Annotated in this window: 89 protein-coding genes, 4 pseudogenes and 1 riboswitch (2 of these 94 running past the window's edge); of the genes and pseudogenes, 44 read left to right on the top strand and 49 right to left on the bottom strand. The window is 69.5% G+C overall.

Annotated elements, in window-relative coordinates:
* Positions 1–470 (top strand): annotated as a pseudogene (locus OG257_RS34890) (rhamnogalacturonan lyase family protein) (its annotated part extends 1381 nt beyond the left edge of the window); the annotation flags it as partial.
* Between the two features lie 54 nt (positions 471–524).
* Positions 525–1133 (top strand): annotated as a pseudogene (locus tag OG257_RS34885) (DUF6250 domain-containing protein); the annotation flags it as partial.
* A 99-nt stretch (positions 1134–1232) separates the two neighbouring features.
* On the opposite strand, the gene OG257_RS34880 reads toward OG257_RS34885, so the two are convergent.
* Entirely contained in the window at positions 1233–2690 is a 1458-nt protein-coding gene (locus tag OG257_RS34880) for an MFS transporter (protein WP_329214066.1), read from the bottom strand.
* 163 nt (positions 2691–2853) lie between these two features.
* Here OG257_RS34880 and OG257_RS34875 point away from each other — a divergent pair, with 163 nt between their 5' ends.
* Positions 2854–3309 carry a MarR family winged helix-turn-helix transcriptional regulator gene (locus tag OG257_RS34875; protein WP_329214064.1) on the top strand — a complete coding sequence of 152 codons (456 nt, stop codon included), beginning with the start codon at positions 2854–2856 and terminating at the stop codon, positions 3307–3309.
* Between the two features lie 160 nt (positions 3310–3469).
* On the top strand, positions 3470–4915 hold the full coding sequence (locus OG257_RS34870; RefSeq protein ID WP_329214062.1) for a glyceraldehyde-3-phosphate dehydrogenase: 1446 nt from the start codon (positions 3470–3472) through the stop codon (positions 4913–4915).
* A gap of 124 nt (positions 4916–5039) precedes the next feature.
* Here OG257_RS34870 and OG257_RS34865 read toward each other — a convergent pair whose 3' ends face one another.
* Together OG257_RS34865 and OG257_RS34860 are read right to left on the bottom strand one after the other, a co-directional pair.
* Positions 5040–5306 carry a hypothetical protein gene (locus tag OG257_RS34865; protein WP_329214060.1) on the bottom strand — a complete coding sequence of 89 codons (267 nt, stop codon included), beginning with the start codon at positions 5304–5306 and terminating at the stop codon, positions 5040–5042.
* 60 nt (positions 5307–5366) lie between these two features.
* Entirely contained in the window at positions 5367–6140 is a 774-nt protein-coding gene (locus tag OG257_RS34860; RefSeq protein WP_329214058.1) for an SAM-dependent methyltransferase, read from the bottom strand.
* 189 nt (positions 6141–6329) lie between these two features.
* Here OG257_RS34860 and OG257_RS34855 point away from each other — a divergent pair, with 189 nt between their 5' ends.
* Positions 6330–6905: an AAA family ATPase gene (locus tag OG257_RS34855; RefSeq protein ID WP_329214056.1), complete on the top strand. Its 576-nt coding sequence runs from the start codon at positions 6330–6332 to the stop codon at positions 6903–6905.
* 342 nt (positions 6906–7247) lie between these two features.
* Here the strand turns inward: OG257_RS34855 and manD are convergent, their stop codons facing one another.
* Complete coding sequence (gene manD / locus OG257_RS34850) at positions 7248–8462, bottom strand: D-mannonate dehydratase ManD (RefSeq protein WP_329214055.1); 1215 nt, start codon at positions 8460–8462, stop codon at positions 7248–7250.
* Between the two features lie 203 nt (positions 8463–8665).
* Positions 8666–10111: an argininosuccinate synthase gene (argG, locus tag OG257_RS34845; protein WP_329214053.1), complete on the bottom strand. Its 1446-nt coding sequence runs from the start codon at positions 10109–10111 to the stop codon at positions 8666–8668.
* Positions 10112–10539: 428 nt separating this feature from the next.
* On the opposite strand from argG, the gene OG257_RS34840 reads away from it, so the two are divergent.
* The 9 genes from OG257_RS34840 (at position 10540) to OG257_RS34800 (ending at position 20352) form a co-directional block, all read left to right on the top strand.
* Entirely contained in the window at positions 10540–10686 is a 147-nt protein-coding gene (locus tag OG257_RS34840; protein WP_329214051.1) for a hypothetical protein, read from the top strand.
* A 205-nt stretch (positions 10687–10891) separates the two neighbouring features.
* Positions 10892–11221, top strand: coding sequence for a hypothetical protein (locus tag OG257_RS34835; protein ID WP_329214049.1), 330 nt, complete (start codon positions 10892–10894; stop codon positions 11219–11221).
* A gap of 63 nt (positions 11222–11284) precedes the next feature.
* Positions 11285–12523, top strand: coding sequence for a sedoheptulose 7-phosphate cyclase (locus OG257_RS34830; protein ID WP_329214047.1), 1239 nt, complete (start codon positions 11285–11287; stop codon positions 12521–12523).
* Complete coding sequence (locus tag OG257_RS34825) at positions 12524–13639, top strand: sugar phosphate nucleotidyltransferase (protein ID WP_329214045.1); 1116 nt, start codon at positions 12524–12526, stop codon at positions 13637–13639.
* Complete coding sequence (locus tag OG257_RS34820; RefSeq protein WP_329214043.1) at positions 13636–14709, top strand: ROK family protein; 1074 nt, start codon at positions 13636–13638, stop codon at positions 14707–14709. Before OG257_RS34825 ends, OG257_RS34820 begins: the two co-directional genes overlap by 4 nt.
* Positions 14687–15604 (top strand): SDR family oxidoreductase, encoded by a 918-nt coding sequence (locus tag OG257_RS34815; protein WP_329214040.1) that lies wholly within the window; start codon positions 14687–14689, stop codon positions 15602–15604. The genes OG257_RS34820 and OG257_RS34815 overlap by 23 nt, the downstream gene beginning before the upstream one ends.
* A 71-nt stretch (positions 15605–15675) precedes the next feature.
* Positions 15676–16830, top strand: coding sequence for a VOC family protein (locus OG257_RS34810; RefSeq protein WP_329214038.1), 1155 nt, complete (start codon positions 15676–15678; stop codon positions 16828–16830).
* Positions 16827–19310 carry an MFS transporter gene (locus OG257_RS34805; RefSeq protein WP_329214037.1) on the top strand — a complete coding sequence of 828 codons (2484 nt, stop codon included), beginning with the start codon at positions 16827–16829 and terminating at the stop codon, positions 19308–19310. Before OG257_RS34810 ends, OG257_RS34805 begins: the two co-directional genes overlap by 4 nt.
* A gap of 67 nt (positions 19311–19377) precedes the next feature.
* Positions 19378–20352 (top strand): isopenicillin N synthase family dioxygenase, encoded by a 975-nt coding sequence (locus OG257_RS34800; protein ID WP_329214035.1) that lies wholly within the window; start codon positions 19378–19380, stop codon positions 20350–20352.
* Positions 20353–20386: 34 nt separating this feature from the next.
* Here OG257_RS34800 and OG257_RS34795 read toward each other — a convergent pair whose 3' ends face one another.
* The 6 genes from OG257_RS34795 to OG257_RS34770 all read right to left on the bottom strand — a co-directional run bounded on the left by OG257_RS34795 (position 20387) and on the right by OG257_RS34770 (position 27264).
* The gene (locus OG257_RS34795; RefSeq protein WP_329214033.1) at positions 20387–22327 is read right to left on the bottom strand and encodes a glycosyltransferase; all 1941 of its coding nucleotides are present in this window, start codon (positions 22325–22327) and stop codon (positions 20387–20389) included.
* A 99-nt stretch (positions 22328–22426) separates the two neighbouring features.
* Complete coding sequence (locus OG257_RS34790; protein WP_329214031.1) at positions 22427–23680, bottom strand: MFS transporter; 1254 nt, start codon at positions 23678–23680, stop codon at positions 22427–22429.
* A 170-nt stretch (positions 23681–23850) separates the two neighbouring features.
* The gene (locus tag OG257_RS34785; RefSeq protein WP_329214029.1) at positions 23851–24243 is read right to left on the bottom strand and encodes a peptidase inhibitor family I36 protein; all 393 of its coding nucleotides are present in this window, start codon (positions 24241–24243) and stop codon (positions 23851–23853) included.
* Between the two features lie 480 nt (positions 24244–24723).
* Positions 24724–25506 (bottom strand): ABC transporter permease, encoded by a 783-nt coding sequence (locus OG257_RS34780; protein WP_329214027.1) that lies wholly within the window; start codon positions 25504–25506, stop codon positions 24724–24726.
* 1 nt (position 25507) lies between these two features.
* On the bottom strand, positions 25508–26275 hold the full coding sequence (locus OG257_RS34775; RefSeq protein WP_329214025.1) for an ABC-2 family transporter protein: 768 nt from the start codon (positions 26273–26275) through the stop codon (positions 25508–25510).
* A complete protein-coding gene (locus OG257_RS34770; protein ID WP_329214023.1) occupies positions 26272–27264 on the bottom strand; it encodes an ABC transporter ATP-binding protein in 993 nt (330 codons plus the stop codon). Before OG257_RS34770 ends, OG257_RS34775 begins: the two co-directional genes overlap by 4 nt.
* A gap of 303 nt (positions 27265–27567) precedes the next feature.
* On the opposite strand from OG257_RS34770, the gene OG257_RS34765 reads away from it, so the two are divergent.
* The 5 genes from OG257_RS34765 to OG257_RS34745 all read left to right on the top strand — a co-directional run bounded on the left by OG257_RS34765 (position 27568) and on the right by OG257_RS34745 (position 33136).
* On the top strand, positions 27568–28455 hold the full coding sequence (locus OG257_RS34765; RefSeq protein WP_329214021.1) for a LysR family transcriptional regulator: 888 nt from the start codon (positions 27568–27570) through the stop codon (positions 28453–28455).
* Positions 28456–28850: 395 nt separating this feature from the next.
* The gene (locus tag OG257_RS34760; protein ID WP_329214019.1) at positions 28851–29909 is read left to right on the top strand and encodes a glycosyltransferase; all 1059 of its coding nucleotides are present in this window, start codon (positions 28851–28853) and stop codon (positions 29907–29909) included.
* 44 nt (positions 29910–29953) lie between these two features.
* Positions 29954–31009 carry a glycosyltransferase family 2 protein gene (locus tag OG257_RS34755; protein WP_329214018.1) on the top strand — a complete coding sequence of 352 codons (1056 nt, stop codon included), beginning with the start codon at positions 29954–29956 and terminating at the stop codon, positions 31007–31009.
* 65 nt (positions 31010–31074) lie between these two features.
* Positions 31075–31986, top strand: coding sequence for a phosphotransferase family protein (locus OG257_RS34750; protein ID WP_329214016.1), 912 nt, complete (start codon positions 31075–31077; stop codon positions 31984–31986).
* 1 nt (position 31987) lies between these two features.
* Positions 31988–33136 carry a glycosyltransferase gene (locus OG257_RS34745; RefSeq protein ID WP_329214014.1) on the top strand — a complete coding sequence of 383 codons (1149 nt, stop codon included), beginning with the start codon at positions 31988–31990 and terminating at the stop codon, positions 33134–33136.
* Between the two features lie 159 nt (positions 33137–33295).
* Here the strand turns inward: OG257_RS34745 and OG257_RS34740 are convergent, their stop codons facing one another.
* Complete coding sequence (locus tag OG257_RS34740; protein WP_329214011.1) at positions 33296–33859, bottom strand: hypothetical protein; 564 nt, start codon at positions 33857–33859, stop codon at positions 33296–33298.
* Between the two features lie 64 nt (positions 33860–33923).
* Positions 33924–34934 (bottom strand): helix-turn-helix domain-containing protein, encoded by a 1011-nt coding sequence (locus OG257_RS34735; protein ID WP_329214009.1) that lies wholly within the window; start codon positions 34932–34934, stop codon positions 33924–33926.
* Between the two features lie 236 nt (positions 34935–35170).
* Here OG257_RS34735 and OG257_RS34730 point away from each other — a divergent pair, with 236 nt between their 5' ends.
* On the top strand, positions 35171–36145 hold the full coding sequence (locus OG257_RS34730; RefSeq protein WP_329214007.1) for a hypothetical protein: 975 nt from the start codon (positions 35171–35173) through the stop codon (positions 36143–36145).
* Between the two features lie 186 nt (positions 36146–36331).
* Here the strand turns inward: OG257_RS34730 and OG257_RS34725 are convergent.
* The 7 genes and pseudogenes from OG257_RS34725 to OG257_RS34695 form a co-directional block, all read right to left on the bottom strand.
* Positions 36332–36418 (bottom strand): annotated as a pseudogene (locus tag OG257_RS34725) (IS5/IS1182 family transposase); the annotation flags it as partial.
* A 6-nt stretch (positions 36419–36424) separates the two neighbouring features.
* Positions 36425–36691, bottom strand: coding sequence for a hypothetical protein (locus OG257_RS34720; RefSeq protein WP_329214005.1), 267 nt, complete (start codon positions 36689–36691; stop codon positions 36425–36427).
* 35 nt (positions 36692–36726) lie between these two features.
* A complete protein-coding gene (locus OG257_RS34715) occupies positions 36727–37680 on the bottom strand; it encodes an aminotransferase class IV (RefSeq protein ID WP_329214003.1) in 954 nt (317 codons plus the stop codon).
* A gap of 10 nt (positions 37681–37690) precedes the next feature.
* On the bottom strand, positions 37691–38830 hold the full coding sequence (locus OG257_RS34710; protein WP_329214001.1) for a glycosyltransferase family 4 protein: 1140 nt from the start codon (positions 38828–38830) through the stop codon (positions 37691–37693).
* Entirely contained in the window at positions 38827–40044 is a 1218-nt protein-coding gene (locus OG257_RS34705; protein ID WP_329213999.1) for an FAD-dependent oxidoreductase, read from the bottom strand. The genes OG257_RS34710 and OG257_RS34705 overlap by 4 nt, the downstream gene beginning before the upstream one ends.
* Entirely contained in the window at positions 40031–40480 is a 450-nt protein-coding gene (locus OG257_RS34700) for a hypothetical protein (RefSeq protein ID WP_329213997.1), read from the bottom strand. Before OG257_RS34700 ends, OG257_RS34705 begins: the two co-directional genes overlap by 14 nt.
* 19 nt (positions 40481–40499) lie before the next feature.
* On the bottom strand, positions 40500–41570 hold the full coding sequence (locus tag OG257_RS34695) for an FAD-dependent oxidoreductase (protein WP_329213995.1): 1071 nt from the start codon (positions 41568–41570) through the stop codon (positions 40500–40502).
* Positions 41571–41862: 292 nt separating this feature from the next.
* Between OG257_RS34695 and OG257_RS34690 the strand changes: the two genes are divergently transcribed.
* Positions 41863–42855: a hypothetical protein gene (locus OG257_RS34690; RefSeq protein ID WP_329213993.1), complete on the top strand. Its 993-nt coding sequence runs from the start codon at positions 41863–41865 to the stop codon at positions 42853–42855.
* Between the two features lie 69 nt (positions 42856–42924).
* On the opposite strand, the gene OG257_RS34685 is transcribed toward OG257_RS34690, so the two are convergent.
* From OG257_RS34685 to OG257_RS34650, 8 genes and pseudogenes are all read right to left on the bottom strand, one after another.
* A complete protein-coding gene (locus OG257_RS34685) occupies positions 42925–44085 on the bottom strand; it encodes a pyridoxal-phosphate dependent enzyme (protein WP_329213991.1) in 1161 nt (386 codons plus the stop codon).
* Positions 44082–44804 carry a hypothetical protein gene (locus tag OG257_RS34680; protein ID WP_329213989.1) on the bottom strand — a complete coding sequence of 241 codons (723 nt, stop codon included), beginning with the start codon at positions 44802–44804 and terminating at the stop codon, positions 44082–44084. The genes OG257_RS34685 and OG257_RS34680 overlap by 4 nt, the downstream gene beginning before the upstream one ends.
* A 56-nt stretch (positions 44805–44860) precedes the next feature.
* Positions 44861–46132 carry a hypothetical protein gene (locus OG257_RS34675; protein ID WP_329215503.1) on the bottom strand — a complete coding sequence of 424 codons (1272 nt, stop codon included), beginning with the start codon at positions 46130–46132 and terminating at the stop codon, positions 44861–44863.
* Between the two features lie 113 nt (positions 46133–46245).
* Positions 46246–47658: a class I adenylate-forming enzyme family protein gene (locus OG257_RS34670; protein ID WP_329213987.1), complete on the bottom strand. Its 1413-nt coding sequence runs from the start codon at positions 47656–47658 to the stop codon at positions 46246–46248.
* 8 nt (positions 47659–47666) lie between these two features.
* On the bottom strand, positions 47667–47948 hold the full coding sequence (locus OG257_RS34665) for a phosphopantetheine-binding protein (protein ID WP_329213985.1): 282 nt from the start codon (positions 47946–47948) through the stop codon (positions 47667–47669).
* 96 nt (positions 47949–48044) lie between these two features.
* A complete protein-coding gene (locus tag OG257_RS34660; RefSeq protein ID WP_329213983.1) occupies positions 48045–49502 on the bottom strand; it encodes a class I adenylate-forming enzyme family protein in 1458 nt (485 codons plus the stop codon).
* An 808-nt stretch (positions 49503–50310) separates the two neighbouring features.
* Positions 50311–51586: pseudogene (locus OG257_RS34655) on the bottom strand (APC family permease).
* A 69-nt stretch (positions 51587–51655) separates the two neighbouring features.
* Complete coding sequence (locus OG257_RS34650; RefSeq protein ID WP_329213981.1) at positions 51656–52534, bottom strand: sigma-70 family RNA polymerase sigma factor; 879 nt, start codon at positions 52532–52534, stop codon at positions 51656–51658.
* 83 nt (positions 52535–52617) lie between these two features.
* Here OG257_RS34650 and OG257_RS34645 point away from each other — a divergent pair, with 83 nt between their 5' ends.
* Positions 52618–53067 carry a carboxymuconolactone decarboxylase family protein gene (locus OG257_RS34645; protein ID WP_329213979.1) on the top strand — a complete coding sequence of 150 codons (450 nt, stop codon included), beginning with the start codon at positions 52618–52620 and terminating at the stop codon, positions 53065–53067.
* Positions 53068–53338: 271 nt separating this feature from the next.
* Positions 53339–53707: a VOC family protein gene (locus tag OG257_RS34640; protein WP_329213977.1), complete on the top strand. Its 369-nt coding sequence runs from the start codon at positions 53339–53341 to the stop codon at positions 53705–53707.
* Positions 53708–53753: 46 nt separating this feature from the next.
* Here OG257_RS34640 and OG257_RS34635 read toward each other — a convergent pair whose 3' ends face one another.
* Positions 53754–54491, bottom strand: coding sequence for a MerR family transcriptional regulator (locus tag OG257_RS34635; RefSeq protein WP_329213976.1), 738 nt, complete (start codon positions 54489–54491; stop codon positions 53754–53756).
* 74 nt (positions 54492–54565) lie between these two features.
* Here OG257_RS34635 and OG257_RS34630 point away from each other — a divergent pair, with 74 nt between their 5' ends.
* The 4 genes from OG257_RS34630 to argB all read left to right on the top strand — a co-directional run bounded on the left by OG257_RS34630 (position 54566) and on the right by argB (position 59688).
* The gene (locus tag OG257_RS34630; RefSeq protein WP_329213975.1) at positions 54566–55027 is read left to right on the top strand and encodes a DUF6194 family protein; all 462 of its coding nucleotides are present in this window, start codon (positions 54566–54568) and stop codon (positions 55025–55027) included.
* A gap of 169 nt (positions 55028–55196) precedes the next feature.
* A riboswitch (cobalamin riboswitch) is annotated at positions 55197–55413 on the top strand.
* Between the two features lie 161 nt (positions 55414–55574).
* Complete coding sequence (gene metE, locus OG257_RS34625) at positions 55575–57926, top strand: 5-methyltetrahydropteroyltriglutamate--homocysteine S-methyltransferase (RefSeq protein WP_329213974.1); 2352 nt, start codon at positions 55575–55577, stop codon at positions 57924–57926.
* Between the two features lie 323 nt (positions 57927–58249).
* Positions 58250–58750: an isochorismatase family protein gene (locus OG257_RS34620; protein WP_329213973.1), complete on the top strand. Its 501-nt coding sequence runs from the start codon at positions 58250–58252 to the stop codon at positions 58748–58750.
* 32 nt (positions 58751–58782) lie between these two features.
* Complete coding sequence (argB, locus tag OG257_RS34615; RefSeq protein WP_329213971.1) at positions 58783–59688, top strand: acetylglutamate kinase; 906 nt, start codon at positions 58783–58785, stop codon at positions 59686–59688.
* 102 nt (positions 59689–59790) lie between these two features.
* Here the strand turns inward: argB and OG257_RS34610 are convergent, their stop codons facing one another.
* Both OG257_RS34610 and OG257_RS34605 read right to left on the bottom strand, forming a co-directional pair.
* A complete protein-coding gene (locus OG257_RS34610) occupies positions 59791–60309 on the bottom strand; it encodes a GNAT family N-acetyltransferase (RefSeq protein WP_329213969.1) in 519 nt (172 codons plus the stop codon).
* Positions 60310–60479: 170 nt separating this feature from the next.
* A complete protein-coding gene (locus OG257_RS34605; RefSeq protein ID WP_329213967.1) occupies positions 60480–60692 on the bottom strand; it encodes an MbtH family protein in 213 nt (70 codons plus the stop codon).
* 203 nt (positions 60693–60895) lie between these two features.
* Between OG257_RS34605 and OG257_RS34600 the strand changes: the two genes are divergently transcribed.
* A complete protein-coding gene (locus OG257_RS34600) occupies positions 60896–62002 on the top strand; it encodes an alpha/beta hydrolase-fold protein (protein ID WP_329213964.1) in 1107 nt (368 codons plus the stop codon).
* Between the two features lie 2 nt (positions 62003–62004).
* On the opposite strand, the gene OG257_RS34595 is transcribed toward OG257_RS34600, so the two are convergent.
* The 9 genes from OG257_RS34595 to OG257_RS34555 all read right to left on the bottom strand — a co-directional run bounded on the left by OG257_RS34595 (position 62005) and on the right by OG257_RS34555 (position 82982).
* Positions 62005–62667, bottom strand: coding sequence for a lysophospholipid acyltransferase family protein (locus tag OG257_RS34595; RefSeq protein WP_329213962.1), 663 nt, complete (start codon positions 62665–62667; stop codon positions 62005–62007).
* A 188-nt stretch (positions 62668–62855) separates the two neighbouring features.
* The gene (locus OG257_RS34590; RefSeq protein WP_329213960.1) at positions 62856–64556 is read right to left on the bottom strand and encodes an ABC transporter ATP-binding protein; all 1701 of its coding nucleotides are present in this window, start codon (positions 64554–64556) and stop codon (positions 62856–62858) included.
* A complete protein-coding gene (locus OG257_RS34585) occupies positions 64543–75471 on the bottom strand; it encodes a non-ribosomal peptide synthetase (RefSeq protein WP_329213958.1) in 10929 nt (3642 codons plus the stop codon). The genes OG257_RS34590 and OG257_RS34585 overlap by 14 nt, the downstream gene beginning before the upstream one ends.
* Positions 75472–75529: 58 nt before the next feature.
* Positions 75530–77317: an ABC transporter ATP-binding protein gene (locus tag OG257_RS34580; RefSeq protein ID WP_329213956.1), complete on the bottom strand. Its 1788-nt coding sequence runs from the start codon at positions 77315–77317 to the stop codon at positions 75530–75532.
* A gap of 46 nt (positions 77318–77363) precedes the next feature.
* Positions 77364–78416: an iron-siderophore ABC transporter substrate-binding protein gene (locus OG257_RS34575; protein WP_329213954.1), complete on the bottom strand. Its 1053-nt coding sequence runs from the start codon at positions 78414–78416 to the stop codon at positions 77364–77366.
* Positions 78417–78532: 116 nt separating this feature from the next.
* A complete protein-coding gene (locus OG257_RS34570; RefSeq protein WP_329213952.1) occupies positions 78533–79372 on the bottom strand; it encodes an ABC transporter ATP-binding protein in 840 nt (279 codons plus the stop codon).
* Between the two features lie 50 nt (positions 79373–79422).
* Entirely contained in the window at positions 79423–80484 is a 1062-nt protein-coding gene (locus OG257_RS34565) for a FecCD family ABC transporter permease (RefSeq protein WP_329213950.1), read from the bottom strand.
* Entirely contained in the window at positions 80481–81539 is a 1059-nt protein-coding gene (locus OG257_RS34560; protein WP_329213948.1) for a FecCD family ABC transporter permease, read from the bottom strand. Before OG257_RS34560 ends, OG257_RS34565 begins: the two co-directional genes overlap by 4 nt.
* Positions 81540–81626: 87 nt before the next feature.
* Complete coding sequence (locus OG257_RS34555) at positions 81627–82982, bottom strand: lysine N(6)-hydroxylase/L-ornithine N(5)-oxygenase family protein (RefSeq protein WP_329213946.1); 1356 nt, start codon at positions 82980–82982, stop codon at positions 81627–81629.
* A gap of 249 nt (positions 82983–83231) precedes the next feature.
* On the opposite strand from OG257_RS34555, the gene OG257_RS34550 reads away from it, so the two are divergent.
* Entirely contained in the window at positions 83232–84179 is a 948-nt protein-coding gene (locus tag OG257_RS34550; protein WP_329213944.1) for a methionyl-tRNA formyltransferase, read from the top strand.
* An 18-nt stretch (positions 84180–84197) separates the two neighbouring features.
* Here OG257_RS34550 and OG257_RS34545 read toward each other — a convergent pair whose 3' ends face one another.
* Positions 84198–84836 carry a DUF1345 domain-containing protein gene (locus OG257_RS34545; RefSeq protein ID WP_329213942.1) on the bottom strand — a complete coding sequence of 213 codons (639 nt, stop codon included), beginning with the start codon at positions 84834–84836 and terminating at the stop codon, positions 84198–84200.
* 273 nt (positions 84837–85109) lie between these two features.
* Here OG257_RS34545 and OG257_RS34540 point away from each other — a divergent pair, with 273 nt between their 5' ends.
* Positions 85110–87422, top strand: a complete 2313-nt coding sequence (locus OG257_RS34540) for an FdhF/YdeP family oxidoreductase (RefSeq protein WP_329213941.1) — start codon at positions 85110–85112, stop codon at positions 87420–87422.
* Positions 87423–87451: 29 nt separating this feature from the next.
* Here the strand turns inward: OG257_RS34540 and OG257_RS34535 are convergent, their stop codons facing one another.
* Complete coding sequence (locus tag OG257_RS34535; RefSeq protein WP_329213939.1) at positions 87452–89182, bottom strand: FUSC family protein; 1731 nt, start codon at positions 89180–89182, stop codon at positions 87452–87454.
* A gap of 205 nt (positions 89183–89387) precedes the next feature.
* On the opposite strand from OG257_RS34535, the gene OG257_RS34530 reads away from it, so the two are divergent.
* On the top strand, positions 89388–89555 hold the full coding sequence (locus tag OG257_RS34530) for a hypothetical protein (protein ID WP_329213938.1): 168 nt from the start codon (positions 89388–89390) through the stop codon (positions 89553–89555).
* Positions 89556–89635: 80 nt separating this feature from the next.
* Here OG257_RS34530 and OG257_RS34525 read toward each other — a convergent pair whose 3' ends face one another.
* Together OG257_RS34525 and OG257_RS34520 are read right to left on the bottom strand one after the other, a co-directional pair.
* Positions 89636–89800, bottom strand: coding sequence for a hypothetical protein (locus OG257_RS34525; protein ID WP_329213936.1), 165 nt, complete (start codon positions 89798–89800; stop codon positions 89636–89638).
* 376 nt (positions 89801–90176) lie between these two features.
* Positions 90177–91193: a LacI family DNA-binding transcriptional regulator gene (locus OG257_RS34520; protein WP_329213934.1), complete on the bottom strand. Its 1017-nt coding sequence runs from the start codon at positions 91191–91193 to the stop codon at positions 90177–90179.
* A 230-nt stretch (positions 91194–91423) separates the two neighbouring features.
* Between OG257_RS34520 and OG257_RS34515 the strand changes: the two genes are divergently transcribed.
* The 7 genes from OG257_RS34515 to OG257_RS34485 all read left to right on the top strand — a co-directional run bounded on the left by OG257_RS34515 (position 91424) and on the right by OG257_RS34485 (position 99796).
* The gene (locus OG257_RS34515) at positions 91424–92830 is read left to right on the top strand and encodes an extracellular solute-binding protein (protein ID WP_329213932.1); all 1407 of its coding nucleotides are present in this window, start codon (positions 91424–91426) and stop codon (positions 92828–92830) included.
* 109 nt (positions 92831–92939) lie between these two features.
* On the top strand, positions 92940–93848 hold the full coding sequence (locus OG257_RS34510) for a carbohydrate ABC transporter permease (protein ID WP_329213930.1): 909 nt from the start codon (positions 92940–92942) through the stop codon (positions 93846–93848).
* A gap of 2 nt (positions 93849–93850) precedes the next feature.
* The gene (locus OG257_RS34505) at positions 93851–94741 is read left to right on the top strand and encodes a carbohydrate ABC transporter permease (RefSeq protein ID WP_329213928.1); all 891 of its coding nucleotides are present in this window, start codon (positions 93851–93853) and stop codon (positions 94739–94741) included.
* 62 nt (positions 94742–94803) lie between these two features.
* On the top strand, positions 94804–96003 hold the full coding sequence (locus OG257_RS34500; protein WP_329213926.1) for a sialidase family protein: 1200 nt from the start codon (positions 94804–94806) through the stop codon (positions 96001–96003).
* A 43-nt stretch (positions 96004–96046) separates the two neighbouring features.
* Positions 96047–97894 (top strand): glycoside hydrolase family 2 protein, encoded by a 1848-nt coding sequence (locus tag OG257_RS34495; RefSeq protein WP_329213924.1) that lies wholly within the window; start codon positions 96047–96049, stop codon positions 97892–97894.
* Positions 97895–98092: 198 nt separating this feature from the next.
* Positions 98093–99184, top strand: a complete 1092-nt coding sequence (locus tag OG257_RS34490; protein WP_329215501.1) for a glutamate--cysteine ligase 2 — start codon at positions 98093–98095, stop codon at positions 99182–99184.
* Positions 99185–99496: 312 nt separating this feature from the next.
* Positions 99497–99796 (top strand): ATP-binding protein, encoded by a 300-nt coding sequence (locus tag OG257_RS34485; RefSeq protein ID WP_329213922.1) that lies wholly within the window; start codon positions 99497–99499, stop codon positions 99794–99796.
* Between the two features lie 3 nt (positions 99797–99799).
* Here the strand turns inward: OG257_RS34485 and OG257_RS34480 are convergent, their stop codons facing one another.
* The 3 genes from OG257_RS34480 to OG257_RS34470 form a co-directional block, all read right to left on the bottom strand.
* Complete coding sequence (locus OG257_RS34480; protein WP_329213920.1) at positions 99800–100981, bottom strand: sensor histidine kinase; 1182 nt, start codon at positions 100979–100981, stop codon at positions 99800–99802.
* 71 nt (positions 100982–101052) lie between these two features.
* On the bottom strand, positions 101053–101703 hold the full coding sequence (locus OG257_RS34475) for a response regulator transcription factor (RefSeq protein ID WP_329213918.1): 651 nt from the start codon (positions 101701–101703) through the stop codon (positions 101053–101055).
* 152 nt (positions 101704–101855) lie between these two features.
* Complete coding sequence (locus OG257_RS34470; RefSeq protein ID WP_329213916.1) at positions 101856–103193, bottom strand: BTAD domain-containing putative transcriptional regulator; 1338 nt, start codon at positions 103191–103193, stop codon at positions 101856–101858.
* Between the two features lie 120 nt (positions 103194–103313).
* On the opposite strand from OG257_RS34470, the gene OG257_RS34465 reads away from it, so the two are divergent.
* A complete protein-coding gene (locus OG257_RS34465; RefSeq protein WP_329213915.1) occupies positions 103314–103832 on the top strand; it encodes a hypothetical protein in 519 nt (172 codons plus the stop codon).
* Between the two features lie 71 nt (positions 103833–103903).
* On the opposite strand, the gene OG257_RS34460 is transcribed toward OG257_RS34465, so the two are convergent.
* Complete coding sequence (locus OG257_RS34460) at positions 103904–104146, bottom strand: DUF6411 family protein (protein WP_329213913.1); 243 nt, start codon at positions 104144–104146, stop codon at positions 103904–103906.
* Positions 104147–104366: 220 nt separating this feature from the next.
* Here OG257_RS34460 and OG257_RS34455 point away from each other — a divergent pair, with 220 nt between their 5' ends.
* From OG257_RS34455 to OG257_RS34445, 3 genes are all read left to right on the top strand, one after another.
* Positions 104367–105914, top strand: a complete 1548-nt coding sequence (locus OG257_RS34455; RefSeq protein ID WP_329213911.1) for a DUF4331 domain-containing protein — start codon at positions 104367–104369, stop codon at positions 105912–105914.
* Positions 105915–106035: 121 nt separating this feature from the next.
* Positions 106036–107430 (top strand): tetratricopeptide repeat protein, encoded by a 1395-nt coding sequence (locus OG257_RS34450; protein WP_329213909.1) that lies wholly within the window; start codon positions 106036–106038, stop codon positions 107428–107430.
* The gene (locus tag OG257_RS34445; protein ID WP_329213907.1) at positions 107427–109085 is read left to right on the top strand and encodes a nickel transporter; all 1659 of its coding nucleotides are present in this window, start codon (positions 107427–107429) and stop codon (positions 109083–109085) included. The genes OG257_RS34450 and OG257_RS34445 overlap by 4 nt, the downstream gene beginning before the upstream one ends.
* An 88-nt stretch (positions 109086–109173) precedes the next feature.
* On the opposite strand, the gene OG257_RS34440 is transcribed toward OG257_RS34445, so the two are convergent.
* Positions 109174–110499, bottom strand: a complete 1326-nt coding sequence (locus tag OG257_RS34440; RefSeq protein ID WP_329213905.1) for a S1 family peptidase — start codon at positions 110497–110499, stop codon at positions 109174–109176.
* 539 nt (positions 110500–111038) lie between these two features.
* On the opposite strand from OG257_RS34440, the gene OG257_RS34435 reads away from it, so the two are divergent.
* Together OG257_RS34435 and OG257_RS34430 are read left to right on the top strand one after the other, a co-directional pair.
* The gene (locus OG257_RS34435) at positions 111039–114302 is read left to right on the top strand and encodes an amino acid adenylation domain-containing protein (RefSeq protein WP_329213902.1); all 3264 of its coding nucleotides are present in this window, start codon (positions 111039–111041) and stop codon (positions 114300–114302) included.
* Positions 114299–115343, top strand: partial view of a non-ribosomal peptide synthetase/MFS transporter gene (locus OG257_RS34430; protein ID WP_329213900.1) — the beginning only. 4511 nt of this gene lie beyond the right edge of the window; only the first 1045 of its 5556 coding nucleotides appear in the window; it begins with the start codon at positions 114299–114301; the stop codon falls past the right edge of the window. Before OG257_RS34435 ends, OG257_RS34430 begins: the two co-directional genes overlap by 4 nt.

Genomic DNA, 115343 nt, shown 5'->3' with positions numbered 1-115343 from the left:
TCGACCCCCGCCACCGGGGCCTGGAGTACTGGACGTCCACCGCCGACGTGACCGCGCCCGGCGCGGGCGTCCGCAACGTCCGGGACGGCAAGGTCTCCGCGACCACCCCCAGCGTCAACTTCCGTATCTGGTGGGACGGGGACAAGGGGGCGGAGCTCCTCGACAGCACCCACGTCGAGAAGTGGAACCCGAGGTCCGAGACGTCGGAGCGGATCTTCGACCCGTCCGGTGTCGTGGCCGGGGCCCGCAATGCGACGCCCTTCTACGGAGACGTCCTGGGCGACTGGCGTGAGGAGGTTCTCGCCGAGACCGAGGACCACCGCGCACTTCGCCTCTACACCACGACCGAACCCACCCGCACCCGGCTCTACACCCTCGCCCACAACCCCGAGTACCGGCTCGGCTGGACGGTGCGCGGCTACCTCCAGTCGACCTTCACCGACTACTACCTCGGCTTCGACTCCAGGAACCCGCCCAAGCCCGCCATCCGTACGGACACCGGCGCCGACCGCGCGTGGACCCGCATCGCCGGTGACTCCTTCCGTTCCGGAACGGGGCAGTGGCGCTCCGAGCTCCAGGACGGTGGCTCGGTGACGGCCGCGGACGGAGTCCTGGACATCGACGTACCCAGCGGCGCCACCGTCTGGTTCGGGCAGCGGCTGCAGGGCCGGTACGAGCTCGAGTACACCGCGACGCCGGTCTCCCTGGGCGGTCCGAACGACCGGGTGTCGGACCTCAACAACTTCTGGAACGCCACGGACACCCGCTCCCCCCACGACCTCTTCGCCACCGTGAGGCAGGGCCGGCTCGACGAGTACAACTACCTGAGGACGTACTACGTCGGCTACGGCGCGAACGGGAACACCACCACTCGGCTGCGGCGTTACGTCGGGGACCCGGAGAACCGGCCGCTGCTGTACGACTACACGCAGCCCCTGCTGACGGCCAACGAGCCCAACCGGGTCAGGATCGTCTCCGACGGCTCGAAGGTGCAGTGGTGGAACAACGGCCGGCTGGTCTTCGACCATCGGGACCCGGAGGCCTACACGAGCGGGCACTTCGCCTTCCGCACGGTCACCAGTCACTTCCGGATCAGTGACTTCGCCGTGTGGCGCCCGCCGACCCGGACCTGATCGGCGGAACTCCCCGGTCGCCGCCCCGTCACCGGGACCTCCGAGCGGCCGTGGCGTGCCTCCGCGCCGGGTCGGTGGCCCGGCGCGGAGGCACGGGGGTCAGGCCTTCACCGTGGCCTGCTCCGCGACGGGTGCCCCGTCGGCCTTCTTGCCGGGAACCCCGGCGTTGCGGGCGGCGGGGATGACCGCCGCGATCAGAGCGGCGACCAGGGCGACGCCGCCTCCGATGGCCAGGCCGGCGCGGAAGCCGTTCTCCGAGGTGAGGCTGAAGCCGCCCATGGTGATGTTCATCTGGGACAGGACCACTCCGACCACCGCGGCACCGATCGAGGTTCCGAGGGACCGCATGAGTGTGTTGAAGCCGTTCGCGGCGGCGGTCTCGGAGAGCGGCACCGAGCTCATGATCAGCGCGGGCATCGAACCGTAGGCGAGTCCCACACCGCCGTTGATGACCAGGCAGACGAGCATCAGGCCCCATGCGGAGCCCATCAGGACCAGCGACAGCCCGTAGCCCGCGGCGATGACGAGTGAACCGCAGATCAGGGTGAACTTCGGGCCCCGGGCGTCGGTGAGCTTTCCGCCGAACGGCGAGACGAGCATCATCATGATGCCGCCGGGCGCCATCCACAGGCCTGCGGCGAGCATCGACTGGCCGAGGCCGTAGCCGGTCGCATCGGGGAACTGCAGCAGCTGAGGAATGATCAGCATGCTGGCGTACATACCGAACCCGATGAACACCGACGCGAGGTTGGTGAGCAGGACCCGGGGTCGGGCCGTGGTGCGCAGGTCGACCAGCGGATCCCGGGTGCGGGTCTCCCAGAAGCCCCAGGCCAGCAGGACCACGACGGCGGTGGTGAACAGGCCGAGCGTCTCTGTCGAGCCCCAGCCCCACTCGGCACCCTTGGAGACGGCGAGCAGGAGGCTGACCAGTCCCACACCGAGACCGATCGCGCCGGGTGCGTCGAAACGCTGGCCCTTGGCGCCGGCCGGGATGTCCGGGATCATGAACCAGATCAGAACGGCGATCGTCACGGCGAGCACGGCCGAACCCCAGAAGAGCACCCGCCAGTTCGTGTACTGGGCGACGGCTGCGGAGATCGGCAGGCCGAGACCGCCGCCGATGCCCATGGAGGCGCTGACCAGCGCGATGGAGGAGCTCAGCTTCTCCGCGGGGACCACGTCACGCAGCAGGGCGATGCCGAGCGGCACCATGCCCATCCCCATGCCCTGCAGGCCGCGCCCGACGATCATGGGGACGACGGAGGACGCGAGCGCGCACACCACCGAGCCGACGATGAGGGGCACGGAACACGCGAGGAGCATCCTGCGCTTGCCCAGCAGGTCACCGAGCCGTCCGGTGACGGGCACGCACACGGCCGCCACCAGCAGGGTGACCGTGATCACCCAGGCGCTGTTCGCGGACGAGGTGTGCAGGATCCGGGGCAGCTCCCCGATCAGGGGCGTGACCAGCGTCTGCATGATGGCCGCCGTGGTGCCGGCGAAGGCCAGCGTGGCGACCACGGCGCCTGCGCGGGCCGAGGGCTGGGGGGCTTCCATAGAGGGATTCCTCGCATATCTGTCGGGTTGCAGTGTGCATCGTACACATCGAATGTATCGAGCACGTTATATGTGCGATGCACACGGTCGTGCGACACTTGAGCCCCGGCCGAGGCGAACCGCAACGTGCCGGCCAGGCGGAGGTGCAGGAGGCAGCGCGCGCATGAGCAGGCCGACGTACGAGGTCGAGTACGAGCAGATGCTGCTCAGCCGCCACGGACTCCTGCAGCACAGAGACGGGCGCTCCAAGGACGGCGGACTGGAGCGCAGCGCCTACATCCTGCTCAGCCGCCTGCGCGTCCAGGGGCCGATGTCGATCGGCGAACTGAGCGACGCCTTCGGGCTCGACGCCTCCACCCTCAACCGGCAGACCGCCGCCGTGGTGCACACGGGACTGGCCGAGCGCATCCCCGACCCCGCGGGCGGCATGGCCCGCAAGTTCCGCATCACCGACGAGGGCGCCCGCCTGCTGGACGAGGAACGCGAGCGCACCGTCCGCTCGCTGCGACGGGTCATGGCCGACTGGCCGGAGCAGGACATCGCCGCCTTCGCCGCCTACCTCAAGCGGTTCAACACCGGCATCGAGCGGCTCGGCGGGCGGCCCTGGCCGCGGCCATGACCTGGTTCATCACCGGAACGGGACCGCCGATGCCTGCGCCCCCGGTCGCGGCGCCACGCGCCTTTCCATGACCGCCTCCAGGCCCCCGAGGACACCCCCTGCATGATCAAAAGGACGTCGGGTTAGCATATGAGCGCCTCCTAGCTCGAAAGATAAACCTGTGACTGTCAATGACGACTCGTTCACCGACTGGAAGATCCGCGAGGAGATCGCGGAATCGATGATCCCCATCATCGGGAAGCTGCACCGTGAGGGGGACGTCACCGTTCTCCTTCACAGCCGCTCCTTGGTGAACAAGTCGGTGGTCAGCCTCCTCAAGACCCACCGCTTCGCGCGCCAGATCGCCGGGGAGGAGCTCTCGGTCACCGAGACGCTGCCGTTCCTGCGGGCTCTCACCACGCTGGACCTCGGCCCTTCCCAGGTCGACATCGGCATGCTCGCCGCGACGTACAAGGCCGACGACCGCGGCCTCTCGGTGGAGGAGTTCACCGCCGAGGCCGTCTCCGGCGCCACCGGTGCCAACAAGATCGAGCGCCGCGAGCCGCGCGACGTCGTCCTCTACGGGTTCGGCCGCATCGGCCGCCTCGTCGCCCGCCTGCTCATCGAGAAGGCCGGCTCCGGCAACGGCCTGCGGCTGCGCGCCATCGTCGTCCGCCAGGGCGGCGAGCAGGACATCGTCAAGCGCGCCTCGCTGCTGCGCCGCGATTCCATCCACGGCCAATTCCAGGGCACGATCACCGTCGACGAGGCGAACAGCACCATCGTCGCCAACGGCAACGAGATCAAGGTGATCTACGCCGGCGACCCGTCGGAGGTCGACTACACGGCGTACGGCATCAAGAACGCCATCCTCATCGACAACACCGGCAAGTGGCGCGACCGCGAGGGCCTGTCGAAGCACCTGCGCCCCGGCATCGACAAGGTCGTCCTGACCGCGCCGGGCAAGGGCGACGTCCCCAACATCGTGCACGGCGTCAACCACGACACGATCAAGCCCGACGAGCAGATCCTGTCGTGCGCGTCCTGCACCACCAACGCGATCGTCCCGCCGCTGAAGGCGATGGCGGACGAGTACGGCGTGCTGCGCGGCCACGTGGAGACCGTCCACTCGTTCACCAACGACCAGAACCTGCTGGACAACTACCACCCGTCGGACCGCCGCGGCCGCTCGGCGCCGCTCAACATGGTCATCACCGAGACGGGCGCCGCGTCCGCCGTCGCCAAGGCGCTGCCCGACCTCGACGCGCCGATCACCGGCAGCTCGATCCGTGTCCCGGTGCCGGACGTCTCGATCGCGATCCTCAGCCTGAGGCTCGGGCGCGAGACCACCCGTGAGGAGGTCCTCGACTACCTCCGCAACGTGTCGCTGACCTCCCCGCTCAAGCGCCAGATCGACTTCACCACCGCACCCGACGCGGTCTCGAGCGACTTCATCGGCTCGCGGCACGCCTCGATCGTCGACGCCGGTGCCACGAAGGTCGACGGCGACAACGCGATCCTCTACCTCTGGTACGACAACGAGTTCGGCTACTCCTGCCAGGTCATCCGCGTGGTTCAGCACGTGTCCGGGGTGGAGTACCCGACCTACCCGGCCCCGGCGGTCTGATCGCGGCGGACCGTCAGGTCCGCTCCGGTCCGCCGCCCGGCGGACGGCACTGTGGGAGAGCAACCGATCCGGTCGCTCTCCCACAGCCGTGTCCGGCCCGGCGGAACATCGCGTCAAACAGTCCTCAGGGGCTGTCCCCGCGCCAGTGGAACCGGCGCGGCTCCTCTGCCCGCGGGGCGTAGAGGGCGCGGCCGCCCGGACCGTAGCGGCCGATCTCCGTGGGCAGGGCGACCGTTTCGTGACGGGCGGGGTCGGGCCAGTCGGTGACATCCAGGAGCAGCCCGTCCAGCGGTCCGCCGACCAGCTCCACATACGCTCGGCCCGGAAGCGGCCCGGCATCCTCGTGGTCCGCCCCGTAGACCCTGCCGCGCATGAACTCCAGCTCATCCATACGGGCAGCATCGCAGTCGGCACTGACACCGGCCCGCTACGACCGGTGGCGGCCAGGCACTCACCCGGCGCTCGCCCTGCGCGCGGTGACCAGTGCGAAGCTGAGGAACTCGCCGGCGTCCGTGGTGAGCATGTCGATCACCGGCTGACTGGATGCCCGGTCCTCCGGCCGGAACTCGGCGCACGCCCGGGTCCACAGGAGCCAGTCCCGCCAGGCGTCCGGCTGCAGCCGTGCCGACGTGACTGTCACCAGTTCGGTGATCTCCCATTGGAAGCGCCACCACTCGGCCGTGTGCCAGGCGATCGCCTCCCATCCGACGACTTCCTTGATGTGCGGAGGGATCGCGCCCAGGTCCCGGACCTCACGGTTCATCGCGGGTGTCGCCATGCCCAACTGCCCGCCCGGGCGCAGGAACCGAAGCAGGTACGGCAGGTAGCTGTCCGCCGTGCCGAAGTACTCGAACGCGTCGATGCTCACGATGGCGTCGAAGCTCTCCTGCTCGAACGGCAGGACGTGCGCCTCCGCGTGTACGGCCTCCACCCGGTCGCCGACACCGGCCTCGGCGAAGACGGCCGCCGCCTCCTCCGCACCGATCCACCAGTCCGCCGCCACGACCTGAACGCCGTACTCGCGTGCCAGGAACACCGACGTCGCACCCTTGCCGGAACCGAGGTCGAGAACCCGCATGCCCGGGCGCAGATCGAGGTCCCGGGCGAGGTCCTCCAGCAGCCACAACGGGTTCGGCCCCATGTCCAGCCCGAGGAGCCAGCCCGGGTCGTAGCGGGACGAGCGCGGATAGCGGTCCGGGCGTACCAGGTCATCGACGAAGGTCACGGCCCCGACCCAAGCGGCTCGCCGATGACCGTGCAACCGGATTTTCGCGGAGCCGGTGTGCTCGTCTCCGGCCACGCGGCCGGGTACCAGGTGATGCTGTTCAGGGCGAAACCCTCCGCCGCTCCCCCTCCTCCGGGAAGAATCCCTCCAGGAGGATCCGAGCGCTGCGATGCGGGAGGCAAGGCGGAAATGACCGGAGCCAGGAAGTCCCGGACTCCGGGAGCGGACGGAACGCGAGCGCCCGTCGTGCTGATCACGGGTGTCATGGCGGCCGGGAAGTCCACGGTCGGCCAACTGCTCGCCGAACGGCTGCCGAAGGCCGCTCATGTCCGCGGCGACTTCTTCCGCAGGATGATGGTGTCCGGCCGTGAGGAACTGATGCCGGAGGAGACCCCGGAAGCTCTCGCGCAATTGTGGCTGCGCTACCGGTTGTCGGCCGCCACCGCCGACGCGTACGCGGCACAGGGCTGGACCGCAGTGGTCCAGGACGTCATCCTCGGCAAGGACCTGGCCGACTACGCTGCCCTGATCAGAACCGACCCGCTCCACATCGTCGTCCTGTCCCCCGATCCGGACGTCGTCGCGGCACGGGAGGAAAGCCGGGCCAAGACCGGTTACGGCGCCTGGACCATTGAGGCTCTCGACGCCTCGCTGCGCGAGGACACCCCCCGTCTGGGCCTGTGGATCGACAATTCCCGGCAGACACCGGAAGAGACCGTCCAGACCATTCTCGACCACCTCGACGACCTCGCCGCAGACCGGTGACGCGGATGGTCGGTGACGACCCCGCAGGTGGTTTTCCTGCTCCTGAGCGATTCGTACGGGTCCACCGCGAAGAATGCCCGATCGAGGCCGCGTGCGGTGAAATAGGCAGCGATGCGCGGGAGATGTGCTGTGGGCTCCCGCGCAGGACTTAATCCGGACGGAATAGCTCGTTCAGGTTGCCGGGGCCGACGCTTGAGCGGCGTTACGTTTTCGATTCATCAGTGTTTCAAAGGTGCGCGCCCGGAAGGCAATCATTCACCTGGCACGGGCGTGCACGACCGAATCGATCGGCAGGGGTCACCGCACGGACGGGGAATTCCGTGACATCGCCGTTCCGTGGCCTCACCAGTCGTGGACGGTGCCGTCCTGGAGACGGTTGACCGGCAGGTAGGCCGCCTCGTACGGGTGGGCGGCCGCCGCCTGCTCGTCGAGTTCGACGCCGATGCCGGGCGTCTCGCCCGGGTGCAGGTGTCCGTCGGTGAACGTGTAGGCGTGCGGGAAGACCTCCTCGGTGAGCGGTGTGTGGCCCGAGTACTCCTGGATGCCGAAGTTGTGGACGGCGAGGTCGAGGTGGACGGCTGCCGCCATGCCGACCGGGGAGATGTCCTGCGGGCCGTGCACGGCGGTCCTGATCTGGTAGAGCGCGGCGAAGTCGAAGAGCTTCCGAAGCGGTGTGACGCCGCCGAAGTGGGTGACGGCGGACCGCACGTAGTCGATCAACTGCTCGGTGATCAGGGTCTGGTAGTCGTGGACGGTGTTGAAGACCTCGCCCACGGCCAGCGGCGTGGTGGTGTGCCGGCGCACCAGGCGAAGGGCCTCCTGGTTCTCCGCGGGCGTGCAGTCCTCCAGCCAGAAGGGCCGGTACGGCTCCAGGTCCTTGCCGAGCCGCGCGGCCTGGATCGGCGTGAGCCGGTGGTGCACGTCGTGGAGCAGAGGCAGTTCGTCGCCGAACTCGGCGCGTACCGCGTCGAAGACCGCGGGCACGTGGCGGAGGTAGGCGTCGCTGTCCCAGTCCTCCACCAGCGGCCGGGCCTGCTGGTGGAGGACCGGCGAGCCGTCGTGGTCCGTGCTGTGCACCCCGTACACGGCCTTCAGACCGGGGATGCCCGACTGGATACGGACCGCCTGGTACCCCTCGTCGAGACGAGCCCTGACCGAGTCCAGGAGTTCCGGGATGTCGCCGCCGTTGGCGTGACCGTAGGTGCGGACGCGCTCCCGGCTCGCACCGCCGAGGAGCTGGTACAGCGGAAGCCCGGCGGCCTTGGCCTTGATGTCCCACAGGGCGACGTCGACGGCGGCGAGGGCGGCCATCGTCACCGGTCCGCGCCGCCAGTAGGCACCCCGGTACAGGAACTGCCAGGTGTCCTCGATCCGGTGCGGGTCCACACCGATGAGCAGGGGCACGATGTGGTCGGTGAGGTAGCTGACGACGGCCAGTTCCCTGCCGTTGAGCGTGGCGTCGCCCAGGCCGGTGAGGCCCTCGTCGGTGGTCAGTTTCAGCGTGACGAAGTTCCGGCCGGGGCTGGTCACGACCACCGTCGCGTCGACGATCTTCATGCGGATGCTCTTCTCCGGTGCGGTGGGTGTGGCGAACGGGCTCGGCCTTTGCGGCACCCGGCGCCAACCCTGCACCACACGGTGCTGCGCCGGGGCGCCGGGGCGGAACGGCGCAGGCCGGCTCGGCGCCGTGGGCGCCGAGCCGGCCTGTCCGGTGGTGCGACCCCCGCAGGGGTGCCGAGCGTTCTGCTCGACGGAGCCGGTCAGTCCGTGCCGAACTCCATCGCGGCGCGGTCCAGCATCTCGTCGTCGTCGGAGACCTCGCCGCGGGAGGCGATGGCCTCGGCGCCGCCCTCCGGCAGGGTGCCGATCAGACCGGTCGCGGCCGCCTGGGCGGCACCGATGGCCGGGTTGGCGGTGCCGATCAGGCCGAGTCCGGCGTACTGCTCCAGCTTGGCGCGCGAGTCGGCGATGTCGAGGTTGCGCATCGTGAGCTGGCCGATCCGGTCGACCGGGCCGAACGCCGAGTCCTCGGTGCGCTCCATGGACAGCTTGTCCGGGTGGTAGCTGAACGCGGGGCCCGTGGTGTCGAGGAGCGAGTAGTCCTCGCCGCGCCGCAGCCGCAGGGTCACCTCGCCGGTGACGGCCGTGCCGACCCAGCGCTGGATCGACTCGCGCACCATCAGTGCCTGCGGGTCCAGCCAGCGGCCCTCGTACATCAGCCGGCCGAGGCGCCGCCCCTCGTTGTGGTACTGGGCGAGGGTGTCCTCGTTGTGGATGGCGTTGACCAGGCGCTCGTACGCGGCGTGCAGCAGGGCCATGCCCGGTGCCTCGTAGATGCCGCGGCTCTTGGCCTCGATGATCCGGTTCTCGATCTGGTCCGACATGCCCATGCCGTGCCGGCCGCCGATGGCGTTCGCCTTCATCACCAGGTCGACGGGGGAGGCGAACTTCTCGCCGTTGATCGTCACCGGGCGGCCCTGGTCGAAGCCGATCGTCACGTCCTCGGTGGCGATCTCGACGGAGGGGTCCCAGAACCGCACACCCATGATGGGGTCGACGGTCTCCACGCCGGTGTTCAGGTGCTCCAGGGTCTTGGCCTCGTGGGTGGCGCCCCAGATGTTGGCGTCCGTGGAGTAGGCCTTCTCGGTGCTGTCGCGGTAGGGGAGGTCGTGGGCGACGAGCCACTCCGACATCTCCTTGCGGCCGCCGAGCTCGGTGACGAAGTCCGCGTCGAGCCAGGGCTTGTAGATCCGCAGGTGCGGGTTGGCGAGCAGACCGTAGCGGTAGAACCGCTCGATGTCGTTGCCCTTGAAGGTCGAGCCGTCGCCCCAGATCTGGACGTCGTCCTCGAGCATCGCCCGGACCAGCAGGGTGCCGGTGACGGCACGGCCGAGGGGCGTCGTGTTGAAGTAGGCGCGCCCGCCCGAGCGGATGTGGAACGCACCGCACGTGAGGGCGGCCAGGCCCTCCTCGACCAGTGCCGCACGGCAGTCGACCAGGCGCGCGATCTCGGCACCGTAGGCCTTCGCACGGCCGGGCACGGAGCCGATGTCGGGCTCGTCGTACTGGCCGATGTCGGCGGTGTAGGTGCACGGGGTGGCGCCCTTGTCGCGCATCCACGCGACCGCGACCGAGGTATCGAGACCGCCCGAGAAGGCGATGCCGACACGCTCGCCGGCGGGAAGGGAGGTGAGGACCTTAGACATAGGAAGATTATGCATCATCTCGCATGCCCATGCAAAACGCCGGGTCGCGCGCCCCGCTCGGGCAAGCACGGACGTACGGCCCACGAGGCCTGACGCGGCACCCTGAGCGGTGACGACCATCGAAGGGCGAGCGCCCATCCGATTTCAGACATCGCCGATGAGTCGTTTCAGTAGAGGCGGCAGGGGCGGGTATGACCGCTGAGCAAACAAGGGAAGGGTACGGCCCGACCCGACGACCGGGACCGCGCACGCCGCGCGTCACCAAGACCTGTCACGCCCGCGACGCACCTCAGAGGTTCCTTCCGGGCAGGCGGGACTCACTCGCGACAGTCACGGCCGGACTGCCGACGCCACGACCGCGTCCGGAGCCTCCCCGCGTCGCACCTCCCTGCGGGGACGACGTCTGCGCAGGCAGGAGCGCACATTGGATGATTTCACTCGACAATGCGGGATCGAAATCGGACGCGACGATCGTCTATTTGCATGAGAGAACAGGCATCCTGAACACATCTACGCCGTGGCCTGAACTCGCCGCCAGCGCCCTTGACTTGAACTGGAGCATCGGTCTTGAATGATCGCACCATTGTGCGAACTTAAAACAATTGATCGATAGCTGCCGCTCGGAAGATCCACCCGACCGTCGCCCAGGGAAGCCGGGGAGCCAGGGGAACGTCTGGCAATTCCTCCCGGCCGGCCCGGCATCAGCCGTTCATCGGTACTTTCCTGCCGATATGCGAACAACGCCGCCGATGACATTCCTGTCCGTTCAAGGAGAGAAAAGTGGGCAAGTTCGTCCTGGCCGTGCGCACGCGCCCGGTTCCCGGCTCCGAAGAGGACTATCACGAGTGGTACGACAAATACCATCTGGACGAAGTGCTGACGATTCCCGATTTCGTTGCCGCCGAGCGTTTTGAGTGGTGGGACGGAGACCACCGAGCGGGCGCCGGGCAGGGAGACCACCTCGCGCTGTTCACCGTCGAGTCCGGTGACATCGATGTCACCATCGAGGCATTCCGGAAAGCCCAGAAGTCGATGAAGGTTCCACCCTGTCTGGATCCCGACAGCGTTTCGCTCCAGTGGTGGCGGTCCCTGGGAACGCACACTCCGTGACCGGGTCCGGACGTCCGGAGACCACGCTCCGCATCCTTGGCAACTGAGGAGATGCTCGCCGCAATGACAGCAGAGTCGATACCCAAGCCGGACAGCCTGCACGGCGCCGAGCAACCTCGGAACCGCACATGGCACATGAGGGCCAGCAAGGTCGTCAGCTATGAAGTCGTCTTGTTGGCCGGCCTGTTGGACCCGTCCCAGCCGGCTCTGGCCGTGGCGTGCTCACCGGACGGCGGCGGGCCGGGCCGTCAGCTCATCGTGATCGACTCGACCGTGTACGCGCTGTACGGACGCCGGATCGGCGCCTACTTCGCCGCGCGGGGAGTCGAGCACGAGTTCTGCGTCGTCGAGGCGCACGAATCCGTGAAGAGCATGGACGCGGTCTTCGAGATCGTCGCGTCCATGGACGCGTTCGGCGTGCCGCGGCGGCGGGAGCCGGTCCTGGCCGTGGGGGGCGGCGTACTCACCGACCTCGTCGGTCTCGCGACCAGCCTGTACCGGCGGTCGACCCCCTACATACGGGTGCCCACCACCCTCATCGGCATGGTCGACGCGGCCGTGGGCGCCAAGACCGGGGTCAACTTCCGTGGGCACAAGAACCGCCTGGGCACCTACCACCCTTCGGCCGTGACGCTGATCGACCCGGGGTTCCTGGCCACGCTCGACCCCCAGCACATCCGCAACGGGCTGGCGGAGATCCTGAAGATAGCCCTGGTGAAGGATGCTTCCCTCTTCACGCTCCTCGCCGAACACGGCGGACGGCTGGTCAAGGAACGGATGCAGTCGGGCGACAGCGACGACCGGGGAGCCGCCGGGGCCGAGGTGATACGGCTGGCGATCCAGGGCATGCTCGAGGAGCTGCAGCCCAATCTCTGGGAACACCAGTTGCAGCGGCTCGTCGACTTCGGTCACTCCTTCTCCCCCAGGATCGAGATGGAGGCGCTTCCCGAGCTGCTGCACGGCGAGGCCGTCTGCGTGGACATGGCGTTCAGCGCGGTGCTCGCGTACCGCAGGGGTCTGCTCGACGACAACGACCTGTCGCGGATCCTCCGTGTGATGAACGACTTGGGGCTGCCGACCTGGCACCCCGTCTGCACACCGGACCTCATGGCCGAGGCACTCGAGGAGACCGTCAAGCACCGGGACGGCCGGCAGTTGCTGCCGCTGCCCGAGTCGATCGGCGGCGCTCGTTTCGTCGACGACGTCACGCGGGCCGAGCTGGACGCGGCGCTGGCGGAGATCCGGCGGATCAGCGGCAGTGCCGGCGCACTCGCCGCGATGTCGGGAAGCAGGGGTGCCTGAGTGGACGGGGTGAGCGCGGTACTGCTGGCGGGCGGTGAGGGGCGGCGCATGGGCCCCCTGGGGGCGGGCCGGTCGAAGCCGCTGGTCCCGTTCGGCGGGACCAGCCGCCTGATCGACTTCAGCCTGGACAACGCCCGCCGTTCGGGCTTCCGCGAGGTGCTGCTCCTGTCGCAGTACGAGGAGCGGCGGCTCATGGACGACCTGCACACCGTGTGGAACCGGACCCCTGGTTTCCGGGTGCACTTCGGACCGTACGACGAGGCCTACCGCGGTGCGCCCTCCGGACTGCCCGACACCCTGCCGGACCGGACCGGACCCCGCGAACGCGGCACCGCCGACGCGCTCGTGAGCAAGGAGAAGCACATCTTCGGGGACGGTGTGTCCGAGGTCCTGGTGCTGCACGCCGACCACGTCTACCGGTTCGACTACGGCGAGATGATCCGGCAGCACCGGGCGGACGGAGCTGCCCTGACGGTGTCTTTCCAGCGCATCGAGCGGCGCTACGTCCACCTCTTCGGCATGGTGGAGTTCGACGCGTCGGGCAACCTGACCGGCTTCGTCGAGAAGCCGCCGCAGCCGACCAGCGACCTGGTCTTCGCGGCTTTCTGCGTCTTCGACGCCACAGTCGTACGCCGCTATCTGAAGCAGCTCGAGGGAACTTCCTGGCAGCACGACATCAGCCGGGACGTCATTCCCGCGATGCTGGCCGGCGGGGAGCGGATCCGCGGCTTCGAAGTGCGGGACTACTGGGAGGACATCGGCACCGTCGACCGCTACCACCGCGCGCACCGCGGACTGTTGCGCGGGAAGCCGACCCTGCCTCTGTCCGATCTCCCGCTCACCGTCCGGCCCGAGGTGGCACGGCGGTTGGTGACGGAGGAACCAGGCGTCCGGCACAGCATGGTCCCGGCCGATCTGGTAAACCGGGGGCTGCTGGAGGGCAGCGTCGCCTACCCCGGGGTACGGATCGGAGCGGGCGCCCGGGTGCGCGACTGCGTCCTGCTGCCCGGAGCCGAGGTGGCGGCCGGCGCGGAGCTGGAGTCGGCGATCGTCCTGGAGGACGGAACGGTTCAGTACTGCGGCGACGACGCACCGGCAGGGGGTGCCGGGGCATGACGGCAGAGAGCATCACGGTGGGCGGTCCTCAGGTCCATGTCGTGGCGGACCTCGGCGGGACGACGCTGCGGATCGGCCGCGTCACCGGGGGCAGCTCCCGGGTGGAGGACGTCCGCCGGATCGCCACCGAAGGGCTGGGGCGTTACGGGACGTTGTCGGCGCAGGCCCTGCAGGACCGGGTCATGGAGCAACTGGGAGCCGAGCTGGCGGCGTACCTCGAATCGCCTTCCGGAGCCGGTGCGAGCGCGGTGGGGGTCTCGTTCGCGGGGCCGATGAGCCGCGACGGAGTCGTGCTCGCGGGCCCCACGCTGTGGGGCGGCGACGCGGAGCCGCTGCCGGTCGCGCGCCTGCTGACACAGCGTCTGGGTCTGCCGGTCCTGGCCGCGAACGACATCACCGCGGCCGCGTGGCGGTACGCGGCCGTCGAAGCTGCGCCGTTCTGCCTCATCACGGTCAGTTCGGGCATCGGCAGCAAGGTGTTCCGCCACGGGGAGGTCCTGATCGACGAGGCCGGCCACGGTGGCGAGATAGGCCACTGGCGCGTCGACCCGAGCGACAGCGCCCCGCCGTGCGAGTGCGGCGGTCGGGGCCACCTGGGGGCGATCGCGTCCGGGCGCGGCGTCCTGCTGGGGGCGCGCCGGGCAGCGGCCGAGGATCCCGGCGGGTTCGCCCGCTCGGTGCTCGCCGGGCCTGCGGGGAACCGGCCCGAGGGTGTGACGAACGAGGCGCTCGCCGCGGCGATCCGGGAGGGCGACCCCTTCGCGACCGCGGTCCTGCGTACCGCACTCGTCCCGCTCGCATCCGCGGTCAACTGCATCTTCACCGCGATCGGCATCCGCAGGTACCTGTTCATCGGAGGCTTCGCCATCGCGGTGGGGCAGCGTTTCCTGACCTTGCTGGGGGACGAGCTGACGAGACTCGGATGCTTCGGGCTCAGCGACAGCGAGACACGGGACATGCTCGCCCTCGGCGCCGCGGACGACGACCACTGCCTGATCGGGATCGGGCAGATGCTGGCCCGGACCCTCCCCGCATCGGAGGTGACGGGTGCGCACACTCATCGTCGGTAGCGGATTCGTGGGGCGCGCCCTGGCCCATGACGCCGTGCGCGCGGGCGGGACGGCCCTGCTCGCCTCGCGCAACCCGCCGGAGGCGAGGGACGACGGTCTGCCGCCTCCTGACTGGACCCGTCTGGACATCACCGAACCCGGTGCGTTCCGAGAGGTTCTCGGCCGCTCGGGCGCCGACGCCGTCGTGCTGGTGCACGGGCCGTCGGACGTCACCTGGTGCACACAGCATCCGGATGCCGCGATGGCGGGGCACGCCGGCGCGGCCATGGAGGTGGTCGAGGCTGCCGGGGACCGGCGCGTCGTGCTGATCTCCACCGACAACGTCTTCGACGGCGCGTCCGGGACGCCCGACGAGACGACACCCACCCGGCCCGGAAACACCTACGGCCGGGCGAAGTTGGCGGCGGAGAAGATCGTGTCCGACGCCGCGGACGCCACGGTGCTGAGGGTGAGTCTGATCTACGGCTGGGAGCCGGCCACGGTGCCGAAGTGGCTGAACTTCTTCGCGTCCTGCGTGCACAAACTGCGGGCGGGCCTGCCGGTGGAAGCGCCCTTCGACCAGTGGACCACTCCGGTGCTGCTCGACGACGTGGTGACGGTGACGGCCGCCCTCACCCGGGCGGATTCCGTTCCGCCCCTGCTGCATCTCGGCGGTCCCGAGGAGATCTCGCGGGCGGACTGGGCGGCAGTCATCGCCGCTGGGCTCGGGGTCACCGGGGATCTGGTGGTGCCCGTTCCCCGGGCCGGAGGCCGGTACGCGGACCGTCCGGCCCGCTCCTGCCTGGCGAGCGGTCTGCTGTCCGTCCATCCCAGCACTGCGGGGCTGACGGTGCGGGGCGTGCGCGAGGGCACCCGTTTCCTCCTGGAACGGGCCGCGCGGACGGCGGGCCGGTGACGCGCGGACACACAGGTCCGGCGCGACCGGGAACGAGGCATGACATGGATCCACGACGAGGAGTGCGTGTGGTGGCAGAGACGGGTTCGGGCGACGGTACGCGGGCGGACGGCGCCGCGGTGGGTAAGGAGCCCGCGGTGCCCGGTGCGCGCCGCGTCGACCACATGGCACTGACCGTGCCGGATCTGGACAGCGCGGTCGACTTCGCGGTCCGGGCACTGGGCGGTGAGCTCGTCTACCGGCTTCCCCCGCTGGCCCATGACGACGACTGGATGCGCGAACACCTCGACACCCACCCCAGGGCCAGTACGGAGATCGCGCTGGTACGGCTGGGGCCGACGACCAACCTGGAGCTGTTCGCCTACCGGTCGCCCGACCACCGGGCGACCCCACCGCGCCCCCACGATGTCGGCAGCACCCGTCTCGCCCTGCGGGTCGACGACGTCGACGCGGCGTCAGCGGCACTGCGGGAGCGGGCCGGCTCGCTGCCCCTGGGCCCCGTACGCACCGTCCCCGAGGGGCTCCCCGACGCGGGCGTCCGGTGGGTTCTGCTGAGCACTCCTTGGGGCCAGCCGGTCGAGCTGCGCTCCGTCCCGGACCCGCTGCCGTACGAGAAGGACACCTCGGCACGCCGGTTCGGCCCCTGCCCGGTCTGGAGCAACCGCGACGACGGCGTGACCGCCCCGTCCGCCCTTCCCGGTGCCCGCAACCTCGACCATCTCGCGTACACCGTCGCCGACCTGGACGAGGCCGAGACGTTCTTCGTCGACGTCCTCGGCGCGGAACCGCTGTACCGCCGCACGGTCGCACTCGACGACCCCGAGCTGGCGGCGGCCCTGGGCGTGCCGCCCGGAGGCCGCCTGGACCAGGCGGCGCTGCGCATGGGGCCGACCGACACCATCGAGCTCCACTGCTACCGGGACGCCTCCGGCGGGCGGCGCCGTCCGCCGCGCAACAGCGACGTGGGGGGCAGCCACCTCGCCCTGTATGTCGACGACGTCGACGCCGCCGCCTCCTACCTGGGCAGCCGACCCGGCTGCACGGTGCTGGCAGAACCCGAGACCATCGAGGAGGGCCCCCTGGCCGGGGACCGGTGGGTGTACGTACGCACCGGGCTCGGCCTGTACATCGAGATGGTGCGCATGCCCGACGGTTCGCTGCCCTACGAGCTCGCCACCGAGGCACGGCGCCGGGCGACCGGCAGAGCCCGGTGGTGGGACCGTTGAGGGTCGCCCCGCCGGACGAGGTGCGAAGAGCCCGGATCGCGACCTCCGCCATCTTCCTGGTGGTCGGCAGCGTGTTCGGCGGGTGGGTGTCACGGGTCCCCGACATCAAGGCGCACGTACATGCGGACAGCGGGCCGTTCGGTCTGGCCCTGCTGGGGATCGCCGTGGGCGCGGTGGCCGCCCGTCCGTTCGCCGCGGTGTTCGTGGCCCGCTACGGCAGTCTGACCGTCACCCGGCTGACCGCCGTGTTCTGCTGCGCCTCGCTGATCGCGCCGTCGCTCGCCGTCGACGCGGTGACGCTGGGATGCGCGCTGGCCCTGATGGGGGCGGCCCTCGGCTCCGTGGACATCGCCATGAACGCCCACGCCGTGGCGGTGGAACGGCTGTACGGACGACCGGTGATGTCGTCCTTCCACGGTCTGTACAGCATCGGCGGACTACTCGGGGCGCTGGCGGGGGGCGGTGCGGCAGTTTCGGGACTGTCGCCGTCGGCCCACTTCACCACGGCCGCCGTGCTCACCGGCGGCACGGCCCTGCTCGTCTCCACGTGGCTGCTGCCTTCCCCGCCCGACGATCCCTCGGCCGGGCACCGCCGCCGGAAGGGCCTCACCCTGCCCCGCGCGGACCGCCTTCCCCTGATCCTGCTCGGGATCATCGGCTTCTGCAGCCTGGCGGCGGAGGGGGCCGTGGGCGACTGGGGATCGATCTACCTGCACGAGGACCTCGGTTCGTCCGTCGGGCAGGCTTCCCTCGGCTTCGTGGTCTACTCGCTGGCCATGGTGGCGGGCCGACTGCTCGGGGGCCGTGTGCTGGAGCACTGGGGCGAGTGGCGGGTCATCACCTGGATGACCGCCCTCGCGGGGACCGGTTTCCTGCTGGCTCTGCTGGCCGCGCACACCCTGGCCGCCCTGGCCGGTTTCCTGGTCATGGGCTTGGGCCTGTCGCTGGTCCTGCCCGTGGTCCTCTCCAGGGCCGGCGAACTGGGCCGTGGCAGCGAGGGACTGGGCATCGCGGTGGTCTCCAGCATCAGTGGCATGGGCCCCATCGTGGTGCCGCCGGTGATCGGGTTCCTCGCCGAAGGGGTCGGCCTGCCCGCCTCGCTGGGCACCCTCAGTGCGCTCGCCCTCGTCGCAGTCGTCCTCATGCAGGTCGTCCGGCGCCTCGCTCCGGCGCCCCCTCATCAGCACGACAGTCCCGTATCCGACGCCCGACCCGAAGGACCCGCAGTGTCTTCTCTGATCCCCGTCGACCCCGTCGTCCTGTCAACCGCCGTGGTCACCACACTCGCGGTGGAATTCGATCCGCAGGCCCGTGAGGCCAGCATCTTCTACTGGGAACGCAGCCTGCCGCACCGCCGGGCCGTCGTCGAAGCGGCCGAGCGGATCCAGGACACCGCCGTCAGCGGCCTCGTCCGCGCACTGAGGGACGCACCGGCCGATCCGGCCGTGCACCGCTCCCTGCGCGAACGGCTTGCCGAACTCTCGCGGGCGGGCGGTGAGCCGGGCATCGACGACCTCTTCACGCACGCCTGGCGGGCGGAGTCCAATTCCCGCCTGGGGTATCACCTGGGCCCGGGCTACGACGGATCGCGTCCCGGCGGCGACATCACCGCCGAAGGGCTCAGCGGCCGCCCCGGCGGTGCCGTCGCCGGCGGAGGCGATGCGGAAATCCTCGTCGTCGTGCCCTTCCGCGACCGGGGGACGGGCCGGCGGCTGCGCAATCTGCTGGCCTGTCTGATGTCCCTGCGGGACCAGTCCGCGCCCAGGGCGTCCTACCGGGTGATGGTGGTGGAGACCGACGAGACCCCGCGCAGCCGCGCCGTCATCACCCCGTACATCGATCACTATCTGTTCGCGCACAAGACCGGCCACTTCAACAAGTCCTGGGCGGTCAACGTCGGGGTGGTGAACGCGCCGTTCCGCCCCGAGGCCGTCTGCATCCTGGACGCGGATGTCCTGGCCGACCGCGACTTCATCGCGCGTAACGCGGAGCGCTTCCGGCACAGCGGCACGATGGGCCACCTCAGTTACCGGGACATGTGGTGCCTCGACGAGGCCTCGACCTCCCGCGCCATCACCGAGCGACTGTGGGAAGGGGCCCCGGAGGCGGACGCCGGTCACCTGCGCGCGTTCGTCCTGCGGCGGCCGCCCGGCTGCTGCGTCTGGGTGCGCACGAGCGCCTTCCACCGTATCGGGGGCATGGACGAACGCTTCGAGGGCTGGGGCGGCGAGGACAACGACTTCGCCTACCGGATGGACACGCACTCGGCGTTCGACCACTACGACGATCCGCTCCTGCACATGTACCACCCCTCCTCGGCCGTGCTGCGCGAGGACGGCGAACTCCTCAACGCCCATATCCCCGCGCTCACCTGGAAGGCGTCGTCGGCCATCGGCGACCTGAATCGCTTCGCCGCGCCGAAGGACGCCGGACCGGTCGCCGACGCGGAGGAACAGCCGGCCGGGACCCCCGCCGGCTGAGCGGACCCGCGTGGCCGCGAAGACCGCACCCGTACCGAACCAGAGTCGAATCGAAGGGCAGAGAGCCATGGTGAGCAGCGTCCCCGTTCTGGACCTGGACGAGTGGAGCAAGGCGGGCCGCAAGCGCCGCGCGGAGATCGCCGAGGAGCTGGATGCCGCTCTGCGGCGGACCGGGCTCTTCCTCCTGCGCGGTCACGGGGTCCCGGAGGAGCTGACCCGTCGGATGCGCCTCGAAGGGCGCGCGTTCTTCGGCCTGCCCACGGAGACGAAGGGCCGGTACGCGGTGAGCCGCCCCTACGACAACGGGTACCGGGGTCTGGGTGCGCTGGAGGTGGGCGCCATCGACGGCAATCCCGGGACACCGGACCTGCACGAGGCCTACCACGTCGGCCCGTCCCACAGGACCGGCGAGGAAGCGTTCGACACGCTGTACTACCCGGAGAACAAGTGGCCTGCGGAACTGCCCGAACTGCGCGACGTGGCACTGGAGTACACCGAGCACATGACGCGCATCTCCCTGGAGGTGCTGGAGGTGCTGGCGGCGGTCCTCGGGCTGCCCCGTGATCACTTCACCGGGCAGTCCACGCGCGCGACCTGGACGCAGAACGTCAACTGGTACCCCTCGCTCCGCACGGTCGGCAGCGTGCGGGAGGGACAGATGCGGGTCGGCCCGCACACGGACTTCGGCACCCTGAGCCTGTTGGACCGCCAGCAGGGGGTAGGGGGTCTGGAGGTCTGGAACGAGGAGGACGGCTGGTTCGCGCCGCCGTTCGAGGCGGGCACGCTGGTGGTGAATCTCGGGGACCTGATGAACCTGTGGTCGGACGGCCGTTGGCGTTCGCTGCGGCACCGGGTGCTCGCGCCCAGCGACAAGGCGCCGGACGAGGAACTCGTCTCGCTCGTCTACTTCTTCGAAGCCGACCCCGACGCGGAGATCGTTCCGCTCGCCGCCCCTGTCGGTGGCGGCGAGCGGATGAGCCCGGTGATCGCCGGTGAGTCGATCCTGGAGAAGGTGGGGGTCACCCTCAACCTGCCGGGGTGACGGCTGCCGGGCGCAGGGCACCGCCCGGGAGGTGTCAGGGGGCGGGGGCGTCGGTCCGCACGGGTAGTTCTCCCCAGACCGACCTTCCGTCCCGGTCCGTGACCAGCACCGCCAGCGTCCCGGCGGGGGCGGACGGCACCCGGCCGGAGAACTCGTCGGCGTCCGCCTTCAGCGCTACGGCGTCGGCGCCCGGCTGGGCCGGCACGATCTCGACACGGCTGGTGTTCTTCCCGCGCCACCGCACCTCGACGCCGTCCGCGACGCGGTGGGCGGATCCCTGGGCGGCGTCGAACTGCGCGCCGGTACCGTCCTGTTCCTCCCTCTCGACAACCGCGCGGACGGCCGGGGTGGCATCGGCGGGCCGGGTACCCGCGAGGCATGCGGCGAACACCGCCAGGAAACGTCCGGCCGCCGCCTGCCAGGTGAAGCTCCGGCCCACCTCTGTCGCTCGGGCCCGCAGGGTGGCGATGCGGTCCGGATCGTTTTTCCACAGCCTGAGCATGCGTACGAGCCCCAGGTGAACGGCCTCGGTGAGCAGGTCGTCGTCCACCCGGAAGGAGCGTGGCAGGGCCAGCCCGGTGGCGTACTCGGCGACCGGATCGGTCCGGTGGAGGAAGTGACGCATGCCCCGCTGCGCGGTCGCGACCGGGATGGAGCCGCAGGCCATCGCCTCCCCCATGGCCATCAGGAAGGTGTCCATCTCGAACTTGGACGGGAAGACGCAGAAATCGCTCGCGGCGGCCCAGTCCTTCAGTTCGGGGTTCCCCATGGGGCCGGTGACGGCGCGGACCAGCTCCGGGTAGTCACGCGCGAGTGCGTCCAGGTCCTCGTCGTTCGGGGGGCTGGGGGCGAGGCAGTGGAGCAGCACGTTGCAGCGGTCTCCCCCGTCCAGAAGCCGGCGGATTCCCCGGAACAGCTCCTTCTGCCCTTTGTGCTGCACCGAATAGCGCGCGTTGTGGTAGATCGTCGGCAGCGCCGGATCGAGCCCCAGACCGGTGAGGGTCCGCTCGCGGCGCTCGTCGGTGCGCGGCACGTCCAGCCACTCGTCCCCTATGGCGCAGCCCCCGACGACCAACTGGTCGGTCCGCGACCTGAGTTCCCGCCGGACGGTCAGCTGCTGGAACAGTTGCTCGAAGGGTGTCTCCGCCTGGGTCAGGGCGTGGTCCAGCTGCCCCTCGGACAGGAAGTCCATCGCTTCGACGGAGCGGATCACCAGGCCCAGCATGGTGATGTAGTCGTGGCCGGGCCGCTCCGGATAGTCCTGGTACAGAAGTGTCTGCGGAAGGAATCCCCGCATCGCCCGGTCCAGATACGAGTCCAGGGGCGGATCGGCGAGGCCGTCGGCCACCGAGGTGTCGGATCCCAGGTGGGCGAGGACGCCGCGGACTTCTGGGCCGTAGACCTTGGTATTGACCGCCATGTTGGTCTGCACGGTGGATACGACGTGGAAGCCGTGACCGGCCAAAAGGCCGGGCAGGAGGTAGTGGTAGAAGGGTTCGTGCAGGTGGATGACCGTGTCGGCGGGTATTCGGTCCCTGACGTAGCGGGCCGCCACCACCTGGAACACGAGCGGTTTGAGGGCCGCGGGGTCCTTGCCCCGGAGTTCCTGGGGCGGGTAGAAGGATTCGGGGTACTGGTCGAGCAGCTCGCTGCTCAGCAGAACGATGTCGATGCCGTCCACGGTGATCCGGTGAGCGCGGGCCGAGATGTGCAGCGTCAGCACTTCGGGGAAGCCCGGCCACTGCGACGGATCCAGTGCGATCGGGACATCGTCTTCGATCCGCCAGTCCAGATCGACGACTTCGTGCTTCTCACGGAGGACGGGGAGCAGTCCGTGCGCAGCGGTCACGGCCCCGACCTGGTGCCCCGCGTCCCTGAACTGCCGGGCGAGATTCCAGAGGTAGACGGATGTGCCGGCCTTGACGAGATGGTCGTCGAATCCACTGAACTCGAAGTGACACTCTGTGATGCGCAACTGTCCGCCTTCGTCTCGTGCGAGTCGTCGGATGCGCCGACGCCCGGTCAACCGGTACCGGGCATCGGCTCTTCGCATTCAAGCAAACGTGCGGCGCGCTCAGTTGCCGCTTCCCGAGGCCAGTCCCGAGCGGTCGGCATCGCGGTGCGGCTTCTCCTCGACGGGTGCCGGAGCAGTCGGCCCGGGGGGACGCAGGGCGGCCGCGCCGAGCACCACGAACAGGATCAGGAGCGCGGGAATGCCCAGGGCCACGGGGAGTCCCGTGAAGGTGCTGACGCCGCCGATCACCAGGGGGCCGATGAGGAAGCCGACGTACCCGAGGCTGACGACGAGGGACAGCGCGGCGCCGGCACGTGCGGGATCGCGCTGCCCCGCGGCCGAGTAGACCTGCGGAGCGATGCAGGACATCCCCGCGCCCAGGCACGCGAACCCGATGACGCCGGCGACCGGGTGGCCGATGAGCAGGGCAGCGGTCATGCCCACCGAGGCCAGCACTCCGCAGCCGCGGACGAGTTGCACGGGCCCGAACCGCTCGGCGAGCCGGTCGCCGAGCAGCCGCCCGATCGTCATGGTGACGGAGAACGCCGCGAACGCGGCTGTGGCGAACGCCGGTGTGCTGCCGAGGCTCTCGTGCAGGTAGACGGCGCTCCAGTCCGCAGCGGTGCCCTCCCCCACCAGCGTGCACATGGCCAGCGCGCCGAGGAACAGGAGGTAGAACGAGCGTGAGACGCCCCCGCCACCGGTCCCGGCCGCAGGCCCTGGCGGTGTCGCCGGTACGTCCTGCGGCAGGGCCCACACAGCGGCCCACACGGCGAGCAGCACCACACCGGCACCCACGGCGGCGAAGGTGACCTCCGGGCTCACGTCCTGATGGGCGAAGAGCCCGCCGATCGCGGCACCCAGGAAGCCGCCGATGCTGTAGACGGCGTGGAACGACGACACGATCGGGCGGCCCCAGGCGCGCTGGACCTCGATCCCGTTCGCGTTCATCGCGATGTTCAGCGTGCCGTGGACGAGGCCGAAGAGAAAGAGCGCCGCCATGAGGGTGACCAGCGTCGGCATGAATGCGGGAGGGATGAGCAGCAGCCCTTCGAGGAGGGCCGTCGGCACCATGACCCGCGTGCTCCCCCATCGGTCGACGAGTCTTCCCAGGCCCATCATTCCGGCGATGGCGCCCACGGCGAAGGCCAGCAGGGCGAGGCCGAGCAGTCCGTCACTCAGTCCGAGGTCGCTCTTGATCGCGGGGATACGACTCGTCCAGCAGCCGAGAGCTGTGCCGAACAGCAGGAACAGCAAGGACGTGGCAACACGCCCTCGCACCAGTGAGCCACGTGTTTCCGGCTTCGGGTTCACGCGAGGAATCTCCATCCGTTGAAGCGCCTGTGCGGCTGCTGTCCTGCTCCGTGGCTCCGGTTGTCCGCCGGTGCGTCTTCCTCGCACGGAGAATTCCGCAGATCGGTTCCCACGGCTCCGAGGGGCGCCCGGTCACAGGGCACCCCTCGGTCGGTGACGGGTGTGGCTCGTCAGCCGGCCACCCAGACGCTGAGCGTCACGAAGTCGCCGAGGCTGGCACGACTCGAACTGCCCGACACCTGGTTCGGTCCACCGGTGCAGTCCTCGTCGGCGAACAGCGCGGCGCTCGTGGTGTGGGTGTTGATGGCCGATCGCGCCGGGACGACCCATCCGGACTCGTCCAGATTTATGCAGGTCCCCCCAGGGACCAGGGAGCTGAGGGTGATCCTCTCCCCCGTGAAGTTCTCGCCCGAATACAGACAGAGGGTCTTGCTGAACTCACAGTCCGCCGCACTCGCGGAGGCGGGTGCCGCGGCCAGTCCCACCAGGGTGACCATCGAGGCCGCCACCGTGAGGGTGCTCAGGTACCGCTTCTTGCGGCCGTCGGTCCCGGTGGCCTTCACGGCTGCATTCTGACTACGTCGCTCGAACAAGACATTCCTCACGGTCAGGTGCCCGAAAGGGCACTGATGTCGATTCTTCGGCACGTCACGGCCCCGTCCCGGGGCCTTCGCACCAGGGATATCGCGCTCACCACGACCCACGTCCGGGCAGCGTCGGCGAGCGCGTCCTTGCCGTCCTCACCCGCGCGGAAGCCACCTTGCGGAATGCGGCTCCGGGCAGTCGTGAAGGCCACGACCGCAGCGAGAGCGACGAGCGCGTGTGGGGTATTCGGCCGGCCCCCGAAGTGCGGGACCGGAATCGGCCCGATCCAGAAAGAGAGCGCTCTCCATCCCTGTCCCCCAACCTTAGAAAGTTCTCCTACGAGTGTCAACGACGCTCAGTGGTAAGCGAGTTGGCGTCACCTGAAGGGTCGATGCACCGAAAAGCCGAGACCCCTCGCGCGCCCTGCTCATGTGCGAACCGAGTTGCTCGCTCGGGACTCAGGACGTGGCGCCGGTGTACCTTTTCACTCCCTGGCTGAACATGATCATCGATAGCAGGACAAAGCATGCGGTCACCGCCAGCCCGACGGGCAGCGCCACCAGAGGATCGGGCCGAGTCAGCGCCTCGGCGGGCAAGGTGATCATTCCGGCGAGCGGAATCACGTAGGTGACAATGCTTCGCAGATGGCTTCCGTAGACACCCGCGGGGTATCTTCCGACGTCCCACAGCGAGGCGGTCAGCGGAGCAAGTTCGAAGCGCCCCGCCCAGAAGCCCAGGCTGGCCACCATCACGGAGATCGCCCACGAGATGGCGACCGCACAGCCGGTCAGGATCACGGCCACGACGGTGTTCACCGGTCCGGGGGCCGCGGGAAGGCCCCGGACCCCGGCGACGAGGATGCCGACCCCGAGGAGCGCCTGCCCGAGGGCGAGCGGCGCATGCTCACGGTTCGTAGCGGTGAACCAGCTCGGCGCCGGCCGCAGCAACGCCTCGTCGAGCGTGCCGTCCCGGATCGTGCCCACGAACTTCGTCAGGCTGGGGTCGATCAGGGCCGCCCTGATCCCGGAGACCAGCGCGAACACGCCGATGAGGACGAACATCTCCGACCTCGTCCAGCCCGCAAGGGCGCCTGTCCGGTCGAAGATGACCAGCGTCGTCGCCAGGACCGTGCCGATGCCGACAATGGACTGGGCAAGGTCGAAGACGAAGTTGACACGGTGCGTCAGAGTCCGCCGGAGCGACAGGGAGAACGTGGCACCCAGCAGGAGAAGCAGCTTCATATCAGCCGCCGACCGCCGCGTACCTGTTCAGACCTCGCCGCCACAGCACCAGCGAAATGGCGCCCATCACCAGCAGCCAGCCCACCTGCACGATCGCCCCCATCAGCAGACGTTGGCCCGACTCCCCCGCAGCAGCGTCGGCAGGCAGGCCGATGATCGAATAGAACGGAAGCCCTCGGGCCAGGGCGCTCCAGAAGGACGGAAGTAGATCGACCGGAATCGCGTTCCCCCCGAGCATGTAGAGCAGGGTGGTACCGAACGCCGTGATGGCATGCACCCGCTCGGTCCAGAAGGCGGTCAGTGCGAGGCACCACATGAAGAGGAACCGCAGGAATCCGGCTCCCAGCCACAGTGGTGCGGCCACCAGCAGCGCACCCGCGTCGAAGGACACCGTCAGCACCGAGGCAACCAGCGCGACGACCGGCAGGGTGATCAGAGTGATCCAGGCCCGGATCGCGATGTTCTCCCCCAACGGCAGCAGAACGGCCGGCTGGGGTTTGACCAGTTCGCCCGCCAGAGTGCCCTTGTAAATGCCCTGCGAGAAGGTGTGATTCTCGAAGGACGCGGTGGAGGCGACGATGAAAAGGACCGCCAGATAATACGTGGAAACGCGGCTGGAGTCCGGGAAAACGGTTCGCCACACCGCCAGTCCGATGAGTGGCGGAAGGATCTGTCCGGCAGCCAGGGCGACAGCGAACCACCACGATCCCGACCAGGTCAGGAATTGGCGTGCGATGTTCAGCCATAAGAGCCTGAGCAGCCGGGTCATCGAGGCGTCGCCTCGTCGGCGCGGTAGATCTCGTCCATCAGTACGTCCAGTGGGGCTTCCTTGATGCTCAGGTCCAGAACGGTGGTCTCGGCCAGCAACCTTCCGATGGTGTCGGCCACCTGCTCCCGGGCGACACTCAGCTCGTATCGCCCGTCGTTCCGCGTCGCTCGGATCCCCGGAGGCAATTCGACGCCCTCGGCAAGCCACACCTCGATGAGTTTGTCGTGCTTCACCCTGGCGGTCAGCCCAGGGAGCCCACCGTCATAAACCTTCCGCCCGTGATTGATAAGCACCACCCGCGGGCAGAGTTCGGCCACATCGGTCATGTAGTGGCTCGTCAGGATCATGGTGGCTCCCGTCTGAGCCACGTACTTGCGGAGAAAGGCACGGGTCTGCACGGCGGCCGACACGTCCAGACCGATCGTGGGCTCGTCGAGAAAAAGCACCTGCGGACGGTACACAAGGGCCATCGCCAGGCCCGCGCGCATCCTCTCACCCAGCGACAGGGCGCGCACCTGCCGATTGAGGAGTTCACCGATACCAAGCAGTTGCACCAGTTCGTCGAGGTTCTCCTGCAACTGCCCTTCGGGCACGTCGTAGACCAGAGCCTGATAGCTCAACGAGTCCATGACCGTCAGCTCGGGTGCACCGCCCAGGGGTTGACTGCCCCTCACCAACGCGATTTGACGCAAGTGTTCCGGTTTACGGTCGAAGGGATCCCGGCCGAGGACCCGGGCTTTCCCGTGCGTGGGTTTGAGAATTCCGGCGAGTATTTTCATGAGTGTGGTTTTACCCGCCCCGTTCGGACCTATCAGTCCGATCGATTCACCCATTTCCACCCGAAGGTCGATCGAGCCGATAGCTTCGATATCTTTCGTCTGCCTCCGCCAGAGACTTCGAAAGGCTGCCCCGAGGCCCGCATCGCGAACCGGAACCTGGTACGTCATCGAGAGCTCGCCGGCTTCAATGCACTGTGTGGTCTCAATCACGGTCCGATCATACGAGTCCACCCGATCACGAACAACCCACTGTACAAATAACCCACCGGCCGCACGCATTCATAACCTTTACTTCCTAATCGACTCAACCGCCCCCGGGTCAATTCGGCAGGTTTCGTCATCACCTTACCTCGCATAAATTCCAAAGCGTAAAATAAGGAGCAAAATATTCAATTGGGGACACAGTGCATCCAAACGATGCTTGACAGTTATACGTCGCGTGGGGTCTGATACGCAGAGAGCGCTCTCTGTGTTGAATTGCCTCGTCCTGATACAGCGACAGGGGATCAAACTGTGGAATTACGCCAGCTCGCCTACTTCGTCACGGTTGCAGAGGAACTGCATTTCGGTCGCGCCGCCAAACGACTGCATGTGGTGCAGCCGGCCGTCAGCCAGCAGATTCGCAAACTCGAAAGAACACTGAAGGTCGCGCTGTTCGAGCGCTCGACGCGATGGGTGCACCTCACGGAGGCGGGCGAGGATCTCCTGCCCTGGGCGCAGAGAGCACTTCGGTCCGTGCAGATGATCGAGCTCGTCGCCGCAGGCCATTCCCCTCTGGCCGACACGGCCCTTCGCGTCGCCGTACCGACGGGCAGTCAGGGAAGCCTCCGGGTCGCCCTGGCCAATCTGAGGGACAGCCGTCCGGAGATCCAGGTGGACGTCTTCGAGGTGCCGGAAAGCGTCCGGTCCGACCTGGTCCGCGACGGAACCGTCCACGCCGCCCTGCTGGAAGCCCCTGCGGCGGCCCCGGGCCTGGCCTTGCACCGGCTCCAGTGGGGCCCTGTCACCGTGGGCATACCGAAACCCCATCCGCTGGCAGGCCGCAGACAGCTGCTCCCGGACATGCTCGGCAAACTTCCGATGAGGCAGGCACCGACGCAGTTCCACACGGTGCTCCAGGAGTTGGTGACCGACGCCTGCCACCGTGCGGGACTGCAACCGGCGGCCTCCTTGCTCTCCCGCTCCATCTCCGAGGCGCTCCAGAGCATCTCCACGAAACGCGATTCCTGGACCGCCGTGCCGGATGACTGCGTGAACCGCTCGGACTACCCCGAGGTCGAGTTCCGCTCACTGGATGTGGGAGGCCTTGCGTCCCCGCCGGTCATGCTGACGCGAAAGGTGCTCTCGGAGTCGCTGCAGGCGCTGCTGAAGGTCGCGGCCGCCGAGCCCCTGCCGGCCTGACACCCGGCCGCACACTCCGTCACCGTCCCGAACCTGACAGACCCTCCCGTCCGCAGTCACCGCTCCGCCCACCAGCAGCGACGTCCCCGCCCGGGCAACCTCGACCGACGTAACTCAGAGTCAGAATTCAGAGCCATTCCTTCTGAATGCACGCAAGAGGCCTGCGGGCACTCACTCCGGTATTGACCACCCGTCGAAACGGTGTTTACAATTTCGCCGATGTCAATGGATCCGGCAAGAAATATTTTGGCTTATGTGGCATCGGGCGGTGCGTTCACCACGTAAGAGAATACCGGCGCCGATCATATCGCCGTCCGTCATTCCGGTGACCGGGGTCCAGCAGTTCCAGCGCGCTGACTGCATATTTCATTCCGACTTGCGGGGCGATTACATAGATGGACATCAGCGTTGTCATCCCCACACGCGACAAGGCAAGGCACCTCGAACGGACGCTGGAATCCCTGACACTGCAGGAACTACCCAACGGCACCTACGAGATCATCGTCGTCGACAACGGATCGACCGACGAGACCCCCGACGTCATCGACAGGTACCGCCGGCTCGACCCCCGCGTGCGCTCCGTCACCGTCACCCAGCCCAACCGGGCCCTCGCCCGCAACTCCGGCATCGCCGAAGCGACCGGAGAAATCGTCCTGTTCATCGACGACGACTGCATCTGCCCACGCACCCTGCTCCACCAACACCTCGCCCAGCACCGGAAATCCACCGACAACACCGTCGTACTCGGAGCCAGGCGCGAAGTGTTCTCCCTGCTCCCCGTCGACGACACCCTCACCGAAGCCATCAAGAACGCCAGCACCGGACTCGACCCCAGACTCACCTCGACACCCACTTACCAGAACGTCTCCCTCTGGGACATCTGGGACATCCGCCACAGGATCGACACCATCGAAGCCGCAGCCGGCATGCACGACAAAGCGGCGCGCGCCGAGCACCTGGACCTCATAGCCGAGGGTGGCAGTGTGGCGCCCTGGCTCAGTTTCCTGACGTGCCACGTCTCCGTTCCGATCGAACTGTGCCGGTCGGTGGGTTCCTTCGACGACCAGTTCCTCGGATGGGGCGAGGAGGACACCGAACTCGGATACCGCTTGTGGCAGACAGGCGCCTCGTTCGTCGCCCTTCCCGGAACCCCGGTCTATCACCAGGTGCATTCCCGGCCTGATTCCGATGACAACCAGAGCTGGTTCGTCAATTACGTCCGTGCCACCGAAAAGCATCCCAGCACCGATTGGTACCTGCGATGGCGAGTGTCCCTCCGCTACATCTCGCACATCGACTACGAGGACATCCTGCGCGAGGTCATGGCAGGTGATGTCCGCCGCAAGGCCCATATCAAGCGCCAGTACGACACGTTCGTGCGCTTCTGGCCGTCCATGAAATATGGCGGGACCCGCGGGACTGCCGGTGAATCGGCGACCCCGACGCGACGGTGAGAGCGGTTGAATATTCCATTCCTACTTGCGGGGCGATTACATAAATGGACATCAGCGTTGTCATCCCCACACGCGACAAGGCAAGGCACCTCGAACGGACGCTGGAATCCCTGACACTGCAGGAACTACCCAACGGCACCTACGAGATCATCGTCGTCGACAACGGATCGACCGACGAGACCCCCGACGTCATCGACAGGTACCGCCGGCTCGACCCCCGCGTGCGCTCCGTCACCGTCACCCAGCCCAACCGGGCCCTCGCCCGCAACTCCGGCATCGCCGAAGCGACCGGAGAAATCGTCCTGTTCATCGACGACGACTGCATCTGCCCACGCACCCTGCTCCACCAACACCTCGCCCAGCACCGGAAATCCACCGACAACACCGTCGTACTCGGAGCCAGGCGCGAAGTGTTCTCCCTGCTCCCCGTCGACGACACCCTCACCGAAGCCATCAAGAACGCCAGCACCGGACTCGACCCCAGACTCACCTCGACACCCACTTACCAGAACGTCTCCCTCTGGGACATCTGGGACATCCGCCACAGGATCGACACCATCGAAGCCGCAGCCGGGAACTGGCCCACCACGCCGGCCAACGATGAGCATCTGGATGTCATCGCCCGGGGCGGCAGTGTGGCGCCCTGGATCAGCCTGACGAGCTGTCACTGTTCGGTACCGATCGAACTGTGCCGGTCGGTGGGGTCCTTCGACGAGCAGTTCCTCGGATGGGGCGAGGAGGACGCGGAGCTGGCCTATCGCCTGTGGAAAGCAGGCGCTTCATTCGTTGCTCTGCCTTCGGTGCCCGTCCTGCACCAGGCTCACCCCCGGCCCCGGAAGACGAACACACAGAGCTGGTACCTCAACTATGTCCGGGCCTCGGAGAAGCACCCCGGCACCGACTGGTACCTGAGGTGGCGGGTGTCCGTGGGTTACTTGACACCGCTGCAGTACGAGAGCACGCTCCGCGACGTCATGGGGGGAGACACCCGGCGTGAGGCCGCAATCAAAAGGTCGTACGAGACGTTCGTTCGGGTATGGCCGTCCATCAAATACGGTGCACTGCTGAAATCCGGAGGCGGCGGCAAATCACCGGTGTGATCCTGATCGAAGCAGGCTCTGGATGCGCACTCATGCGGTTTCTGTCAGGAGAAACGGACGTTCACATGCCGAATAGTTTTGTCGCGACGGTGCTGCGGAAGTTCGGGGTGATCGCCGAGGAGTCCGAGGGGTACCTCGAGTCCCGGTCGGGCGCGGGCATCCACCCCGTGCGTACGGCCGACGGGCAGTCCGCCTTCCTCAAGCTCACCCCCGCCGCACAGGGACCGGACGCCTTGGCGGCAGCGCGGCGGGAGTTGCTCTTCTACCAGCGTCTCGCGCCGAGCGCCCCTGTGCGCTCGCCGGAGCTTCTCACCTCCGCGGACACCGAAGACGGCCTGGCCATCCTCCTCGCGGCCGCGGGCAAGCCCTTGCCCGTCACCGCATGGACGCCGGGCATGTGGGCGGCTCTCGGCCTCGAACTGGCCGCCCTGCACGGCATGCCTCTCCCGGCGGATGCCGGCCCGGGCCGGCCCGATGCGCTGCGGCAGGCCATGGCCGAGCCCGATCTGCCGGCGATCGAGGCCTTCTGGGCCCCGACCCTTCCGCTGCTTGCCGAGATCGTCTCCCGGCGTGCCGAGCTGGAGCGGCAGTCGGAGGCACTCCCAAGGGTGTTCATCCACGGTGACTGCCACACTGACAACATCACGCACTCCGGCGAGTCACTGGTCCTTCTCGACTGGCAGGTATCGGGCTCCGGCCGCCCCGTGTCCGACCTGGCCTTCCTCAACGTCCGCGCCGTGCCTGCCGGGGTGACCGCCCCGCCGGAGTTGCTCGACGCGTACCTCAGTGGCTGTCCACACGATCGCCGCACGCTGGAGCTCGCCCTGCTGGCCGAAGAGCTCGCCGTCTTCGTCTTCCAGTGGCCGCCCTTCGCTGCCTACAACAATCCGACGGGAATCGATCGCGTCCGGCAGCGGACGCGTGACCTCTCCGAGCGGTGGTTCGATGCTCGGAACGAGGCGGGAGGAAAACGCTGACATGAAGCTGCTCTTTATGCCCTACGCCTCGACGTCCGGGACCTGGGGATCCACCGTCTACCTCCTCGCGATCGCGCGGGCGGCCCGGCAGCGCGGCCACGAGGTCCTGTTCCACGCATGCGCCCCGAGTTCACGGCTGCTCGTCGAGAACGGATTCGAGGTCCGCGACTTCGAGGGCGCCACCGGCCCCGACCCGGACGCTCGCGGTGCCATCCGCGACATCTACGACGTCTTCACCACTCTCGGCCTCGACCGGCCCGACTACTGGCGCCATCTCCTCGAGATCGAACGCGATGTGATCGAGGACGTACAACCTGACGTCGTCATCGCTGACATGCGTCCCACCGCGGCCATTTCGGCCCGACGCTGTGGTGTCCCTACCGTGGGGCTTGCCTCGATCGGAACCGATCCGCGTCTGCAGAAGCGGCCGGAGGACCAGGCTCTCGACGAACTCGCACGGGAGTCGGCCCGTCCCTACCTGGGCGACACGGTCGAATCCCTGCCTGATCTCCTGTTCTGGTCGGCCGACCGGAAGATAGCCACCAGCTTCGCCCAGTTCGAGCCCGAACTGAGCGATGTCCCGGGCATCCGGTACATCGGGTACCTAGACGGTACGAACCGCCGAGGGCTCGGCGACCTGCCGCCCCGGCCCGAGCGTCTGGTACTCGCATACCTGAGCACCGTGGGATGGAACTCGGACACCATGGTGCGTTCGCTCGCGCGCAGCGCCGAACTCGCCGGCGTTCACGTCTGGTGTGTCACCAACGCCAACGGCCGGATGGTGGACGTCGGCGATCATCTCCGCCTCTTCGACTACCTTCCGCTGGACGAGCTGCTCCCCGAATCCGACGGGCTGCTTTTCCACGGCGGGCAGGGAACGGCGCTGGCCTCCCTCTTTCACGGTATCCCGGCCATTGCCTGCCCCGGCCAGAACTACGAGCGCCAGTACAACGCCGATCGCATCGAAGGCCTGGGGTGCGGTGTGCACGCCTCCGTCATGGACCTGCGACCGCGGACGCTCTCCGGACTTTTCTCCCGGATAGTCGATGACCCGGGAGTCCGGACAGCTGCCCGGTCGGCGCAAGCGCTGCTGCGTGCACTGCCCGGAAGTGCGGGCGCGGTCGATGTCATCGAGAGCAGGCGGCCCTAGGACTTGTCCGGCCGATCATGTTCGGAGCCGGATAACGAGGGCTATGGCGGTGGTGGCGAGTACACGTAGCGGCCTTTGTCGTAGCCGGTGGCCCTGTCTAGCGTCAGTTGACGGTTGTTGGTCTGACGTCGCGTGATGCTTGACCTCTGACCTAGGCGGTCAGCCTTCCAACTGGTCGAAGGTCTCCACTGCGGAGCGGAAGTCCTGTTCCGAGAGGGCGGGGTTGATGAGGACGACGAAGTCGGAGAGAGCACTCTCGGACGGGGTGCCGTCGTCGTTGACGCTGTCGGGTTCGTCCTCCCAGGCAATCAAGTGGATCATTACCGAATTGCAGCCCACGGGCAGATCGCACTGGACTGTTCCCGGCCACGCTTCGGCGCCCACCGCCTCGATGCCGCTGAGCCACACCTGTCCCGACGAATGGAGAAGGTAGGCGTCCGAGGTGACCAGGCGGTGCCTGCTCTCCCGCTCTGTCAGCTGCGCGAGCAGTCCGACGCCGCCTATGCGGACCAGCACCCCGAAGGCACCGTCACTTCGGATGTTGATGGGAACGAGGGCACCGGTACGGATATGCCGTTCAACGTCCTCGTCCTCGCCGAGCTGGGGTTCCCAAGTGTCGTAATCGACGATGCCGGTGAAGTGCTGGGGATCCCACAGAGCGAGCATTCCAGCATCGGTTGCCACCGTGGACACGGTCTCGACAGTGGGCGGTGAAGCAGTCATCGGGGAATCCTGCCACGTGCGACCACAGCTCGCGGCTTGCGGCTTGCGGCTTGCGGCGACGCGGTCACCTTTGGCCGGCCTGGCGGAGTTCGGTGACTGTGCAGCCGAACCCCTTTTTCAGGCGCCTGGCCAGGTGGGCTGTGTCTCGGATTCCCCAATGCTCCGCGATCGCCGAGGCCGACCGGCACCGGAGGGCGGGGTCGCTCAGGTCTCGGTGGATGCGGCGAAGGCGCTCGTGCAGCAGCCAGGCCTGGAAGGTGCGTTCCTCGCCCTGGAAGAGCTGTTGCAGTCGACGTAAGGAGATGTGGTGGGCGCGGGCGACGGCCGTGCCCGTCAACTCCGGGTCACAGATATTGGCCAGGGTGTACTCCATGATCCGTTCAAGGAGGGAGACTCCAGGCAGTTCAACGCTCTCGGCCGAGACGTCGGCCAGGGCGCTGATCAGCAGGCCGGTCAGCGCGTCGGCCATCGAGCGCGCGGCGCGGGGGGCGGCGAGGGCGTCGAGGTGGTCACCTGCATCGGACAGCACCGCGGCGCACAGGGCACGTACCCCCGCGTCCGTGGGAACGCTGGTCCCACTGCGCCGGGTCAGGGCCTGGGCGTGCGGGCCGAGGAGATCCCGGGGCATACCGAGGACGACCACTTCGCACTGGTCGGGAAGGACCAGCGTGTAGGCGCGGCTCGTGTCCAGGGCGAGCAGTTCGCCGGTGGCCACCCGGCGCTGCGGTCCGTCCTGGCTGACCAGGGCGCTACCGCGGCGGTGGAGGGTGACCTTGAATAGGTCGGGGTCGGTCGAGGACATGATGCGTGGCCCCCGGCGGACCGTGTGCGGGGTGGACCGCACGATGCCCACGCGTACGAGGCCGTCCCCGGCGGATTCGACGCGGGCCCGGAAAGGGTGGGCGTCCGGGGCGGTCACCCGCAGCGGCAGGAGCAGGCCGGACGCCGCGTCCTGCAGTTCCTCGGACCGTGTCATCAACGAGGTCGGCTGCTCGGCTGGCTGCGGGAGCTGCTCGCGGTGGTCCTGACCGCTCTCCAAGTCGCCCGCGATGCCCGCAGTCTGTTCCCGGTCCATGCCTCGTCCCCCTGCTCAGCCGCTCCCAACTCCAGTGAAGCACCGTTGAAACGGTAGAGGACTGCGCTCGATGGTGAAGAGTCTGCGCGCGATGGCGTGGGCCCCTCCCCGTCGCGCCTCTAGCGTTGCGGGAGGCAGAGCGGGCGAGGGCCGGACAAGGGCTGACGTGCTGCCAGATGGCTTGCTTACGGCTGGAGCATGCCGTAGGGAAGCAATCCGGGATCTAAGGGGCAAGCGTGGAACTGTCAGGCCTTTCAGCTCAAGCGGTGTCGATCATTGCGGGTTTCATGGGCGGAGTGGCCCAGAACATGGCAGCACAGGCCCTAACCAATGTTGTTGTTGACCGGCTCCAGGGAAGCGCGTCCGGCGCTCAGGTCTACCTGCGTCTTCAACGAGACCCAGAGAGCGGACAACGTCGGCAGGACGCCATCGATGCCATTGCCGCGGAGGCAGAAGTCGATGACGAGTTCGCGAAGGCACTGCGGGAGGCCGTAGCAGCAGCCCTCGTTGATTCCGGGGGTGCTGATCGCTCGGCCGCCGGAATCACCACGGGTGGCCTCACCACCCGCGATGTTCAAGACTCCAACCTGATCTCTGGCAACCGCAATCGAATCAATCAATCGCGCCGCAACACTAAATTCGGAATCGGCGGGATCATCCTGCTTGCGTTCATCGGTGGCGGCGTGGGGCTCTATGAGACGCTCGAAACGAAGTCGGCGGATCAAGAGTCAGCCCAGCTTGGTACGCAGGAAGGCGAGAGCAAGGCTGACGGGGGAAGTCAGCCCAAGGCGTCGACCCTTGATGAAGCGGCTAGCCATGTCCGCAAGGCGCTCGGGAATTGCGACCAGCTCAGCAAGGCTGGTCCCCTCAACAACGCCAACAAGTACGACCGAGCACAAGGAATCATCCTGAAGTCCGGTTGCGGCACCGACTTCGGTCGGGCAAGCATCACCATGATTGATGTCCTACGGCGCGAGGCTCATCACAAGAAGCATGACCTCGACGCATCCGGGGGCCGCTATTACGGCCAGGGATTCTACCTTGAACTTGATGTTTCGAGCCCAGGAACGGAGCAGGTAAAGGAGTTCAAGGATGCGCTGTTGAGCGCGGGGTACCTCTACCTCGACTGCTCCAAGGGATTCTCTACCTACAGCGGGGTAAAGGTGATCAAGGCTCAGACATCGGGATGCCGCTATACGGACGTCTACTGAAATCCGGTCTATCTCGGCGCTGGGTCAGGCTGACCACCCGCGTTGAAGTACGTCACGACGTCTCCTCGATGGCGAGGGTATACACGTGCGGCTCAGGTCGGCCGAGGCTTCCTCGTCCAGCTGGCCGCAGGCCCCTTGCGTGTGAGACGACGGGTCATCACGGTGATCAGTGAGCCTTCTCCAACCTCACGTTGATGCGTGGTTAAGGACAAGGACGGCCTTCACCACGCTGGTGATGCGGTTCGTGCTGCAGCGGAGCTTCCGCAGGAGTTGCGGACGTCAACCAGTACATAGCCGAGTTGTCGGCCGAGACCGACGAGTACGGACGAGAAGACCCGAGGAGACCGCCAGGTTGTACCAGTCCTCGTTGAGACGCTCGACCAGCCGTGGGGTCTCGTACTGGTGGGAGAACCCACCGACGATGTCCTCGGGACGGTATCCGAAGACGAATGGCATCGTGCCGTCCGGCACGGCGTCCGGGATGACCTCGAGGCCGGCCCGCCGCAGGGGCCGGTACACCTTGCGTTCGCGCTCCTGGGTTCCCATCGGTCACTGTTCTACCAGGGCTAGCACGCCTCGGATCAGCCGCGTGATCGGCCGGACAGGCCCTGGCCGTCTCTGCGGGTGCCGGCGGCCGGGAAACTCGTGAAGTCCAGCAAGGGGGCGAACTCCCCGCCGGACATCGCTTCCCTGTAGTGGCGCCGCAGTGTCGCAATGCCCGGACCTGCGGGTACCGCGAGATCGTCCAGGCACGTCGCATCCACCAGATCGGCCAGTGTCCCGGCGAGCGCGATCCCGTCCGCGGACAGGAGCGTGCTGAGTGGGACAGGCTCACGGGTGAACGGCACGTTCACCTCGGCCGCGATGCGCTCGATGACATCGACGGTGATGGAACTCAGAGCGCCTTCCCAGTCGGGCGGTGTGAACACCCGGCCTTGTCGTTCGACGAGCACAGCGGCGCCGGCGGCCTCGGCCAGGCGGCCTTCGTGGTTGAGGAAGATGGCGTCGTCGTAGCCCGCGGCCTGTGCGGTGATCCGCGCCAGCCGTGTGAGCTGGTAGTTGGCGACAGCCTTGACCTGGGACGGCAGTGAGTCCGGTGCCGGCCGCCGCAGCGAGGAAATCTGCATCCGTACCGTCCCGGGCGCCCGGTCCTCCTGCGCGAAAGCGGCGATACTCAGACTGCACGGACCCGAGTCCTCGGTCAGGGCGGCGCCGAGCGCCATGGGCCGGACATAGGCGACGCGCTTGCCGGTGCTGTCGAGCTCCGCGCGGGCGACCGTTGCCGCCCCTTCCAGGATCTCGCCGACCCCGTACCGCAGAGGGATCCGCAGGACCCGCGCGCTGTGCAGCAGGCGTTCCACGTGTGCGCTGCCGCTCAGCAACCGGACCCGACCGTCCTCGGCCATGTCCGCCCGCATGCCTTCGAAGACGGCGACGGAACGCAGTACGGCGTCCGACATGAGGGGGACGGACACCGACTGCCATGCACGCAGGGCTCCGTCGACCCAGACAGTTCCGTTCTGTTTCGCGCTCAAGATGGTCTCCTCATGGTCCGGTGGATCGGTCCGCGTGATAGCGCCAGGAGGCCCTGACCGCCTCAAGGCGCGTCTCCATCTGCGAGATGGTCTGCGGCAGGGAGAAGTGCGTCTCCACCCGGGCACGCGCCCCACGGCCGATGTGCAGGCGCAGGGCGGCCCCGTCGAGCAGGTAGTCCAACTTGTCGACCCACTCGTCGGGGTTCCCCGCCCGGGCGAGCATGCCGTTGCGGGCCGTGCCGACCACGTCCTGTACGGACAGGCTGTCGGCGGCGACGACTGCTCGTCCCGCGGCCATGGCCCGCAGGACCGACGCCGTCTCGTCGATGGTGGCGCTGGGGACCAGTACGACGTCGCTTCCCCCGTAGACCTTCGGAACGTCCCGTGAGGAAGGAAGGTCCGTGACGGTGGTGTCGGGCCTGCTCCTCCAGAGACCCTTCAGGTCCGGCGAACGGTCACCGTTGTCGTCCCTGCCCGGGAGCACAATCGTGTGGAAGTCCTTTCCACGCTCCGTCTTCAGCCTGGTGAGGACCTCCTCCAGGAACTGCTGGTCCTCACGCGGGGTCCGGGAGGCATCGAACATGAGGCGAAGGCGGTCGTCGGACGGTACTCCGGGGCCAGGGTCCCTCCTGCTTCCCGGCGGCACATCGAACTCGTCCAGCTGCACACCGGGCCGCACGACGCAGGTCCTGTGAGGGTCGGCTCCGAGCCGCTCGGCCGCGGCCGCGTGGCGGTCGGACTCCACAAACAGCAGCGCGCAGGGCAGGTACCGGCAGAGGAGCCGGCCGTATCCGTTACCCGCCGGGTCGACGGTGAACAGCTCCGGCGGGAGGCAGACGACGAGCGGGATTCCCAGCGATTCGGCAAGGACGACGCCTATGGCCGGGGAGGACATTCCGAGTGAAATGATGACTTCCGGTCCGACCGTGAACAGGGACACGCCACGTTGCGCCTCGGCCGGGAATGACGACAGGTACCCGTCCGGCGCGGGCCGGTCCCGGACCGGAAGGTGCGGCGCTGACTCGGCACCCGCGACAAGTAACAGGGTCACCTGATGCCCCCGCGCGCGCAGCCCTTCGGTCAGCACGTGAGGATCCTTGGACCAGCCTTCGACGGGTATCGACTCGTCGGCAACGACAGCGATTCTCATGGCTGATGTCCCCAACTCTCCCGGAAGAGGGTCGATCGCCGGACCAGCGGGGTGACTTCCCATTCCTCCGGCCCCCACCGCGCTGCCGGGAGATCCTCGAGAAGGCCGTCGGCTGCTTCCCCGTGCCGGATGTGCGGGGCGACGGCATCGGCCAGCCGCTCGGCCAGCAACGGCGCGAGCGTGAGCTTTCCCGGGACACCCGCCACGACGTTGCCGTACAGGGACGGCAGCAGGGCCATTTCGGAGACGCCGAGCGCGAGGTGCCGGGCCGGTTCGGCCTTCACGGCGGAGTAGACGCCCCACAGCGCGTCCTGCGCCTGCCACAGGTCCGGAAGGAATCGTTGGACGGTCGGCCGGATGCCGGCCAGCCAGTTGTCCCGGCTGTGCGTCAGCTCCGCGGTGGGGGCGTAGCTGATGAAGTTGGACAACAGGACGTAGCGATGCCCGCCGGACACCCGGGGTACGGCGAACAGCCCGAGCGCTTCCTGCTCAGGTATGGCGACGCCGAGGTGCATTGCCGCATCCGTACGCGTCACCAGCATGAACGAGAGTCTGCGGACCACGGCCGAGGAGAGCTGCCCCTCCGGAAGGAGGGCGGTGATGCCGGCGCCGTTCGCGAGCACGAAAGCATCGGCGGTGAGCCGGAACGTTCGCTGTCCCGCTCTTGCCAGCAGCGATTCGACGGTGCTTCCGCTGCGTCCGGGCAGGAGCTTCACCGCTTCGGCACGCCGCAGAGCGACGCCCGAGTCAGCAAGCGCGGCCTGGAGCGCCCGGACCGGAACGATGGCCGACTCCGGCGCCCTGATCATCCAGTCGCAGGCGCCCGTCGTGGTAGCCGTGTGCTGGTAGGGCAATCGGAGTTGTTCCCATGCCGCAGTCACCGCGGCCAACGTACGCTGCGACACGCCACCTATGCGGCAGCCGGTGACGGCGCCGGAATTTCCGGTGCGCTCGATGAGTTCGGTCCATCGCCGTGCGCCCTCGTCGAGTTGCTCGAAGTCCTCGGTACGGGCGTCCGGGAAGACACCTCCGCGGTGGAGCCAGCCGTGCGCCTGTCCGGTCTGGCGGGAGCAGAGATTTCCCTCTTCGACGACGAGTGCGGCAAAGCCTTGGCCGTCGAGCTCCAGTGCCGTCAGCAGCCCGGTTGCCCCGCCCCCGACGACAACGACGCCGGGCCAGCGGATCTCCGTGGAAACCGCACTAGATTCCGTCATAGTCCCCCACCTGGATCCGGGTGATGTAGGTGATCTGATGGCGCTGCCGGGCGAGGCCGGCCTGGAACCGCGGGAGGTGCCCCAGCGGGATGCTGCAGCACCAGTTGGTGGAGTTCACGCACACACCGACCTCCAGCCAGTGGGGTACCTCGTCCAGCGGCTCGGGAAGTATGGCTTCGACGGCCAGGCACCAGCCGGGCTTGGCCAGTGTGCCGATCGCGGCGGACGCGCCCGGCTCGACCGAAAGGTCCAGCGCTGCCGATGAATCCACGCTTGCGACAATGGCGCTGGTCTCCCCCGCGACGAGATAACTCGACGGGTCGAGTCCGGCGAGGAGGGTCCGGGTTCTGTTCAGCCCGCCGAATCTGACGGTGCCGGACAGCGGGTCCGCCCATACGGCCGCCGTGTCGAACCTCAGTGGGGTGCGAATCAGCAAAGCGTGGCACCGCCCACGGCTACCAGCATTCGACACGCAGCCCTGCCACCGGGTCCCCGCTCCCTTGGAAGAGGGCCACGACACGGTCGGTGATCGCCGGAGCGAATTTGAAGCCGACACCGGAACAGGCCACCAGGGTGGCAGCTCTCGCCGAAACCCTGCGCAGCACGAACGAACCGTCCGGCGGCATGGTGTATGAAGCCCGGACCGTAGTGCGTTCCTGGGTCTCCCCCAGGCCCGGCACGAAGCGGCGCAGCGCAGCCATGTCGCGGCGGCGGATCATCTCGGGCTGAGGCACGACGTCCCCCGGCAGCGAGAAGTGGCCGAACTGCAGTCCCTTCCCCGAAGGGAGCGGCATGGCGCAGAACCGGTCGTCTCCATCGCCGAAGACGTAGAACGCCTCCTTGCCGAAGATCTCCGAGTGGCCGACGAAGGTGGCGGTCTGCATGTGGGCGGACTCTGCCCGGAGCCCGGGTATGCGAGCCCACTCGGGCAGCCCCAAGGTCCAGGCTCCTGTGCAGAACAACAGTTGACCGGCCATGACTGTTTCTCCGCCCACTCTTATCGGCATCGGAGCATCCGCCGTCGGGGGCGCCTCCGCCGGCTCGGCCGCGCGCCCGAACGCCAATTCGGCCCCGAGCTCCCGGGCCTGCTTGCGCAGGGCCAATACCGCTGCACGGGCTTCCAGCAGGCCGCACCCGTTGTTCCTGGTGACCGTCCAGCCGGCGGGCACCACCGCGCCGGCGAGCAGGGGGTCGTTCTCGGTGATACGCAGGTGCTGGTCCGTGTGGGTGGGGGAACCGTCCTTCGGCCCGGCGAAGATCCCGGGAACGCCTCGGAACAAGGGTTCCGGACCGGCTTCGGACAGCGCCCGCCATTGCGCGGCGGACTCGATCGCCAACGAGGCGGTCCCACGGCCGTCCGGATCATCGGTGCGGACCATACGGACAGGCCCGTGCGAAGCCCCCGGCACCTCGTCGGCCGGAGCCTGCTCCACTGCCAGCACCCGCCAGCCGTTCGCGGCGAACGCGCGCGCGGCCGCGCTCCCGTACACACCCAACCCGATGACTGCTATATCAACTGATTTCACGGCTAGTTACTCTCTGAGTTTCATAGCGCCAATTGCAATACTTAGATACGATTCGACAGTTGCATACTCGCCGAGGCTCGATTTTCGAGAGGGGATCGAAGTGAACGAGGTTGTGGACGCATCTCACCGGAAGTACATACAGACCCTCACTGCACCAGCTGCCAAAAAGGAGGGATTGCAAGCAACTTCCGCCACTCTCAGCTATTTCGGTGTCAATGTCGCTCGCCGGGTCGGGATGACGCCCGCAGCGATGCGTCAGTACTTCGACAACTCGCCTTTCGTATCCGCCCTCATGGCGACATCGCTCGGCAACGCGACCGTGATCACTCTCCCGTTGACCTACTTGGACATGGTGCGCGACAAGAAGGAAGCCGTCCGGTACGCGCAGATGGGGCTGGAGCTGGCGCGCACGATGGGAGTGGAACACGTCTCCCTGGCGGGACTGCTCGCCTCCGCCTTGGACTACGGACATCTCCTCGACGCGCCTCCCGGGTTCCTGACGACCGGTCATGCCACAACCGCGTCCTCGGTCCTCAAGACCATCGAGGCGGTACTCACCTCCACTCGGCGGGAATGGGGCTCCGAAACGGTCGCCGTTCTCGGACTGGGGTCGATCGGCCGGACGACGGTCACCACGGCGCTCGCGACGTTCGGGAACCCCGGCCGGCTGATCCTGGCCGATCTGGCCTCCAAGGAGCCGGAGGTCCGGACGCTCGGCGAACAACTGGAGTCCGAACACCCGGGTCTCGAGTGGTCGTTCGTGAACCCCGCACAGCCGGACCAGAACCCGCTGTACGACTCCACCGTCGTCGTCGGATGCACCAGCACTCCCAATGTCCTGCAGGTGGACAGGCTCCGGCCGGGCTGCATCGTCGTCGACGATTCGGTGCCCCATTGCTTCGATGTCGGTCGAGCCATCGCCCGGGCCGACGAGACGATGGACCTGATACTCGCCAACGGCGGGTTGCTGCAGCTGCCGGAGCGCTTTCCTGTGCTGTCGTTCGCGCCGCGGCTTCTTCACGACAGTCTTGGCTGGCCGGCCGGGCTCGACGACGGTGACACCATGACCAGTTGCTTCCTGTCTCCGCTTCTCATGAAGGTCGACCCGAGCCTGCCGCCCACGCTCGGCCAGGGGGTTCCCACCCCTGCGGTTCTGGCGAACCTCGACGCACTGGAGCGACTCGGAATCACTGCTCCGCCGATCCGCTGCTCCGGGAAGTCCCCGTCCGACGCGTACCTGGCGCAGTTCGCGGATCGGTTCGGTACGGTCTCGTCCCGGTCCTGAGGAGCCGGGCCCGGCTCTCGACGGCGTACGAGGTTCCGGTCCGGCGCCCCGTACGTCGTCGTGGAGATCTCAGGGCAGCCGGTCATGCGGAGCCGACCCGCTCACGATCATGACGATCCTGTCACTTGCGGCCAGGCCCCCACTGAGCGCTGCCTGCCGCAGACCGGCCCAGCAGATGTACGCGGACTTCTCCGTCGCGTAGTCCAGCGGGATGTCCAGCTCCTCGCAGGCCTCGGAGAGCAGGCCTGCCTCCGCCTCCACCGCCCCGGAACTCACCGCGGCCACCCGGGATCCGGTCTTCGTCACCAGCTGACGGACCAGGGGCAGGGTCCTGTTGGGGTTCGTCGACTGCAGGGTCGGCTCGAAGGCGATCTCCGGCGGCACCATGTCGTCGAGGTCGATCTCCTCGTTGCCGTCCCGGAGGGCCGAGGCCATGAGCCCCGCATCCTCCGCCTGGAACAGCTCGAAGGAGTGGTCGCCGACCGAGGCGAGCCCGGCCGACCGGGCCCGCAGGATCCCGCGCTCGATTCCCAGCGGGCCGTAGCCGCTCGCGATCGTGACAGCGATACGGGTGGCGTCCGCACAACGCTCCGCGAGGGCCAGCCCCAGGGGGACCTTCCCCTCGATCTTCCACTGGCTCGGCGTCAGCCGCAGAGCGCCGTCCTCCTTGCTGTGGGCGATCGCCGCGGCGGCCGCGTCGGCCATGTTGCCCGGCACCGGAACTACGGAGGACTTGCCCATGGCCGTCGTCGGGCACTTGTAGGCGGATGCCTGCGGGACGAAGCCCGTACACACGATGCCCGCTCGTTCCATGTAGTACTGGTAGGCGCGGACGGTGTTGCCGGAGCTGTGCAGGCAGACGGAGGGAAGTTCCCATTCCTTGCACTTCGCGGCGAGCAGGACCCCCTCGTTGTCCTTGAAGGTGCCTGTCTCGTTTCTCGACTGCGGCAGGAATCGGAAGGAGGCGACCCCCAGGAGCTCCGCCATCCGCGGACTCTCCACCGGGCTCAGGGCGGCCTCGCTGCTGCGCAGGTCCTCCGGCTCGGCCACCGGGAGCAGGGAGGTGTACCGACCGACTCCGGGAACGTCGGTGATGGCGTCGGACCAGCTCCTGAAGTCGTCGAGGTGCGGCGTGAGACCGCCCCCGCAGCGCAGGCACAGCCACTCGTTGGGGCCGTCCTCGGTCCTGCCGCCGGTTTCACCGGTACAGCTTGAGCAAGTGAGTCTCACTTCACCTTCTCCTCTGTTCGGGTCGCACCGGACTGCCGAGCCGGCACCTTCTCGCAGAGACGCATGATCTCGGTGACCCGTCGGCTGACCGACTCAGGGTCGCCGTGCCGTTCGGCAAGTGCCGCGCCGCCCATGGTGAAACCCCAGCCACCCGCGCCGGCTATGTCGTCGATCTGTTCGGCGTCCCGGACTCCTCCGGCAACGAGGACCGGAAGGGTGGCAGCGGCCGATGCGCGTTCCACCAGGGCGACGGCGTCGAACGCGGACTGGCGGTACGGCATCAGGACGAAGCCTCCGACTCCGCCGACTCTGCTCAACTCATCTGCCTGTGCGGCGAGTTCATCGGGCGTACTGTCCAGGACCAGGGGGCTGCCGGAGAGCGACCCGAGGAAGGGCCAGTACTCCGGCGCCCCGTCCGTCGCCAGGGCATCGGCGAAGTCCGCCCGCCAGCGCGCAACCACCTGGTCCACTCCCAGGTCCACGCCGAGTTGGAGACCCTGCTCCTGGCCGCGGTCGCTCATGTCCGCGAGTTCGAGGAGGACCGACCGGCCGTCGGCGTGCGCGGCATCGGTGAGGTCCTGCACCATCTGCCGGTCCGCACCGACGTCCTTGAATGCGATGTTCCGGAGGGAGTCCACTGCGAGTTTCTCGTACACCTCGAGCGCGTCCGGAATGGTGACATCCTTCTCCGTGAGCATCAGGACGAAATTCACCGCCACGTCGTCATCACTTCCTCGTAGTGTCGTAGAGCGGTACCGGCCGTGCGCGCGTGCCGTCATGGCATCAGTCCCGTGGGCACCGCGGATGCCATCGGCAGGGTCGAGACGCGCCATGTGGTCCCATCGGCGAAGCGAACGGTTTCCTTGGGGCTGATGCCGGCTGCCAGGTGTACGAAGCAGAGCTGCCGTCCTTCCCTCGGCGAGTAGCCTGCCGACGTCACGTACCCGCAGGGCTGGTCGGATCCCGCGTCGAGGACGACCTCACCTATCTGCCGCTCGGGTGCTTCCGGGCTGCTCGCGGCGAGTCCGCCGACCCACATTCGTCCGCCCCACCGGTCCGGGTTCTCGAGGGCTTCCCGCCCGACGAACGGACCCTTCTTCCCCCGGGAAACCACATGCCCCAGTCCGGCGTCCAGCAGGTAGGTATCGCGATGGATGTCGAGCGGGCACAGATAGAAGGCGAACTCCTGGCACTCGAGGCGGTAGCTGGCGAGCAGATCCCACCCGCAGGGTGTGTAGCTGCCGGGTTCCGCCACCATGTCCCGCCAGACCTCGCGGATCACCTCGGCCGTCGCCCACATCTCGATGCCGATCACCGTGCGGACGACCCAGGCTTCCCCGCCCCGGCGGGTACGGACCGGCATCCCGTGGAAGGCTCGAAGGGCATCCAGGCCGGAGGCGTACTCGTCCTGGAGCAGCCCTGCCATCGCCTTGGTCCGGTTCGGCCCCTTGATGTTGAAGGAGCTCATGTTCGTTTCGTGGGCGTGGGTGTCGGGATAGGTGTCCATGGCGTCGTGCAGCCACTTCGGCGGACGGGCCTCGCCACCGATCGAGACCAGGAACGACTGCTCGCCGTCTCGCAGGACGACGCCTTCGGTGTCGACCGTCCCCTCCGGTGTCGTAAAGATCGCAAATGCCGCCTGCCCTATCGCAAGGTCGTCGATCCGGCGGGGCGTGAGCAGGTCGAGGACGTCCGACGCATGCGGGCCGACGACGGACAGGTAGTACATTCCTCCGCAGGGGAATACACCCGCGCCGCTCTTCACCGCTTGATACTGTTCCGTAAAGGTGACGCCCTCCCAATTGCTGACCGAGGCGACGCTTCCTCCCAGTACGCAATACGATTTCGGCTGGCCGTACTTCTCGGCGATCACCGCGAGGGCGTCTCCGGGATCGCTGCGGCGGAGCACGGTCGGACGTCCGACCAGGGCAGGGTGCCCCGGTGGAAGAGTCCGCCACACCCACTCGTCTTTCGCCAGCGGGCTCCGGAGGCCCACTTCGAAGCGCGGTCCTGGATCCCACGAGCATGTCACCGAGGCACTGGGCATGTGGCGTGTCATGCTTACATCCTTCTTCCCTGAAGAACCGTCTCAAGAGAATCGCCCGAACGCGGCGCTGGTGCGGATTTCTTCCTCTGCGTCATTCCGGCTCCTCTCCGGTCTCATGGCGCACTCGGGCCGGCCAACCGCACCTTTCCGGTGGGCGTTCGCGGAATCTTCTCCACCACCCGTACCTCCCGCGGCACCTCGATGTCCCTCAATTCACCCCGGCAGAAAGCAATAACCTCCCGCGGTGAAACGGTCAGGGTCTTCGCTTCCGCGAGCAGAATGGGAACCGGGCCGAGGTTCTCGTGCCGGTCGATCGCGACATCGAAGTCGCCGAGGCCGGGGCACCGGCTCACGACCCGCCGCACATGGGAAAGATCCACATTCTGTCCGGCCACCTGGATCACTTCGTCGACCCGGCCGGTGACTGTCAGGGAGCCGCCCTCCAGGAACCCGAGGTCGTTCGTGAGGACTCGCCCACCGGGAAAGGGCTCGATCACCCCCTGGCGTCGATAGCCCGCCCCGCAGCTCGTGCCGCCGATGACCAGCCGGCCCGCCCTGTGGTCCGCGCCCGTCCGCTCCACCGAGATCTCGACGCCTTCCAACGGCTCGCCGACCGAGCGCCGCAGGTTGTCAGGGTCGCTGGACGTGTTGAGCGTGACGGTGGCTGCCTCGGCCAGACAGTAGGAACTGCGAGGCGGTACGCCCAGGAAGTTCCACACGCGGTCGAAGGTGCTCTCCGGGAGCGGGGCCGAGCTGCAGATCGCCCACCTCAGCTGGTCAGAGGGCCGCTCCGCCCGCTGCCGCGCCAGGAAGTCGAAGACGTACGGGACCCCGTAGACCAACGTGGGTTTCGCCTCGCGCAACTGTGACTGTGCCCGTGCGAGCCCGGCACCCTCGAGGCGGCCGATGTGGGTCGTCGCCCCAGCCACCAGGCCCGGCAGGAGGACCATTCCGAGCACCCCCGCAAGGGACAGCGGAAGCGGGGAGTAGAGGACATCACGCCCGGTGAGCCCCAACCGGTCCGCGTACGCCCGGACATTGGCGCCCAGCGCGGCGTGTGTGTAGCTCACGCACTTCGGTGTGCCCGTGGTGCCGGAGGACGCCACGTCCAGCGCGTAGTCCTCCGGTGCGCAGACCTCGCTCCCGTCCTTCGCGGGGTCACCGCCCAGGAGGTTGGCGAAGGTGACCGAATCGCGCGCCGGTGGCCCCTCCCTCCGGACGATCAGCCCCGCACCTGTCTGTTCCCTGATCGATTCCGTCCGTGCGGTGTCATCCGTTCCTGGCACGACGATGGCCCGCGCACCGACCCACCAGGCTCCCAGCAGTGCTGCCAGGAGGTCGATGCCGGCGCTGTCGTCCACCAGCAGCACTCCGTCGCCCTGCCGTACGTTCCGGGACCGGAAGCCGCCGGCTGCCCTGCTCGCCCCGGCGATGAGGTCGGCGGATCGCCACGCGCTGCCGTCGATCACGACGGTGCCACCACTGGAACGCACCAGGTCGAGGAGCGTCTCTGTCTTGACGGCCATGAGGCTGCCTATCCCTGCTTCGATTCCTCGGGTTGGGTCTCTGCCTTGAGCGCGCTGATGGAGGCGACGAGTGTGCTGAGGGAAGCCCACCAGTCCGGCTGGGACTCGATGATCCGATCGGAGTCGATGTCGAACTCCTCCTCCAACGAAACGAGCAGCTCCAACACTTGGAGAGAGTCGAGATCGGTGAGTTGCTCAGTTGCGGGATCGAGCTGATATCCGAGGATCCGCTCGAGTACGGCCAGGACCCGCTCGCGAACGGCGAGCTGCTCCACTGGTGTTGTCGGCATGGTCGAGCACTCCAATCTCGTACACACGGTCCACCTGAGGTGGAATTTCTTCCGCTCGCCGGCGCGTCGGCCCCGGCGCTCGCGCGAGTGCTTCGGTCAGTCGAACCGGACGTACTTGGGCCGGACCGGCTGCCCCTTGAAGTCTTTTGTGATCTTGTCGACGAATTCGATGCGCTGCGGGACCTTGGTGGCGCTGATCTGCTCACGGCAATAGGCCAGCAGCTCCGCAGCCTCCGTTTCCCGGGAGGTGACCACCTGCGCGACCGGGATCTGTCCGAGCCGGACGTGCGCCTCTCCCACGACGAGCACGTCGTCGACCGCAGGATGGCTCAGCAGGATGTCCTCGAGTTCCTGCGGATCAAGTTTCGCGGCCCCGAAATGGATTTTGTGGTCGTCGCGGCCGGTCAGATAGAGGAAGCCCTGCGCGTCCAGATAGCCGACGTCTGTGCTGACCACCCAGTCCCCCTGGAATACTGCCGCGGATGAATCCGGATCGTTCCGGTATCCCGTTGCGGTGTAGGGACTCTTGATGCAGATTCGGCCCGACTGCCCCACGGGCAGCACCTTTCCGGCGTCGTCACGTACTTCGACGGTCACTCCAGGAAGTGTCTTGCCCACAGAAGCGGCAAGCAGCTCTTCGTCCGTGGAGCTGTTGTAGGCGATGTGTCCGGACTCGCTGCTGCACATGATGTTCCGGATGCTCACCCCCGTGTCCTCCATGAATCGGCGCGCTGTGTCCGGGCGGAGACGGGCAGACGTGGTCAGCGCCATCCGGACGTTCTTCAGCTGCCCCGGCTCGGGCTTCTTCCGGCCGGCGAACTCGTACGCGTACGGAGTTCCGGAGATCACTGTGATCGACGTGTCGCTGATCGCCTTCCAGAACTGACGGGCGGTCTGCAAAGGAATGGTGACCACGGTCGAACCGGCCAGGAGCGCCGGAAGCACCGACGTGGTGGACAACGCGGTGGTCATGGCCGTGACTTTGTCGTCGGCGCTCAGCCCCATGGCTGAGGCCAGTTGCTCGATGTCGTCGCTGAGGCGGCTGACCCTGCGGTCGACGCACTTGGAATGCCCGGTCGTCCCGCTCGTGAACGTCTCCAGCCAGGCCTCCGAGGCCGATGAGCCCAGGTCGCTCGCCGGGGCATCGAGCAGGGTACGGAACGCGACCGAGCCCGCCGAATCCGGTGTCTGATCCGACACGGTAACCACCGGACTGCACTGCTCCAGGGCGTACTCCAGCTCCCGTGACTTGAGATAGGGCGGAAGAACCGCAACCCGGTGCCCCAGTGACCAACCCGCCAACGTGAGAGCCAGCGACTCCTCGAGGCCCGGGTGGGAAACGACCAGACAGACGTCCTCATCGTTTCGGAATCGCTGCCGCAGCCCTCCCGTGAGGCGCCGCGCGAGGTCGACCAGGTCCCGGTACGAGGTCGTGCGCGTCTCACCGACGATGGCGGGGCGGTCATCCGCTTCGTGTTCGAGTACTGCATCTACGATGTTCGCCATATCAGGCTCCTCGATTTGCTCGTACTTGGTAGCGCACGCACTTTTCAACGCAGGAACCAGTAACGACTGCGCACAGAATCGTGATCTCGAGCACGCCTGATCACGAGCACACCCGATCAGAATTGATGCGAATCAGAAGCAATAAAAGGGGGCTTCGGAATCCCAGAAGGAACACCTGCCTCACCGAGAGGCAACTCGCCACGAGACACTCGTCGGTGATCTTTCGAACATGAAGGGACTACGGTTCCGCTGCGAGGAGGACGGCAGATGACGGAACCCGGATCATTCCGCCGACAGACCGCACATTTGAGTCAGGAACATCGACATTCCGAGCGTGACGATGAACCCGCTCGCATAACCATCTCCCCACCGTTCGAGACCGGCCACGTCCACTCGCTGGCGACCGACGTTACCTGTTCCGGCACCGCCGTGTCAGCGCCCGGAGGTGCATTCAGCAGCAATGGTTCTGAATTCTGACGCTGCGTAATGTTGCCTGGTCAGGCGGGTGGGACAAATTCTCACCGGGCTCAGCTGCAACAGGAGCCGCCTGTGCCGATTGCCTCGGCGGAGGCAAAGGCCTTCGACGATGACGGCTCCCCCGCGCTTTGTTCACCTCGCGCGTGACACACCCTCGCGGCGGAAATCAGCCGCGGAGTGCCTGGAAAGCGACGGGCGCTTTCCAGCCCGCCGGGAGCTGCTGTCACCTGCCGTCCTTCACCCCGGCGACGGTCACTGCTGGATTGACACCCGCCCTGTCGACACCCGCGAACGCCCGCAAGCAGATCAACCGCCACGCCGGCGTCAAGGAGGTTCAGCCGTACGGGAGTTCCAGCGGGCCGGCGCCACGGCCCCGCGGCTACGCCCGGCGGATCGCCCGGCCTCGGCGCACCCCGTACGCGGCCGCGCCGGCGGCGATCACCGCCGTGCCCGTGACGGCCGAGGCAAGCGGCAGGGAGAAGGCCAGGAGGAGGCAGCCGGTCAGACCGACGAGCGGGATGATCCGGGCGGGGCGCCCTTCGGCCGGAGTCAGGGTCCAGGCAGAGGCGTTGGCGATGGCGTAGTAGGCCAGCACGCCGAACGAGGAGAAGCCGATCGCGCCGCGCAGGTCGGCCGTCGCCGCCACCACGGCGACCACGGCACCGACGACCAGCTCGGCCCGGTGCGGGACCTGAAACCTCGGGTGGACGGCAGCCAGGACGTGCGGAAGGTGCCGGTCGCGGGCCATGGCCAACGTGGTGCGGGAGACGCCGAGGATCAGCGCGAGCAACGAGCCGAGCGCGGCCACCGGGGCGCCGATGCGCACCACCGGCACCAGCCACTCGGCCCCCGCGGCCCGCGCGGCGTCCGACAACGGCGCCACGGACGAGCCCAGTTGCTGCGAGCCCAGCACCGACAGGACCGAGACCGCCACGACCGCGTAGACGGCGAGCGCGATTCCCAGCGCTATCGGGATGGCCCTGGGAATGGTGCGGGCAGGGTCACGGACTTCCTCGCCCAGGGTCGCGATGCGGGCGTAGCCGGCGAACGCGAAGAACAGCAGGCCCGCCGCCTGCAGCACCCCGCCGAAGGTGGCGTCCGAGCCGACGTCCAGCCGGCCGGCGTCCGCGGCACCGGAGGCCAGAGAAGTAACCGCCGGCGCGGCGAGCACCGCCAGGACGACGGCCACGACGACGCGGGTCAGCAGCGCGGACTTCTGCACCCCGGTGTAGTTCACCGCGGTCAGCGCCACCACCGCGGCGACCGCCACGGCGTGTGCCTGCCCCGGCCAGACGTACGAGCCGACGGTCAGCGCCATCGCCGCGCACGAGGCGGTCTTGCCCACCACGAACGACCACCCGGCCAGGAAGCCCCAGAACTCGCCCAGCCGCTCGCGACCGTAGACGTACGTGCCACCGGACGCCGGGTAGAGGGCGGCCAGCCGTGCCGAGGAGGTCGCGTTGCAGTACGCCACGACGGCAGCCAGAGCCAGCCCGAACCAACAGCCCCGACCCTGCTGCCCGGGCCGCGGGCGCCGGTGCGGCGAAAATGCCCGCGCCGATCATCGACCCCAGACCGATCACCACGGCATCGGACACCCCGAGGCGCCTCCGCAGCTCGTCCGGAGGACCCGCAGGCGCCGGGGGCATGGACATGAGCTCGCTCCTTCGGTGCGCGACACCCGCTGAGGAGTCCGATACCGGTTCACGCTACCGGCAGGGAACTCACCCCTGATCCGGCAGGTCCATCGACGCAAGCCTGGCCGGATCGGTCACGACCGCGATCGCGGTGATCCGGCCGCCGACGACAGTGAACGCCATGACCGAGAGGGGTGTGCCGTCCTCGCGCCAGGACACGATCCCGGGAAGCCCGCTGACGAGCACCTCACGGCCCCGGCCCGCTGCTCCTGCGGACAGTCGCGCCCCGGCGGCGACCTGGGTGGCGCCGAGAACGACGACCGCACCGTCAGGAGTGTCGGCGGTCAGCCTCACCTCGGGGTCGAGCACGCGCAGCAGCCCCTCGAAGTCGCCGCGGCGAGCCGCCGCCAGGAAGGCCTGGACCACCTCCCGCTGCTCCCGGCCGACGGCCTTCGGCCTCTCCGTCGTCTGTACCTTCCTGCGGGCGCGGCTGGCGAGCATCTTGGCGGCGTCGGTGGACCTGCCGAGGATCTGGCCGATCTCGTCGAAAGGCACCGCGAACAGGTCGTGCAGGACGAACGCGAGCCGCTCGCTCGGCCGGAGCGAGTCGAGGACGACGAGGAGCGCCAGCCCTACCGAGTCGGCGAGCGCCACGTCGTCCTCCGGCGCAGCGCCGTCGTCGACCGCGACGACCAGCTCGGGCAGCCGGTCGTCGTAGGACGCCTCAGGGCGGGTCTGTCGCGAGCGCAGGACGTCGAGGCTGATCCGGCCGACGACCGTGGTCAGCCAGCCGGCGAGGTTGTGGATGCCCGCCGTGTCCTGGCGGGAGAGCCGGAGCCAGGCGTCCTGGACCACGTCCTCGGCATCGGCGTGCGATCCGAGCATCCGGTGGGCGACCGCGCGGAGCCGGTCGCGCTGGGCCTCGAACGCCTCGGCCAGCGGGTCCGTGGGGCTGGTCTCGGACATGTGGTTACCTTCCTCGGGTCTGCTCCGTCATGGGTGATGACGGGCCCGGACGGGCTCAGGTAACCGATGAAGGAGCAGACCCGATGGAAGCACGCATCAAGAGCCCCGCGAATCCCGATGTGATCACAGCGATCCAGCATCTCAGCAAGGCGGTTCACACCGGCGGCGTCGACCCGCTCGTGCTGGAGCTGGTCCATCTGCGGGCCAGTCAGATCAACGGCTGCAGCCCGTGCGTGTACGCCGGGGTCGAGTCGGCGAAGAAGCAGGGTGAGACGGAGAAGCGACTGCACAACGTGGTCACGTGGCGGGAGACGCCCTTCTTCACGGAGGGGGAGCGGGCGGCGCTCGCGCTGGCCGAGGCCGCCACCCGGATCCAGGACGGCGCACCGGGCGTGACCGACGAGATCTGGGATGCCGCTGCCGCCCACTTCGACGAGAAGCAGCTGTCGGCGATCGTCCTGAGCATCGCGATGACCAACTTCTTCAACCGGATCAACCGCACGACTCGGGAACAGGCCGGCAAGACCTGGTGAGCGGGGCGCTCCGTACGTCTTCCGCCATGACCCGGACCTGAGCTGCGCCACGCGGAGACGGGCGATCCGATGGATCCCGCCGGACGCGCGGTCGAGGTGATCGCCCGTCGGCACCTGTGGCCTTGAGGATGCCTGGCCGGGACCGCAATACGGGACCCGGCCGGCGCCCTACGGGGGACATAAATCGGTTCGCGCAGTGTGGACCTGATCAATACCGTGTGACACCCGACGAGTTCGAGTCCATTGCCGTCCCGGCTGTCACGGAGTTGCCATGCCCCCGCAGATGAAGCTGACGGCGATCACACTCGACTGCGCCGATCCCGAGACGATGGCCGCGTTCTACCGGGAGGCCACCGGATTCGAGCTCCACCCCAAATCCGGCCCCGACTTCGCAGGCGTCACCGGCCCGGACGGACTCGTCATCGGCTTCCAGCGGGTCGATGGCTACCGGGCTCCGCGCTGGCCAGGGCAAGCCGTGCCGCAACAGAGCCACCTCGACTTCAAGGTCGAGGACCTCGACGAGGCGGAGGCCCTGCTGCTGGAGTTGGGCGCGGCCAAGCCGGAGCACCAACCGGGCGGGGACAGGTGGCGGGTCTTCACCGACCCGGCCGGGCATCCCTTCTGCCTGACCAGAGCCTGACGCCGGAAGAACGAACTGCCGTCCCTGCCGTGCGCCGCCCCGTGGTTCAGAGGGCGGGACCGGATGTCCGGGGTGCGGCAGCGAGGACGGCGCCGAGTGCGGCGGCAGCGTCGAGGAGGGCACGGGAGCGAAGCGTGATGCTCGCGTCCCGGGCGGCCAGCGCGGCTCGGACGTCTTCCGACCGGTTCCCGTGCCTCAGGCCCGGCATCAGGGACCGGAGCGGCTCGATGCGGTATCCGGCGCTGCGGAGCTGGTGGACGATCCGGGCGTCCCGGGCCTGGGCCGGCGAGTACCGTCGGGTTCCTCGCGGGGGAACCCGGTCCGGGACGACGAGCCCCTTGGCGTCCCAGTGCCGCAATGCCGACGGGCGCACCCCGAGCGCGGCGGCGAGTTCGGAGACACTCATGGAGTCCGAAGGGCGTGCGTCTTCGATGGGCTCGGCAGAGATCGCTTCCGCGGCCTCCCTGGCGAGCCTGAGTCGCGCCCGCTCCCGGTCGAGTCGGGCATGTGCGGCGTCGAGGAGTGCGAGTACCTCCGAGACCGGGCACCGGTGCAGGGCGCGAACGATTCGCTTGGCCTCGACCGGGCCTGTGCCGACGGCGAGGGCCCGGTAGGCCAGCGCGGAATGCAGGTGGACCTCTTCGTAGATCCGGTAACCCGTGGTGGTGCGCGTCGTCGGCGGCAGGACGCCGTCGCGCTCGAGATTGCGCACCTGCTGAACGGAGCATCCGGCACGTCGGGCCACATCGACGGTCCGCATCACCGGTGATTTGAGAGTTTCCACCCGCAGTGCTCCTAACTTTCGCCCGCCTTTCGGCTCGAAGTCTCCACAAGCACTTTAATGAAACGCTTGAGGACATGAACATCGACGAGATCATCGGCTTCCTGGGAGACCTCGACGGGGTCCTGGCCGTCAGTCCGGGCCCCGGCGACGGCTCACCGGAGATCAGCTGGGGGGACACGTTCTTCTACTACTCTCCTGACGGCGTCGTACCGGGAGCGGCCCAGCCGTTCGCGACGATCGTGACGAAGAACTGTCCGGGCGACGAGAGTTCGCGCCTGGACCGCCCGGACACGTTCCGCGTCAACATCGCGGCGGGGAAGGAATCCTTCGTCGCCCGGACCGGCCACGCGCCGCGCGAACCAGCCGTCGACGACGACCCCGGCGTCACCGATACCGTGATCGCACACCCCGTATACGGCTCCGTCGGCTGGCTCGCGGTGGTGAACCCGGGCCCACGGACCGGCACGGCAACCCGTGAGCTGCTCCACACCGCCTATCGACTCGCACGTTCACGCCACGAGCGACGCACCGGGTAGCGAGGACCCGGCCGGACGGCTGACGGCCGGGCGAACCTGCCGTCAGCCGTCCCGGGCCGGGCCCGGATCCTCGTGCGGTGCCCAGGGCGACGGCTCGCCGAGCGGGTCCCGTGGCTCACGTCACGTTCCGGAAAGTGAACAATGCCGGCCGAGAGGCGGCCCGCCCTCTAACCTTGCCCGTGCAGCTGGTTCGCCCTGTCCGCCAGGCAGGCGCGTCGCAAGAGGGAACCCGGTGGGAATCCGGGACTGCCCCGCAGCGGTGAGTGGGAACGACCTCCGTCATACGCACTGGATTCGGTTGGAGTCCGGGAAGCGACGGCCAGTAGGAATCTGCCCCGGCAGATGCGCCCGCGAGTCCGAAGACCTGCCAATTGCCCGTACGTGACCTATCGCGTGCGGATATCCCGGTGACCTCGTGGGCGGGTCGGCGTACACACCAGACGGAACCTCGCGCCGTGGCGTGCACAGGATCCGTCCGGTTCGTCCTCCCTTCGCGTCCGTGTCCCGTCCCGGGATCCTCAGGAGTCATCTCGCGAAGGAGATTTCCGTGACAGCGAAGTCCGCAGCAGCGGCAGCGCACGCCACCGTGTACGGCTACCCCCGCCAGGGCCCGGACCGGGAGCTGAAGAAGGCCGTCGAGGGTTACTGGAAGGGCCGCGTCACCGCTGACGCCCTCCGCAGGACCGCGGCGGACCTGCGCCGCGCCACGTGGCGGCAACTGGCCGGGGCCGGCGTCCACGAGGTGCCGACCGGCGACTTCTCGTACTACGACCACGTCCTGGACACGAGCGTCATGGTCGGCGCTGTCCCCCCGCGGCACCGTGCGGCCGTCGGATCCGACGCTTCCCCAAGCTCTCGGCTTCGCTCGAGCAGGGGATGCCCCATTGACGTCTACTTCGCGATGGCCCGCGGCACTCAGGATGTCGCGCCGCTCGAGATGACCAAGTGGTTCGACACCAACTACCACTACCTCGTGCCGGAGCTCGGACCGGACACCGTCTTCACCGCCGACTCCACCAAACAGGTCACCGAGCTCAAGGAGGCCCTCGCGCTGGGTCTCGCCGCCCGTCCTGTGCTGGTCGGTCCGGTCACCTACCTCCTGCTGGCCAAGCCCGCCCCCGGGGTGGCCCCGGACTTCCGGCCGCTGACTCTCCTGGACCGGCTGCTGCCGGTCTACGCCGAGGTGCTCGCCGACCTCCGCGCCGCCGGTGCCGAGTGGGTGCAGGTCGACGAGCCCGCCCTGGTCCAGGACCGCACGCCGGCCGAACTCAACGCCGCTGCCCGCGCCTACCGTGAACTCGGCGGTCTCACCGACCGACCCAAGCTGATCGTCGGCTCCTACTTCGACCGGCTCGGCGACGCCCTCCCCGTGCTGGCGAAGGCTCCGGTCGAGGGCCTGGCCCTCGACTTCACCGACGCCGCCGCCGCGAACCTCGACGCGCTGGCCTCGGTGGGCGGACTCCCCGGCAAGCGGCTGATCGCCGGAGTGGTCAACGGGCGCAACATCTGGATCAACGATCTCGAGAGGTCGCTGTCCACCCTGGGTACGCTCCTCGGTCTCGCCGACCGGGTCGACGTGGCCGCCTCCTGCTCCCTCCTGCACGTTCCGGTGGACGCGGCGGCCGAGCGGGACATCGACCCGCAGATCCTGCGCTGGCTCGCCTTCGCCCGGCAGAAGACGACGGAGATCGTCACCCTGGCCAAGGGCCTCTCCCAGGGCACCGGCGCCATCGCCGCGGAACTCGCGGCCAACCGGGCCGACCTCGCCTCCCGGGCGAACTCCCCGATCACCCGCGACCCTGCCGTACGGGCCAGGGCCGCGGCCGTCACCGACACGGACGGCCGCCGCTCCCAGCCATACGAGGAGCGGGCAGCTGCCCAGCGCGCCCACCTCGGCCTGCCCCTGCTGCCCACCACCACCATCGGATCCTTCCCGCAGACCACCGAACTGCGCACGGCCCGCGCCGGTCTGCGGTCCGGCCGCATCGACACCGCAGCCTACGAGAAGCTCATCGAGAGCGAGATCCGCGACGTCCTCTCCTTCCAGGAGAAGGCGGGCATCGACGTCCTCGTACACGGCGAGCCCGAACGCAACGACATGGTGCAGTACTTCGCCGAGCAGCTCACCGGCTACCTCGCCACCCAGCAGGGCTGGGTCCAGTCCTACGGAACCCGGTACGTCCGTCCGCCGGTGCTGGCGGGCGACATCTCCCGGCCGCACCCGATGACGGTGCGCTGGACCTCGTACGCCAACTCGCTCACCGACCGCCCTGTCAAAGGCATGCTGACCGGGCCGGTGACCATGCTCGCCTGGTCCTTCGTCCGTGACGACCAGCCGCTCGGCGACACCGCGCGCCAGGTGGCGCTCGCTCTGCGCGACGAGGTGAACGACCTTGAATCGGCGGGCACTTCGGTCATCCAGGTGGACGAACCCGCCCTGCGCGAGACCCTTCCCCTGCGCGCCGCCGACCGTCGCGCCTACCTGGAGTGGGCCACCGAGTCCTTCCGTCTCACCACCGGTGGAGTACGACCGGACACCCAGATCCACACCCACATGTGCTACGCGGAGTTCGGCGACATCGTCCAGGCCATCGATGATCTCGATGCCGACGTCATCAGCCTGGAGGCTGCCCGCTCCCATATGCAGGTCGCCCGCGAGCTGGCGGCTCACGGCTACCCGCGTGAGGCCGGGCCCGGCATCTACGACATCCACTCCCCTCGGGTGCCGAGTGCCGAGGAGGCAGCGACCCTCCTGCGCAAGGGGCTCGAAGCCATCCCGGCGGAGCGTCTGTGGGTCAACCCCGACTGCGGTCTGAAGACCCGCGGCTGGCCCGAGACCCGTGCGTCGCTGGAGAACCTGGTCTCGGCCGCTCGCACGGTGCGGGCCGAACTGCCGTAGTCCTGATGTGAGTCGAGGGCCCGGAGGCCGGCTGCGGAAGCACCTGCCTCCCGGCCCTCGTGGCCGGATGACCCGGACCCACCCAGCGGAAGTTAGGTTAGGCTAATCTAAGGAACCACGGAGTTCGCACGCAGTCGTGCACGCGTCATCAGGGAGGGGGGAATCGCCCATGGGCCTGCCCGCCGTCGACTCCTACCCGATGCCGGCCGACACCGCCCTTCCCCGCTCGCGTGCCGCGTGGCGAATCGATCCCGCACGTGCCGCGCTGCTGGTCCACAACATGCAGAATCACTTCGTCGGTGTTCCCGGCAGGGCGTTCCCCTGTGGTGGAGCTCGTCGACAACATCGCGGCGCTGCGGGAACTCGCGGGGACGCTGGGCATACCGGTCGTCTTCACCGCCGAACCGGCCGGACAACTGCCGGGCCGGCGCGGGCTCGTCGGCGAACTGTCGGGCACCGGCGTCGGGGACGCACCGGACGCCGCCGCAATCGTCGCGCCCCTCACACCTCGCGCCGGCGAGTATCTGCTGGCCAACGTGCACCCCAACGCCTTCCTGCGCAGCCATCTCGGCAGGCTGTTGCGTTCGCAGGCCCGCGACCAGCTCATCGTCTGCGGGCTGCACGCACATCGTGGCGTCCTGCTGACGGCCACGGACGCCTCCATGAACGACATCCAGCCGTTCGTCGCCGCCGACGCGGTGGCCGACTTCTCCGCCGAGCAACATTCCAGGGCCCTCGACCGGGCGGCGGACAGCGGCGTGGTCTGCACGACGGACCGCCTGCTGCGTGATCTTCTCCCGCACCGGGAGCCGAAGAACGCGTGACCACTCGTGAATTCAAGAAAGCAGGAGCAGCGATGAGACCGGTCGTCACGGAGCGCGCGGACGCGGACCAGTCCGGTGGGCTGCTTCTCCGGCCGGAACGGCGGGGCACCGCCGTCGTCATCAAGTTCGGCGGCAACGCCATGGTCGACGCGAGCCTGCAGCGGACATTCGCCCAGGACGTCGTGGAGTTGTGGCGTGCGGGCCTGCGCCCGGTCGTCGTGCACGGCGGCGGGCCGCAGATCAGCTCGATGCTCGACCGCCTGGGCCTGGAGACCCGCTTCGAGGCGGGCCTGCGGGTGACCACGCCGGAGACCATGGAGGTGGTCCGCATGGTGCTGACCGGCCGCGTCCAGCGGGAACTGGTCGGCCACATCAACGACCACGGGCCGTACGCCGTGGGCATGACGGGCGAGGACGCGCACACGATGACGGCCGTGCGCCGGCCCGCCTGGGTGGACGGCCGGCCGGTGGACATCGGTCTCGTCGGCGACGTCGTGGACGTGAACCCGGGCATGGTGCGCGCGCTGCTCGACCAGGGGCACATCCCGGTGGTCTCCCCCGTGGCCCGCGGTGAGGACGGACAGGTCTACAACGTCAACGCCGATCTCGCGGCGTCGGCCCTGGCCGTGGCCCTCGGAGCCGAGCGGCTGGTGGTCCTCACCGACGTGGAGGGGCTGTACGCGAACTGGCCGTACAGCACCGAGGTGATCGAGCGTCTGACAGCCGACGCACTCGACAAGATGCTGCCGGGGCTTGCGAGCGGAATGCTGCCGAAGATGGAGGGCTGCCTGCAGGCCGTGCGCGGCGGCGTGCGCACGGCTCATGTGCTCGACGGCCGCGTGCCGCACGCGGTGCTGCGTGGCGTACTCGGCGAGAACGGCCCCGGCACCACCGTGGTCCCTGACGACAGCCCGGACCACGACGAACACGCTGGATGACCGCGGCGGACGACACACCGCTCCGGCTGACGCGGAAGCGAAAGCCGAAGCGGAGGACGGGCACCTGCGGCAGCTTGTTCCTGAGCCGGGGCGGACCGACGGTCACAGGACCCTGGCGAGGATCCTTGCGTTGCGCCGGGGATCCAGGGACTCCGCCCAGGACCGGGGCGCCAGGCCCGCGGTCGAGGGCGCGAAGCCGTAGCGCAGGAACAGAGCCCCGTCGCCGGTCGTCGCCGTGAACAGGGCACCGAGCGACTGGGCGCGCGCCATGGCCAGCACCGCACGCAGGAGCGCGGCTCCCACGCCGTGCCCCTGACTGTGCGCGGCCACACAGAAGTTGTACAGAACGCCCGCGGATCCGCGGCACTCCCCCGGCTCGGCCGGGTGCACGCGCAGGCCCACGCAGCCGTCGAGGCGGCCTGCGGCATCCGCCACGAGGAAGTCGGCCGCGTGGGTGGCGTAGAGCGAGGCGGGACGCTCCCGCAGCGCCCCCGAGCGCATGAAGGGCCGGGACAGTCCGGCGAGTGCGGCAGCGTCCCCCGCACGGGCCGAACGCACGGAGGGCCTCGGCGCGAGGAGCGCGGGCGACAGGGGGGCGGGACGCGGCGTAGCCGTGATCAAGGCTTTCCCTTCCTCGGTTCCGTTTCGAAGAACGGCTCGTCGCCGTGCAACTCCGACGAAACAAGCGAGATTAGGTTAGCCTTACCTTAGTCATCAGTTCAAATCCCGGGCCGCCCCGACTGTCCGTCCATCGCGGACGGACGGACCGGGCAGCTCCGCGCCTGCAATGGTCAGGCATCCATGGACGCCGCGAGGGACTTGGGCCGCAGGTCCGTCCAGCGGGTCTCGATGAACTCCAGGCACGCCTCACGGGCGTTCTCCTCGAAGGCGATCGTCCACCCTCCGGGCACCTGGGCGAAGGACGGCCAGAGCGAGTGCTGGCCCTCGTCGTTCACCAGGACCAGGAAGCGGCCTTCGGGGTCGTCAAAGGGGTTGGTGCTCATGTGTCATTGCCTCCTCGGGTCCGACGGGCCTGTGGCGGCCGCGTCGAGAGTGTGAACCAGGTCCGCGTGTGGTGCTCCCGCAACGCGATCACCAGCCCGTGCAGGAGGTGGATCGGGAATGGAAGGGGAGGTCACTATTAGGTTAGGCTCACCTAATCGAGTCGAGCTTAGCCTCTCAATATCCCTCTCACAAGGAGACGTTCATGCGCCCGGTGATCGAACGGGTCCCTGCCGAGGACGCCTTCGCCGCGTACGGACTGCCCGGCAGGCCCGGCAGCGACGAGTTCTGGGCCGCTGCGCGGACACCCGTGTCGGTCCCCTCCGACGACGGCGGCTGGGTGACCTTGTTCCTCTGGCGCGGGACCGGGGCGAGCATCGGCTTCGAGAGCTGGTCGGACTCGATACCCCTGAGCCGATGGGGCGACACGGACTGCTGGTACGCCGAGGTCCGCATGCCCGCGCGGCTGCGGGTGACCTACCAGTTCCTGGCCGACGACGCGGCGTACGCCGACCCGTTCAACCCGGTCGGTGCCGGCGGCGACCGTTCCATCGCCGCGACCCCGGACGCCCCGGCCCAGCCTCACTGGCCCCTGGTCGGCGCCGACGACGTCCTGCCCGTCCCCCGCACCCGGCTCCGCTGGGCGAGCGAACGGCTCGGCGGGCGGCGCACCGTGCGGGTCCACCCGGTGGGCGGCGGCGGACCGGTGGTCCTGCTGCTCGACGGGGACGACTGGCTGTATCTGCACCCGGCCATGACCGCGTTCGACGCGGCCGTCGCCAGTGGCGAGATGCCTCCCGTCACACTCGTGTTCCTCCCGGCCAAGGACAGGAGGGAGGAGTTCGCGTGCAGGCCCGAACTGTGGGAGGCGGTCCGCGACGAACTGCTGCCGCTGGTGGCGGAGTCCGGCGTGCCCGCCGACCTGGACCGGCTGGTGGTCGCCGGGCAGAGCCTCGGCGGACTGAGCGCGATGTACGCGGCACTGGAGTTCCCGGACCTGGTGTCCCGCATCGCCTGCCAGTCGGCGTCGTTCTGGTGGACACCCGACGCCCTGGACCGGCCTGACCCGTTCGGTGGCCCGGAGGGCGGTGCCATCGCGGCACGCCTGCGGGAGCGCCCCGACCTGTCCGGTCTGCGGGTCGCGTTCGACGTGGGGGAACACGAGACGCGGATGCTGCCCCACTGTGAGCTCGCCGAGACCCTGGCCGGACAGGCCGGTGCGACCGTAAGGATTTCCCGGTCGCCGTCGGAGCACGACCGGGCGGGCTGGCGGCACGCCCTGCTCCGAGATGTCGCCTGGGCGCTCGCCTAGGCTCACGCGGCCAGGACGACCGGTTCGCCGAGACGTTCGGCGGCCTCCCGCCACGCGTCGGTCACCGCCGCGCGGGCATGTGCGGTGCGGTCCGGCAGGTCGCCCGCCAGCATGACCGGCGCCCCGATATGCACGTGGAGACCCGGCCTGCGCAGCGGCGCGGTGCCCAGGCCCGCGAGCTGCTTGAGCCGGCTTCCTGACACGATTCGGCGGGACCCGGCCTGTCCCAGGGGGATCACGGGGGCTCCCGTTCGTTGGACGAGCCGGGCCAGCCCGCTGCGGAAGGCTTCCGGGGCCGCTTCTCCCGCATCCTTGCGGTTCGGGATGCCGCCCTCGCCGTAGATCAGGACGAGACGTCCCCGGGCAAGGGCTTCGGCGGCGCCGTCGAGGGCGTCGCCGGCGCGTGCGTCGTGCCGGTGGACGGGGATGTGCCCCTCGCGGGCCAGCGCACGGCCGAGCGGGGGTACGCGCCAGAGTCCCGCCGTCGCCAGGACGACCGGCTCGACGCCGAGACGGCGCAGGGCGGCGAGGACCACGGCCGGGTCGGCCAGGGAGCTGTGGTTGGCGGCGATGATGCTGCCCGGGGCGAAGCGGGCGTCGCTGTCGGTGGTGACCGTCAGTCTGCCGACGGCAGGCACCAGGACGCCGGCGAGGCGACTGAGCATGGGCGGTTCCTCCCGGACTCGGACGATGGTGATCCCCATCGTGGTCCGGAAGCATCCCGCGGGCCTGAGTACCGGTGCTCAAACGGCGGCCCGCCGGATACCCAGTCGCTCAGCGGGGGTCCCCCGCAGGACGGCACGCGGAACCCGGGCGGGCCGGGTCTCCCGTGGGTACGGGAGACCCGGCCCGGTCAACGAGCCACGGCCAGGCAGTAGTCCTCGTCCGTGGCGAGCAGGTTGCGATGGGTGTCCTCGGCGGTGACCACCCCGTCGTCCAGGACGAGGACACGGTCGGCGGCGTCCAGGAGCGCCGGGCTGCTGGTGAACACGACCGTGGTGCGGCCCCGGCGCATCTTCGCGATGTTGCGTGCGATGAGCTGTTCGGTGACCGCGTCGACGGCTGTCGTCGGATCGTGCAGAACCAGGATGTCGGAGTCGGCGGCAAGGGCCCGGGCCAGGGACAGCCGTTGGCGCTGCCCACCGGAGAGGTTCGCGCCGCGGTCGCGGACGCCGTGGTCGAGCCCTTCGCGGTGCAGGGCGACCACATCGGTCAGCATGGACGCCTCGACTGCCTCGGGAACCATCGGGCTGGTGCCCGACGGGTCGATGTTCGTACGGAGGGTGCCCGCGAAGATCTCCCCGTCGTACGGGTTCACCAGCATGTGCTCACGGACCGACTCGACCGACAGGTCCGCGATCTCGTGCCCGCTGACCCGTACCGCTCCCTCGTACGCGTGGGGCGGGACGTTCACGGCGAGGATCGACGCGAAGTCGGCCGCCGCGCGCGGCTGGTAGGCGGCGATGGCCACGAACTCGCCCGCGGAGACCTTGAACTTCAGCTTGCGCAGCGCCCCGTACCGAACGCAGTCGATCTCGAGGTCACCGCCGGCGGCCGGGCGCTCCGGGCCCGGGGTCGTCACCGGCGGGGCGGCCAGTACGAGGGCCATCCGCTCGGCGGACGCGCGCGCCATCATGACGTACTTCGGCATCTCCGAGAACATCTTGAGCGGTTCCATGATGAACTGCGCCAGCCCCACGGCCATGACGAGCTCCCCGATGCTGATCTGCCCTTCGAACGCCAGCCATCCGGACGTCAGGGTCACGGCGGCGGCGAGCACCGCGTTGAGGGCCAGCGCGGTGCCGGCGTACGCACCGTTCACCTTGGCGACGGTGATCGCCTGCCGCTTCGCCTCCGTGCTGACCTTCCGGTAGGAGAGGAACGCCGCGTGGTTGCCGCCGAAGCCGTGCAGCGGGCGCAGGCCGGTGATGAGGTCGGCGACCTTCGCCCCCGCCCTCGCCACCCTGGCCTGCTGTTCCTGGGTGCTTGCGCCGATCCGCTTGGACATCACGCTCAGGACCGACAGGATCGCGACCGTTCCCACGATCACGAGCAGGCCGAGCCGGATGTCGGCCAGGCCCAGCGCGACCGCCGCGACCACCACCGCGACCAGCGAGCTGATCAGCAGCGGCACCACCTCGATGATGTCGGCGGTCTGGTCGGCGTCCTCGGTGGCGATGGTCAGCACCTCGCCGGACTTCAGGTCGACGTCCCTGGCCACCGGCTGGAGTCCGCAGGCCGCGACCCGCACCCGCCAGCGGTGCGCCTCGGTCGTGTTCGCCTGCTGCAGGACGCGCATCCCGAACCGCCACGACAGCGACACGGTCGTGATGATCACGGCCAGCGCGGCGATGGACAGGCCGAGCGAGCCGAGGCTCCGCTCCTGCAAGGAGTGTTCGACGATCAGACCGAGCGCGATGGGGAACGCGGTCTCGCCGGCCTGGTACATGCCCATGAGGACGGTGCCCCGGGTCATGGCGCCGACGTTGCGCCGCAGGGCGGTCCGAAGGATGTCGGCCCCCTGCCGGGGCCGCTGGGTGTCAGGAGTTGTCATCAAGGTGGCTGGCAATCGCTTCCGGGGTTCGCAGTTCGAGCAGGTCACGGATCGTGATCACGGGACCGTACTCCCGGCGGAGCAGCCCGATCAGCCGCACCGCCAGCATGGAGTGTCCTCCGAGGGACACGAAGTCGCTCACCGCGCTCACTTCGTCATCGTCCAGGTCCAGTGCCTCGGCGAAGAACTCGCACACCACGGTCTCGGTCTCGGTCTCCGGGCCGCGCTCTCCCGCCGTGGTCAGCACGCCCAGGGGCTTGGCCTCCGGGAGCGCCTTGGTGTCGGCCTTCCCGTTCACCGTCAGCGGGATGCTGTCGACCTGGGCGTAGTGCGTCGGGCGCAGGAAGTCCGGCAGTGCGGCGCCCACTTCGGCCGCGACCGCGGCCAGGTCCGCGTCACCGAGCACGAGGTAGGCGGCCAGCCGGTACGCTCCGTCGACCTCCGGGGCGGGCTGGGCGACGGCGGCGGCGAAACGCACCTCCGGGTGAGCCGCGAACGCGGCCTCCACTTCGCCCAGCTCCACCCGGTGCCCGCGGATCTTGACCTGCTGGTCGGTGCGGCCCAGGTACATCAGGTTCCCGTCGGGCCGCCGGACCACCAGGTCCCCGGTGCGGTACATGCGCTCGCCGGGTGTACCGAACGGGCAGGCGACGAACCGGTGCGCGGTCTGGGCGCTCTGGCCGAGGTAGCCACGCGCGATGCCGATGCCCGACACGTACAGCTCACCGGGAACACCGTCCGGCAGGGGCCGCAGCCACGGGTCGAGCACGTACACCTCGGTGTTGTCGATCGCGACGCCGACCACCGGGTCCTGGCATTCGAAGGTGCCGACGCCGAGGGTGTTGATGGTGTACTCGGTGGGGCCGTACAGGTTGTAGCCGACGGTCCCCTCGGTCTCGGCGAGTGTCTGCCACAGCCTCGGCGTGACGGCCTCGCCGCCCAGCAGCACGAGCGCGGGCCGGCGTTCGGGGTCGGCGAGCAGGCCCTCGGCCACCAGTTGCTGTGCGTAGGTCGGAGTCACGTTGATGACGTCGATGCCGTGCTCGACGCAGTACTCGACCAGACGGGGTGCGTCGCGGCGCAGTTCCTCGTCGCAGATGTGCACCTCGTGGCCGTCGGCGAGCCACAGCAATTCCTCCCACGACATGTCGAAGGCGAACGACACGGTGTGGGCGATCCGGAAGACCCTGTTCTCGTGCTCCGCCAGCACCGGCTCGAAGATCCGGCGCTGATGGTTGATCAGCATGTTGGTGAGCCCGGCGTACTCGGTCACCACGCCCTTGGGCTTCCCGGTCGATCCGGAGGTGAAGATCGTGTACGCGGGGTGCCGCAGGCGGTTCGGGGCGTCGGGCGCGAACGTCACGAACGGTTCGGCCTCGGGCAGGGGGCGGTCGAGCTCGATCAGGTCGCCGGTCAGCCTGGGCGACACGGCGCTCACGGTGAGGATGACCTTCGGGCCGGCCTCCTCGACGATCGCGGCGATCCGCTCGTCCGGGTGGTCGAGCTCCAGGGGTACGTACGCGGCACCGACACGCAGTACGGCGAACAGTGCCACGATCGAGTCGAGGGAGCGCGGGACCGCGAGGCCCACGGCCGTCTCCGGGCCGATGCCGCACCCGGCGAGTACGCCCGCCAGCGCTCGGCTGCGGTCCCGGAGCTGGGCGAAGGTCATGGTCGCGCCGTGGGCGACGAGGGCGACCCGCTGCGGGTCACGGTCCGCCGCCCGGTCGAACCGGTCGACGACGGTGTCCGTACCGACGTCCGTGCGCTCGGCGGGCTCGGGCTCGGGACCCGGACCGGGCAGTGCGCCGACCGGGCCGGTGGAGCGGGCCAGGTCCTCGAGCACGCGCAGGTAGTCGTCGAGGAGACGACGGGCGTTCCCGGTGTCGCCGTCGCGGTGCTCCAGCTTGACGGTGAGCCGGTCGCCGGGCGTGACGACCCAGGTGAACGGGTAGTGCGTCGAGTCGTCGGCCTTCACCGAGGTGATGCCGTGCCTGGCGTTCATCTCGGCGAACGCGTCCATGTCCAGGAAGTTCTGAAGCACGAACAGGTTGTCGAACAGGGTGTCGTGCCCGCTGGCCCGCTGGATCTCGCCGAGTCCCAGGTGCTCGTGCTCCATCGCCGCGACCCTCGCCGTCTGGACGGCCGACAGGTACTCACCGACGGTGTCGTCCGGCCGTGCCCGCGTCCACATGGGCACGGTGTTGAGCAGCACGCCGACGATGTCGGACAGTCCCTCGCCCTCACGGCCGGAGACGGTCACGCCGAACGCGGCGTCGCTCCGGCCCGTGTGCGCGCCCAGCAGGAGGCCGAAGGCGCCGGTCAGCACCGAGTTCAGCGTGACGCCGTGGGCCCTGGCCGCTTCCCGCAGCAGTTCCGACTGTTCGGCGGACAGCTTGTGCACGAGTGCGCGCGGCAGGTCGTCCGTGAGGGTCGGGTTCGGTCCGGCGAGGAGCGTCGGGCCGGTGAGGCCGGCCAGATGCTCCGCCCAGAAGCGTTCGGATACGGCGGGGTCCCTGGCGTCGAGCGCCCGGGCGTAGTCCTCGAATCCGGGTGTGACCGGTGTCGCGTCCAGCCGTTCGCCGGCGAGGACGGCCTGATAGGCGTCGAACAGGTCCCGCAGCAGGATCTCGCGGGACCAGCCGTCCCACAGCAGCAGGTGGTAGCTGAGCAGCAGACCGTCGCGGTCGTCGGGCAGACGGACCACGGTCAGCCGGACCATCGGCGGCTCGTCCGGGTCGAATCCCGTGTCACGGTCCCGGATGCGCAGTGCTTCCACGTCCGCGTCCGTCTCCGGATGGACCGTGCGGACGGCGACCCGCCGGCCCGCCTTGATCACCTGGACCGGGTTTCCGTTGTCGTCGGTGGTGAAACCGGCGCCCACGACCGGGTGCCGTGCGATCACGTACGCCATCGCCTCGGCCAGCGCGTCGGTGTCCAGGCGCCGGTCGAAGGTGAAGTAGCTCTGCGCGACGTAGTGTCCGGCTTCGCCCGCCATCTGGGCCTGGAAGAACAGGCCCCTCTGGAGCGGTGTGACCGGTGCCGTGCGCTCGGCCGTCGCGGAGGCCTCGGCGATGCGCTGCAGTGCGCCCAGCCAGTGCACGGCGATCTCGTCGGGGATGCCGTCGGCGAGGGTGAACGACGCGTGCAGGCTTCCGGTGGTGTCGTCGGTCCACGCGTTGACCTCGACGGCGTACGGGCTGCCCTGGTCCCCGCCGGTGATGTGCAGCGCCTGGGACTCGCTGCCCCGTCCGAGGTAGTTGAACAGCACCTGCGGACGGGCCTTCAGCAGGGGGGCCGTCTGCGGGTTGAGGTACCTGAGCCGGCCGTAGGCGACGTGGCCGCGCTCGTCCGGCTGGCGTTCGGCGAGTTCGCGCGCCGCCGCGACGGGGTCGGTGTGCGCCGTGAGCCGCACCGGGGCGATGGAGGTGAACCAGCCGACCGTACGGGTGTAGTCGTGGTGCTCCAGCGCCGGGACCCGGCCGTGCCGCTCCAGTTCGATCGCGAGATCGGTGGGCGAGCGCTGGATCTGTGTCAGCGCGGTCCGCAGCGCGCCGCACAGCAACTCGGTGAGGCCGACGCCCAGTACGGAGGGGGCGGTACGCGTCACCCGGTCGCTCACGTCGGCGGCGAGCACGACGGTGGTCCCGTGCAGACCCTCGACCGCGGGCAGCAGCGCCGGTGCCTGGAGCGTGGTGATCCAGTGCCCGAGGTCGTCGGTGGCGTGGGAGGACCCGGAGTTCAGCGCTTCGGCGTACTCGGCGTAGGACGTGGTCGGCGGTGCGAGCGGGGCCCCGCCCATGGCGGCGGCCAGGTCGTCCAGCAGGACGAGCCAGGACACCGAGTCGACGGCTATGTGGTGCACGGTGACCACCAGGGTCCGGCTCGCCGCGAGCCAGGAGAACGCGATCACTTCTCCGGACTCGGGATCGAGGCGCCCGGCGGCTTCGTTCGCCGCGGCCGTCGCGTCGTCCGTGTCCGTCCGGACGACGGTGACCTCACGGGCGGGTTCGGTGCGCAGTGCCCACACCCCGTGCTCGACGTGCAGTCGCAGCCGGAGGGCGGGGTGCGCGGCCACGACCGCGTTCGCGGCGCGCTCGGCATCGGCGAACCCGGTGCCCTCGGCCGCCACCAGCGCCCTGGCCTGGGCGAACCGGGCGAGCGAGCCGCCCAGTTCCCGCTGGCGCAGGATGATCGGCGTCGGCGGCAGCGGGCCGTCCTCGCGGCGGGCGGGCTCGGCGACCGCGGTCTGCGGAGTGCGCGTCTGAAGGTGCTCGGCGAGCGCGCGCGGTGTCTTGAGGAGGAACACGTCGCGGGGCGCGATCGGGAGTCCGAGCGCTCTGGCCCGGTTGATCACGGTGATGGCGACGATGCTGTCGCCCCCGGCCATGAAGAAGTCGGTGTCACCGTCCACGTCCGCGGAACCGGGCAGCGTCTCGGCGAAGATGCCGACCAGTGCGGCGAGTGCGGAGTCGCCCGTGGCCGCCGGGGCGTCGCCCTGTGCGGCGGGTACGGAATCGCCCGCGGCCGGGGTGTCGTCCTGTGCGGCACGCTCGGCCAGGGCCTTGCGGTCCAGCTTGCCGTTGACCGTCAGCGGGAGGGCGTCGACCGGCAGGACCCGGCCCGGCACCATGTGCACGGGCAGCTTCGCCGACAGCAGGCCGGTGAGGTCGCCGGGCACCCGTCCCACGACGTGCGCGACGAGGTGCTCGCCGCCCTCCGCCACGGTGACAGCCACATCGACCACGCCGTCGAGTTCCCGGATCGCGGCCTCCACCTCGCCGAGCTCGATACGGAATCCCTTGAGCTGCACCTGGTCGTCGGCGCGGCCGGCGAACTGCAGCTCGCCGTCGAGCGTGCGGAGCGCGAGGTCGCCCGTGTGGTACATGCGGGAGCCGTCGCCCGCGAACGGGTTCGCGACGAAGCGGCCCGCGGTGAGTCCGGGCCTGCCCAGGTAGCCGAGGGACACCTGGTCGCCGGCGACGTAGATGGCGCCGACACGGCCCGGCGGTACCGGCCGGAGCCGGTCGTCGAGCAGGTAGGTGACCAGGCCGGGGATCGGACCGCCGATCGGGCTGACGTCCTCGCCGAAGTCCTCGTCGGTGAGCACCCGGTGGGTGACGTGGACGGTGGTCTCGGTGATGCCGTACATGTTGACCAGCTCGGGCGAACGGGTGCCGTGCCGGTCGACCCAGCCGCGCAGCCGCACGGGGTCGAGTGCTTCGCCGCCGAAGATGATCCGGCGCAGTGCGGTGGCCGGCCCGCCGGCGTGCCGGTCGGCCTCGATGAACCGGTAGAACGCCGACGGGGTCTGGTTGAGCACGGTCACTCCGCGCTCCTGGACCAGCCGGTGGAAGTCGACCGGGGAACGGGTCAGCGCGTACTCCGGCACCAGCAGCTCTCCGCCGTGCACCAGCGCGCCCCACAGCTCCCAGACAGCGAAGTCGAAGGAGTACGAGTGGAACTGGACCCACACGTCCTGCGGGCCGAAGTCCATGTCGGGCCGGGTGTTCGCGAGCAGTGCCACCACGCTGGAGTGCGGGACGACGACGCCCTTGGGCCTGCCGGTCGATCCGGACGTGTAGATCACGTACGCCGGGTCGTACCAGCCTGCCGCGGTGTCGTCGGGCAGCTCGTCGGCCTGCGGCAGCTCGTCCCCCTGGACGAGCACGCGGGCCGACAGGCCTTCCCGGGTCAGCAGTTCGGTGAAGCGGTCCCGCTGTTCACGGTCGACGAGAACGACCTGCGGAGCGGCGTCGGAGAGGATGTACTCCAGTCGTTCGTCCGGGTACGCCAGGTCCAGCGGCACGTACGCGCCGCCCGCGGAGACGATCGCGACGAGGGCGACGACCTGCTCCAGGGAGCGGGGGACGGCGACGGCCACGCGCTCGCCCGGTCCGACACCGGCCGCTCGAAGAGCCGAGGCCAGCTCGTTCTTCGCCGCCTCCAGTTCCCCGTAGGTCAGTGACCTGGTGCTGCCGTCGAGAGCGCACTGGGTGACGGCGGTGGCGGCGGGGTCGCGGTTCGCGGCGGCGTCGAACAGCGCGCCCAGGGTCGTCGGGGTGATCCGCTCGGGGCGTCGGGCGTCGTCGGGTGCCAGGTCGTCGACCGGTGCGTCCGGCCGGGTCAGGAGGCCGGTGAGGGTCCGGGTGAAGGTGCTCAGGACGGCCCGGGCGCTCGCTTCGCGCAGCAGCTCACCGTCGTAGATCAGGTTGAAGCGGGGACGGCCGTCGAGTGCGCGCTCGACCACCAGCGTCAACGGGTAGTGCGGGGCGCCCTCGTTGACGATGTCGGCGATGACCAGCTCGTCGTCGGGTCCCCGCAGAGCGTCCACGTCGGTCGCGACGTCGAACACCACCAGGGTGTCGAAGCGGGAACCGGCGCCGGCCTGCCGGCCGATCCTCGCCAGCGAGACGTGCTGGTGCGGCAGCACCGCGCTCTGGTGTTCCCGTACGGAGGCGAGCAGGTCGCCCGCCGTGGTGGTGTCCTCCCACCGGGCGCGTACGGGGATCGTGTTGATGAACAGGCCCACCATGTCCCCGATACCGGGCACATCCGCGTCACGCCCGGACACCGTGGAGCCGAACACCACGTCCCTGCCCTGCAGGATGCCGCCCAGCGTCACCGCCCACGCGCTGTGCACGGCCACGCTGAGCGGCACGCCGGCCGACCGGGCTGCCGCGTCGATGTCGTCCGTCGGCTCCACGGCGATGTCGGTGAACCGGTCGGAGGGTGTGTGCCCTTCGGCGACCAGTGAGGGGCCGGGCAGATCCGCGAGCTGGTCGTGCCAGACGCGGTCGCTCTCGTCGTCGTCGCGTCCGGCGAGCCAGTGCACGTAGTCGGGGAAACCGCCGATCTGGAACGCGGTCCCCGGCCGGTGGTACTCGGCCAGCAGGGTACGCAGCATCGGGGGCACCGACCAGCCGTCGGCGATGATGTGGTGCACGGTCTGCACCAGTACGTTCCGGCCGGAGCCCGCGCGGACGAGGGTGTACCGCATCAGCGGGCCGGTGGCCAGGTCGAATCCGGCACGGCGGTCCCGCTCGGCGTAGTCGCGGATCTCGGCGTCGGTGATGCCGGGGCGGTCCAGCGTGGTGAACGGCGCCTGGGCGCCGCTCTCCAGCACGGAGACCACACGGCCGTCGGCGAGGGCCACGAACCTGGCGGCCAGGTTCGGATACAGGCTGAGCAGCCGGGTGGCCGCCGCCGTGAGCCGGTCGGCGTCCACCTCGCCCTCCAGGGTCAGCAACTGCTGCTCGACGTAGCTGCCCGCCGAGTCGTCGTCGAAGACCGAGTGGAAGTACAGGCCCTCCTGCAACGGGGTCAGCGGCAGGATGTCCCGCAGCTCCGGTCCGTCCAGGGCGTCGACGTCGGCCTGCGTGAGCGTCACCAGGCCGAAGTCACTGGGAGAGTGGCCGCCCTGGTCGAGTGCGGCCAGTCCGGCCAGGGCCGCCCGCAGGTACTCGCCGACGGTCGCGATGTCCTCGTCGGTGAACATCCCGTCGGGCCAGGAGATGGTGGTGACCAGCTCGTACTCGCCGGTCGACGCGGGTTCGGCGATCGCGTTGAACTCCAGGGGACGCGGGAGGCGCATCCTCGGGTCACGCTTCTCGCCCAACTGCCCGGTGGTGCCCGCGGGCTGCCAGTCTCTGGTCGCGCCGGAGTCGAAGCGTCCCAGGTAGTTGAACAGCACCTGGGGTGCGGGCGCGTCGAACCCGGTGTCGGCCAGGTAGCGCAGGGCACCGTAGGAAACGCCGTTGCTGGGCACCCTGGCGAGGTCTTCCTTGACCGCCTTGAGTGCTGCGGCCAGGTACTCGGGTGCCGTGAGGTCGGTTGCCGCGCCGGGGTCGACGGTCACCGGGAACAGGGTGGTGAACCAGCCCACGGTCCGCGACAGTTCGGGCTCGAAGCCGGCGGCGCCCGCCACGAACCGGCCTTCGCGCCCGTGGCCCTCGAGTTCGATGTGCGCGAACGTCTGGTCCTGCCCGAGGTCGCGGCGCCACCGGGCGAGGGAGACCGCGAGCGCGGTCAGCAGGACGTCGTTGACGCCCGCGTGGAACTTCGCGGGAATCTCGCCCAGCAGCGCGGCCGTGATCTCGGGGCCGACGGAGACGGTCCGGGTGCGCTCCCGGACGACCGTGTCGGCTTCGGACAGCGCGCGCCTGCCCACGGGTTCGTCCACTCCCGGCAGGGGGCGCTCGAAGTAGGCACGGTCCGCGTCGAATTCCGCCTGCTGGAGCAGTTCGGTCCAGCGCCGGAACGACGTGCCCACCGAAGGCAGTTCGACCGCTTCGCCGGAGGAGACCTGGCGCCACGCCGTGGCCAGGTCCTCCATCAGGACCCGCCAGGACACGCCGTCGATCACCAGGTGGTGCACGACGACGACCAGCTGGCGCGACTCCGGTCGCCAGACGGCTCGCAGCATCACGCCGTTGTCCGGGTCCAGCCCGTCGGTGGCGAGTTCCACGCACGCGTCGAGGGGACGGTCGCTCTCCTGCCACACCGCGGCTGCCGGGGCCGCCTCGGGGATGTCGAAGCTCCAGCGTTCACCGCGCACCAAGTGGGCGCGCAGCATGTCGTGGCGTCCGACCACGGCGGTGAGGATCTCGTCCAGGGCGTCGGCGGTCAGGTCCGCCGGGGTGTTCAGGACCATCGACTGTACGAAGCCGTCGATGGCGTCCGTGGTCTCACCGAGCCACTGCACGATGGGCGATCCGACGACGGAACCGGTCGCCACGTCGCCGTGCCGCACCGTGGACACGTCCTCGCGGCTCGCCACCGCCGCCAGCGCGCCCACGACACTGTTGGTGAAGATCTGGCGTGCCGTGACGTACAGGCCCGCCTCGCGCAGCGCGCTCAGCAGGGAGATGGCCAGGATGCTGTCTCCGCCGAGCCGGAAGAAGTCCTGGTCGACGCCGACCTCGTCGAGCCGCAGTACCGCCGCGACCGTCGCGCACACCACGCGCTCGTTCTCGGTGGCGGGCGGGACGACCGAACCGGTACCGATGACCGGCTCGGGCAGCGCCTTCCGGTCGAGCTTGCCGTTCGCGGTGAGCGGGAACTCCTTCATCACGACGGTGTGGGCGGGCACCATGTACTCCACCATGTGCTCCACGGCCCACGCCCTGACCTCGTCGGCGCGCAGGTCCTCGCTGCCGGCGGCCGGGATCACGTACCCCACGAGGTAGGTGCCGCCCGCCGTGTTCTTCTTGGCGACGACGCAGGTGTGCCGTACGCCGGGGTGCTCCGCGAGACCGGCCTCGACGTCCTCGATCTCCAGACGCATGCCGCGGATCTTGATCTGGTTGTCGGCCCGGCCGAGGAAGTCCAGCGACCCGTCCGGGGCGTAGCGCGCGAGGTCACCGGTCCGGTACAGCCGGGACCCGTCCCCCGCGAAGGGGTTCGCCACGAACCGGGACGCCGTCAGGCCGGCCGCGTTGACGTAGCCGCGCCCCAGGAGGAATCCGCCCACGTACAGTTCGCCGCCGACACCGACGGGGACGGGGCGCAGTTCGTCGTCGAGCACGTACAGCTGGGTGTTGGGGTTGGCCTTGCCGATCGATGTCGACAGGCGTTCCGCCTCGCCCCGGTAGATGACGTGGCTGACGCCGATCGTCGTCTCGGCCGGGCCGTAGCCGTGGTACATGGGGATGTCGAGCCGGGTACGGAAGCGCTCGTACAGCTCCGGGGTCAGCACCTCGCCGCCGCACCACACGTGCCGCAGACTGTCCAGCCGCCCGGAGTCGCCCGCGATCTCCAGCAGCACGTCCAGCATGGACGACACCAGGTACGTGAAGGTGACGCGGTGTTCGGCGATCACGCTCAGCAGGTGGTGCGGGTCGCGTTCGCCGCCGGGCCGCAGGACCACGAGCCTGCCGCCGGACACCAGCGGCAGGAAGATCTCGTTGATGGAGATGTCGAAGGACAGCGGGGCCTTGAAGAGTGACGCGTCGTCATGGCCGAAGCGCAGGATCTCGTCGACCTGCCACAGCAGGCGCTCGCTGATCGCTTCGTGCCGGATCATCGCGCCCTTGGGCCGCCCGGTGGAACCGGACGTGAAGATCACGTACGCCAGGGCGTCGCCGGGGACGGTGACCTCGGGCGCCTCGACGGGGCGGGAGGCGAACTTCCAGTCGCCGAGGTCCACGGCCACGGCTTCCGGTTCACCCGGGTTGTGCTCGCCCGAGTCGTTGAGCTGCAGCACGACCCGGGCGTCCTCGACGACGACGGCGCGGCGCGCGGCGGGCCACTGCGGATCGAGCGGCACGAACGCACAGCCTGCCTGGAGCACACCGAGCAGCCCGATCACCATGTCGGCGGAGCGGCCCAGCGATATACCGACGACCTGTTCCGCGGTGAGTCCGCGTCCCACCAGATGGTGGGCCAGCTGCGCCGACAGTTCGGCCACCTGACGGTAGGTCAGCGACCGGTTCTCGTCGACGACGGCAACGGCGTCGGGCCTGGCCCGCGCCTGCTCGCGGAACATCTCCACCATGGTCGGGCGGACCCGGTCGGCGTCGGTGTCGTTCCACTCGGCCAGGGCTTCGATCCGCGCCGCCGCACCGGACGGGCCGATGCTGCCGATGGGCCGGTCCGGGAAGTCGGCCAGGTCCTCCAGGGCGAGCTGTGCGTCGGCCCGCAGGACGCCTTCGGGGACGGCGATGCTCCGGCCGTCCGCACCGACCTCCCAACCGACAGGCCCGGAACCGCCGTTGTCGACCCACCCGAGAACATCCGCGAACAGGGTCCCCGGGGTGAGGTCGATGCCGTCGGGCCCCAGGCCGGTCGCCCAGTACGAGAGACCTATGGCGCACGCTTCGGCGATGGTCCTGTCGGAGCGGTTACCGGTCCGCCGGCGCACGTCGGCCAGGCTCGCGGGAGAAAGCAGTACGAGTCGAGCGTTCGGATCCATCATCGAAGACTCAGTGTCCCTTCCAAGGTATGGAAGTTAGGCTACCCTAAGTCAGGCTTACCTAACTACCTTCACGCCAGGCCCGCCACAGTCGGGCATAGCGGCCGCCGAGAGCCACCAACTCCTCGTGCGTTCCCTGCTCCACCACGCGCCCGGCGTCCAGCACAGCTATCCGGTCCGCCGCCATCGCCTGGGTCAGCCTGTGCGCCACGAACAACGTGGTCCGGCCCGCGCACGCGGCCAGCACGGCCCGCTCCAGCTCTGCGGCGCCCTCGCTGCCCGCCTCCGCGGTCGACTCGTCGAGCACCACCACCGGGGCCCGGCCCAACACCAGCCGGGCCAGGGCCACCTGGGCGACCTTGGTCACGTCCAGGCGCTCTCCGCCCTCGCCGACCATGCTGTGCAGTCCGTCGGGCAGCGCCTGGACCCACCCGTCGGCACCAACGGTGCGCAACGCGCCCATCAGTTCCGCATCGGTCGCTTCCGGCGCGGCCAGCCGCAGATCGTCGGCGAGCGGACCGGAGAACACGTGCGTCTCCTGCGTCAGGATGCTCACCAGGGCACGTGCGCCTGCCTCGTCCATTCCGGCCAGGTCGCTCGACCCGATACGCACCGATCCGGCCTGCGGGGTCCCGATGCCCGCGATCAGCGCGGCCAGCGTCGATTTGCCCGCGCCCGTCGCCCCCACCAGGGCGAGCGAACCGCCCGCCGGGATCGACAGGCTGACATCCCGTAGGACGGGATCCTCGGTGTCGGGATAGGTGAACGTCAGTCCCTCCACCGTCACCGGGTACGGCACGGCCTTGGCCGGCGCGACGGTGGAGTCGCCCACCAGGCGCTCCTCCGCGGCCTCCCCCAGCACCCCGACCAGCCGGGTCAGGCTGGCGCCCGACTTCTGCGCCTCGTCGAAGGTGAACATGATGGCGCCCAGCGGCGTGAACAGCCGGTGGAACATCAGCGGGGCCGCCGACACCTCGCCCAGGCTGGCCATGTCGGCCTCCAGCAGGGCGTACCCCACCACGAGGATGAGGACCAGACCGATGAACTCGGCGCGGTTCTCCCGGCCGACGAACCGGCCGAAGAACCGGAACACCTCGATGCCGAGATCGCGCACCCGCCAGGACTCACTGGTCACCTTCTCGCGGAAGGCGCCCTCGAGGCGGTACGCCCGGACGGTGTCGATCCCGTTCAGGCCGCTGATCAACGCCTGCGCACGGTCCGCCTGGGCGGCCCGTTGCTTGCGGTAGAGCGGGGCGGAGCGGGGGAGGTACCAGCGCAGGGCCAGCGCGTACGCGGGCAGTGCGCCGGCGCCCGCGAGGCCGAGCCGCCAGTCCAGTCCGAACATGCCGGCCGTGGCGATGGCGACCAGCACTCCGGCCGAGAACACCGTGGGGATGGCCGTTCGGATACCCCTGGACAGCACGGCCACATCGTCACCGACCCGGGAGAGCACATCTCCCCGGCCGACCTGCTCGATGCGCGCGCTCGGCATCCCGAGCACCGCCCGGACGGCACCTTCGCGCAGCCGCGCGAGCAGATCCGCACCCAGCCGCCCGATCAGGTACGTCGACGCCGCGGTGGCCGCCGCGCCGAACACCGCGGCGGCCACCATCAACGCCCCGATCGTGACCAGGACCGAGCGGGATTCGCCTTCGACGACCCCGTCGACCACTTGGCCGAGCAGCAGGACCGGGAGCACCTGGAGCGCTGCCCCCGCCACCGTGGTGAACACGGTGGCGGCGGTCAGCCATGGCAACTCGCGGCAGTGCGCCGCCACCCATCGGGTGCCCTCGCGTCCGGTCGCCGTGCGCAGTGTTGCCGGTGCGACGCGTGTATCGGTGACACTCACGCGCGGACCGGTTCGGGCCGGGGGCTGGACAGGTTGACCACCATCTCTACTCGACCGACTTGACGAGCTCGTCGACCCCGTACGGCATGGACAGCAGGGTGCCCTGGGACAGAGCCGCACCGACCGCCGGGCCCTCACTGTCCAGCAGGTACGAGACCTTGCCGGCCTTGACCGCGGACAGGTTGTTGAACAGCTCGAACTTCTTCAGCGCTTCCGTGTCCGCCTTGTCGTTGATGACGACGATGCGGTCGACGTCGATCAGGTCGACGCGCTCCGGGGAGAGGGCGGTGGAGAACTCGCCGCCGGCGATCTTGTCGATCTCCGTCGCACCCTTGTAGCCGATGCCCGTCAGCAGTCGGCCGCGCACGTCGGTGGTGGTGAAGGCCGAGATCGAGTCCTTGTACCAGGACACCGCGACAGCGGTCTCCTTGCCGAACTGCGGGTGCGCCTCACGGGCCGCGTCGAGCTGGCCCTGGACGCTCTTGACCATCGCGGTGCCCTCGGCCTCCTTGCCGAGCGCCTTGGCGATGTGGACCGCGTTGTCCTGCCACGGTGCGCTGAAGAGCTCCTTCTCGCCCTTGGTGCGGCCCACCGTGGGAGCGATCTTGGAGAGCTTGTCGTAGGCGGCCTGGTCGACCTCGGAGTAGACGGCGAGGATCAGGTCCGGCCGCAGGGAGGCGATCTTCTCGAAGTTGGGGCCCGCGTCGCCGTTCTTCATGACGACCTCGGGGCGGGCGTCGCCCCACTTGTCCTTGACCCAGGGCCACTGGGTGTTGATGTCGGGGGACTGACCGGCCGGGTTCGGGTACTGGTCGACCATGCCGACCGGCTTGATACCGAAGGCCAGGACGGTCTGATCGTCCGTGTAGCCGACGGTGACGACCCGCTTGGGGGCCTTGTCGATCTTCGTCGATCCGAACGCGTGCTCCACGGTGACCGGGAACGCGCCGGAGGCGGCGGCCGGAGCCTTGTCAGTCTTCTTGTCCGCCGTGTCGGAACCACATCCGGCGAGAAGGCCGACGCCGAGCGTCGCGGCGGACACGACGGCCGCCAACCGCCGCCAGGACTTCGTGACCGTCGTCGTTCTATGGAGGAGCATCCGGGAATCCCTTGCTTTCGCGCTGTCCGCGTGCCCCCGTCTAAGGGCAGCCAAACCTTATCCTGCGTTGGTGAGGTTAGCCTAGCCTAACCTTGACGATTTCCCTTACTCGGCCCTCAGTTGAACTGGACGTGCGTCCGGCCGATCGGAACGATGAGCGGCCGGTCGCCCACCGGGTCCTCGATCACCATGGCGCGCAGCCCGAACGCCTCCTGCAGCAGCTCGGCCGTGATCACGTCGCGCGGGTGACCCTGCGCGAGGATCGAACCCTCTTTCATCACAATGAGGTTGTCGCTGTAACGCGTGGCCAGATTGAGGTCGTGCAACACCATGACCACCGTGCATCCCGACTCGTGCAGGTCGTCCACCAGGTCGAGCACGTCGATCGCGTGCGCCAGATCCAGGTAGGTGGTCGGCTCGTCCAGCAGCAGCAGGTCGGTGCCCTGGGCCAGCGTCATCGATATCCATACGCGCTGACGCTGTCCGCCGGACAGCGAGTCGACCGGACGGTCCGCCAGTTCGGACACCCCGGTCATGGCCAGCGCGCGCTCCACGACATCGGCGTCGTCCGACGACCACTGCCGCAGCCAGCTCTGGTGCGGATGACGCCCCCTGGCGACCAGATCGGAGACGGTCAGCCCCTCCGGCGCGACCGGTGCCTGCGGCAGCAGACCGAGCTTCTTCGCCACGTCCCTGGACCTGAGCCGGGCGATGTCCTCACCGTCCAGCACGACCGTGCCGCCGGTCGGCTTGAGCAGCCGCGTCAGGGTGCGCAACAGGGTCGACTTCCCGCAGCCGTTGGGGCCGATGATCGTGGTGATCACCCCTGGCGGGATCGCCACGTCGAGGCCGTCGATGACGGTCCGGCTGCCGTACCCGACCGTGACGCCCCTGGCTGCCAGCCGTGCGACGTCATCGACGCCGGACTCGATCTCGGTGATGTACTGAGCGGCCACAAGCCCCCCTCTAGTCAAGATTGCCTGGATTGCCGAAGCCTGTGCGTGCTCTATCTGAGGTTCGCGCGCACCAGCAGGTACACGAGGAAGGGGCCGCCGATCGCGGCGGTGACCACGCCGACGGGGAGGCTGATCGGCAGTGCCGTACGCGCGAACAGGTCGGCGCCGATCAGCAGCAACGCCCCGACCATGCCGGAGGCCACCATCGGCGGGGTCGGGTACCTCGCCAGACGCATCGCCACCTGCGGCGCCACCAGCGCGACGAACGGAACGGGACCGGCCGCGCTCACCGCCATGGCGGCCAGCAGCACCGCGCACAGCAGGAGGACCGCCCGCACCCACGAGTACCGGACGCCGAGACCCGCGGCGATCTCGTCGCCGAGGTGCATCGGCTTGAACTGGAACGCGACGCAGGCCACGGCGGCCATGAGCACGAGCGTGCCCCACAGCGCGACTTCGACCTCGTCCCAGGACCGGTTGTCCAACGAGCCGACCAGCCATGTCTGGGCCCGTGCCACATCCCTGATGTCGGCCGAGACCAGCAGCCAGGTCGTGATCGCCTCCATCGCGGCGCTCACCGAGATGCCGATGAGGATGAGCCGGAAGCCGTCGATCCCGCGCCGCCACGCCAGGAAGTACACCAGGAGCCCCGTTCCGAGGCCGCCGGCGAGCGCCGCGGCGGACAGGCCCACGGAGTTGACGACCGCCGCGGCGGTACCGCCCGACACCGTCACCAGGAACACCGCGACCGCGCTGGCTCCTCCGGTGATACCCAGAATGTCCGGGCTGGCGAGCGGATTGCGCGCGATGGACTGCGTGATCGCCCCGGACACTCCCAGGGCGATGCCCACGACGAGCCCGGCCAGGGCCCGCGGCATACGCAGATCCATGATGATGAACTCGTCGAACTGCTCGCCCCTGCCGAGGAGCGTGGCGATCACCCGGGAGAGGCCGATGGGGAAGTCCCCGATGCTGACGGACAGGCAGAACACCAGGAAGGTCGCCGTCATCAGCAGCAGCGTGACGCACAGGAGCCAGGGCCGCCATACGAACGACACATGGCCCAGGCGCAATCCCGGCGCCACCGACGGCTTCACATCTGTCACATTCATGCGTTCCTGAACTTTCCTCGCCACACCAGGGCCGCGAAGAACGGGGCGCCGAGGAGGGCGACGACGACTCCCGCGTCCAGCTCACCCGGCCGCACCACCAAACGGGCCACGATGTCACAGACCAGCAGGACGACGGCTCCGAGCAGACCCGCGTACGGCACCAGCCAGCGATAGTCCGGGCCGGTCAGGTACCGGGCCACGTGGGCCACCATGAGCCCGAGGAACGCGATGGGTCCGCACGCGGCCGTCGCCGCGCCCGCCATCAGGGTGATCGCGACGATGCCGACGGTCCGGCTCAGCGCGATGTTCACCCCGAGCCCTCGCGCCACGTCGTCACCCAGGTTGAGCAGGTTGAGGGTGGGCAGTTGAGTCAGGGCCAGCACCAGCCCGACCGCGATGAACGCGGTCACCGGCCAGATGACGTCGAACCCGACCCCGGCCACGGAACCGGCGTTCCAGAACCGCAGCGCGTTCAGCGACTCCTTGTCCGCCAGCGCGACCGCCGTGGTCATCGCCGCGAGGAACACCGTGATCCCCTGCCCGGCCAGTGCGAGCGTCAGCGGGTTGCCCGCCCCCCGGCCGATGCTCGCCAGTCCGAACACGACGACGCCGGCGACCGCGGCTCCCAGGAAGGCGAACCAGACGTACTGGAACGGGTTGGAGAGCCCGAACAGGGCGATCACCGTCACCACGGCGAACGAGGCTCCGGAGTTCACCCCCAGCAGGCCCGTGTCGGCGATGGGGTTGCGCGTGTACCCCTGGATCAGCGCCCCGCCGACCCCCAGGGCGACGCCCGCCACGATGGCGAGCACCGTCCGGGGCACCCGCACGGTCTCCACGATGAGCCTGATCTCGGTGAGCCGCTGGTCGGAGTCCGGCGCGGCGAACAGCCCGTGCCACACCTCGCCAGGGCTCAACGCGCGCGCCCCGACGGCCAACGACATCACCCCCACGATCAGGAGGATCACCACAAGCGTGGCCAAACCCACAACCCGGCGCCGGCGGGCTTGCGTTGTTCCCCCGGTCGCGAGGCGCTCAACTGCAGTCGTGCTCATGTCGACGTACGTTATCCCTTTGATCCACTGCGGAGGCGCGGCAGTCGGTCACCCCGCGCCTCGGCCCTGATCCCCCGCGACTGCGGGCTAGCGGACTGTGCTCCCGGCTCCGTCCGCGACCGGCCTGGCCTCGTCGGAGGCGGACTTGACGCCCCGGTCGAGCAGCGAGTCCAGGATCTCGCCGACCCGGATCGCGGTGTTGGACAGCAGGGACGACGTGATGCCGTGCGTGTGCTCCGTGCCGCCCTGCAGATAGATGCCGCAACGCAGGTCGGAGTCGGTCGCTATGCGGTAGTCGCGCTCGACGCGGACACGGCCCTCGTCGTCGCGCAGGCAGCGGTCCGCGACGTCGCCGAGGAGGCCGAGCGGGTCGACGGGGCTGTAGCCGGTGGCGAACACCACGATGTCGGCGTCGAGCTCGCTCTCCTCACCCGTGACGAGGGACTTCACGGTGGACCGGACCTTCTCCGGCGTCTCCTGGACACCGGTGAGCCGGGACACGTTGACGAAGCGCAGCCGTTCGGTCCCGAGGACCTTCTCCTGGTACGCCTGGCGGTACAGGTCGTCGATGAGGTCGATGTCCACCACGGCGTAGTTGGTGTTGCCGTGGTAGTCCATCAGCTTGCGCTTGGTCTCGTCGGGCGCCGTGAAGTACTGGTCGACCGCCTCGGGATCGAAGATCCGGTTGGCGAAGCTGCTGTCGTCGGCGGGGCTGTAGCCGTAGCGCGAGAAGACCGCGCAGATCTCGGCCTCGGGGAAGACGCGGTGCAGGTAGGCGACGTTCTCGGCGGCGCTCTGCCCGGCGCCCACGACGACGAACCGGGAGGGCGACGTGCCTTCCAGCCCGGCGACCTTCGCCAGCAGATCGGAGTTGTGCCAGACGCGGTCGCCGCGCTCGACACCCTCCGGCATGAGGGGACGCAGCCCGGTGCCGATGACGAGGTTGCGGGCCCGGTGGACCTCGAGACCCTCCCCCGACCGGACCGTCACGTCCACGTACTCCACGGTGCCGTCACGGACGACGGGTGTGACCCCGACGACCTCGTTGCCGTAGGAGACCATGTCGTCGACCTGGGCCGCGGCCCACTCGAAGTAGTCGTGGAACTCTACCCGCAGCGGGAAGAGGTTCTTGTGGTTGATGAAGTCGACCAGCCGGCCCTTGCTCTTCAGATAGCAGAGGAAGCTGAACTCACTGGTCGGGTTCCGGAGCGTCACCAGGTCCTTGAGGAAGGACACCTGCATGGTCGCGTCGTCGATCAGCATGCCGCGGTGCCAGCCGAAGCGTGGCTGCTGCTCGAAGAAGTGAGCGCTGACCGCCTCCTGTGAGCCGGCGCGTGCGTTGTGCTCGCTGATCGCGATCGCCATGGCCACATTGGACGGGCCGAAGCCGATGCCAATGAGGTCGTGGACCGGTGTTACGTCGCCAGGAAGAACCTGTGACATGTCACTCCCATCGTGCGGGGAAGCCGCCTGTCAGGCGTGGGGGAAGGTACGGGATGTGAGCACGCCGACGAAGCGGCCCGCTGGAATTTAGGTAAGCCTAAGCTAATCCCGTGGAGCTGTCGATAGGGCAGGCCGGACGGGCGGTCGCAGGAGCTCCCGCCAACTACGGCTTCACGCCATCGCGTTGCATACTAAGGTAAGGCTTGCTTTACTGACCAACGACCAGTCCCTACCCTGAGGAGGAACCCCATGCGGGTTGTCATGTTCGGATACCAGACCTGGGGGCACCGCACCCTGCAAGCCCTCCTGGACTCCGAGCACGACGTGGTGCTGGTCGTGACACACCCCAAGAGTGAGCACGCGTACGAGAAGATCTGGAGCGACTCGGTCGCCGACCTCGCCGAGGAGCACGGCGTCCCGGTCCTGATCCGCAACCGTCCGGACGACGAGGAACTGTTCGAGCGCCTCAAGGCGGCCGACCCGGACATCATCGTCGCCAACAACTGGCGCACCTGGATCCCCCCGCGCATCTTCGGCCTCCCCCGGCACGGCACGCTGAACGTCCACGACTCGCTGCTGCCGAAGTACGCCGGCTTCTCCCCGCTGATCTGGGCCCTCATCAACGGCGAGCCCGAGGTGGGCGTCACCGCGCACATGATGGACGACGAACTGGACGCCGGGGACATCGTCCGGCAGGAGGCGGTTGCCGTCGGCCCGACGGACACCGCCACCGACCTGTTCCACAAGACCGTCGACCTCATCGCCCCGGTCACCACCGGCGCACTCGCGCTCATCGCGTCCGGACAGACGGAGTTCACCAAGCAGGACCGTTCCCTGGCGACCTTCTTCCACAAGCGCTCCGCCGAGGACATCCGGATCGACTGGAACTGGCCGGCCGAGGACCTCGAACGCCTGGTCCGCGCCCAGTCCGAGCCGTACCCCAGCGCTTACGCCTTCCACAAGGGCAAGCGGCTCGAGGTCCTCGCCGCAGTGGTGTCCGAGGGCCGCTACGGCGGTACGCCCGGCCGCATCTTCTACCGCGAGGGCGACGGCGTGGTGATCGTCGCCGGAGCCGACGCCCGCACGGGCCGCAACCACGGCCTGGCCGTGACACGCGTACGGACCGAGGACGGCCGGGAGTTGCCGGCGACGGAGTACTTCACCAACATGGGCGGCTACCTGACCAGCCGCCCCTGACCCGCCGGCCTCCCCGTATCAACGCGTGACGATTCCGGCGACGAGGTTGATCGTGGTCGCCAGGATGCTGGCGCCGAACACGTACGACAGCAGGCAGTGCCGCAGGGCCACCGCACGGATGATGGAACTGGACACGTCGGTGTCGGAGACCTGGTAGGTCATCCCGAGGTTGTAACTGAAGTAGAGGAAGTCGCTGTACTGCGGCGGGTCGTCGGTGTTGAAGTCGATCCCGCCCGCAGTCGGCACGTAGTAGATGTACGCGTACCGGGTGGCGTACATCAGGTGGAGCGCCGCCCAGGCCATGAACACACCGCAGAGCGCCGTGGCGGCGGCGGCGTGGCTCAGGTCGTCGTCGTCGACCAGGAGCAGCACCACGATGCCGAGCAGCCCGCACAGGGCTGACCCGACGACGGCGAGCTCCTCGGCGACGGGCCGGAATTCCTCGCGCCGGACGTTGGAATGGGTCACTGCGGCGTTCATGGGCCACAGGACGATCCACCCCACCACCACGAAGGCCGTCAGCGCCGCGGCGATGCCCGCGAGGACGCCCAGCGGCGTGTTGGCGGTCAGCACCCCGACCACCGCGCCGACGGCCGCCCCGAGGACTGCCGCGCCGACAAGTCGGGGAACAGCGGAGAGTACTGACCAGTGGTTCATCGGGACCTCGCGGAGAGGGCTGCCTCGGCAGCCCGGTGAAGGGTTCACCCTTCCCGTACGACCACGGCTCGGACGCGTACGACTTCCCCCGGGCCATGGCATCGAAGGCCGGCACAAGGGGCGCCCTCAGGCTATCCGCGCGTCGGCCGGGCGGCAGCGCGGCAGGTCCGGCAGCGCCGGGAGTGCCGAGTGGCGTGCCCGGGGCGACGGACATACCTTTCCCGAAAGCGCCGTTTTGTCACCCTGCGCCCAAATGGTGGAAGGTCGGAAGTCGTGAGCGCCAACAGTGACGACCAGGAACGTCCGGAGCCCGCGGTGGGCCCCACTCCCCAGGGGGAACCGGAGTTTCGCCCCTACCACCACCCCGCGGCGGGCTGGGGCGCGGCCAAGAGCGTGACCCGTTTCCTCGTACGCGAGGGCGCTCTTGTGGACGGCCCACGGGCGATCATGCGCATGAACCATGAGAACACCGGGTTCGACTGTCCCGGATGCGCGTGGCCGGATGACACCAAAGGGCTGCACCTGGACATCTGCGAGAACGGGATCAAGCACGTCACCTGGGAGATGACCCGCAAGCGGGTCGGACGCGAGTTCTTCGCCGCCCACTCGGTGACCGAGCTGTCCGGCTGGAGCGACTACGACCTCGAGAACCAGGGGCGACTGACCGAGCCGATGGTCTACGACCCCGTGTCGGACCACTACGTCCCGATCACCTGGAAGGACGCGTTCGAGGTGGTCGGCCGCGCGCTGCGCGGGCTGGACAACCCGAATCAGGCGTCGTTCTACACCTCCGGCCGCCTCGGCAACGAGGCCACGTTCCTGTACCAGCTGATGGCCCGTGAACTGGGCACGAACAACCTGCCGGACTGCTCCAACATGTGCCACGAGGCCAGCGGTCGCGCCCTTCAGGCGGCCCTGGGAACCGGCAAGGGAACGGTCGACCTCAAGGACTGGGAGAGCGCCGACGCGCTGTTCATCCTGGGGGTCAACGCCGCCTCCAACGCGCCCCGGATGCTCACCGCACTGGCGGAGGCCTTCCATCGCGGTGCCCAGATCGTGCACGTGAACCCGCTGGTCGAGGCCGCCGCCACACGCACCATCGTTCCCCACGACTTCGTGGACATGGCCGTCCTCAAGACGACGCGGACCAGCACCCTGAACCTGCAGCCGCGCATCGGCGGCGACATGGCTCTGCTGCGCGGCATGGCCAAGGCGGTCCTGGAGCAGTCCACGACCGACCCCAAGGCCCTGGACCAGGAGTTCATCGACCGCCACACCGCCGGCTTCGAGGAGTACCGCGCGCTGTGCGAGGCCACGCCGTGGGAGGAGATCGAGAACCAGTCCGGGCTGAGTCGCGCCGACATCCTGAAAGCCGCCCGGGTGTACGGCGAGGCCGACCGCAGCATCGTCAGCTGGTGCCTGGGCGTGAGCCAGCACGAGCACGGCGTCGACACCGTCCGGGAGATCGTCAACCTGCTCCTGCTGCGCGGCAATCTGGGCCGGGAGGGGGCCGGCCCCTCCCCCGTGCGGGGGCACAGCAACGTACAGGGCAACCGCACCTGCGGTATCGACCACCGCCCCACCGACGCGTTCCTGGACCGCCTCGCCGAGGTCTGCGAGATCCAGCCGCCCCGTGAACACGGCCTGGACACCGTCAGGACCATCGAGGCGATGCAGCGCGGCGACGTGAAGGTGTTCGTCGGCATGGGCGGCAATTTCGCCCTCGCCGCGCCCGACACCCCGGTCACCTGTGCGGCGCTGCGCAGCTGCGACCTCACGGTGCAGGTGAGCACGAAGCTGAACCGCAGCCACCTCGTCCACGGCCGGCAGGCACTCATCCTTCCCTGCCTCGGCCGTACCGAGAAGGACCATCAGCGCAAGGGCATCCAGAGCACGTCCGTCGAGGACTCGATGAGCATGGTCCACATGTCGATCGGCATGAAGCGCCCCGCCTCACCGCACCTGCTGTCCGAGCCGGCCATCGTCGCGGGCATGGCCCGCGCTGCCCTGCCCGACAGCGCCACGCCCTGGGAGTGGTACATCGAGGACTACGACCGTATCCGGGACACCATGGCCAAGGCCCTCGACGGCTTCGAGGACTTCAACCGCCGGGTGCGCCTGCCCCTCGGCTTCCGTATCAAGCAGCCCGCCCGCGAACTGGTCTTCCTCACCCCGTCCGGTCGCGCCGAGTTCTCCACCGCCGTCCTGCCCGACGTCGTCCCCGCCCCCGGCACCCTGGCGCTGGGCACGATGCGGTCCCACGACCAGTGGAACACCACCATCTACTCCGACAACGACCGCTACCGCGGCATCAAGAACCTGCGCACGCTCGTCTTCATGAACCGGGCCGACATGCGCGAACGCGGAATCGCCGACCTCGGGCCCGTGGACATCACGAGCACCGCCAAGGACGGCAGCCGGCGGTTCCTCAACGGCTACCTCGCCATCCCGTACGACATTCCCCGTGGCTGCGCCGCCGGCTACATGCCCGAGATGAACGTGCTGTGCGCACTCGGTGACTACAGCACCCAGAGCGACCAGCCGCTCATGAAGCACGTCAAGGTGACCATCGGTCCTGCCACCTGAGGGGAAGGGCGCGCAGGCCGGGCGTCGCGTCATCGGGGACGGACCAGCCGCTCCAGAAGAAGGTAGGCACGCTGCTCCGCGGCGGCGAGTTCGGTGGGATCGATCTCCGCCGGCCAGAGCTCGCCCGCCGCGGCGTCGTCGGCCTCGCGCAACTCCACGACGGCCGCCGCCAGGCGCGTCTGGACGACCGGGACCGATGGCTCGGCCTGTCCGTCCAGGGCACGTTCCGCCTGCCCCGACGCCTCGGTGCACGCGGCCAGCGCGCGCTCCGCCCGTACCGCTGCGTGGTCATGGACCACCACGAGCGCACAGCCCAGCGCGATGACGATCCCGAGCACGCTGCTCAGCGCCCGGTCCTCGACGAGGGCTCCGGCCGCCGAGGGGGCGGCCAGATCGGTCAGCAGCAGCGCCAGGGGTGTCAGGAAGACGACGCCGAGACCGTAGTTGCGGGCCACGACGTACTCCAGCAGGAACTCCAGAAGGACGATCACCAGGACGAGCACCACCGGATCGGGGCGCGCGGCGAGCACCACGAGAGCGAGCGTCAGTCCGGCGACCGTGCCCAGCGTGCGCTGGATGGCGCGCTGTGTCGCCGTACGGACGTTGACCGAGTGCAGCACCGCGGCGGCGGAGATCGCGGCCCAGTAGCTGTGGCCGAGGCCCAGCACAAGCGCGGCCCCTCCCGCCAGTCCGGTGCCCAGGACCATCCGCAGGGCGGGGACGAGCAGGACCGACGTGCGACCGGGGCGTCCGTGGAGCTGCCCCGTCACCAGTTCGGAGGCACGCAGTTCGGCGTCGCGCCGGGTCGTGGAACCGGTGGGAGCGCGCTCTTGGTCGTCGACGGCGACCGGGCCGGCCAGGGTGCCCACGGGCGGGAGCGGCAGCTCGGGCAGCAGCCGCGGTTCCCGTCGACGGCGGCTCACCAGGAGGCGGGCCTGGTCCCGCAGGCGCCGTGCCAGGGCGGTCGGGTCCTGCGGCCGTCGGCGGGTGGAACCGTTCAGCAGCGACCAGGAGAGGTCGGTCAGACGAACGCACGTGTCGCCCCGGCCACCGAGTTCGGCGGCTGTCGGCGGCATGAGGCCGAGTGTCCGGTACGCCTCCAGGACGGCCGCGGTCGCCCTGTGGCGGACGAGTCCGCCGCCCTTCCCTTCGCCGATGGCCTCCAGCAGCTCCGCGAGTTCGCGGAGAGCCGCGGCCACGGCCAGACGGCGCGGACGGTCCGGGTGTACGAACCAGCCCGACACGGCCAGCACCCAGGCGACGGCCGCACCCGATGCGGCCAGCGCGGTCTGGGGAAGGATGTCCGCCGGAGCCGGTGAGCCGTTGGCGGCAACGGCGAAGGAGAAGAGCAGCAGCACCGCGCCGAGCCCGCTCAGGCGCGCGGCGTCACAGGCGAGTTTCGCGATCCCTGCCACCACCGCCATGGCCACGACCACCACGGCGGATCCCGTGTCACCCGGATGTGCCCACACGGCAAGAGCCGAACCGCAGCCCACACACGCGGTCATGGCCACCGCGACCAGTGCGAGCACGCGGGCGCGACGCGCATAGGGCAGATTGCGGCCGAACGTGGTGGTGAAGGAGCCCAGCATGGCGTAGACAGCCTGATCGGCATGCCCGGCCAGTGCCATCGGCAGCGCCGGCAACGCCATGGCCAGAGCGGCGCGCAGCGCGAAGGACAGGGCGCCGTCCACGCTATGCAGGGCGAGCGCGCCACGCGGAGAGAGAGCGCGCCCCACCTGCCGTGCCGAACGCCTCATGTCACTCCCGATCACAGCGGGGAGACGCAGGCGAAAACGGGACATACGCGGTGTATATCACCTGGCTCCTCTGCCGGTCGGGTCATGGATCGCCGCAGTCGTAGGGCGCGGGTCGGGGCCGGCGGCGGGAATTGCACCGCCCGAAAGGCGGGTTCGCGATGCAGGAGAGGCTGGGCACAGGCATGTCTTCGGAGTCCCGCACGGCATGCGGGCCGTACCCATGGCCGAGCCCGCCCGGACGTTGCCGGTCGGGCGGGTGATCACCGCCCGGGAGCCGGGATCGGTCATCGCCCGCGCCCTCGCCGAGACCGCCCGCCTCACCGATGTCTCGGCAGCCCTGGACCGACTTCCCGAGGATCCCGGGCGGCAATAGGCGTGCGCCAGGCCGGTCGCGCCGTGACGATGCGCCGGACGCGGCCCGTGGGTCGCATCCGGCGCGTCGCTGCTGCCGTACTAGTCCGAGGTGTGCTCCTCGGGAGGAAGACCGGCCTCTTCGCGGTCCTCCTCGACGCGTTCGGCGAGTCGCTTCTCGTCCGGTCGCCTGGGCATGCCGCGTCCGTGACCCTGGTCCGGGTCGCCCTCGACCTGCTTGTTGGACTTGTGGTGGTGATGCGCCATCGTTCTCTCCTTGCGTTGCCCGGGCGGGCGCCGCGAATGATCCCGACGCCCGCCAGGATGCGTTGCCGGACGAGGCCTGATCGGGGTCCGGGCTACCGCCCTCGGCGGCTGCGCCGCGGATGGTGCGGTGGCGCGAGTCGATCGTGCGGCGCAGTGGACGGGCGCGGAACTCCGGCTGGTAGCCGTGGGCGACCAGCAGCTTCTTCGCTCCCGGTGCGCGTGAGGGGTCGTCTCCACTCAAACTCGATGTCGATCGCTCCGCAAACGGAGTGGGTCTGTCGGCACAGCGGTAAAGCACGCGGGCAGGAACGCGCCGCGCAGCCGGCGCGGGAGCCGGTGCCGAGGGCAGGCCCGTGACGATCACGGCCCTTGACGGTCAGAGCGCCGGGCGGGTGCTCTCCCGTACCACCAGCTCGAACCCCGCGGTGAGTCGCGAGTGTGGCGCCATCGCGCCCGCGTCGATCCTGCGCATCAGCGCGTCCACGGCCAGCTCGGCGATGCCCCGCTTGTCGGGAGCGACGGTGGTCAGGGACGGCACGCTGTAGCGGGACTCCTCCACGTCGTCGAAGCCGACCATGGCCAGGTCCTGGGGCACCCGTACGCCCTGGTCGTGCGCTGCGCGCAGCGCGCCCGAGGCCAGCAGGTCGTTGAAGCAGAAGACGGCGTCCGGCGGGTCGTCCAGGGCGAGCAGCGCATGCATCGCCTCCGCCCCCGCTCGGCGTGTGAACTCCCGGGTGTCCGGGACGAGTCGGGGGTCGTGCGGGACCCCTGCCGCGTGCAGCGCGGTCAGGTAGCCGTGCATGCGCTGGACCGTCGTCGCGTGGGCGAGTCCGGCGGGCTGCCCGATGGCAGCGACACGGCGTCGGCCGAGGGAGAGCAGGTGGTCGGTGGCCTCGCGGGCGGCGGCCGCGTTGTCGATCAGTACATGGTCGGCGGGGATCTCGTAGGACCGCTCGCCCAACAGGACCAGTGGGACACGCCGTTCACGGGCGCCGAGAACCTGTTCGTCGAGCCGGAGCGGGCTGAGCAGCACCCCGTCGATGAGCGGATCGCTGAGCCCGCAGGCGATGCGCAGCTCCTCGGCAGGGTCGCCGCCGGTGTCCTCGATGAGTACGGTGCAGCTCCGCTTCTTCGCGGCTGCGATGACCTCCGCGGCCAGTTCCGCGAAGTAGGGCGACACGAGTTCCGGGACGGCGAGCGCGATGATGCCGCTGCGTCCGGTGCGCAAGTGGCGGGCGGAGGCGTTCGGCTGGTAGTCCAGCTCCGCGATGGCGTGCAGGACCCGCTCCCGGGTCCTGTCGGCCACTTTCGCCTCACCGCGGACGACGTTCGACACGGTCTTGATCGACACCCCGGCGCGCTCCGCGACGTCCTTCAGGCGACTGCCTGCCACGTGATCCCCCCTCCTTCGGCACCTGGAGCGTACGTCATGTTCCAACGTTGCAATGCCGGATGCCGAACTTCCCGGCCCACCTCCCGCAGGAAGTTCCTGCCGGAGGTGTTGACGCCGCATTACGCGCCGGATACAACGTTGTAACCGCAGCGGGCAGCCCAGCAGTACGACTGCCACTGCCCTCTATTCCAACGTTGTACTCCACCTCTGCCGTGGAAGGACGCTTACCCATGCGGGACCGCATACCGCCCCCTCCGTCCCCTGTCCCGTCGCCCGTCCTGCCCCCCGCCCTGCCGCCCGCCCCGTCCCGTCGCCGCGTGCTGCGCGGGACGCTGGCGCTCGGCGCGACGGGCGCCACCGCGCTCGCCGCCGCCGGCTGCGGCAGCACGGTGGCGCAGGGGTTCACCGGCGGCGCACCCGAGCCGGACCGGCTGAACTTCTGGAATCCGTTCACCGGCGGCGACGGCGAGCGGATGCTGGCCATGCAGGACGTCTTCCGCACCGCACACCGGTCGGTCGACCTGAGATCGGCGACCTTCCTGTGGGGCAACCCCTACTACACGAAGCTGACCCTCGCCACGCTCGGCGGCCGCCCGCCGCAGGTCGCGGTCACCCACCTGTCGAAGGTGCCCACGCTCGTCGAGGCGGGCCTGCTCTCCGAGTTGCACAGCGCGGACCTGGCCCGGCACGGAATCACCCCCGACCGGTTCGACGCGCGCCCCTGGCAGAAGTCGCAGGTCGAAGGCGTGCTGCACGCCGTGCCGATAGACACGCATCCGTTCGTGCTGTATTTCCGTACGGACATCGCCGAGAAGGCCGGACTCCTCGACGGACAGGGCCGGTTGGCGGACCTGGACGGACCCGACGCCTTCATCGACGCGATGCGCGCGGCGAAGGAGGTGACCGGCGCCTGGGGCGGTTCGATCGCCTCGGTGAAGGACGCCTCGACCCAGTTCCGCCTGTTCTGGTCGCTGTACCGGCAGCTCGGCGGCGGGGATCTCGTCGCCGACCGGGGCCGGCGGGTCGTCGTCGACACTGCGGCCGCCGCCGAGGCTCTCGCCTATATGCGCCGCCTGACTCACGAGAAGGTCGTACCGCCTGCCGCCGACGGACAGGGCGGCGCCATCACCCTCCTCAACACCGGCAAGGCCGGCTTCCTGATGGACGGCGTCTGGCAGGTCCTCGCGGTGAAGTCCGCGAAGGTGAAGTTCGACATGCGGCCGCTGCCCCGGATCTTCACGGACGCCCCCTACGCGTGCGCTGCGGACTCGCACGCCCTGGTACTGCCGAAGGCTCCTTCCGCGAAGGCCCAGCGCCTCGACATGTCACTGGAGTTCATCGCTTCGATGCTGCACTCCAGCAACCTGTGGGCCGAGGGCGGCCATGTGCCGGCCTGGCTGCCGACGCAGCGTTCGCGCACCTACCGGGAGCTGGTGCCGCAATCGCACTACGCCGCTGCCGCGGACGGAGCTGTCTACGACCCGGCCGCGTGGTACGGCGGCGCTGGCAGCACCCTGCAGCAGGTGGTGGGGGACGCGGCGACCTCGGTGTTCACCGGAGCCACGAGCCCCACGGCGGGCGCCGAACGGATCCGCCGCGAACTGCGTGAACTGGCCGCACGGCCCGCGCCGGTGTGACCGCTCCGGCCCCTCCCCCGTCGGTACGACCGTCCGGATCGTGCCGCCGCACTTCAGCTCCGTTCCACCCGCCCCTGGATTCCGAACGCCTTGACCGAAAGGCCGACCCGTGGCCACGACAACCGCTCTTCCCCCGCCGTCCAGCCGAGGTGACCGCTGGGCGGGCCCGGGGATGCTGCTGCCCTTTGCCCTCTTCTATCTGGTGTTCCTGGTGGGACCGCTGGTCTACGCCGTGGTCGCCGGGTTCTTCGGAACGAGCCTGCTCAGGAGCGGCCTCGGAGATTTCGCCGGCTGGTCCAACTACGCCGCGGTTCTCGGTGATTCGGAGTTCTGGCGGACCCTGGGCAACACCCTGTGGTTCACGGTCCTGACGACCGTGCCGCTGGTGCTGCTCAGTCTGGCACTCGCGCTGCTCGCCGACCGGTTCGTACGCGGCCGCTGGTTCTTCCGGTTCGCCTTCTTCGCGCCGTTCGTGCTGCCCTCCGCGGTGGTGTCGCTGCTGTTCATGTTCATCTACGCCGACCAGGTGGGCCTGGCCCAGTCGGTGGCCACCTCGCTCGGCGTGGACTCCCCGCCGTCCTGGCTGGGCGATCCGGACTGGGCGATGGTGTCCATCACGGTGGCCACCGTGTGGTGGACCATCGGCTTCAACTTCGTGCTGTACCTGGCCGGTCTGCAGGAGGTGCCGCGCGAGGTGCACGAGGCCGCCGCGGTCGACGGGGCCGGACCCTGGCAGCGCATCCGCCTGGTCGTCGTCCCGATGCTGGGCCGTACGACGACGCTGGTCACGGTCCTTCAGGTGATCGCCTCGCTGAAGGTCTTCGACCAGATCTACATGATGACGGGCGGCGGCCCCGACGGCAGCACCCGCCCCTCCCTCCAGCTGATCTACGACACCGGCTTCGTGGAGGGCCGCGTGGGCTATGCCTCGACCGTGTCGCTGCTCCTGTTCGTGGTGATCCTGTTCGTCTCCCTCGTCTGGTTCGCCCTGGTCCGCCGCGCCGAGAAGGAGAACTGACCATGACCTCGACCGCCGTCCGCCCCGTGACGGACCACCGACCGACCGCCACCGACCCGCCGAAGCGGCGCTACGACGCGGAGCGTCTGTTCAACCGGGTGGCGCTCGGCGTGCTGATCGCCTTCGCGCTGCTGTGGCTGGTACCGCTGGTCTGGGCTCTCGCCACCTCGATACGGCCCGCGCAGGAGGTCGTCACCGACCCGACCGGGTGGTTCACCGCGCATCCGACGCTCGCCGCGTACGGGGAGATCTTCGACGCGGGCAAGCTGCCCTACTGGTACGCGAACAGCTTCATCACCTCGGTCCTGACCACCTTGTTCACGGTCGTCCTGGCCTCGCTGGCGGCGTTCGCGCTGTCGCAGACCCGGTTCCGGGCACGCCGGGCAGCGTTCCTGCTGCTGCTCGCCGGGATCATGGTCCCGGGACAGGTCCTGATGATCCCGCAGTTCCTCGCGCTGCAGTCGGCGGGACTGCTCAACACCTACTGGGGCGTGATCCTGCCCCAGGTCCCCAACGTCGTCGCCGTCTTCGTCTTCAAGCAGTTCTTCGACGGGATCCCGCGCGAGCTCATCGACGCGGCGCGCGCGGACGGCGCGAGCTGGCTGCGCACGTACGCGCAGATCGTGATGCCGGTCTCCCGGCCCGCGGTCTCCGCCGTGACGATCTTCGTGTTCGTCGGCGTGTGGAACAACTTCCTGTGGCCGCTGCTCGTCGTCACCGACCCGGAGATGATGACGCTGCCCGTCGGACTGACCTCCGTCCAGGACGTGTTCGGCGTCCCCTACGCACAGCTCATGGCGTCCGCCGTGCTCGGCGCGATCCCGCTGCTCGCGGTGTTCGCACTCTTCCAGCGCCGCATCGTCGAGGGCATCGCAGGCACCGGCCTCAAGTGAGCCGCCACCACGCCCGCCACCTGCCCGATCAGCCGCAGTCGTCCACCCTTCAGGAGAGACCCATGTCGGCGCATCGCCCCGCACGACCGCTCTCGCTCCGCACCGCCACCCTGCTGCCCCTGCTGCTCGCCCTCCTGGCCGGCCTGGTCGTCGTCCAGTCCGGCACACCGGCCGCCGCCGCGACCGGTACCCTCCTGCGCGACGGCACCGGCCTCTACCCCCGTGCCGTCCGACTCGCCCACAGCGGCGCCGCCAACGGCCGCGTGCTGGCCTCGGTCGTCACCTTCTCCGGCAACAACGGCCTCGGCGCCGTCCACGAGAGCACCGACGGCGGCGCCTCGTTCCGGGAGGTCGGCACGGTCAGTGACCCCGAGGCCGCGGCCGGCCAGGGGCTGTGCTGCTCGGCCCTGTACGAACTCCCGCAGCAGGTCGGGTCCCTGCCCGCGGGGACCTTGCTGTGGGCCGCGTCGGTCGGCCAGGACGAGCCGAACCGGCGCATGGCACTGCGCGTCTTCAGGAGCAACGACATCGGACGCAGTTGGTCCTACCTCTCGACCATCGCCACGGCACCGGACACCAAGGGCCTGTGGGAGCCGGAATTCTCCGTCGACGCCACAGGCGCCCTGGTCGCGCACTACTCCGACGAGACCGACCCCGCCCACAGCCAGAAGCTGGTGGCCGCCCGCACCACCGACGGGCTGAACTGGACCGGGCACCACGACACCATCGCGAGCACACTCGCCTCCGACCGCCCCGGCATGGCGGTGGTCCGCAGGATCGGCGACGGCACGTACGTGATGTCGTACGAGATCTGCGCAGCCGCGGGCCAGTACGTGTGCGTCGTGCACTACCGCACCTCCCCCGACGGCTGGAACTGGGGCGACCCCGCCTACCTGGGCATCCGCCCGGAGACCGCCGACGGCAAGTACTTCAAGCACGCGCCGAACCTGGCCTGGGCTCCGGAGGCGGGCAACCCGAAGGGCCGGCTCTTCCTCGTCGGCCAGGTCATGTACAACCGTGACGGCAGCCGGGCCGAGGGCAGCGGTCGCACCGTCTGGGTCAACAGCACCGGTGCCTCCGGGAGCTGGCGAGCCGTGCCCGCGCCGGTCACCGTCGAGTCGACGACCGTCGACTACTGCCCCAATTACAGCTCCAGCCTGCTGCCCTCCCCCGACGGCACAAGCCTTCTGCAGATCGCTACGGACTGGGCAGGTTCCGTCTGCAAGCCCTACTTCGCCACCGGCTCCGTTCCCGCCGCGTGAACCCTGAGCACCCCACCCGTACCACCTGTTGTGAAGGATGAACATGCACCAGATGCCCCACCCGCCCAAGCCGGAGTACCCGCGCCCGCAGTTCGTGCGACCCGACTGGCTGAACCTCAACGGTGAGTGGCAGTTCGAGATCGACCGCGGCGATTCGGGACTGGAGCGCGGCCTGCTCACCCGGGAGCTCGCGGACCGCATCGTCGTGCCCTTCGCACCGGAGTCACGGGCCTCGGGTGTCGAGGACACCGACTTCCTGCATGCCGTGTGGTACCGCCGCGAGGTGGTCGTCCCCGAGGCCTGGGCCGGCCGCGACGTGCTCCTGCACCTGGGAGCCGTGGACCACGACGCGACGGTGTGGGTGAACGGCGTCGAGGTCGCACGCCATCGCGGCGGCTTCAGCTCGTTCACCGCCTCGCTCAGGGGAGTCGCGACGGCGGGCGAGACGGCGACCGTCGTCGTCCGGGCCCGCGACACCCCGTCGGATCCGCAGGCCCGGGGCAAGCAGGCCACCTGGTACGGCAACACGGGCTGCCACTACACCCGCACCACCGGCATCTGGCAGACCGTGTGGCTGGAGCCGGTGCCCCGCGCGCACATCAGCTCGCTGAACATCGTCCCCCAACGCGCCACCGGCAGCTTCCACATCACCGCGGAGCTCTCGCACCACACCGCGGGCCTCACGCTCGAAGCCGTACTGACCGACGAGGCCGGCGATGTGTGCGTGGCCGCCGTTCCCGCGGACGACCTCGCACCGGGCCTCACGCTGCCGGTCCCGGCCGACCGGGTCCGCCTGTGGTCGACGCAGGACCCCCATCTGTACGGGCTGCGTCTGCGCCTCACCCGGGACGGCGAGGTGGTCGACGAGGTCGGCTCGTACGCAGGCCTCCGGTCGGTCGCGATCAGCGGCAACCGCGTCCTCCTCAACGGCCGGCCCGTGTTCCAGCGCCTCGTCCTCGACCAGGGCTACTGGCCGGACACCTTGATGACCTCCCCCAGCGACGACGCCCTGCGCCAGGACATCGAACTCGCCATGGCCGCCGGCTTCAACGGAGCGCGACTCCACCAGAAGGTCTTCGAGGAGCGCTTCTACTACCACGCCGACCGCCTGGGCTACCTGGTCTGGGGCGAGTTCGGGGACTGGGGCGCATCCGGGCAGGGACCGGCGGGAAACAACCAGCAGCCCACCGCCTCCTTCGTCGCCCAGTGGCTCGAAGTGCTGCGCCGCGACCGCAGCCATCCGTCGATCATCGGCTGGTGCCCGCTCAACGAGACCCATCAGCTCCTCCACGACCGGCTCACCCAGCTCGACGACGTGACCCTCGCGATGTACCTGGCCACCAAGGCCGCCGACCCGAGCCGCCCGGTCGTCGACGCGTCCGGCTACGCCCACCGCGTACGCGGTGCGGACGTCTACGACTCCCACTCCTACGAGCAGGACCCGGAGGCCTTCCGCCGCGAGCAGTCCGGCCTTCGGGACGGCCGTCCCTTCCTCAACGAGCTGGACGGCGCGGCCATGTCCTACCCCTACGCGGGACAGCCGTTCTTCGTGTCCGAGTACGGCGGCATCTGGTGGAACCCGCGGCGCCTGGGCGAGGACCAGGAGTCCGCGGACGACCCGGGCCGGGCCGACTCGTGGGGCTACGGCCAGCGGGTCGGGAGCGTCGAAGCGTGGCACGACCGCTTCGAGGGCCTGACCCGCGTCCTTCTCGAGGACCCCGACATGTTCGGCTACTGCTACACGCAGCTGACCGACACCTTCCAGGAGGAGAACGGCCTCTACGACTTCGACCGGAAGCCCAAGTTCGACATCGCCCGGATCCGCACCGTCCAGACCGCCGAGGCAGCCTACGAACGCCCGGAGGGGAACCGGGGGACCGCCTCCCGGTGACGGACCGGAGCCCGTCCCGGGAGCGGCGGGTGCGGACCAGCACCGGGGGGTGCTGGTCCGCGCGGGCAGCAACGAGGTCCGGCAGTGGACACATGGGTCTCCTGTTCGAGTGAAGCCCGGAGCATGGGGCAGTCGGTGAGTGGCAGGACAGACTCGCCCGGCAGTGGCGGCGGGCAGAACCGGGTTCGGGAGGCCACGATGGTGCGGACGGTGGGTGTCGAGGAGGAGCTCCTGCTCGTCGACGAACAGAGCGGCGAGCCCCGTGCGCTGTCGACGGCCGTGCTGGCCCTCGCGGAACGCCGCGCGGCGGGGAACTCGGTCTTCGAGCCGGAACTCCATGACCAGCAGCTGGAGTTCGCCACCGAACCGCGCACCGACATGCGCGAACTCGCGGACGAGATCCTGCGCTCGCGGGCCGAGGCGGCGAAGAGTGCCGCACAGGCCGGGGCCGCCGTGGCGGCCCTCGCGACCGCGCCTCTGCCGGTCAGCCCCTCGATCGGCGAGGGCGAGAGGCACCGGTGGCTCGCCGAGAAGTTCGGACTGACCACACAGGAGCAGCTGACCTGCGGATGCCACGTGCACGTCTCGGTGGACTCGGACGAGGAGGGCGTCGGCGTACTGGACCGCATACGTCCCTGGCTCGCGGTGCTCCTTGCGCTGAGCGCCAACTCACCGTTCTGGCAGGGCCGCGACAGCTCGTACGCCAGCTATCGGAGCAGGGTCTGGGGGCGTTGGCCGTCGGCCGGGCCGTTCGAGATCTTCGGTTCCGCGGACCGCTACCACGAACAGGTCGCGGCACTCGTCGACACGGGAGTCCTGCGCGACAAGGGAATGATCTACTTCGACGCACGGCTCTCGCACCGGTACCCCACGGTCGAGGTCCGCGTGGCGGACGTCTGCCTGGATCCGGCCGACACCGCGCTGCTCGCCACGCTCGTGCGCGGGCTGGTCGACACAGCGGCACGCAGCTGGTCCGAAGGGGAGCCGCCCGACCCGGTCGGGGTGGGTGTCCTGCGTATGGCCGCCTGGCAGGCCGGACGGGACGGGCTGGAGGGGCAGCTGCTCCACCCCCTGACCATGCGTCCCGAGCCCGCCTCCGACGTGGTGGGCGCCCTGCTCGCGCACGTCCGCGATGCCCTGGAGGAAAGCGGCGACCTCGCCCGGACCGAGATCGCGATCAAGAACGTACTGGAGCGCGGGACCGGGGCACGGATCCAGCGGGAGGCACTCGAGGGCACGGGCAGTCTCCGTGACGTGGTGGCCGCGTGCGTGTCCAGGACGCACAGCTGACCCTGGAGCTGCCTTCCCGGCCTGAATCTTCCCAGGTCACAGGCCCATCCGGAGCACGAGCACGACGAAAGTCACGTGGCCCGGTGACGTCGGGGACATCGGAGTCCGGAGGAAGGGCCTACGGTTCGGCCCCTTCGGCTCCGCCATCCTGGAAGGGGAAGCAGGGGGATTCTGCTCATTCGGGCAGCTGACGACTCGGAGCCTTTCATGCACGACAGTGGCGTCGCCATCATTTCCCGGCACCCCCGCGCAGCAACGGAAGCACGGTACGTCCTGAAGCGCATTGCCCCTGGTGACTGCGCGGGAACGGACATGGCCGCCCTGCTCCTGTCCGAGGTCGTGTCGAACGCCGTCCGTCATGCGAAGGGCACTGCCATCGAGGTGGCCGTCGGCTTCGACCGGTCGGCCGGAATGATCACCGGTGCTGTCTTCGACACGGAGCCCCTGATGGGAGACGGTGCGCGGTCCAGCCTCGTCGGCGTCGGCGACGAGGAGACGGACATGGAGACAGGACGCGGGCTGGACCTGCTGGATGCGGTCGCGGGCACATGGGGCGTGGCGACAGTGGGCTCCCACGGCAAGTGGGTGTGGTTCCAGGTCTCCGCGTCCTGAGGTTCAGGGCTGATCGTTGCGTCCGGTGGGCGGCGGGTGCAGGGGAAGGCGAAGCGATACGCGGAATCCGCCCGCTTCCGGACCGGCCTCAAGTTCCCCGCCGAGGAGGGAGGCGCGCTCGCGCAGTCCGATCAGGCCGTTCCCGCCACCGGGCAGGTCGTGTCCGGGCGGGCCGGCCGGCGGGCCGTTGGCCACACTGAGGTCGACACGGTCCGGGCGGCATTCCAGATCGATCCGTACCGGGGCGCCGGGAGCGTACTTGGCGGCGTTGGTCAGTGACTCCTGCACCGTGCGGTAGAGAGCCTGTTGCAACACCGTGGGCAGCGACTCGGGGTGCCCTTGAACGCGCAGGTCGACCTGTAGGCCCGCGTGCTCCGCGCTACGTGCGAGGTCGTCGAGGTTGCGGGCCTCCGCCTGCGGGGCGCGCGGCTCGGTTCGACGGGCACGGTCGGGCGTGAGCACTCCCAGGATTTCGCGCAGTTCCTCCAAGGCTTGGCGGCCTTCGTGCCGGATCTGCTCCGCCTCCTGGGCGACCTTCTCGTCCTTTGCGCCGGGACCGACCTTCAGCGCTGCGGCCATGAGGACCATGTGGCCGACACGGTGCGAGACGACGTCGTGCATTTCCCGGGCGATGCGGGCTCGTTCATGGATCCGTGCCCGTTCCAGGACGAGTCCGTGTTCGCGTTCCCGTGTGGCGAGTTCGGCCTGGGACGCTGCGGCCAGGTCGGAGCGCAGGGCCACGGCGTAGCCCACGACCAGCGGCCCGATCGCCAGTGCGAGCGAGTAGCCGGCCTCGCGGAAGTCCCAGGCGTCACCCAGGTGGAGTGCGGCGACGTCGGCCAGGCTCGCGAGGACGGCAAACAGCGCGAGGATGCGTGGTCGCCGGTGGTGGACGGCTCCGACGGTGTAGAGGGCCACGGCCAGCGCAGTGGGGGTGAACGCCAGCACGTGGCAGACCACGACCAAGCAGGGGATCGCGAGGGGCAGGCGGTGTCTCCACCACAGCAGGAGTCCTGTTGCGCCCGACACAAGGGCGATCACTGTGATCGGGGCCCCTGTGAGAAGACCGTTCGACGGTTTGCCCCAGCTGTTCGCCACACCGATCGCCGCGGCCGCGGCGGCTACCGCGGCGTCCACGCGCTGCGTCGGCCAGTGGCTGAAGCGAGTTCGTCGCAGGAAAGGCACCCGACCAGATCCTTCTCTGCCGGCCCGGCCGTCGGCCCCGACGGGTCGCCGCGGGCGGGAAGTCCCGGAGATCAGCGTTCCATGCCTGCGCGGTAGGCCAGGCGGGCGGCCTGGACCCGGTTCTCCGCGCCGATCTTCGTCAGCAGTCGGCTGACCTGGTTCTTGACGGTGCCTTCACTGATGTGGAGGACTTCGCCGATACCGGCATTGGGCAGGCCTTGTCCGATGAGGCCCAGGATCTCTCGCTCTCTACCGGTCAGGGACTCCAGCGCACGCTGCTCCTGTGCGGTCAGCCGGACCGAGTGCTGAGCAAGCTGGTCCATGACCCGCCCCGTCACGGAGGGGTCGAGGGTCGCTTCGCCGGCCGCGACGAGGCGGACGGAGCGCAGCAGCTCCTCCGGTGGGGTGTCCTTGAGGAGAAACCCGCTGGCTCCCGCTCGGATTGCCTCATCGACGTACTCGTCCTCCGCGAACATGGTCAGAATCAGCACCTGTGGCGGTACCGGCAGGGCCCGGAGTTCACGGGTCGCGGCCAAGCCGTCCATACCCGGCATGCGGATGTCGACCAGCGCCACATCCGGGTTGAGCCGACTCGCCGCGTCCACGGCGCTGCGGCCGTCCCACGCCTGGGCAACGACGTGGATGTCGTCCGCGGAGGCAAGGATGTCGCCCAGCCCTCGGCGGACGATCTCGCTGTCGTCGGCGACCAGAACGTTGATCACTTGGGTGACTGCCTCTCACGCGGCCCGTGCCTGCCGGGTCTGAGCAAGACCAGAATGCGGACAGACTATCCCAGAGCGGACCCTTCTCCAGGGCGGCCCACTTGTGACCATCCGGGTTCCCGCCGCCCGGGAAGTACGACGCGGACGCCCGTCTACACCGTCGACACGTCCTTGCCGCAGGTGCGGAGGCTGCACCATCTGCGCCGACCGCTCTCGTCGGGAAACACCCAGCCGCAGCCCTCCCCCGGACACACGCGGATCATGAATCTGGCCGGATCGGCCAGCAGTTCGGCCGCGCTGCGGGCCACACCGAGAAGGGGCAGACGCAGTCCGGCAGACGGCGACAGTCGCCACCGGCCCAGCCCGTCCTCGCCGAAGACGAACGCGGAGGATCTTGCCGCGGCCTCCGCCACACCGGCTACCGCTTTGAAGGCCCGCACATCATCGGGGGCGGTCAGAACGGCGTAGAGCTGCGTACGGAACTCCCGGGCCTCCTGCAGGACGGCCGCGGCATCGTCCGGTTGCTGCGCTGCCTGCTTGAGCAGCCCCGACACGAGCCATTCCTCCGCGAGATCCATATGGCCTGCCCAGACGGCGAGGGTGGAGTACGAGCGCAGCCACTCGGAGCCGGGCGAAGGCTGACCGCGCCAGCCGGCGTAGGTGTTGCAGAACTCGAGCGCGGGGTTACCGCTCGTGGACCAGGGCAGCCACTCCTCCCCCACACGCACCGCGTACACGGGACCCGGCGGTCGGTCCAGCCGGGGATCACCCCGCAGCATGCGCTCGTGCAGGGTCCGCAGTCCGGCACCCGGCTCGACGCCGAGACGGCTCACGAGCGCCTGCCGGGTGAGCCGGTAGAGATCGAGGGCCTCGCCCTGCCGGCCGCTTCGGCGCAGCCCGGTCATCTGCGCGGCGACCAGCCTCTCCCTCTCTGGGTGCCGGGGGGCGAGCGGTGAGAGGTCGGCGACCACCTTGTCGTGGTCGCCGAGTTCCAGGTGGGCCTCCGCTCTCTGTTCCAGTGCGGACATCCTCAGTTCGTCGAGGTGGCTGCCGAGCCGCTTGCGCAGCGCGTCGTCGGCCACGTCGGCAAGCAGCGGACCGTGCCAGAGGGCAAGTGCCTTGTCGTAGTGGCGCACACGCTGCACGGCGTCCGCGGTCGCCCGTGCGCGGCCGCACAGGGCGATGAAGTCTCCGGCATCGACGGTGTGGCCACCCGGGTCGAGGGCGTATCCGCCGTGCCGGGTGTCGATGTGCAGCCCGTGCGGCCGCAGTCGGGCGCGGACGCGGCCTATGTAGGTGTGGATGGTGCGGCGGGCGGACGCGGAGGCGTCACCGTCCCACAGCAGGTCGGCGAGGCGGTCGGTGGCGACGACCCGCCCTGCCTCGAGGAGCAGGATCGCAAGGAGGCAGCGCTCCTGACGGCGGTCGGCGACAAGGACCGGTGCACCTTCGTGTCGGGCCTCGAACGGACCCAGCAGTTGGAACTCCATGACCTTGGTGAGCGTATCCGGCCCGGCCGCGCGGCAGATAGGCATGGTCAGCAAGTGGTGAGAAGCCGGGGTCACGCTCTGCCGGAGACAACAGCCGAACCTCCTGCACGGGAAGTCATCATGCGACGAACAGCTCTGGCCATCGGAACAATCCTGGCAACCACTCTCCTGGGCGCGACGCCGGCCCAGGCCACCGACGCCGGCCTTCAACACGATCTCGGCTGGGAGCCCGCGCCCTCCGCGCCCTGGGATGTCGCCGCAGGTCTCCGGTGCGACTTCGCCATCCATGGCGAACCTGTCGTGGACGAGGTGGTGCAGCGTGTTCTGGCCCGGTACCCGGACGGGTCCCCGAAGAGTGTGGCGTACAAGGGGGACCTCGTCGTCCGGGTAACCAACAAGGCCTCGGACGCCTTCTACGACGCGGACGCGAGTGGCTCCGCGATCGTCGAGTACCGCACCGACGGATCACAGTTCTGGTCGGTGCTGGGGCCCGTCCTGGTCGGTGTGGGTGAGGGCAACCTTGACCGGGGCCTGTACATCGTCGACGGCGTGTACACCCTGACCATCAGCGCGTCCGGCCACAAGACCGTGACCATGGCTCATGGCTCGACGACGGACATCTGCGAGCAGATCGCCTGAACCGCACTCCTCGACGGGCCCACTTCCTGGAGTTCGCCGCGCCCGTGAAGCTCGGAGGGCCGCAGAGGCCGTCAGAACGGCATGCGCCAGCGGGCGCGACGACCGGCCGAACCACTGCGCCCGACGGCCTTCGAGCTGCTGCGGAAGGGCTTGCTGAAGGCGCGGCCCAGGACTCCGGGCGCCTTGCTGCCCGCACGGGAACCCAGCCCCAGCGTGCGCTGGGTTCCCCGCTCGGGATGGCGGGAGAGCCTGGGGACGAAGAACGCGAGTACGGCCAGGACGACACAGACGGCGACTATTCCGACGATGATCATCAAATCTCCTTCTGTAGCGGTGCAAACCTCGCCTGCCCGCCGAGAGCGCCCCCAATCCGGCTGAGAGCTGTCCCTTCCCAGCTGAAGCGGCCGCCGACGCGCTCACCCGCACTCAGGCGGCCGAACTCGTTCGGTCAGGGCCGAACAAGACCGGCGCGGCGCACGTACTGGAGCTACGAGCAAGCCGGAACGGACCGATGCCGGACGAAGGATGGACGAGATGACCGCAACGACAAGAAGCGGGCGGACTTGGCGGGGGCGCGGGAGCATTGCTCTGGTCGCCTGTGGTGCGCTGGCCGCCGGAGGCCTCACGGCTGCCGGCGTGAGCGTGCTGGAGCCGGGGACCGCGACAGCCTCGAGCCACCGGGAGGCACCCCTGATCTCCGGGCAGCCGCAGTTCGACAACACGGACGTGTACGCGTTCGTCAGCCCCGATCATCCCGACTCGACGACGCTGGTGGCGAACTGGCTGCCGTTCCAGGAGCCGGCCGGTGGCCCCAACTTCTTCACGTTCGCCAGCGACGCCCGCTACGACATCCACGTCGACAGCGACGGTGACGCCCAGGACGACCTGCTGTACCGGTTCACCTTCAAGGACCACCGGAAGAACGAGAACACCTTCCTCTACAACACGGGCGCGGTGGAGAGCCTGACCGATCCGGACCTCAACTTCACTCAGACGTACGACCTGGAGCTGCTGCGGTTGCAGCACGGGAAGCAGACCTCGAGCCACCCGCTGGCCAAGGGCCTGCCGGTCGCGCCGTCGAACGTCGGCAAGGCGTCGATGCCCGACTACCAGGCGCTGCGCGACGAGGCGGTGCAGAAGATCGCCGGTGGGCTCAAGGCCTTCGCCGGTCAGGCCGATGATCCGTTCTTCCTCGACCTGCGGGTCTTCGACCTCCTGTACGGCGGTGACCTGTCGGAGGTCGGCAACGACACGCTCAAGGGCTACAACGTCAACACGATCGCCCTTCAGGTGCCGAACTCGTACATCCGGGAGTCCGCCGAGCAGCCGGTGGTCGGCATCTATGCGACGACGGAGCGGAAGAACGCCTACGGCGACTGGACGCGGGTGTCGCGGCTCGGCATGCCGCTGGTCAACGAGGTCGTCAATCCGGTCAAGGACAAGGACAGGTTCAACGCGTCGTCGCCCGAGAACGACGGCGACTTCCTGAAGAACGTCACCGAACCCGAGCTGCCGAAACTCATCGAGGGGATCTACAAGATCAAGGCTCCGGCGGAGCCGCGCGACGATCTCGTATCGGTGTTCCTGACCGGGGTGAAGGACCTCAACCAGCCTCCGGGCGTCAAGGCGTCGGAGATGCTGCGCCTCAACACCTCAGTCAAACCGGTCGCGGAGCCCAAGCGGCTGGGGGTGCTGGACGGTGACAACGCGGGCTTCCCCAACGGGCGGCGTCTGACGGACGACGTGCTGGACATCGCGTTGCAGGTCGTCGAGGGCGAACTCGTCGGTTCGAAGAACGACCTGGGCGACGCCGTGGACGCGAACGACAAGAAGTTCGGCACCGCCTTTCCGTACGTCGCCCTGCCCGCCGCCGGTTCCGACATCAAGGCGGCGGAGGTGTCCACGAAGGCGGACTCCACAGGGCTGACGGGCGGAATGTCCTCGATCACCGCGTCGTGGGACGACGACACGGTGATGCTCGCCTCCGCGGGATCGGGGGCCGCGACGGTGCTGCTGGTCGGCTTCGGTGCGGCGTGGTTGCGTTCCCGCCGTCGAACCGAATCCCGGTCCTGGCTCGGCTGACCTCCGGCCTTCGGGCTGTCCGGTGCAACGGCCGCCCGGCCTCACCTGACGACGACCCGCCGGCGTGTGCACCCCCGCGACGCTGCCGAACCACCCACCGAGAACAAGGAGGGCAGCACCGATGCCCGTACGCAAGCCGCGGTTCGCGCGATGGTGTCAGCGACGGCAGGGACCGGGGCGCTGGCGGGTCTCCGCAGTCGTGGCGGTGGCTCTCGGGCTCACGGTCACCTCGGTGGCGTCCGGGGCCGGCGGTGATGCGGCGCGGTCCGAGCGGGCGGGGCGAGCGCTCACGGCGGATGTGCCCGTCGAGCAGTTGGCCGTCGGGGAGCTCGCGCAGGGCGTCACCGCCTTGCAACGGCACCTCGCGACGCAGCCCCGGGACGCCACCGGGTGGGCGACGCTGGGCGCGGCATATGTCGAACAGGCTCGGACCAGCGGTGATCCGACACGGTATCCGCAGGCCGAGGCGGCTTTCGAGCGTTCGCTGAAGCTGCGGGCCGCCGACGGGAACGACGCGGCACTCGCCGGGCAGGCGGCGCTGGCCGCCGCGCGCCACGACTTCGGGACGGCGCTGATCCTGGCGGACCGGGCGCTGAGGGTGAACCCGTACAGCGAGCGGGCGCTGTCCAGCCGGGTCGACGCCCTGGTCGAACTCGGCCGCTACGACGAGGCGTCGGAGGCGGTGGAGCTCGCCGACCGGCGGCGTCCCGGCATACCCGTCTTCACGCGGTTCGCATACGTCCTGGAGTTGCACGGCGACGTGAAGGGGGCACGTCGGGTGCTGCTGCGGGCGCAGGCCTCGGCATTCAGCACCGCCGATGTGGCCTATGCCGCCACATCCCTCGGCCACCTCTCCTGGTCCCAGGGTGAGTTCCGTCAGGCTCTGGACCATTTCGCGACCGCTCTGCGCGCCGAACCGGGGCACCTGCCGGCGCTGGAGGGACGAGGTCGTGCCCTTGCCGCGCTGGGCGATCGAAAACGTGCGGTGAGCGATCTCGAAGAGGTCGTACGGCGTTACCCGCTGCCCGGGCAGCTCGCCGCCCTCGCCGAGCTGTACGAGACGGGCGGACAGCGTCGGCAGGCCGAGGAGCAGTACGCGCTCATCCGTATCTGGACCCGTCTGGCCCGCGCCAACGGCGTCGCCACCGATCTGGAGTCCTCTCTCCTGGAGGCCGACCATGGCGACGCCGCCGAGGCGTTGAAGTCGGCGCGCGCCGAATGGGCCCGCCGCGAGAGCGTGCATACGGCCGACGCTCTCGCCTGGGCGCTGCACGCGAACGGCAGGAACCGGGAGGCGCTGACGTATGCGAAGAAGGCGACCGCCGGGTCGCCCGGCTATCGGAACGCTTCTTTCCTCTTTCACCGGGGCATGATCGAGCGCGCTCTCGACGACGACGGGGCTGCCCGCCGCGATCTGCGCGCCGCGCTCGATCTGAATCCGGGCTTCTCACCCACGGGAGCCCGCGACGCCGCATCCGCTCTGTCGGCGCTGACCCGGCCCCGGGGTGACTCATGATCCGCCGCACCGCCGCCTGCGCTCTCGCCACGCTGGCGACGGGCACCGTCCTGGCTCTGCTCCCGGCCCAGTCGGCGCAAGCACACCCCTTGGGCAACTTCACCGTGAACCAGTACGACGGTCTCGTCGTCGTTCCGGGGAAGCTCAGCGTGGACCATGTGGAGGACCTCGCCGAGATCCCGGCCTCGCAGGAACGGAACCGCATCGACACCGACCGGGACAACCGGCTGGCGCCGGACGAACTGTCTGCATGGGCCCGGGCGCGGTGCGGGGCGGCCGCCGAGGGCGCTCGGCTCACGGTCGGGGGCGAAGGAGCGGGCGGAACAGGGGTCTCCGTCTCGGTGCGGAGCACGAAGGCGCAGGTGCGTGCGGGGCAGGCGGGGTTGCAGACCCTGCGCGTGACCTGCGAGATGACGGCCCCGCTGCCGGACGACGCGCGGCTGCGACTCGCGTACCGCCCGGCGGACGTGGCCACCGGCGCCGGGTGGCGGGAGATCACCGCACGGGGCGACCGGATGACGGTGTCGGGGGCGGGCGTCCCCGACACCTCCCGGTCCAGGCGGCTGACCGCGTATCCCGACGATCTGCTCTCCTCACCGCCCGACTCGCGTTCGGCCGCCTTCACCGTTCGCCCCGGCGGGTCGGCGCTGCGGGCGGGGAGCGCGGACGAGGAGACCGGTCCCCCGGCGCTGGGCGTGCTGCCACGCGGGACGGATCGTTGGACACAGGCGCTGACCGGACTGGTCGCCCGGCACGAACTGACCGTGGGCTTCGCCGCGCTGGCGCTCGGAGCTTCCCTGCTGCTGGGTGCCATGCACGCGCTGGCCCCGGGGCACGGCAAGACGATGATGGCCGCCGCCGCGGCGGCGGGCGGCCGCAGTTCCCTGCGCGACATGCTGGCCCTCGGAGCTTCGGTGACTCTCACCCATACGCTGGGCGTCTTCGCCCTGGGTGCCCTGATCACCGCCGGCTCGGCGGCGGCGCCGACCGTGGTGTCCTGGCTGGGCATCGCGAGCGGCACCTTGGTCGCAGTCGCAGGGGGGCTTCTGCTGCGCAGGGGGTGGCGTCTGCGCCATCGCCCTCACGGCCACGGTCATCACCACGGGCATGAGCGCGCCCACACACACGAGCACGGTGAGGACACCGGAACCCGGGACGGCGAAGAGCGGGTTCCCGCTCTCACTGCTGTGCGCCGGGACGAGCACGGCGGCAGAACCGCGGCCCGCTCCCACACGCCGACGGGTCCCGGCCAGGTGCACGGCGACGATCACGGCCATGCGCATGACCATGGCCATTCCCACAGCCACGTACCGCCCGCCCCCGGTCTGCGCGGCGTGATACTCCTCGGCCTGGCCGGCGGGTTGGTCCCGAGCCCCTCCGCCGTCGTCGTGCTCATCGGCGCGGCCGCTCTCGGCCAGGCGTGGTTCGGTTTCCTGCTGGTCCTGTCGTACGGGGGCGGGCTGGCACTCACCCTCGCGGGAGCCGGGTTCGTGGTGGTGCGGCTGCGGGAGACCACGGCGCGGAGGCTGGTGCGGCGGCCGCGAGGCCGGGTACTTGCTCATGCGCACCGGCTGGCACCGATCGCCACGGCCGCCGTCGTCCTGGTGCTCGGGTGCGGGCTGGTGTTCAGGGGACTGGCAACCGCTCTGAGCTGAGAAGGTACGGGCAGGCCCGGCATGAAATCGCACCGAGGACTGCGATCGCGCCGCCGGGCCCCGGAGGACGCCGCCGCCGGTGGAACGGTCAGTTCCAGCTCTGGGAGTACCGGCGGCGGTAGCTGTTTCGCCGCCGGGCCGATCGGATCAAGCCGGTTGCCGCGAGCACGAGAACACTCACAGCGATGACCAGCAGCCCAGGGGTGAGGGCCCGGAGGCTGATGAATCCGCCGAACATCGGAAGCCCCCATGCCCCTGGGGCAACGGCTCCCGGGGCAACGACTCCTGCGGCAGCCGGGGGTGGGACCTGGCCGGTACCGCTCTGGTCAGCGGTCAGTCTCACTCCGAGGGCTGCCATCGCGGTGGTTGCCGGCTGGAAGTACGTGGTACCGCCGATCGTGCAGTCGCCGTTGCCCCCGGACGTCAGGCCGAGGGCCAGCCCGTCCGCGAACAGCGGTCCCCCGCTGTCGCCGGGTTCGGCGCAGAGCGTCGTCTCGATCAGGCCGGTCACCGTACCCTCGGGGTAGTTCACCGTCGCGTTCAGCGCAGTCACCCGGCCGGAGCGCACCCCCGTGGTGCTGCCGCTGCGGAAGGCCCGTTGGCCGACGACAGGGTCGGCGACCGCCGTGATCCTCACCGCCTGGTCACCACCGACACCGACGACGCTCCTCGCGCCGGAGGCCTCGGCGTTCCCGTACTCGACGAGCGAGAAGTCGCTGCCGGGAAAGCTGCCGGCCGTCGTGGTGCCGAGTTGCCGGGTACCTGTCGCGTCCTGGAACCAGGTGGTTCCGCGTGGACCGCAGTGACCGGCTGTCAGGACGAAATCCTGCCGGCCGTCGGTCACATTGAACCCTGCGGAGCAGCGTCCGTTGCGGGCGAAGATCGGGTCGGCGCCGTTGAGTCTGGTGGAGAGGGTTCCTCCGGTCCGCCGCATGTGCACGAAGCTGCCGATCTCCTCGGCAAGGCCTGACATCCGTGACCAGTCCGTGGCGGACACGGTGCTGTCGGCATGCACGACGATCCGGTTGGACGCGTAGTCCACCGCCCATGCCGTGCCGGGCACCCGGGGGGCTCCGCTCAGCGCAGCGGTGGCCGACCGGAGGCGCGCCGTGCTGTGACGGACGAATTCGGCGCGTGCCCCCGCCCGGCGGACCTCCGCCGCGGCCTCCTCATCGGTCACCGCGACGACCGGGCGGCCGTCGGATCCGATCCAACTACCCGCCGTACGCGATGTGCCGAGCTGCGAGACCAGATCCGCGGCGAGCTCGGGAGGCGGAGCGGTGCCGCTTCCGCCGTCCGCCGGGGCAGCGGATTCGCCCGCCACGGCGCTGGTCACCATCAGCCCGCCGCAGAGCAGTCCGCCGACGGCCGCCAGCCGCGCGATCCGTTGCAGGCTGCGTCGTGCGTGCCTCATCCGTTGCCCCTCGACCGTTCGGACACGACGTCACCGACGCCGGGGACCGCGGGATTGAGCGCCCTCACCTCCATACGTGCCGCCTTGCTGTCCTGTTCACCCGGCCATGGCTGCCTCCCGGCCGGGGAGCGGGTTTCAGCCGACTGCCCTTGTTCCGGCAGCCGTGGGGCTTCCTGTGCGGGAACGTGCGCACACCCCGACGCGCACCCGACGGTGCCCCCTGCTCCACCCCGCCCCGCCGAACCTGTGGTGAGAGGCATGGGGGTGCCCCTCGCCAAGCGCGCCGAACCGCCGTCCGTTCCGGCGGCCATCGCCTTCTTCCTGGGCCGATGCACGCTCGGGCACCCCCCTCGGCACTAACAATTTGGTCCAGACCATTGACCCGCCGTTCGGTCTCTCTCTAGCATCTGCGGCATCACGACAGCCCATCCGGGCAGGTGTCCCCCTCCCCCCGCGCGTCACCCTTCGCATGCGGAAAACACGTATGCGGTTCAAGCCAGTTCGGGCCGACCGCCCACGGCCCGGCCCCCAGGAGCGTCATGCGCGTACCCGACCAGCAGCCCCACTCAGCGCCGGCGAGCGAAACGGGGCCGGCGGCGGTGGACACCGCGGCGGTGCTCTCCGTCGGGCAGGAGCGTCTGTGGTTCCTGGACCAGTTCGAACCGGGGGACGCGTCCTACAACATTCCGCTGGTGCTCCGGTTCACGGGACCGCTCTCGCCTTCGGCCCTGGGCGCCGCCCTGGACGCGGTGGCCGGTCGGCACGAAGCACTGCGCAGCCGGTTTCCCGCCGTCGACGGACGTCCGTACGTCGTCGTCGACCCGCCGTCTCCGGTACCGCTCGACACCCGCGATCTGCGGGGCCGTTCCGATACGGACATTGCCTCGCGCATCAGCGAGTTCACCAATCGCCCCTTCGATCTGGCGGAAGGACCGTTGCTGCGGGCCGCGCTGTTCCGTACTGGGGAGAGCGCGTACTCGTTCTGCCTCGTGGTGCACCACATCGTCGCCGACGGCTGGTCTCTCGGCCTCCTGCGTTCCGAACTCGCCGCGCACTACTCCGCCCACCGCGTGGGCGGTACGCCGGAGCCGGCGGAGCCGCCGTCCTATCTGGCTCACGCGGCCGCGGAGCGCGCCTGGCTGGACGGGCCCGAGGCCGCTGCGGCCCTCGACCACTGGCGTGAACTGCTCAGCGGGGCAACGCCGCTGGCGCTCCCCCTGGAGCGCCCCCGCCCCGAGGTCCCGAGCAGCGGCGGTGCCTACCGCACCCGGGTGCTGGGCGGTCTGGGCGCCGTGGTGGAGTCCTTCGCCCGTTCGCGGCGCCTCACCCCGTTCATGGTGATCGCCGCCGCCTATCAGGCTCTTCTCCACCGCTGTACCGGCCAGGACGACTTCTGCGTGGGGGTACCCACCGCGGCACGGACCACGGTCGACAGCGAGCGGACCGTCGGCTACTTCTCCTCGACCCTGGTCCTGCGCGCGGACTTCGCAGGCGATCCGTCCTTCGACGCCGTCCTGCGACGGATCCGCGGCGACTGGCTCCGTGCCCTGACGCACGGCCGCGTACCGTTCGAACGGCTCACCGAGGAGCTGCGGCAGGACCGTGACACCGGCCGTACGCCTGTCTTCCAGACGCTCCTCACCGTGCACACGCAGAGCGGCGGCGCTCTCGGCGAGCACCCCTTCGCGGACCTCGTGTGCGCCGAGGGCGACGGCGGCCACACCGCCGCCAAGTTCGAACTGAGCCTGGACGTCCGCCCGGACGGTAACGACCTGCACGCCGTCTTCGGCTACCGCACCGATCTCCTCGACGCGGCGCAGACCGCACTGATCGCCGACCGCTTCGAGGTACTGCTTCGCGCCGCCCTGGAAGCGCCGGACACGCCCGTGCGGCTGCTGCCCGTGCTCGACGAGCACGAACTGGCGGTACAGCGGGGGGAGAACGCGGGGCCCGCTCTTCCGGCACACCCCCCGACAGTCCTCGCCGCGATCGACCGGGCGACGCTCGTCCCCGGCGCAGGGGCGGTCGTCGGACCCGACGAAAGCCTCACACGCGGTGAACTCGCCGACTCCTCCCGCGCCCTGGCTGCCCGGCTCCTGGCCTGCGGCGTCCGCCGGGGGGACCTCGTCGCGCTCTGTCTGCCCCGTGGTCCGCGGGCGGTCGTGGCGATGCTCGCCGCATGGCGCATCGGCGCCGGATACCTCCCGCTGGACCCGCAGTACCCCTCCGCTCGGCTCGACTTCATGCTCCGGGACAGCAGGGCCGCCCTCCTGCTGACTTCGGACGGCGGGCCCGTCGCGGGTCTCACCGTCGACCTCCCCGTCCTGTCCGTCACCCCGCCGACCGGCTCCGAGGGCATCTCCGGCCCCCTCCCCGGACCCGACAGCGAGGCGGGCCCGGACGACCCCGCGTACCTCATCTACACCTCGGGCTCCACGGGCACGCCCAAGGGCGTTCTCGTGCCGCACCGCGCACTCGCTGCACGTGTCGCCTGGATGCGCGAGGGCTACGGCATCGGCGAGGCGGACCGCGTCCTGCACAGCGCCTCGCTCTCCTTCGACACAGGCGCCGAGGAGATCTTCCCGGCACTGGCGTCGGGCGCGGCCCTCGTCACGGCCCGGCCCGGAGCCGCCCTCTCCGACCAGCTGGCCGAACCGTACGCGGCCGGTGTCACCGTCCTGGACCTTCCGACCCCCTACTGGCACCACCTCGTCGCCGACCTGGACGAAACCCCGTGGCCGGACTCGCTGCGCCTGCTGATCCTGGGCGCCGACCAGGCGCGCGCCGAGGCGGTCGCCGCCTGGCGGGGCCGTTTCGGCGACACCGTACGGCTGGTGAACTCCTACGGCCCGACGGAGACCACCGTCATCGCCACCACGGCCGAGCTGGGCGCGGCCGACGAGTTGCGCAGGCCGCCCATCGGGCGTCCCATCGGCGCGACGACCGTCGCCGTGCTGGACCGCTACGGCACGCCCGTGCCGCCCGGCACGCCCGGTGAGCTGGTGATCGGCGGGGCCGGTGTCGCCGACGGGTATCTGGGGCGCCCCGGCGCCACCGCGCGGTCCTTCGTGCCGGACCCGGACGGGCCTCCCGGGGCCCGCCGCTACCGTACGGGCGACCGGGTACGCCGTCGCGCGGACGGGCAACTGGAGTTCCTCGGCCGCCTGGACGGCCAGGTGAAGGTGCGCGGATTCCGGATCGAGCCCGGCGAGGTCGAGTCCGCGCTCGGCGCCCTGCCCGGTGTGGCCGAGGCCGTGGTGTCCGCCCGCGACGACCGGCTGATCGCCCACGTCGCAGCGGCGCCGGGAGCGCCCCCGCCGGATCCGGCGCGACTGCGCGCGGAGCTGTCCGCGGTGCTGCCGCCGCATCTCGTCCCCAACGCCTGGGTCGTGCTCGACCGACTGCCCCTCACCCCGAACGGCAAGGTGGACCGGGCGGCCCTGCCGGATCCCGAGGCAGCCTCGCCCGTCCGTGCCGTGCACGTACCGCCCCGGACCGAGGCGGAGGAACTCGTGGCCGACGTCTGGCGGGAGGTGCTCGGCACCGGGCCCGTCGGCGCCGACGACGACTTCTTCGACCTGGGAGGCCACTCGCTCCTGGCGACCCGGGTCGTCGCCCGCATCCGAGCCGCCGTCGACCTCGCCGTCCCCCTGCGCACCCTGTTCACCCACCGCACGGTCGCGGCCTTCGCCGAGGCCGTGGAAGCAGCCCTGACCGCGGAGATCGACGCCCTGTCGGACACGGCGGCCGAAGAACTCCTCGCCGCGCAGGACGCACTGGAAGGAAGCCGGCCCGTCTCATGAGCGCCGACACCACCAATCCGGCAGAACCCGCTGCGACCCGCCTCTCGGCCGCCAAGAAGGAGCTGCTGCGCCGCCGGCTGGCCTCGCGGGCCGCCACCCGCGCGACCGTGCCCCGCCGGGATCCCGGCACGCCCGTCCCGCTGTCGTTCGCCCAGGAACGGCTCTGGTTCATGGAGCAGTTCGCTCCGGGAACCGCCGCGTACAACATCCCGGTGGTCCGCCGGCTCCGCGGCCCACTGGACACCGGTGCCCTCCGTGCCGCTCTGGACGCGAGCGTGGCGCGGCACGAGACGCTTCGCTCGCGGTACCCGGCCACCGACGACGGGCGCCCTGTACTGGTCATCGACCCGCCCGGGCCGGCCGATCTCACCCACGCCGAAGCCGCCTCCCCGTCCGAGGCCGAACGCCTCGTCGACGAGGCGTCGGCCGTGCCCTTCGACCTGGAGGAGGGGCCGCTGCTGCGAGCGCTCCTCATCCGGCTCGCAGACGACGATCACGTCCTGCTCCTGGTGGTCCATCACAGCGTCAGCGACGGCTGGTCCAGCGAGGTCCTGCTGGGTGAGGTGCTGCGCGGCTACGCCGCACGCGTCGCGGGGGATCCCGATCCGCTCCCCGAACTGGTGGTGCAGTACGGGGACTTCGCCCTGTGGCAGCGCGAGCAGCTCAGCGGCGAGCGGCTCGCTGCCGAGATCGCCCACTGGACCCGTGAGCTCGCCGGGATCGAGCCGTTGGAGCTCGCCTTCTCCCGCCCCCGCCCGCCCCGCCAGACCTTCGAGGGCGCCGGGCACGCGTTCTCCGTCGACCGTGCCCTCCTCGACCGGCTCACGCTGCTCGGGCGGCGGCACGACGCGACCGTGCACATGGTCCTCCTGGCCGCCTTCCAGGTGCTCCTGGCCCGCTACAGCGGTCAGACGGACTTCGCGGTCGGCTCCCCCGTCGCCGGACGTCCCGAACCGGAACTCGAGCCTCTGGTCGGCATGTTCGTGAACGTCATCGCCCTTCCGGCCCGTCTGGAGGGCGACCCCTCGTTCGCCGAGTTCC

The organism is Streptomyces sp. NBC_00683, assembly GCF_036226745.1.
GTDB lineage: Bacteria > Actinomycetota > Actinomycetes > Streptomycetales > Streptomycetaceae > Streptomyces.
Note: the sequence above shows the minus strand (reverse complement) of the source record. Positions and strands in the feature narration are given on the sequence as shown.

Coding starts and splice junctions, on each gene's coding strand:
- OG257_RS34525 (WP_329213936.1), bottom strand. CDS start 89,800: ATGGCGCATCACCACCACAAGTCCAACAAGCAGGTCGAGGGCGACCCG.
- OG257_RS34435 (WP_329213902.1), top strand. CDS start 111,039: ATGCGCGTACCCGACCAGCAGCCCCACTCAGCGCCGGCGAGCGAAACG.
- OG257_RS34515 (WP_329213932.1), top strand. CDS start 91,424: ATGCGGGACCGCATACCGCCCCCTCCGTCCCCTGTCCCGTCGCCCGTC.
- OG257_RS34720 (WP_329214005.1), bottom strand. CDS start 36,691: ATGGGAACCCAGGAGCGCGAACGCAAGGTGTACCGGCCCCTGCGGCGG.
- OG257_RS34535 (WP_329213939.1), bottom strand. CDS start 89,182: ATGAGGCGTTCGGCACGGCAGGTGGGGCGCGCTCTCTCTCCGCGTGGC.
- OG257_RS34505 (WP_329213928.1), top strand. CDS start 93,851: ATGACCTCGACCGCCGTCCGCCCCGTGACGGACCACCGACCGACCGCC.
- OG257_RS34690 (WP_329213993.1), top strand. CDS start 41,863: ATGGCGACATCGCTCGGCAACGCGACCGTGATCACTCTCCCGTTGACC.
- OG257_RS34530 (WP_329213938.1), top strand. CDS start 89,388: ATGCGGGCCGTACCCATGGCCGAGCCCGCCCGGACGTTGCCGGTCGGG.
- OG257_RS34440 (WP_329213905.1), bottom strand. CDS start 110,499: ATGAGGCACGCACGACGCAGCCTGCAACGGATCGCGCGGCTGGCGGCC.
- OG257_RS34545 (WP_329213942.1), bottom strand. CDS start 84,836: ATGAACCACTGGTCAGTACTCTCCGCTGTTCCCCGACTTGTCGGCGCG.
- OG257_RS34445 (WP_329213907.1), top strand. CDS start 107,427: ATGATCCGCCGCACCGCCGCCTGCGCTCTCGCCACGCTGGCGACGGGC.
- OG257_RS34630 (WP_329213975.1), top strand. CDS start 54,566: ATGAACATCGACGAGATCATCGGCTTCCTGGGAGACCTCGACGGGGTC.
- OG257_RS34675 (WP_329215503.1), bottom strand. CDS start 46,132: ATGCCCAGTGCCTCGGTGACATGCTCGTGGGATCCAGGACCGCGCTTC.
- OG257_RS34665 (WP_329213985.1), bottom strand. CDS start 47,948: ATGCCGACAACACCAGTGGAGCAGCTCGCCGTTCGCGAGCGGGTCCTG.
- OG257_RS34645 (WP_329213979.1), top strand. CDS start 52,618: ATGGAAGCACGCATCAAGAGCCCCGCGAATCCCGATGTGATCACAGCG.
- OG257_RS34485 (WP_329213922.1), top strand. CDS start 99,497: ATGGCCGCCCTGCTCCTGTCCGAGGTCGTGTCGAACGCCGTCCGTCAT.
- OG257_RS34455 (WP_329213911.1), top strand. CDS start 104,367: ATGACCGCAACGACAAGAAGCGGGCGGACTTGGCGGGGGCGCGGGAGC.
- OG257_RS34875 (WP_329214064.1), top strand. CDS start 2,854: ATGAGCAGGCCGACGTACGAGGTCGAGTACGAGCAGATGCTGCTCAGC.
- OG257_RS34880 (WP_329214066.1), bottom strand. CDS start 2,690: ATGGAAGCCCCCCAGCCCTCGGCCCGCGCAGGCGCCGTGGTCGCCACG.
- OG257_RS34840 (WP_329214051.1), top strand. CDS start 10,540: ATGATTTCACTCGACAATGCGGGATCGAAATCGGACGCGACGATCGTC.
- OG257_RS34650 (WP_329213981.1), bottom strand. CDS start 52,534: ATGTCCGAGACCAGCCCCACGGACCCGCTGGCCGAGGCGTTCGAGGCC.
- OG257_RS34775 (WP_329214025.1), bottom strand. CDS start 26,275: ATGACCCGGCTGCTCAGGCTCTTATGGCTGAACATCGCACGCCAATTC.
- OG257_RS34605 (WP_329213967.1), bottom strand. CDS start 60,692: ATGAGCACCAACCCCTTTGACGACCCCGAAGGCCGCTTCCTGGTCCTG.
- OG257_RS34640 (WP_329213977.1), top strand. CDS start 53,339: ATGCCCCCGCAGATGAAGCTGACGGCGATCACACTCGACTGCGCCGAT.
- OG257_RS34590 (WP_329213960.1), bottom strand. CDS start 64,556: ATGACAACTCCTGACACCCAGCGGCCCCGGCAGGGGGCCGACATCCTT.
- OG257_RS34465 (WP_329213915.1), top strand. CDS start 103,314: ATGCGACGAACAGCTCTGGCCATCGGAACAATCCTGGCAACCACTCTC.
- OG257_RS34830 (WP_329214047.1), top strand. CDS start 11,285: ATGACAGCAGAGTCGATACCCAAGCCGGACAGCCTGCACGGCGCCGAG.
- OG257_RS34565 (WP_329213950.1), bottom strand. CDS start 80,484: ATGAATGTGACAGATGTGAAGCCGTCGGTGGCGCCGGGATTGCGCCTG.
- OG257_RS34575 (WP_329213954.1), bottom strand. CDS start 78,416: ATGCTCCTCCATAGAACGACGACGGTCACGAAGTCCTGGCGGCGGTTG.
- OG257_RS34670 (WP_329213987.1), bottom strand. CDS start 47,658: ATGGCCGTCAAGACAGAGACGCTCCTCGACCTGGTGCGTTCCAGTGGT.
- OG257_RS34560 (WP_329213948.1), bottom strand. CDS start 81,539: ATGAGCACGACTGCAGTTGAGCGCCTCGCGACCGGGGGAACAACGCAA.
- OG257_RS34450 (WP_329213909.1), top strand. CDS start 106,036: ATGCCCGTACGCAAGCCGCGGTTCGCGCGATGGTGTCAGCGACGGCAG.
- OG257_RS34710 (WP_329214001.1), bottom strand. CDS start 38,830: ATGAGAATCGCTGTCGTTGCCGACGAGTCGATACCCGTCGAAGGCTGG.
- OG257_RS34495 (WP_329213924.1), top strand. CDS start 96,047: ATGCACCAGATGCCCCACCCGCCCAAGCCGGAGTACCCGCGCCCGCAG.
- OG257_RS34705 (WP_329213999.1), bottom strand. CDS start 40,044: ATGACGGAATCTAGTGCGGTTTCCACGGAGATCCGCTGGCCCGGCGTC.
- argB (WP_329213971.1), top strand. CDS start 58,783: ATGAGACCGGTCGTCACGGAGCGCGCGGACGCGGACCAGTCCGGTGGG.
- OG257_RS34600 (WP_329213964.1), top strand. CDS start 60,896: ATGCGCCCGGTGATCGAACGGGTCCCTGCCGAGGACGCCTTCGCCGCG.
- OG257_RS34745 (WP_329214014.1), top strand. CDS start 31,988: ATGAAGCTGCTCTTTATGCCCTACGCCTCGACGTCCGGGACCTGGGGA.
- OG257_RS34750 (WP_329214016.1), top strand. CDS start 31,075: ATGCCGAATAGTTTTGTCGCGACGGTGCTGCGGAAGTTCGGGGTGATC.
- OG257_RS34865 (WP_329214060.1), bottom strand. CDS start 5,306: ATGGATGAGCTGGAGTTCATGCGCGGCAGGGTCTACGGGGCGGACCAC.
- OG257_RS34760 (WP_329214019.1), top strand. CDS start 28,851: ATGGACATCAGCGTTGTCATCCCCACACGCGACAAGGCAAGGCACCTC.
- OG257_RS34595 (WP_329213962.1), bottom strand. CDS start 62,667: ATGCTCAGTCGCCTCGCCGGCGTCCTGGTGCCTGCCGTCGGCAGACTG.
- OG257_RS34800 (WP_329214035.1), top strand. CDS start 19,378: ATGGTGAGCAGCGTCCCCGTTCTGGACCTGGACGAGTGGAGCAAGGCG.
- OG257_RS34755 (WP_329214018.1), top strand. CDS start 29,954: ATGGACATCAGCGTTGTCATCCCCACACGCGACAAGGCAAGGCACCTC.
- OG257_RS34555 (WP_329213946.1), bottom strand. CDS start 82,982: ATGTCACAGGTTCTTCCTGGCGACGTAACACCGGTCCACGACCTCATT.
- OG257_RS34820 (WP_329214043.1), top strand. CDS start 13,636: ATGACGGCAGAGAGCATCACGGTGGGCGGTCCTCAGGTCCATGTCGTG.
- OG257_RS34460 (WP_329213913.1), bottom strand. CDS start 104,146: ATGATCATCGTCGGAATAGTCGCCGTCTGTGTCGTCCTGGCCGTACTC.
- OG257_RS34855 (WP_329214056.1), top strand. CDS start 6,330: ATGACCGGAGCCAGGAAGTCCCGGACTCCGGGAGCGGACGGAACGCGA.
- manD (WP_329214055.1), bottom strand. CDS start 8,462: ATGAAGATCGTCGACGCGACGGTGGTCGTGACCAGCCCCGGCCGGAAC.
- OG257_RS34780 (WP_329214027.1), bottom strand. CDS start 25,506: ATGAAGCTGCTTCTCCTGCTGGGTGCCACGTTCTCCCTGTCGCTCCGG.
- OG257_RS34740 (WP_329214011.1), bottom strand. CDS start 33,859: ATGACTGCTTCACCGCCCACTGTCGAGACCGTGTCCACGGTGGCAACC.
- OG257_RS34585 (WP_329213958.1), bottom strand. CDS start 75,471: ATGATGGATCCGAACGCTCGACTCGTACTGCTTTCTCCCGCGAGCCTG.
- OG257_RS34470 (WP_329213916.1), bottom strand. CDS start 103,193: ATGGAGTTCCAACTGCTGGGTCCGTTCGAGGCCCGACACGAAGGTGCA.
- OG257_RS34550 (WP_329213944.1), top strand. CDS start 83,232: ATGCGGGTTGTCATGTTCGGATACCAGACCTGGGGGCACCGCACCCTG.
- OG257_RS34500 (WP_329213926.1), top strand. CDS start 94,804: ATGTCGGCGCATCGCCCCGCACGACCGCTCTCGCTCCGCACCGCCACC.
- OG257_RS34735 (WP_329214009.1), bottom strand. CDS start 34,934: ATGGACCGGGAACAGACTGCGGGCATCGCGGGCGACTTGGAGAGCGGT.
- argG (WP_329214053.1), bottom strand. CDS start 10,111: ATGTCTAAGGTCCTCACCTCCCTTCCCGCCGGCGAGCGTGTCGGCATC.
- OG257_RS34490 (WP_329215501.1), top strand. CDS start 98,093: ATGGTGCGGACGGTGGGTGTCGAGGAGGAGCTCCTGCTCGTCGACGAA.